Source organism: Pseudomonas sp. RT4P38, from assembly GCF_054897765.1.
Genome location: NZ_CM142703.1, coordinates 399995 through 514419, shown reverse-complemented (window position 1 = coordinate 514419; position 114425 = coordinate 399995). Strand labels below are relative to the sequence as shown.

104 protein-coding genes, 1 tRNA gene and 7 pseudogenes (1 of these 112 cut by a window edge) are annotated in these 114425 nt (G+C 58.1%); 61 read left to right on the top strand and 51 right to left on the bottom strand.

The window, feature by feature from the left end:
* The first annotated feature begins 83 nt into the window (after positions 1-83).
* From ACYZT7_RS02405 to ACYZT7_RS02350, 12 genes are all read left to right on the top strand, one after another.
* A complete protein-coding gene (locus ACYZT7_RS02405) occupies positions 84-857 on the top strand; it encodes an ABC transporter ATP-binding protein (RefSeq protein WP_007897462.1) in 774 nt (257 codons plus the stop codon).
* A 13-nt stretch (positions 858-870) separates the two neighbouring features.
* Positions 871-1617, top strand: coding sequence for an ABC transporter substrate-binding protein (locus tag ACYZT7_RS02400; protein ID WP_462039801.1), 747 nt, complete (start codon positions 871-873; stop codon positions 1615-1617).
* 77 nt (positions 1618-1694) lie between these two features.
* The gene (locus ACYZT7_RS02395; protein WP_282377354.1) at positions 1695-2390 is read left to right on the top strand and encodes an ABC transporter permease; all 696 of its coding nucleotides are present in this window, start codon (positions 1695-1697) and stop codon (positions 2388-2390) included.
* The gene (locus ACYZT7_RS02390) at positions 2387-3076 is read left to right on the top strand and encodes an ABC transporter permease (protein ID WP_462039800.1); all 690 of its coding nucleotides are present in this window, start codon (positions 2387-2389) and stop codon (positions 3074-3076) included. The genes ACYZT7_RS02395 and ACYZT7_RS02390 overlap by 4 nt, the downstream gene beginning before the upstream one ends.
* A complete protein-coding gene (locus ACYZT7_RS02385) occupies positions 3057-4286 on the top strand; it encodes a methyltransferase (RefSeq protein WP_462039799.1) in 1230 nt (409 codons plus the stop codon). Before ACYZT7_RS02390 ends, ACYZT7_RS02385 begins: the two co-directional genes overlap by 20 nt.
* Positions 4287-4584: 298 nt before the next feature.
* Positions 4585-5826: a nucleoside deaminase gene (locus tag ACYZT7_RS02380; RefSeq protein ID WP_462039798.1), complete on the top strand. Its 1242-nt coding sequence runs from the start codon at positions 4585-4587 to the stop codon at positions 5824-5826.
* Between the two features lie 130 nt (positions 5827-5956).
* Positions 5957-6032 (top strand) — tRNA-Thr (locus tag ACYZT7_RS02375).
* Positions 6033-6196: 164 nt separating this feature from the next.
* A complete protein-coding gene (locus ACYZT7_RS02370) occupies positions 6197-7525 on the top strand; it encodes a tyrosine-type recombinase/integrase (RefSeq protein WP_057384675.1) in 1329 nt (442 codons plus the stop codon).
* Between the two features lie 345 nt (positions 7526-7870).
* Positions 7871-8140: a hypothetical protein gene (locus tag ACYZT7_RS02365; RefSeq protein ID WP_462039797.1), complete on the top strand. Its 270-nt coding sequence runs from the start codon at positions 7871-7873 to the stop codon at positions 8138-8140.
* Positions 8141-8430: 290 nt separating this feature from the next.
* On the top strand, positions 8431-9411 hold the full coding sequence (locus ACYZT7_RS02360; RefSeq protein WP_462039796.1) for an integrase domain-containing protein: 981 nt from the start codon (positions 8431-8433) through the stop codon (positions 9409-9411).
* Entirely contained in the window at positions 9408-9683 is a 276-nt protein-coding gene (locus ACYZT7_RS02355; RefSeq protein ID WP_462039795.1) for a hypothetical protein, read from the top strand. The genes ACYZT7_RS02360 and ACYZT7_RS02355 overlap by 4 nt, the downstream gene beginning before the upstream one ends.
* A 244-nt stretch (positions 9684-9927) precedes the next feature.
* Positions 9928-11955 (top strand): ATP-binding protein, encoded by a 2028-nt coding sequence (locus ACYZT7_RS02350; protein WP_462039794.1) that lies wholly within the window; start codon positions 9928-9930, stop codon positions 11953-11955.
* 71 nt (positions 11956-12026) lie between these two features.
* Here the strand turns inward: ACYZT7_RS02350 and ACYZT7_RS02345 are convergent, their stop codons facing one another.
* The 5 genes from ACYZT7_RS02345 to ACYZT7_RS02325 all read right to left on the bottom strand — a co-directional run bounded on the left by ACYZT7_RS02345 (position 12027) and on the right by ACYZT7_RS02325 (position 16978).
* Positions 12027-13766 (bottom strand): RNA-directed DNA polymerase, encoded by a 1740-nt coding sequence (locus ACYZT7_RS02345; RefSeq protein ID WP_462039793.1) that lies wholly within the window; start codon positions 13764-13766, stop codon positions 12027-12029.
* Entirely contained in the window at positions 13767-14738 is a 972-nt protein-coding gene (locus ACYZT7_RS02340; RefSeq protein WP_462039792.1) for a hypothetical protein, read from the bottom strand.
* Positions 14739-15349: 611 nt separating this feature from the next.
* Positions 15350-16060, bottom strand: a complete 711-nt coding sequence (locus ACYZT7_RS02335; protein ID WP_462039791.1) for an SDR family NAD(P)-dependent oxidoreductase — start codon at positions 16058-16060, stop codon at positions 15350-15352.
* A gap of 43 nt (positions 16061-16103) precedes the next feature.
* Complete coding sequence (locus ACYZT7_RS02330; RefSeq protein ID WP_462039790.1) at positions 16104-16760, bottom strand: DsbA family oxidoreductase; 657 nt, start codon at positions 16758-16760, stop codon at positions 16104-16106.
* Positions 16757-16978: a tautomerase family protein gene (locus ACYZT7_RS02325; protein ID WP_007939483.1), complete on the bottom strand. Its 222-nt coding sequence runs from the start codon at positions 16976-16978 to the stop codon at positions 16757-16759. Before ACYZT7_RS02325 ends, ACYZT7_RS02330 begins: the two co-directional genes overlap by 4 nt.
* Positions 16979-17201: 223 nt before the next feature.
* Between ACYZT7_RS02325 and ACYZT7_RS02320 the strand changes: the two genes are divergently transcribed.
* A complete protein-coding gene (locus ACYZT7_RS02320; protein ID WP_462039789.1) occupies positions 17202-17525 on the top strand; it encodes a helix-turn-helix domain-containing protein in 324 nt (107 codons plus the stop codon).
* On the opposite strand, the gene ACYZT7_RS02315 is transcribed toward ACYZT7_RS02320, so the two are convergent.
* A complete protein-coding gene (locus tag ACYZT7_RS02315; RefSeq protein ID WP_462039788.1) occupies positions 17522-17869 on the bottom strand; it encodes a type II toxin-antitoxin system RelE/ParE family toxin in 348 nt (115 codons plus the stop codon). The two genes, ACYZT7_RS02320 and ACYZT7_RS02315, sit on opposite strands and share 4 nt — an antisense overlap.
* Before the next feature lie 361 nt (positions 17870-18230).
* On the opposite strand from ACYZT7_RS02315, the pseudogene ACYZT7_RS02310 reads away from it, so the two are divergent.
* A pseudogene (locus ACYZT7_RS02310) lies at positions 18231-18525 on the top strand (DUF3077 domain-containing protein).
* Positions 18526-18613: 88 nt separating this feature from the next.
* On the opposite strand, the pseudogene ACYZT7_RS02305 reads toward ACYZT7_RS02310, so the two are convergent.
* Positions 18614-19420 (bottom strand): annotated as a pseudogene (locus tag ACYZT7_RS02305) (OprD family outer membrane porin); the annotation flags it as partial.
* Here ACYZT7_RS02305 and ACYZT7_RS02300 point away from each other — a divergent pair.
* Positions 19416-20469, top strand: a pseudogene (locus tag ACYZT7_RS02300) (TonB-dependent receptor); the annotation flags it as partial. The pseudogenes ACYZT7_RS02305 and ACYZT7_RS02300 sit on opposite strands and share 5 nt — an antisense overlap.
* A 129-nt stretch (positions 20470-20598) precedes the next feature.
* Here ACYZT7_RS02300 and ACYZT7_RS02295 read toward each other — a convergent pair.
* The 4 genes from ACYZT7_RS02295 to ACYZT7_RS02280 all read right to left on the bottom strand — a co-directional run bounded on the left by ACYZT7_RS02295 (position 20599) and on the right by ACYZT7_RS02280 (position 26263).
* Complete coding sequence (locus ACYZT7_RS02295; RefSeq protein WP_462039787.1) at positions 20599-20811, bottom strand: hypothetical protein; 213 nt, start codon at positions 20809-20811, stop codon at positions 20599-20601.
* Between the two features lie 245 nt (positions 20812-21056).
* A complete protein-coding gene (gene aguA / locus ACYZT7_RS02290; RefSeq protein ID WP_462039786.1) occupies positions 21057-22163 on the bottom strand; it encodes an agmatine deiminase in 1107 nt (368 codons plus the stop codon).
* Between the two features lie 5 nt (positions 22164-22168).
* Positions 22169-23047 (bottom strand): N-carbamoylputrescine amidase, encoded by an 879-nt coding sequence (gene aguB / locus ACYZT7_RS02285; protein ID WP_462039785.1) that lies wholly within the window; start codon positions 23045-23047, stop codon positions 22169-22171.
* Positions 23048-23350: 303 nt separating this feature from the next.
* The gene (locus ACYZT7_RS02280) at positions 23351-26263 is read right to left on the bottom strand and encodes an aminotransferase (RefSeq protein WP_462039784.1); all 2913 of its coding nucleotides are present in this window, start codon (positions 26261-26263) and stop codon (positions 23351-23353) included.
* Between the two features lie 196 nt (positions 26264-26459).
* On the opposite strand from ACYZT7_RS02280, the gene rfbC reads away from it, so the two are divergent.
* The 4 genes from rfbC (at position 26460) to ACYZT7_RS02260 (ending at position 30774) form a co-directional block, all read left to right on the top strand.
* Positions 26460-27005: a dTDP-4-dehydrorhamnose 3,5-epimerase gene (gene rfbC, locus ACYZT7_RS02275; protein WP_462039783.1), complete on the top strand. Its 546-nt coding sequence runs from the start codon at positions 26460-26462 to the stop codon at positions 27003-27005.
* A 73-nt stretch (positions 27006-27078) separates the two neighbouring features.
* Complete coding sequence (locus ACYZT7_RS02270; protein ID WP_462039782.1) at positions 27079-28887, top strand: sensor histidine kinase; 1809 nt, start codon at positions 27079-27081, stop codon at positions 28885-28887.
* Complete coding sequence (locus ACYZT7_RS02265) at positions 28884-30278, top strand: sigma-54-dependent transcriptional regulator (protein ID WP_462039781.1); 1395 nt, start codon at positions 28884-28886, stop codon at positions 30276-30278. The genes ACYZT7_RS02270 and ACYZT7_RS02265 overlap by 4 nt, the downstream gene beginning before the upstream one ends.
* Positions 30279-30318: 40 nt before the next feature.
* Positions 30319-30774 carry a thioesterase domain-containing protein gene (locus ACYZT7_RS02260; RefSeq protein WP_282377370.1) on the top strand — a complete coding sequence of 152 codons (456 nt, stop codon included), beginning with the start codon at positions 30319-30321 and terminating at the stop codon, positions 30772-30774.
* Between the two features lie 100 nt (positions 30775-30874).
* Here ACYZT7_RS02260 and cysQ read toward each other — a convergent pair whose 3' ends face one another.
* Both cysQ and nudE read right to left on the bottom strand, forming a co-directional pair.
* The gene (gene cysQ / locus ACYZT7_RS02255; protein WP_462039780.1) at positions 30875-31702 is read right to left on the bottom strand and encodes a 3'(2'),5'-bisphosphate nucleotidase CysQ; all 828 of its coding nucleotides are present in this window, start codon (positions 31700-31702) and stop codon (positions 30875-30877) included.
* Positions 31699-32265, bottom strand: a complete 567-nt coding sequence (nudE, locus tag ACYZT7_RS02250) for an ADP compounds hydrolase NudE (RefSeq protein ID WP_033058385.1) — start codon at positions 32263-32265, stop codon at positions 31699-31701. The genes cysQ and nudE overlap by 4 nt, the downstream gene beginning before the upstream one ends.
* A 90-nt stretch (positions 32266-32355) precedes the next feature.
* Between nudE and yrfG the strand changes: the two genes are divergently transcribed.
* Positions 32356-33018 (top strand): GMP/IMP nucleotidase, encoded by a 663-nt coding sequence (gene yrfG / locus ACYZT7_RS02245; protein WP_462039779.1) that lies wholly within the window; start codon positions 32356-32358, stop codon positions 33016-33018.
* Positions 33019-33145: 127 nt separating this feature from the next.
* Here yrfG and lysM read toward each other — a convergent pair whose 3' ends face one another.
* On the bottom strand, positions 33146-33586 hold the full coding sequence (lysM, locus tag ACYZT7_RS02240) for a peptidoglycan-binding protein LysM (protein ID WP_046045516.1): 441 nt from the start codon (positions 33584-33586) through the stop codon (positions 33146-33148).
* 136 nt (positions 33587-33722) lie between these two features.
* On the opposite strand from lysM, the gene ACYZT7_RS02235 reads away from it, so the two are divergent.
* The 4 genes from ACYZT7_RS02235 (at position 33723) to ACYZT7_RS02220 (ending at position 38743) form a co-directional block, all read left to right on the top strand.
* Positions 33723-34610: a LysR family transcriptional regulator gene (locus tag ACYZT7_RS02235; RefSeq protein ID WP_462039778.1), complete on the top strand. Its 888-nt coding sequence runs from the start codon at positions 33723-33725 to the stop codon at positions 34608-34610.
* A gap of 92 nt (positions 34611-34702) precedes the next feature.
* Complete coding sequence (gene fdhD / locus ACYZT7_RS02230) at positions 34703-35557, top strand: formate dehydrogenase accessory sulfurtransferase FdhD (RefSeq protein ID WP_462039777.1); 855 nt, start codon at positions 34703-34705, stop codon at positions 35555-35557.
* Positions 35554-37902, top strand: a complete 2349-nt coding sequence (locus tag ACYZT7_RS02225; RefSeq protein WP_462039776.1) for an FdhF/YdeP family oxidoreductase — start codon at positions 35554-35556, stop codon at positions 37900-37902. The genes fdhD and ACYZT7_RS02225 overlap by 4 nt, the downstream gene beginning before the upstream one ends.
* A gap of 355 nt (positions 37903-38257) precedes the next feature.
* Entirely contained in the window at positions 38258-38743 is a 486-nt protein-coding gene (locus tag ACYZT7_RS02220; protein ID WP_283182520.1) for a glycine zipper domain-containing protein, read from the top strand.
* A 69-nt stretch (positions 38744-38812) separates the two neighbouring features.
* Here ACYZT7_RS02220 and ACYZT7_RS02215 read toward each other — a convergent pair whose 3' ends face one another.
* From ACYZT7_RS02215 to ACYZT7_RS02205, 3 genes are all read right to left on the bottom strand, one after another.
* Entirely contained in the window at positions 38813-39232 is a 420-nt protein-coding gene (locus ACYZT7_RS02215; RefSeq protein WP_462039775.1) for an acyl-CoA thioesterase, read from the bottom strand.
* 136 nt (positions 39233-39368) lie between these two features.
* Complete coding sequence (locus ACYZT7_RS02210; protein ID WP_462039774.1) at positions 39369-40595, bottom strand: 3-hydroxyacyl-CoA dehydrogenase; 1227 nt, start codon at positions 40593-40595, stop codon at positions 39369-39371.
* A 105-nt stretch (positions 40596-40700) separates the two neighbouring features.
* Positions 40701-42635 carry a RecQ family ATP-dependent DNA helicase gene (locus ACYZT7_RS02205; RefSeq protein ID WP_462039773.1) on the bottom strand — a complete coding sequence of 645 codons (1935 nt, stop codon included), beginning with the start codon at positions 42633-42635 and terminating at the stop codon, positions 40701-40703.
* 234 nt (positions 42636-42869) lie between these two features.
* Here ACYZT7_RS02205 and ACYZT7_RS02200 point away from each other — a divergent pair, with 234 nt between their 5' ends.
* The gene (locus ACYZT7_RS02200; protein WP_462039772.1) at positions 42870-43046 is read left to right on the top strand and encodes a hypothetical protein; all 177 of its coding nucleotides are present in this window, start codon (positions 42870-42872) and stop codon (positions 43044-43046) included.
* 18 nt (positions 43047-43064) lie between these two features.
* On the opposite strand, the gene ACYZT7_RS02195 is transcribed toward ACYZT7_RS02200, so the two are convergent.
* Complete coding sequence (locus tag ACYZT7_RS02195; protein WP_462039771.1) at positions 43065-43568, bottom strand: polysaccharide deacetylase; 504 nt, start codon at positions 43566-43568, stop codon at positions 43065-43067.
* Positions 43569-43878: 310 nt separating this feature from the next.
* Between ACYZT7_RS02195 and ACYZT7_RS02190 the strand changes: the two genes are divergently transcribed.
* The 7 genes from ACYZT7_RS02190 (at position 43879) to ACYZT7_RS02160 (ending at position 46600) form a co-directional block, all read left to right on the top strand.
* Positions 43879-44172: a hypothetical protein gene (locus tag ACYZT7_RS02190; RefSeq protein WP_461967769.1), complete on the top strand. Its 294-nt coding sequence runs from the start codon at positions 43879-43881 to the stop codon at positions 44170-44172.
* Positions 44173-44246: 74 nt separating this feature from the next.
* Entirely contained in the window at positions 44247-44453 is a 207-nt protein-coding gene (locus ACYZT7_RS02185) for an antitoxin PaaA2 family protein (protein ID WP_462039770.1), read from the top strand.
* A 337-nt stretch (positions 44454-44790) separates the two neighbouring features.
* Complete coding sequence (locus ACYZT7_RS02180) at positions 44791-45087, top strand: hypothetical protein (RefSeq protein ID WP_462039769.1); 297 nt, start codon at positions 44791-44793, stop codon at positions 45085-45087.
* Positions 45088-45209: 122 nt separating this feature from the next.
* Positions 45210-45512 carry a hypothetical protein gene (locus ACYZT7_RS02175; protein WP_462039768.1) on the top strand — a complete coding sequence of 101 codons (303 nt, stop codon included), beginning with the start codon at positions 45210-45212 and terminating at the stop codon, positions 45510-45512.
* Positions 45430-45600 (top strand): YhfG family protein, encoded by a 171-nt coding sequence (locus ACYZT7_RS02170; RefSeq protein WP_462039767.1) that lies wholly within the window; start codon positions 45430-45432, stop codon positions 45598-45600. Before ACYZT7_RS02175 ends, ACYZT7_RS02170 begins: the two co-directional genes overlap by 83 nt.
* On the top strand, positions 45600-46214 hold the full coding sequence (locus tag ACYZT7_RS02165; protein ID WP_462039766.1) for a putative adenosine monophosphate-protein transferase Fic: 615 nt from the start codon (positions 45600-45602) through the stop codon (positions 46212-46214). The genes ACYZT7_RS02170 and ACYZT7_RS02165 overlap by 1 nt, the downstream gene beginning before the upstream one ends.
* Before the next feature lie 32 nt (positions 46215-46246).
* Positions 46247-46600, top strand: a complete 354-nt coding sequence (locus ACYZT7_RS02160; protein WP_462039765.1) for a DUF1493 family protein — start codon at positions 46247-46249, stop codon at positions 46598-46600.
* A gap of 144 nt (positions 46601-46744) precedes the next feature.
* Here the strand turns inward: ACYZT7_RS02160 and ACYZT7_RS02155 are convergent, their stop codons facing one another.
* The 3 genes from ACYZT7_RS02155 to ACYZT7_RS02145 form a co-directional block, all read right to left on the bottom strand.
* Entirely contained in the window at positions 46745-48286 is a 1542-nt protein-coding gene (locus ACYZT7_RS02155; RefSeq protein ID WP_462039764.1) for a phosphoenolpyruvate carboxykinase, read from the bottom strand.
* Positions 48287-48467: 181 nt separating this feature from the next.
* Entirely contained in the window at positions 48468-49370 is a 903-nt protein-coding gene (hslO, locus tag ACYZT7_RS02150) for an Hsp33 family molecular chaperone HslO (protein WP_462039763.1), read from the bottom strand.
* Between the two features lie 173 nt (positions 49371-49543).
* Positions 49544-49951: an RNA-binding S4 domain-containing protein gene (locus tag ACYZT7_RS02145; protein WP_461967757.1), complete on the bottom strand. Its 408-nt coding sequence runs from the start codon at positions 49949-49951 to the stop codon at positions 49544-49546.
* A 116-nt stretch (positions 49952-50067) separates the two neighbouring features.
* Between ACYZT7_RS02145 and rimA the strand changes: the two genes are divergently transcribed.
* From rimA to rimK, 3 genes are read left to right on the top strand one after another with little or no spacing between them, the layout of a single operon-like run.
* Positions 50068-50847 (top strand): S6 modification regulatory phosphodiesterase RimA, encoded by a 780-nt coding sequence (gene rimA, locus ACYZT7_RS02140; protein WP_462039762.1) that lies wholly within the window; start codon positions 50068-50070, stop codon positions 50845-50847.
* A gap of 16 nt (positions 50848-50863) precedes the next feature.
* Entirely contained in the window at positions 50864-51343 is a 480-nt protein-coding gene (rimB, locus tag ACYZT7_RS02135; RefSeq protein WP_462039761.1) for a retropepsin-like aspartic endopeptidase RimB, read from the top strand.
* Complete coding sequence (gene rimK / locus ACYZT7_RS02130; protein WP_134419496.1) at positions 51340-52245, top strand: 30S ribosomal protein S6--L-glutamate ligase; 906 nt, start codon at positions 51340-51342, stop codon at positions 52243-52245. The genes rimB and rimK overlap by 4 nt, the downstream gene beginning before the upstream one ends.
* A 215-nt stretch (positions 52246-52460) precedes the next feature.
* Here rimK and ACYZT7_RS02125 read toward each other — a convergent pair whose 3' ends face one another.
* Positions 52461-53774 (bottom strand): ATP-binding protein, encoded by a 1314-nt coding sequence (locus ACYZT7_RS02125; RefSeq protein ID WP_462039760.1) that lies wholly within the window; start codon positions 53772-53774, stop codon positions 52461-52463.
* 103 nt (positions 53775-53877) lie between these two features.
* Positions 53878-54618, bottom strand: a complete 741-nt coding sequence (gene ompR, locus ACYZT7_RS02120) for an osmolarity response regulator transcription factor OmpR (RefSeq protein ID WP_008149284.1) — start codon at positions 54616-54618, stop codon at positions 53878-53880.
* Between the two features lie 361 nt (positions 54619-54979).
* Here ompR and ACYZT7_RS02115 point away from each other — a divergent pair, with 361 nt between their 5' ends.
* The 7 genes and pseudogenes from ACYZT7_RS02115 (at position 54980) to tauD (ending at position 63189) form a co-directional block, all read left to right on the top strand.
* On the top strand, positions 54980-57304 hold the full coding sequence (locus ACYZT7_RS02115; RefSeq protein WP_462039759.1) for a Tex family protein: 2325 nt from the start codon (positions 54980-54982) through the stop codon (positions 57302-57304).
* Positions 57304-57652: pseudogene (locus ACYZT7_RS02110) on the top strand (PaaI family thioesterase). The gene ACYZT7_RS02115 and the pseudogene ACYZT7_RS02110 overlap by 1 nt, the downstream one beginning before the upstream one ends.
* A 270-nt stretch (positions 57653-57922) precedes the next feature.
* Entirely contained in the window at positions 57923-59506 is a 1584-nt protein-coding gene (gene gshA / locus ACYZT7_RS02105) for a glutamate--cysteine ligase (RefSeq protein WP_462039758.1), read from the top strand.
* 166 nt (positions 59507-59672) lie between these two features.
* The gene (gene tauA, locus ACYZT7_RS02100; protein ID WP_462039757.1) at positions 59673-60650 is read left to right on the top strand and encodes a taurine ABC transporter substrate-binding protein; all 978 of its coding nucleotides are present in this window, start codon (positions 59673-59675) and stop codon (positions 60648-60650) included.
* A gap of 16 nt (positions 60651-60666) precedes the next feature.
* A complete protein-coding gene (gene tauB / locus ACYZT7_RS02095) occupies positions 60667-61461 on the top strand; it encodes a taurine ABC transporter ATP-binding subunit (protein ID WP_462039756.1) in 795 nt (264 codons plus the stop codon).
* Positions 61458-62291, top strand: a complete 834-nt coding sequence (tauC, locus tag ACYZT7_RS02090; RefSeq protein WP_462039755.1) for a taurine ABC transporter permease TauC — start codon at positions 61458-61460, stop codon at positions 62289-62291. Before tauB ends, tauC begins: the two co-directional genes overlap by 4 nt.
* A gap of 55 nt (positions 62292-62346) precedes the next feature.
* A complete protein-coding gene (gene tauD, locus ACYZT7_RS02085; protein ID WP_462039754.1) occupies positions 62347-63189 on the top strand; it encodes a taurine dioxygenase in 843 nt (280 codons plus the stop codon).
* Positions 63190-63314: 125 nt separating this feature from the next.
* Here tauD and mgrA read toward each other — a convergent pair whose 3' ends face one another.
* The gene (gene mgrA / locus ACYZT7_RS02080; RefSeq protein WP_462039753.1) at positions 63315-64352 is read right to left on the bottom strand and encodes an L-glyceraldehyde 3-phosphate reductase; all 1038 of its coding nucleotides are present in this window, start codon (positions 64350-64352) and stop codon (positions 63315-63317) included.
* 154 nt (positions 64353-64506) lie between these two features.
* Here mgrA and ACYZT7_RS02075 point away from each other — a divergent pair.
* Positions 64507-64632 (top strand): annotated as a pseudogene (locus tag ACYZT7_RS02075) (3-ketoacyl-ACP reductase); the annotation flags it as partial.
* A 66-nt stretch (positions 64633-64698) separates the two neighbouring features.
* Positions 64699-64959: a hypothetical protein gene (locus ACYZT7_RS02070; RefSeq protein WP_462039752.1), complete on the top strand. Its 261-nt coding sequence runs from the start codon at positions 64699-64701 to the stop codon at positions 64957-64959.
* 28 nt (positions 64960-64987) lie between these two features.
* Here ACYZT7_RS02070 and betT read toward each other — a convergent pair whose 3' ends face one another.
* Positions 64988-66943: a choline transporter BetT gene (gene betT, locus ACYZT7_RS02065; protein WP_462041729.1), complete on the bottom strand. Its 1956-nt coding sequence runs from the start codon at positions 66941-66943 to the stop codon at positions 64988-64990.
* A gap of 425 nt (positions 66944-67368) precedes the next feature.
* Positions 67369-68295: a serine O-acetyltransferase EpsC gene (gene epsC / locus ACYZT7_RS02060; protein ID WP_046045486.1), complete on the bottom strand. Its 927-nt coding sequence runs from the start codon at positions 68293-68295 to the stop codon at positions 67369-67371.
* Positions 68296-68487: 192 nt separating this feature from the next.
* Here epsC and ACYZT7_RS02055 point away from each other — a divergent pair, with 192 nt between their 5' ends.
* The 11 genes from ACYZT7_RS02055 (at position 68488) to ACYZT7_RS02005 (ending at position 80033) form a co-directional block, all read left to right on the top strand.
* Positions 68488-69480 (top strand): D-cysteine desulfhydrase, encoded by a 993-nt coding sequence (locus tag ACYZT7_RS02055; protein WP_462039751.1) that lies wholly within the window; start codon positions 68488-68490, stop codon positions 69478-69480.
* A gap of 233 nt (positions 69481-69713) precedes the next feature.
* The gene (tcyJ, locus tag ACYZT7_RS02050; RefSeq protein WP_462039750.1) at positions 69714-70508 is read left to right on the top strand and encodes a cystine ABC transporter substrate-binding protein; all 795 of its coding nucleotides are present in this window, start codon (positions 69714-69716) and stop codon (positions 70506-70508) included.
* Positions 70508-71173 carry a cystine ABC transporter permease gene (tcyL, locus tag ACYZT7_RS02045; protein WP_033058489.1) on the top strand — a complete coding sequence of 222 codons (666 nt, stop codon included), beginning with the start codon at positions 70508-70510 and terminating at the stop codon, positions 71171-71173. Before tcyJ ends, tcyL begins: the two co-directional genes overlap by 1 nt.
* A gap of 4 nt (positions 71174-71177) precedes the next feature.
* Positions 71178-71933 carry an L-cystine ABC transporter ATP-binding protein TcyN gene (gene tcyN, locus ACYZT7_RS02040; RefSeq protein ID WP_462039749.1) on the top strand — a complete coding sequence of 252 codons (756 nt, stop codon included), beginning with the start codon at positions 71178-71180 and terminating at the stop codon, positions 71931-71933.
* A gap of 478 nt (positions 71934-72411) precedes the next feature.
* On the top strand, positions 72412-73176 hold the full coding sequence (locus ACYZT7_RS02035; protein WP_462039748.1) for a hypothetical protein: 765 nt from the start codon (positions 72412-72414) through the stop codon (positions 73174-73176).
* Between the two features lie 311 nt (positions 73177-73487).
* Positions 73488-74738: an SfnB family sulfur acquisition oxidoreductase gene (locus ACYZT7_RS02030; RefSeq protein WP_462039747.1), complete on the top strand. Its 1251-nt coding sequence runs from the start codon at positions 73488-73490 to the stop codon at positions 74736-74738.
* Positions 74739-74761: 23 nt separating this feature from the next.
* Positions 74762-75955 (top strand): SfnB family sulfur acquisition oxidoreductase, encoded by a 1194-nt coding sequence (locus ACYZT7_RS02025; RefSeq protein ID WP_462039746.1) that lies wholly within the window; start codon positions 74762-74764, stop codon positions 75953-75955.
* Entirely contained in the window at positions 75955-77322 is a 1368-nt protein-coding gene (locus ACYZT7_RS02020; protein WP_462039745.1) for an LLM class flavin-dependent oxidoreductase, read from the top strand. The genes ACYZT7_RS02025 and ACYZT7_RS02020 overlap by 1 nt, the downstream gene beginning before the upstream one ends.
* A gap of 143 nt (positions 77323-77465) precedes the next feature.
* Positions 77466-78275 (top strand): MetQ/NlpA family ABC transporter substrate-binding protein, encoded by an 810-nt coding sequence (locus ACYZT7_RS02015; RefSeq protein WP_462039744.1) that lies wholly within the window; start codon positions 77466-77468, stop codon positions 78273-78275.
* 2 nt (positions 78276-78277) lie between these two features.
* Complete coding sequence (locus ACYZT7_RS02010) at positions 78278-79399, top strand: methionine ABC transporter ATP-binding protein (RefSeq protein WP_462039743.1); 1122 nt, start codon at positions 78278-78280, stop codon at positions 79397-79399.
* Positions 79389-80033, top strand: coding sequence for a methionine ABC transporter permease (locus ACYZT7_RS02005; RefSeq protein ID WP_008148260.1), 645 nt, complete (start codon positions 79389-79391; stop codon positions 80031-80033). Before ACYZT7_RS02010 ends, ACYZT7_RS02005 begins: the two co-directional genes overlap by 11 nt.
* A gap of 93 nt (positions 80034-80126) precedes the next feature.
* Here the strand turns inward: ACYZT7_RS02005 and ACYZT7_RS02000 are convergent, their stop codons facing one another.
* Positions 80127-82880, bottom strand: a complete 2754-nt coding sequence (locus tag ACYZT7_RS02000; protein WP_462039742.1) for an RHS repeat domain-containing protein — start codon at positions 82878-82880, stop codon at positions 80127-80129.
* Between the two features lie 157 nt (positions 82881-83037).
* Here ACYZT7_RS02000 and ACYZT7_RS01995 point away from each other — a divergent pair, with 157 nt between their 5' ends.
* Entirely contained in the window at positions 83038-83664 is a 627-nt protein-coding gene (locus tag ACYZT7_RS01995; protein WP_462039741.1) for a class I SAM-dependent methyltransferase, read from the top strand.
* Positions 83665-83701: 37 nt separating this feature from the next.
* Here the strand turns inward: ACYZT7_RS01995 and ACYZT7_RS01990 are convergent, their stop codons facing one another.
* From ACYZT7_RS01990 to ACYZT7_RS01980, 3 genes are read right to left on the bottom strand one after another with little or no spacing between them, the layout of a single operon-like run.
* On the bottom strand, positions 83702-86755 hold the full coding sequence (locus tag ACYZT7_RS01990) for an efflux RND transporter permease subunit (protein WP_462039740.1): 3054 nt from the start codon (positions 86753-86755) through the stop codon (positions 83702-83704).
* A complete protein-coding gene (locus ACYZT7_RS01985) occupies positions 86752-87819 on the bottom strand; it encodes an efflux RND transporter periplasmic adaptor subunit (RefSeq protein WP_462039739.1) in 1068 nt (355 codons plus the stop codon). The genes ACYZT7_RS01990 and ACYZT7_RS01985 overlap by 4 nt, the downstream gene beginning before the upstream one ends.
* Positions 87816-88919, bottom strand: a complete 1104-nt coding sequence (locus ACYZT7_RS01980; RefSeq protein WP_462039738.1) for an efflux RND transporter periplasmic adaptor subunit — start codon at positions 88917-88919, stop codon at positions 87816-87818. The genes ACYZT7_RS01985 and ACYZT7_RS01980 overlap by 4 nt, the downstream gene beginning before the upstream one ends.
* A 183-nt stretch (positions 88920-89102) precedes the next feature.
* Between ACYZT7_RS01980 and ACYZT7_RS01975 the strand changes: the two genes are divergently transcribed.
* The gene (locus ACYZT7_RS01975; protein ID WP_462039737.1) at positions 89103-90263 is read left to right on the top strand and encodes an AAA family ATPase; all 1161 of its coding nucleotides are present in this window, start codon (positions 89103-89105) and stop codon (positions 90261-90263) included.
* A gap of 126 nt (positions 90264-90389) precedes the next feature.
* Here the strand turns inward: ACYZT7_RS01975 and ACYZT7_RS01970 are convergent, their stop codons facing one another.
* From ACYZT7_RS01970 to ACYZT7_RS01935, 8 genes and pseudogenes are all read right to left on the bottom strand, one after another.
* Positions 90390-91256, bottom strand: a complete 867-nt coding sequence (locus tag ACYZT7_RS01970) for a transporter substrate-binding domain-containing protein (protein WP_462039736.1) — start codon at positions 91254-91256, stop codon at positions 90390-90392.
* A pseudogene (locus ACYZT7_RS01965) lies at positions 91253-91459 on the bottom strand (amino acid ABC transporter ATP-binding protein); the annotation flags it as partial. The pseudogene ACYZT7_RS01965 and the gene ACYZT7_RS01970, both read right to left, overlap by 4 nt.
* A gap of 89 nt (positions 91460-91548) precedes the next feature.
* Positions 91549-92208 (bottom strand): amino acid ABC transporter permease, encoded by a 660-nt coding sequence (locus ACYZT7_RS01960; RefSeq protein ID WP_462039735.1) that lies wholly within the window; start codon positions 92206-92208, stop codon positions 91549-91551.
* Positions 92189-92854 (bottom strand): amino acid ABC transporter permease, encoded by a 666-nt coding sequence (locus tag ACYZT7_RS01955; RefSeq protein ID WP_008148239.1) that lies wholly within the window; start codon positions 92852-92854, stop codon positions 92189-92191. Before ACYZT7_RS01955 ends, ACYZT7_RS01960 begins: the two co-directional genes overlap by 20 nt.
* A 670-nt stretch (positions 92855-93524) precedes the next feature.
* A complete protein-coding gene (locus ACYZT7_RS01950) occupies positions 93525-94307 on the bottom strand; it encodes a MetQ/NlpA family ABC transporter substrate-binding protein (RefSeq protein WP_462039734.1) in 783 nt (260 codons plus the stop codon).
* Positions 94308-94470: 163 nt separating this feature from the next.
* The gene (locus ACYZT7_RS01945; protein ID WP_462039733.1) at positions 94471-95403 is read right to left on the bottom strand and encodes a sigma 54-interacting transcriptional regulator; all 933 of its coding nucleotides are present in this window, start codon (positions 95401-95403) and stop codon (positions 94471-94473) included.
* A gap of 73 nt (positions 95404-95476) precedes the next feature.
* Complete coding sequence (locus tag ACYZT7_RS01940; protein WP_462039732.1) at positions 95477-96058, bottom strand: alpha/beta hydrolase; 582 nt, start codon at positions 96056-96058, stop codon at positions 95477-95479.
* A gap of 350 nt (positions 96059-96408) precedes the next feature.
* Positions 96409-97481: pseudogene (locus ACYZT7_RS01935) on the bottom strand (fatty acid desaturase).
* A 100-nt stretch (positions 97482-97581) separates the two neighbouring features.
* Between ACYZT7_RS01935 and ACYZT7_RS01930 the strand changes: the two are divergent.
* Complete coding sequence (locus ACYZT7_RS01930; protein WP_462039731.1) at positions 97582-98586, top strand: AraC family transcriptional regulator; 1005 nt, start codon at positions 97582-97584, stop codon at positions 98584-98586.
* On the opposite strand, the gene ACYZT7_RS01925 is transcribed toward ACYZT7_RS01930, so the two are convergent.
* From ACYZT7_RS01925 to ACYZT7_RS01910, 4 genes are all read right to left on the bottom strand, one after another.
* Entirely contained in the window at positions 98587-99819 is a 1233-nt protein-coding gene (locus ACYZT7_RS01925; RefSeq protein ID WP_462039730.1) for a type II toxin-antitoxin system HipA family toxin, read from the bottom strand.
* Entirely contained in the window at positions 99812-100060 is a 249-nt protein-coding gene (locus ACYZT7_RS01920) for a helix-turn-helix domain-containing protein (protein WP_449642879.1), read from the bottom strand. The genes ACYZT7_RS01925 and ACYZT7_RS01920 overlap by 8 nt, the downstream gene beginning before the upstream one ends.
* 108 nt (positions 100061-100168) lie before the next feature.
* Positions 100169-100534: a response regulator gene (locus ACYZT7_RS01915; protein WP_462039729.1), complete on the bottom strand. Its 366-nt coding sequence runs from the start codon at positions 100532-100534 to the stop codon at positions 100169-100171.
* Positions 100535-100605: 71 nt separating this feature from the next.
* On the bottom strand, positions 100606-101292 hold the full coding sequence (locus tag ACYZT7_RS01910) for a Crp/Fnr family transcriptional regulator (protein WP_462039728.1): 687 nt from the start codon (positions 101290-101292) through the stop codon (positions 100606-100608).
* A gap of 84 nt (positions 101293-101376) precedes the next feature.
* Between ACYZT7_RS01910 and ACYZT7_RS01905 the strand changes: the two genes are divergently transcribed.
* Positions 101377-101901 (top strand): Mpo1 family 2-hydroxy fatty acid dioxygenase, encoded by a 525-nt coding sequence (locus ACYZT7_RS01905; RefSeq protein ID WP_462039727.1) that lies wholly within the window; start codon positions 101377-101379, stop codon positions 101899-101901.
* Between the two features lie 83 nt (positions 101902-101984).
* Here ACYZT7_RS01905 and ACYZT7_RS01900 read toward each other — a convergent pair whose 3' ends face one another.
* From ACYZT7_RS01900 to dibA, 6 genes are all read right to left on the bottom strand, one after another.
* Positions 101985-102974 carry a sulfate/molybdate ABC transporter ATP-binding protein gene (locus ACYZT7_RS01900; protein ID WP_462039726.1) on the bottom strand — a complete coding sequence of 330 codons (990 nt, stop codon included), beginning with the start codon at positions 102972-102974 and terminating at the stop codon, positions 101985-101987.
* A 3-nt stretch (positions 102975-102977) separates the two neighbouring features.
* Positions 102978-103850 carry a sulfate ABC transporter permease subunit CysW gene (gene cysW, locus ACYZT7_RS01895; protein WP_462039724.1) on the bottom strand — a complete coding sequence of 291 codons (873 nt, stop codon included), beginning with the start codon at positions 103848-103850 and terminating at the stop codon, positions 102978-102980.
* A 12-nt stretch (positions 103851-103862) separates the two neighbouring features.
* A complete protein-coding gene (gene cysT / locus ACYZT7_RS01890) occupies positions 103863-104681 on the bottom strand; it encodes a sulfate ABC transporter permease subunit CysT (protein ID WP_449642873.1) in 819 nt (272 codons plus the stop codon).
* Positions 104682-104751: 70 nt separating this feature from the next.
* Positions 104752-105765 carry a sulfate ABC transporter substrate-binding protein gene (locus ACYZT7_RS01885; protein WP_462039723.1) on the bottom strand — a complete coding sequence of 338 codons (1014 nt, stop codon included), beginning with the start codon at positions 105763-105765 and terminating at the stop codon, positions 104752-104754.
* A gap of 71 nt (positions 105766-105836) precedes the next feature.
* Positions 105837-106019 carry a sulfur starvation response protein OscA gene (gene oscA, locus ACYZT7_RS01880; protein WP_007945260.1) on the bottom strand — a complete coding sequence of 61 codons (183 nt, stop codon included), beginning with the start codon at positions 106017-106019 and terminating at the stop codon, positions 105837-105839.
* A gap of 170 nt (positions 106020-106189) precedes the next feature.
* A complete protein-coding gene (gene dibA, locus ACYZT7_RS01875) occupies positions 106190-108115 on the bottom strand; it encodes a phosphodiesterase DibA (RefSeq protein WP_462039722.1) in 1926 nt (641 codons plus the stop codon).
* Between the two features lie 147 nt (positions 108116-108262).
* On the opposite strand from dibA, the gene desA reads away from it, so the two are divergent.
* Entirely contained in the window at positions 108263-109447 is a 1185-nt protein-coding gene (gene desA, locus ACYZT7_RS01870) for a delta-9 fatty acid desaturase DesA (RefSeq protein WP_462039721.1), read from the top strand.
* Positions 109448-109586: 139 nt separating this feature from the next.
* Positions 109587-110576 (top strand): GGDEF domain-containing protein, encoded by a 990-nt coding sequence (locus tag ACYZT7_RS01865; protein WP_462039720.1) that lies wholly within the window; start codon positions 109587-109589, stop codon positions 110574-110576.
* A gap of 132 nt (positions 110577-110708) precedes the next feature.
* Here ACYZT7_RS01865 and ACYZT7_RS01860 read toward each other — a convergent pair whose 3' ends face one another.
* The 3 genes from ACYZT7_RS01860 to gabD all read right to left on the bottom strand — a co-directional run.
* The gene (locus ACYZT7_RS01860; RefSeq protein ID WP_462039719.1) at positions 110709-111923 is read right to left on the bottom strand and encodes an HDOD domain-containing protein; all 1215 of its coding nucleotides are present in this window, start codon (positions 111921-111923) and stop codon (positions 110709-110711) included.
* 137 nt (positions 111924-112060) lie between these two features.
* On the bottom strand, positions 112061-113338 hold the full coding sequence (gene gabT / locus ACYZT7_RS01855) for a 4-aminobutyrate--2-oxoglutarate transaminase (RefSeq protein WP_134419251.1): 1278 nt from the start codon (positions 113336-113338) through the stop codon (positions 112061-112063).
* 186 nt (positions 113339-113524) lie between these two features.
* Positions 113525-114425, bottom strand: partial view of an NADP-dependent succinate-semialdehyde dehydrogenase gene (gene gabD / locus ACYZT7_RS01850; RefSeq protein WP_054050229.1) — the 3' portion only. It continues 542 nt past the right edge of the window; the window shows 901 of its 1443 coding nt (coding positions 543-1443); the start codon falls outside the window, past its right edge; its stop codon occupies positions 113525-113527.

The following is a 114425-nucleotide window of genomic DNA, read 5'->3' as shown; positions in this document are numbered from 1 at the left end:
CTGCCATTCGAACGCTATGCTAGCTTGGCCGCCTCGCCAGGAAGGCCGCCAACAGCAGGAGCGAAATACTATGAGGAACGCACATGGCTGAGGCCACGCCCGCGCTTGAAATCCGCAACTTGCACAAACGCTACGGACAGCTTGAGGTGCTCAAAGGCATCTCGCTGACCGCCCGCGACGGCGACGTGATCTCGATCCTGGGTTCTTCCGGTTCCGGCAAGTCCACATTCCTTCGTTGCATCAACCTGTTGGAAAACCCGCATCAGGGCCAAATCCTGGTGGCCGGCGAAGAACTCAAGCTCAAAGCCGCGAAAAACGGCGAACTGGTCGCTGCTGACGGCAAGCAGATCAACCGCCTGCGCAGCGAGATCGGTTTTGTGTTTCAAAACTTTAATCTCTGGCCGCACATGAGCGTGCTCGACAACATCATCGAAGCCCCGCGCCGGGTGCTCGGCCAGAGCAAGGCCGAGGCCATTGAAGTCGCCGAAGCCTTGTTGGCCAAGGTCGGCATCGCTGACAAACGCCACGCCTACCCCGCGCAACTCTCCGGCGGTCAGCAACAGCGCGCGGCCATCGCTCGCACGTTGGCGATGCAGCCCAAGGTGATCCTGTTCGACGAGCCCACCTCCGCCCTTGACCCGGAAATGGTTCAGGAAGTACTTAATGTCATCCGAGCATTGGCCGAAGAAGGCCGCACCATGCTGCTGGTCACCCATGAAATGGGCTTCGCCCGTCAGGTTTCCAGCGAGGTGGTGTTCCTCCACCAGGGCCTGGTAGAAGAGCAAGGATCGCCACAGCAGGTGTTCGAAAACCCGCTTTCGGCGCGCTGCAAACAATTCATGTCCAGCAACCGCTAACGGAGCTACCCGCATGCAGAACTACAAAAAAATCTTCCTGGCTGCTGCCGTCACCCTGGCCTTCAGCGCCGGTGCCGCCGCCGAGACCTTGAAGATGGGCATCGAAGCGGCCTACCCGCCGTTCAACAACAAAGATGCCAGTGGCAATGTCGTCGGCTTCGACAAAGAAATCGGCGACGCCCTGTGCGCCAAGATGAAAGTCGAATGCACCGTGGTCACGTCTGACTGGGACGGCATCATTCCGGCCCTGAACGCCAAGAAGTTCGACTTCCTGATCTCCTCGATGTCGATCACCGACGAGCGCAAACAAGCGGTGGACTTCACCGACCCGTACTACTCCAACAAGCTGCAATTCATCGCCAAGAAAGACGTCGACTTCAAAACCGACAAGGCCTCCCTGCAAGGCAAAGTGATCGGCGCACAACGTGCGACCCTCGCTGGCACCTGGCTGGAAGACAACATGGAAGGCGTTGAAATCAAACTCTACGACACCCAGGAAAACGCCTACCTCGACCTGACCTCCGGTCGTCTGGACGGCATCCTGGCGGACAAGTACGTCAACTACGAGTGGCTGAAAAGCGACGCCGGTCGGTCCTACGAGTTCAAGGGCGATCCGGTGGAAGAAAGCGACAAGATCGGTATCGCTGTACGTAAAGGCGACCCGATCCGCGCGAAGCTGAACCTTGCCCTGAAAGAAATCGTCGAGGACGGCACTTACAAAAAGATCAATGACAAGTACTTCCCGTTCAGCATCTATTGATTCTGACCTGCCTGACCGGCGCCGTTCGCTGACGGCGCCAGTCCTTGGCATTGCCTGCCGCAATTGAAAAGAAATCCATGACTATCGATCTCTACGGATTCGGCCCAGCGCTCGCCGCTGGCGCGCTGATGACTGTGAAACTGGCACTCTCGGCTTTGTGCGTGGGGCTGGTACTCGGTCTGCTCGGCGCCTTGGCCAAGACTTCCCCGTACAAGCCGCTGCAATGGCTTGGCGGTACTTACTCGACGCTGGTTCGCGGCATCCCGGAATTGCTATGGGTGCTGTTGATCTACTTCGGCACAGTCAACCTGATGCGTGCCTTGGGCGAGTTCTTCGGCAACCCCGACCTCGAACTCAATGCCTTTGCCGCTGGTGTGATTGCGCTGGGACTGTGCTTCGGCGCCTATGCCACGGAAGTTTTTCGCGGTGCAATTTTGGCCATCCCCAAAGGTCACCGTGAAGCGGGTGTGGCGCTGGGCCTGTCGAAATTTCGCATCTTCACCAAGCTGATCATGCCGCAGATGTGGCGCATCGCCCTGCCCGGCCTGGGCAACCTGTTCATGATCCTGATGAAAGACACCGCGCTGGTGTCAGTGATCGGCCTGGAAGAGATCATGCGTCACGCGCAAATCGGCGTAACCGTGTCCAAACAGCCGTTCACCTTCTATATGGTGGCCGCGTTCATGTACCTGGGTCTGACAATTCTCGCCATGACGGGCATGTACTTTATGGAAAAACGTGCCGCTCGCGGCTTCGCGAGGAGCACCCAATGAACTGGGAAATCATCATCAAGTGGCTGCCGAAACTGGCTCAAGGCGCGACGCTGACCCTGGAGCTGGTGGCCATCGCCGTGATCGCGGGTTTGCTGCTGGCCATTCCGCTAGGCATCGCCCGCTCATCGCGACTCTGGTACGTGCGGGCATTTCCCTACGGCTACATCTTCTTTTTCCGTGGCACACCGTTGCTGGTTCAGCTGTTCCTGGTCTACTACGGCCTGGCGCAGTTCGACGCGGTCCGTAACAGCTCGATGTGGCCGTACCTGCGCGATCCGTTCTGGTGTGCCACGGCGACCATGACGCTGCACACCGCGGCCTACATCGCCGAGATCCTGCGCGGCGCGATCCAGGCGATTCCACCGGGCGAGATCGAAGCAGCGCGGGCGCTGGGCATGTCCCGGCCCAAGGCGCTGTTCTACATCATCCTGCCCCGTGCCGCCCGCATCGGCCTGCCGGCCTACAGCAACGAAGTGATCCTGATGCTCAAGGCCAGTGCCCTGGCCAGCACCGTGACCTTGCTGGAACTGACCGGCATGGCCCGCACCATCATTGCCCGGACCTACCTGCCGGTGGAGATCTTCTTCGCAGCGGGCATGTTCTATCTGCTGATGGCTTATGTGCTGGTACGCGGTTTCAAGCTGCTGGAGCGCTGGTTGCGCGTCGATGCCTGCCAAGGACGTTGATGCCTGCGTGCTGACGGGCGAGGTCTTACTCGCCCGTTTCGCGGCACTGGATGCTTTTCTGATTGAGCATCAGGCGCTGTGGAAGCCTCGGCCGTTTACTCATCTGCAGCTTCCTTGGGAAGCGTCCTACCCGCAGCTGGCCGAATGGCTACGCGGGCGGTCGCTGGAAGAGGCGGAACATAGCCACAACCAACCTTGCTTGCTGGATGCGCCGGAGCCTTTTGCCTCGCTGGCGGCGTTGTCCCTTGAACTGAGCACAGTGGGTGAATTGCCGGCTCATGCGCTTGAAGCGGCAGGCCATCGGTTGAATGTCGATGTGCCGGGGCGCAAGTGGCAGCAAATCGAAGCCTTCGCCAGTTGCTTGCAGTTTGCTGACGCGCCAAGTCATTGGCTGGACTGGTGCTCAGGCAAAGGACACTTGGGACGACGTCTGCTGCAAACCGGGCAACAACTGACCTGCCTGGAATACGACCCGGCGCTGGTTTCCAGCGGACAAGCACTCAGCCAACGTCATCAAATGCATGCGCTGCATGTCGAGCAAGACGTGCTCGCTGCGGACGCCGCTTCTTTCTTGAATGCCGATCACACGCCAGTAGCGTTGCACGCCTGCGGTGATCTGCATGTGCGGCTGATCCAGCTCGCCAGTGCGGAAGGCTGCAAACAACTGGCCATCGCGCCTTGCTGCTACAACCGAATCAGTCTGAGCGAGTATCAGCCGCTTTCCTCGTCGGCCAAGCGCTCCGACCTACAGCTGTCCCTCGAAGATCTTTCGCTACCGATGAGCGAAACCGTCACCGCCGGAGCTCGCGTCCGACGTCAGCGGGACGCCTCTATGGCCCGACGCCTCGGCTTCGACCTGTTGCAGCGGCAACTGCGCGGCATGGACGAATACCTGCCCACCCCGTCCCTGCCCAGCGCCTGGCTGGATAAATCCTTCGCCGATTACTGCCATCATTTGGCCGTGCTTAAAGAGTTATCCACAATCGACCCGCAGGATTGGTCAGCACTCGAAGCCGCTGGTTGGCAGCGATTGGCCGAAGTGCGCAATCTGGAGCTGTTGCGCGGTCTTTTCCGACGCCCGTTGGAGCTTTGGCTGGTACTCGATCGGGCACTTTTCCTGTTCGAGCAGGGTTATGCGGTTCGCCTCGGAACGTTCTGCGAAACCTCGCTCACACCGCGTAATTTCCTGATCCTGGCTGAGCGCCCTTAAAGCACCTCAGCCTGTGGATAACTCTGGGGATGAAATTATCGTGGATCCAATATATACGGCTGTTTCGGGGCTGAAACACAACTGTTCAATTTTCGTACACCTGTAAAAAAATTGGAAAAACAGGCATTTGCGATCAAATGAGAACGGCTCCACAAATTTGCCTCTAAACAGGTGCGGTACAGATCCCGTTGTGCATAAGCGTTCAGCCAAAACAACATAAACGACCTGCGAAACCTCAACTATCTTTGCCAAACGCCAGAATTGCCTGGCGTTCAAACAGCAAGGAGCTGGGAAAAACATGAGCACATTGAACAGTGCACAGGAAGCCGTCGATACCGTCGCCAACCAAGCCATTGATGCTGCACTGCAGCAAACCTTCGCGGTGGGTGGCGCCATCATCAACAACGCAACGGGCCAGGTCATCGCCGCGCTGCACAACAACGTGCTGATGCCTTTCCCCGGCAGTGGCACCACGTACTTTCTACCTCATGATCCGACCGCCCACGGCGAGCGGCAATTGGTGGACTGGTACTACGAAAACGTCGCGCCATTGAACTTGCCACCGCCCAATCAGTTGACCGTCGTCACCACCCTAGACCCATGCGCCATGTGCGCCGGTTCGCTGCTGACTGCAGGATTTAACGTCGCCGTCAGTGCGATCGATGACTATGCAGGCATCAACTACAACAGTCAGTTCACCTTTCCGTCGCTGCCACCGCAGATCCGCCAACAGGCGCAGGACACCTGGGGTTATTACGCGATTGCGGCGCCTGTCAGCCGGGCCTATCAGGGTTCGACCAGCCCGGTGTTCGGCGGCCAGACCATCGACTCGGCGGCGTACTTCCTCTGCAGCTCGATCTTCTCCGCCAGCGTCAACACTGTTCGCGAGGCCAGCAACAACAGCGGTCTGCCACCGGATCAACTGCAAAACCCGGCAAACCTTCCGGCCAACAGCAAAGTGCGCCAGGCACTGACGGCGCTCAGCCCGTTTGCGCTGACCGTGCAATCGGCGAACCCACGCGACCCCGGCGCAGAACTCGCCCCGCCACTGTTACAAACCGCACAGCACAGCCCCGTGTTCAACTCGGTGGCCCTCATCGATCCGTTCGGCAACCTGCTGGTGTGCCTGGGAGGCGTCGAGAACCAGTCGCCGATTCGTACAGCGTTCATGGAAACTACCCGCAACTACGCGGTCATGCGCTGGACCCTGATGAACGACCCCGACCCGACGGTTCGCGCCCAGGCCGAGCAATACCTGACGCATCCGAAGTACGGCACCTTCGTCTTCCTCTACGCCCCCGACCCCGCCACCCCGCAGGCCGTGATGACCTTCGGCGCGTACGGTTCGACCATGGAAGGCCCCGTGCCGCAGAGCTATCCGTCCAACCTGCAATACGTGCTGCTGCCGGGCAACACCACCGCCCAGGCGTTGTCGACACTGGCCCAGAACCTGCCGCCGTTCTACACGCAAAGCGTGCAAGTGGCGCCCGCGCAGGTGTTGAGTCAGGACCTGATCAACGCGGTAAAAAACGGCATGTAATGCTTTAAAGCAATCGCTCAGGCCGGCCCCGCAGAAGCGTCCGCGGGGCCGGCCTGACGGTTGCGCAAAAATAGTCTGAATTCAGGGGTTTACAGAACCAACGCAATCGCTATAATCGTCGCCCTAACACGCCGGTATAGCTCAGTTGGTAGAGCAACTGACTTGTAATCAGTAGGTCCCGGGTTCGACTCCTGGTGCCGGCACCACATTAGGTTCCATTGCATTCCACCGAATGCTCTGGAAGCCCCGAAAACCCGCCCTTTGGCGGGTTTTTTCGTTCCAGGACCCTCTGTCGGGATCCAACAAAATCCCCCTTCCCCGAGGGTATGTTAGGGGTACTGCGATTTCCCGGTCAGGAGCGCGTACCCCTATGCCACGTCTAGCGATCCCCCTCAGCGACCTGCAATGCCGCACGGCCAAAACCCGCGAACGCGCCTACAAACTGTTCGACGGCGGCGGCATGTACCTTTTCGTCAAACCCAATGGCGTGAAGACCTGGCGCTTGAAGTACACCAAGCCCAGCGGCAAGGAAGGTACGCTCATCATCGGCAATTACCCCATCGTTACCCTTTCCGTCGCACGACGTAAGCGAGACGAAGCCAAGGCGTTGCTGCTCGACAACCTCGACCCAATGGAAGAAAAGAAGAAGGCCAAGATCGTAGCCCAGCGGGCGGCACTGCTTTTCGAAACCGTTGCTCTGGAGTGGCACGCCGACATGTCCCGTCGCTGGACCGAAGGACACGCAAAAACCGTGATGAGCCGACTGCGTACCCACGTCTTCCCGTTGATCGGCCAACGACCCATCGCCGAACTCGATACCCATGACCTGCTAGAGATCACCCAGCGCATCAAGGAACGCGGCACCATGGATGTGGCGTTACGGGTACAGAACTACTTATCCACCATCATGCGCGGGGCCAAAAGGGCTCGGCAGATCACCATGAATCCTGCACTGGATCTGGCAGGCTCGATTCACGCGCCGCGCACAGTCCATCGCCCGGCCCTCTCCCTAAACCGCCTACCCGAACTGCTACACCGTATCGACAACTACAACGGCCGCGAGCTGACGCGCCTTGCCGTCCTGCTCACGCTGCATGTATTCGTCCGCTCCAGCGAGTTGCGCTTCGCTCGATGGAGTGAGTTCGACTTCCAACGCGCCATGTGGGAAATCCCCGATACACGCGCACCGATTGAAGGGGTACGCAACTCCACACGTGGGACCAAGATGAATGGCGACATTCAAATGGTTCCACTATCGCCGCAGGTCATCGAAATACTGGAGCGCCTGCGCAGCCTCAGTCGCTTTTCAGAGTTAGTGCTACCGGGCGACCACAAGTACTGGAAGCCCATGTCCGAGAACACGGTGAACACCATGCTCCGCAACGTCGGCTATGACACCAGCAAGGACGTGTGCGGCCACGGCTTCAGGACCATGGCATGTAGCGCCCTACTAGAGTCCGGGTTATGGACCGACGCAGCCATCGAAAGACAAATGAGCCACAAGGAACGCAACCGCGTGCGCGCCGCTTATATCCACAAGGCCGAATTCCTCGAACAGCGCAGGCTAATCATGGCGTGGTGGAGCAACTACATCGACGCCAACCGCCATGGGCATGTGACGCCCCACGAATTCGCTCACCCGGTTGGCGACAACATTACCGCCCTACAAAATAGCCGTGGCGCATCCAAACGTGGGTAAGCCAAAGAGATCACCGCAGTCCGCCCTTCCACGCGGGTCCATCCAAACAGGGCTGCAAAGCCGCCCTGTTTGGATGGACCTCACTTAAAAAATCTAAAGCCCACGCAACTGTCTGTGGAAAACCACAGATTTCCACCGGTGGATAATTTCATCCACAGCCGCAGAATTCCCGAAAATTCGAGCCTTGACCCGAATTATCCACAGGCGTAGAAAAGATCGGGCAAAGCGCTGTCGTCGACAGCAACCCCAGGTAGCCAGAACCTTTGAGGCTACGCCACACCGTGGTGGTTCTCCCAAAGTGCGATTAGCGTCCGGTAGCTCGCACGGTCACTCACCGAGTGATGGATGCCTACTTCAGATCATTGCCATTGCGGCAAATACATCCCCTACCCAGCTGCCCTGCAGCAACCTATCCGCTTGGCCATTTCACTGCGCCAACCTGCGCCCGTCTCTTTCTTCCGGAAAGAGACGGGCGCTCCTACCGCTGCTGCAGCCCAACTCGTACAAGGCTTTGCGGCATTCCCCCTCGTGACAATCGGCGTGACAAACACCGAAGTCACCGGCAACAGCGATGCAGATGATGGTGCCGCAGCCCACGGAATGGACTGCACCTGACTGACAGTCAGGCATGCCCCGGTCATCTCGTCACTGCCTTCACCCGACTCAGGATCTCCCGGCGTTGGTCTCGTCAGCCAGTGCAGCCTCCACCCGCCCACTTCTTTGGAAGTGTTCAGGAGGCCAGATCATGAAATGCCCAAGCTCCCGGTCGTAAGGAGTCGTCAGTTCCGCGTTAGTGGACAACCCTCACAGGTCGCAGGGGCCTTGATCCCTGATAACACTCAACATTCTTGGCGGGATGACGTGGGGAAAGTTTTAAAAGTTTTAGCTTCGAGAGGAGTTCGATCATGGCACTGGTGGGCAAACGAGGTGGCCGCAATTTTGGCTATGGCCGACAACTGAGCTATGCCGGGCCGCAGGCATTGCGCGATCTGTTTGACGGCGGCCATTACGGGACCGTCAAGGCGCACAGTGAGCGTTGGCAGGCTTTTGTGCGCTGGTGTCGGTCGGAGGATGGCCCGGGGTTTAACGATGCGCGGCAGATTAATCGGCAGACCTTGATGGACTACGCCGGACATCTGCGCCAACAAGTTGAACGAGGTGAGCTGGCCATCGCAACTGCGCAAAACCGGTTGTCCAGTGTGAATAGGACCATGGCTGCGCTTCGCGGTGATCAATATGTGAAAGTGCCGGGCCCGAGTAAGGCGCTGGGAATGCGGCGCACCAGTGTTCGTCATTCAGTGCCGCAAGGCCAAGACCGCGAACAGGTGAAGCGGATCGTAGAGGTGCTTTGCGAACACCAGCAGCCGCGCGCCGCGGCCATCGCTCAGTTAGCGCGAGCCACCGGCATGCGCTTACGCGAGGCGATTTTGGCCGACCTTCCGCGCCTGAAGCGCGAGTCCGAACAATACGGGAAGATCAACATCCAGGATGGCACTAAAGGTGGCCGTTCGGGTGCATCAGCTCCTCGTTGGATCGAGGTGGATGAGCATATTCACGAAGCGGTCATGTATGCCGAACAGGTCTCACCCGACGGCAGCCGCAACCTGCTTGCGCCGGACGAAAGCTATCTCGATTTCCAACAGCGAATCGTCCGCCCTGCCCGGTACATCCTCCAAATTCACAGCCTCAAAGGCTTTCACGAATTAAGAGCAGCCTATGCGTGCGAACGCTATGAGCAGATCACGCACCACCTTTCGCCAATCAACGGCGGCAATTGCTACCAGCTCGACCATCACCTCGATCAGAAGGCCCGAGTGCAAATCAGCCATGAGCTTGGACACGGCCGTATCGACGTGGTATCGGCTTATATTGGTGGTCGAGCATGAGCAAGCCATTCGATATGGAACTGTTCCTGGCGGGCATCCTGACTGGTTCGTACACAACCCGCCAACGCCACATTCATCAGGCGAAAGCTATCCAAACAGCAATCGCTGAGCGCTGGCAACGCAATAATCCATGGACTTGGCAGCAAAAGCATATCACGTGGTTTCTAAATCACCACTTGAACCAGAGCGCTGAATCGACGCGGTATTACTATCTGCTGACCGTGCACTTGCTCGTTGAGCGCTTAGGAAAATCCTGGCAGTTCGACCGTTAGGCCAAGGTCAGCAACCGGCGACGGGATGTCGCTAGGCTACTCAAATTAAAGCACTAGCGTCAGCCGCTAAGGTCGAGTGAATTTCGACCTCACCCGCCTTCCCCCGCCTCACGCTAAAGCTCTTGCATTGTTATTGCCTGCTTTGGGAGTATAAGCCTAATCTAGACTCCAACAGCGCGAAGAACTAGACGAGCTAGTAGATACCGTATTTTCGCCCCGGTCATGACTATCAATGGAGTGAACAGTGAGCCTACAAACAAACTTAAAAGGACGCTTACGCAATACTTCATTGCCCAAAAGCCATGGGTTGATGCCAGTATTCGAAGCAGTGGTTAACTCAATTCACTCCATTGAAGAGAAAGGTAATTTAGAATCTGGCGGTAGAATCACCCTCCACATTCTCCGATCCTCCCAAGAACTTCTCGAAATTGGAACCAAAACGACAAGCCCGATCACAGGATTCAGTATCTCCGACAATGGCTGCGGTTTTAATGACACTAACTTTTCATCATTCAAAACTCTTGACTCCGATCACAAAATTGAAAAAGGTTGCCGGGGTGTTGGGCGTTTAATGTGGTTAAAGGCCTTTAAGCAGGTTGAAGTCACCAGTACATTTTTCAGTGAAGTCGATTCTTACCAGAAACGCTCTTTCCAATTTGACGAAAAGTTAGGGGTACACGCCGACAGCGTGGTGACATCCGAAAGTAAAGAGACGGGCACAACCATTAACTTAAGGTACTTCGAAGAATCGTACCGGAAAGCGGTCCCCACGAAGGCTGACGCTATTGCCAACCAGTTGTTAGAGCATTGCTTATGGTATTTCGTGCGTTCAGAGGGGGCACCAGAAATCACTCTGATGGATGGGTCAGAGACATTAAATCTATACAAACTTTATGATGACCACATGCATTCAAGTGCATACCCGGAGACAATAACAATAATGGGGCAGCCCTTTGAGTTGACCCATATTAAATTTCGCGCATCAGTCAATAAGAAACACCAGATTGCCCTATGTGCTGCAAATCGCTTGGTTAAAGAAGAAAACATCCAAGGCAAGATACCAGGTCTTTACGGAAAAATCGCTGACGACTCCGGTGACTTTACATACACCTGCTATGTTTCCTCCGGCTATCTAGATCAGCATGTGAGAAGTGAGCGTACCGCCTTTGACATTGCAGAGGAGTTTGATGGCATTTTTGCTGGTACTGAAATTAGTCTGAAAATGATTCGCGAATCAGTACTTGAACGAGCCAAAGAATACTTGGATGAAGTATTATCCGTAAATATTACTGCTGGCAAGATGCGTGTAGATGACTTTATTTCCAAAAAAGCTCCGCGCTACCGCCCCATCATTTCGTATATTGATGAAGAAGAGTTGATTGTTGATCCGGAAAAATCGGACAAAGACTTAGAATTACACCTACATGCCCAGTGGTACGAGGTCGAACGCCAGCTACTCCATGAAGGCCATGACATAATGCAGCCGTCTAGAGACGAGCATCTTGAAGAATATGAAATACGTCTCCAGGCATATTTACAAAAGGCTGGAGACCTCAAAAAATCGGACCTTGCCAATTACGTATCCCATCGAAAAGTAATTATTGATTTACTCCAAAAGTCTATTGGACTTTTAAACGATGAAAAATACGCAAGGGAAGACATAATCCACGAACTAATCATGCCAATGCGCAAAGACTCTACAGAAGTCTTTTTAGACAACTGCAATCTTTGGTTAATTGATGAGCGTTTAGCTTTCCACAACTACTTGGCATCCGACAAGACCCTGAATGCCATGCCCATCACAGATAGCAACTCCACCAAAGAACCTGACATCCTCAGCCTTAGACTTTTTGACAATCCTCTGCTTGTAAATAACAGTCCATCTTTTCCGCTTGCATCCATTACTGTGATTGAAATTAAGCGCCCCATGCGTAACGACATGAAGGAGGGAGAAGATAAGGACCCCATACAACAGTCGCTCAGCTACTTGGAGCGAGTTCGAGAGGGGCAAGCAAAAACAAAGTCCGGCTTGCTGATTCCCGGATCACAGTCAATCCCAGGTTACTGTTATATCTTGTGCGACTTGACCGAAACTATGACAAAGAGGTGCAAGCAAGCAAACCTAACTATCACTGCGGATGGCATGGGCTACTTTGGATACAACGACAACTATAAATCCTACATAGAAGTTATTTCATTTAATCAGTTAGTCAGATCCGCTAGGGAGCGCAATAGCGCATTCTTCACCAAGCTGGGCCTCCCATCCAACTAAGAAAGAGATTTAGTTTATATGGGACAGACCGGGTAACTTTTTAGTTCAAACACCGACCATGATGGTTAAAGTTAACTTCTATACTCTGTACTCATCAAAGAAAGGGCATCAAGAGTCGCCCCCTCTTCAAGCGAGTGACGAGTATTTGCCAATTCAGAAATAGCAGCAGAAGATGACCCTAAGCAAAGAGACTCGAACTCGTCTTCGAATGACAGATCAGGAGAAGTCCTAGCACTTGAATTAAAATGACTTACTATACGAAGCAATCGCGAATCATTAATTTTACAAACTTTTTCTAGCTCTTCACTCGACAGCACACCATGGAGTTTAAGGCTCGCAATGGAGTCGATCTCAGCATAATTAAACTGATTAATTGATTTTTCTAATTTTGCCTCACGGCCACCATATTGATTCCACAGTTCAGCAAAAGCAGCAGGCCCCCGGCCAAAAAAAGGTAACACCGAATCTGCATTCCCTGAAGATAAAGCTTTCGCAAGCGCCCTTTGTTCAACTAACTCTGGGAATTGATTGAAAACCTCATCCCCTGACCAATCGTTGAAATCGCGTAAATAGAACGTTGCATTTAGAACCCTCCGGATACGCTGCACCTGTAGTCGCCGAAAAGCCGGAGCTGTTTCTATAGACTCTTCAGCCAGGCTATTAAGGGACTCTTCATGGGAATTTTTTATGGCGACTCCGCGCCGCAAAAAATCCTCGTTACTTGAAAAAAAGCTCCTGACAATTACTGGCTTATTATATTTTGACCCAGCTAAAAAATATTTAAACCGCGAGTAAGTCGATAGAGCTTTCAGCTTATCAATTGGAATACGTAGGCCACTGTCAAACAACATATCCTTGAGCGCACCGGATCGTTTGGGGTGAAGTGCAAGATAAACAGCTATGTCGTTTGCATAGTTTCTAAAATCATCTCCGCCCAACGTATCACTCTGCATAATATAACGCTGCCAATTTTCGAAATCAAAAATTAGCGTCTTATCCTGATTTAGTAAAAACCCATTATTTTCAACGCAATGCATGATATGCCGTCTTACAAATAACTCATCTTTCCTACTGCATACAACCACAATATCATCCACATAACGAAAATAACAATCTCCATATTTTTTCGTCAATTCTGAATCTAAACGTTTTAGAACTATATGCCCTAGTGCATGGCCTGATGCACACCCTACTGGTATGCCATTTTCACTGCGGGAGATAAGCTGCTTATAAAACTCTAGTACTACTTCAGTCTGAGCTGCAAGTTCTTGACTATCATTTAGCAACAACTCAGACAGAGCTTTAATTACTTGCCCTTTATCTGCCGACGGATAAAAACTTTTTATATCTGTAACCACTGCAATATTATTGGGATCCCTGAGCTTTTCGGCGATACCTTTGTTTCTACGCTTATACCCATCTGCGAAAAATTCATAGCTTGCTCCAGATTTTTTTGAACTGGGCCACAAATAACTGAAAACTCTTTCATTAGTCTTGAATTTCGGGTTAGCCGCAAGTGTGGCTAGTATAAGTGATTCAGCTATGGCTGTGAGAGGGCTTGGCGCTAAACAGTTTCTATACTCATGTACATCCCCCTCCACATCGCTAGCTGTACCCTTATAAAGCTTAAATTCTTTGTATCTCCAGAGATCTCCAGAGTTAAGCCTTCGAATCAAAATATTTTGCAAATACTGGTCACTTCCTTTGGGAAGCTGAATCCCTATTAACCGCAAGCCTACGTATGAAGCAGGGTAAGTTGTTCTTGTTGAGTTAAGGGCCCTAACCAACAAGGTTTGATCGATATTTAACATTTAGCAAATACTCTTAAATGTCATCACAAACACGCGGCTTTTGGTCGTTCTCCCATTATGCGGATCACTCCATTCAAAGCTTCTCGTTTTAGACTCGGACTCAAGCGGGACGGCAGTTTCAATTTCGTACGACTCACCTTTTGGACGAAACTTGTAGACAATTTTTCTTAAGGTTAAACGTATAGACTCTGCAAATTTCAAGGGCCAAGATTTACCTACATGTGGTTCGACCCACAACCAAGAACTGCTTCGTGCTCTATGACTGAGACCTGCGGCTGCAATTTTGAAGGAGTCATGCATTGACTCTACACCCTCTTTCTTTGCACCACTTACTGCGGAAATAACGCAAAGAAGTCGTTTTACTTTGTCTTTTTTTGAACAGTCCAAAAAGTCTTCAAATACCTCACTAAAATCGCCACTCACAGTGAGATCGCAAAACTTCAGTGTCAAACTTACAGAAATGCCACTTTGATCAAGCCATGGCCTGATATCCCCAAGCAATTCTGCGTAGTAATTTAGCGCATCAGGAGAAAAATCAATGGCAAAAATCGTAACATTCAACGGTAACTTTGGAACTTTATCAAGCGCGCGAAGCTCGCATAGGAGTGATAGCATGGCCAACACGCCGGCTCCATTACCTGCTGCCAAATCAAGTAAGTAGATATGGCCATCACCAAGTTGATCAACTACCATGTCTCTAACTTCAGGTTGCTCATCACTAGGATCTGCACAAACATACTGCATTCTTGCCGCAGAGTTCAAGAAGCGATGTAGGACATGTTCCCGCGCCTCAAATTCTGTTTCACCGCCCTTCCCCCCCGCGACTGAAGGATTATACTCGGCAAGCCAACCTCTTCTTTTCAAAAACTCTCTATGTGCGTCTGAAAGCGCTACTGGGATATATAGAGTCTCAGATTTCCAAATACTATGCGGAATATCCTTAGAGGTTAACTTTGAAGAAAACAGCCCCATTAATATCCCCTTATCTATGATCAATTAGAGGTTAGTCGAACGGCACGAATCTGCAAAAAACTTGATGATATTGCGTGTATTCCAGGCGTTTTTAGCTATGGATGTTAATAATTTAGATAACGTGGTACTGATTTTGGGAAGGGGTCTCTCTCGAAACGGGACGCGGCTTTCAGCTTTTTTCAGACCATTACCATTGCCCCTACCTTCGACTGGGATTGCATGCGATCTATCATGAAGGATGTCTTTTGGCCGTCGGCTACCTGTCACTATGGGCAGCTTTTGGCGGATTTCTGCCTATTCTCTACGGAGGGGATATTCGACAACGTTCGAATTCAAGAGGTTTTCCATTCCGTATGCGGCTCTGAATTACTTGCAGACCGACAACGTGCTGACATCTAAAAAATCCCGAGTTCGATTCCACTGAACGCCATAACTAGCTGATTTATTTATAGTTACTAGTTGGGGTACGCCGAATTTTCCAGTGAACTCCAGACGCCCGAAAAACCTAGCCCCGCAGAAATATACCGTTCGTCTGGTGCCGCACCATACAAAACAAAGCCCTCGTAGCAATACGAGGGCTTTGTTGTTTCCGGCGTTTGGAAAACCAGGTCTTAGTGACCCGCGCTCTGCCCACCATCAACGTGCAGGATCTCGCCAGTGACAAAGTTGGCGCTGTCCAGATACACGACCGCCTGAGCAATGTCGCTGATCTCGCCCATGTGCCCGACCGGGTGCAGATTCCCCAGCGCTTCATGGGTTTCTTCGCCGTGCATTGGGGTCTTGATGATGCCCGGGGAAACCGCGTTCACCCGAATCCCGCGCTTGGCGTATTCGATGGCCAGGGATTTGGTCGCCGCATTCAGGCCACCTTTGGTCAACGACGCCAGTACCGACGGCACACCGTCGATGGCGTGGTCCACCAGGCTGGTGGTGATGTTGACGACGTGGCCGCGGCCTTGTTTTTCCATCTCGGTGATCGCGAGTTGGGTGATGTAGAAGAAACCGTTCAGGTTCACCGACAGCACCGCAGCGTAATCTTCCTGGGTATATGCGGTGAACGGCTTGGCGACGAAGATCCCGGCGTTGTTGACCAGGGTGTCGATACGGCCAAAACGTTCGATGGCTTCACGAATAACCCGCTGAGCGACCGCAGGGTCGCCGATGTCGCCCGCCACGGTGAGAATATCCGGGTCGGTAGACGGCTTGATCGAACGCGAAGTGGCAACAACCTTGTAATCCAGATCACGGAAAGCCTTGACCATGCCTGCGCCGAGACCTTGGGAGGCGCCAGTAATAACGATGACTTTTTTCGAATTGCTCATGATGAACCTCAACTAATAAATGATGGTTTGAAGAAGCAAGTAATCAGGCTTCGGCGGGGACCTTCGCCATTTGTCTCAACATCTGTTCGTAGTACTCGACCGACTGCGAACCGGACACCAGGTGACGACCGTTAAGGATCATGGCCGGTACTGAATTGATGCCGCGCTGGCGGTAAAACTCTTCAAGTTCACGCACTTCCCTGGCAAACGCTCCGGATGCCAGCACCTCTTGCGCATCCGCCGCATCCAGTCCCGCTTCAGCGGCCAAACTAACCAGCGTCTCGCGATCACTCGGGTTCTGGCCTTCGCTGAAGTAAGCGCGCAACAGGATCTTCTTCAGCTCGATCTGCCGTCCTTCCTGCAGCGCCCATAACAGCAAGCGGTGAGCATCGAAGGTGTTGTAGAAGTGGCTGCGTTTCTCCAGATCGAACTTGAAGCCAATGGCCTCACCGCGAGCAATCTGCATCGCTTTACCGGCGGCGACGTCCTCGGCGGTTCGTCCATACTTGCGCATCAAATGCTCGACCGCTTTCTCGCCGACAGCCGGCATGTCCGGGTTCAACTCGAAGGGTTTGTAGGTCAGCTCCACCGAGACCCCACCGGCAACGTTCTCGATCGCCTGCTCCAGCGCCGTCGCGCCCAAGGCGCACCACGGGCACACCACGTCGGAGATGAAATCGATGGAAACCGCCGCGGTCATGACTGCCCCTCCGCCTCAGCCAGCTGCTTGCGGTACTGCGTGGTGGTGATGCCGGCGTAACCCCAGTTATCGGTGTCGACTTCTTCGATCACGATGTGGGTCAGGTCGGGACGCTTGTTGAGGACGCGTTCCAGGGTTTCAGTGATTTCGGCGATCACCTGAGCTTTCTGCTCTGAGGTAACGCCATCGCGGGTGATGCGTACGCTTACGAAAGGCATGAGGAATCTCCAGTGACCTTCCCTTCGGAATGAATGGGTAGGCGTTGGAGCTCAATGTATGGAGTTAGCTGGAGGGGATAAAGGTGGGGGCGGGAACATCATTAGTTACTTGATGTAATGAGTACCGCCATGCAAACAGAAAAAACGTTTGCATCAAAAATGATCAATCGGCTAATCTGGACTTATCTTAAATTTTAGATACCGCCTAAAAGGGTAAATGTCCATGGCAATTCAATTCTTCGACAGCCCGTTCCATGTCACGCATGACGAGGAAGTCGCCAGCAAAATGGCGTTGAAAATGGAGTTATCAATCTTCATCACTGACTGCATCAAAAAACTGGGCCTGAAACAGAGTGAAGCTGCAGCCCGGTTGAACGTGACCCAATCCCGCGTCTCAGAGTTAACCACTGGCAAGATCGAGAAATTTACGATCGATGCAATGATGGACATGCTGGATAAACTCGGCTTTCGCACCACTTTTACGTTGCCATCCAACGATGCTGGCGCCTTGCCCCAGATTGTGATTTCACAAGCTCGTGCCTGCTAGACGTTACATCCCATTTTTCGAAGCTCCCTTTTGAGCTCCTTCAATCGATCTTCCGCAACTGCCATAGCGTGGCGATCAGTTCGATTCGTGGTTTTCACGAACGAATGAAGGACGAAAATGGTGTCCGCATACTTCGCGATGTAGATGCATCGGTATGCCGGGCTGCCATTGATGATCAACTCAATCGCCCCCGCCCCTACTGAGCTCAGCTGCTTTATTGCCAGCTCTGGATCCCCGTTGTACTGCACACGCATCAGGTCTTTCCCGAACTCATCTTGTACCCAATCCGGTAAGTCCCTGTACTCACGTGTTGCAGCTTCACTTACAAAAGCAAATCTCTTCAAATGATGGATTCCTACCTGGAACAGCCGATGCCCTCCGAACGTCTCAGTAGACGATTGATGGGGTGCTGTTTAGTAGTCATCGCTGGCTTCTTCTGCAGTAGGACTCAGCCCCTTTTTGAGTAGTCCGTTTTGTATGCGTTGCATTTTTCAATTTACGCCACCACCTGGCCACGATTGCGCATCCTCCTCCCTCAAGCTACCTTCAAGCCGTCGCTGCCAATTCAGCGACCGGGCCTGATAACTCGAATTCGATGTAGGAACCAATCAGAGTTCTCCAAATGCATGCCCGCAATCCATTCAAAATTTTCGCTACTGCTACACCGGGTCACGCCCACCACCGCCCAAAAACCGGAGGTGCCCAATGACCAACCCCCAAGACCTGAAAACCATCGGCCTCACCCCTTTCTCCTACCACTCCAACCAACCGCTGTTCCGCATCAACGCTGGCGTCCCGGTCATCCAGGCCCTCTCCCACGCCTCCGATCTACTCCACGTCGCCAAACTTCTCGCATCAGACGCCGCCATGATTCGAGACTCCGATCGGCATGCTTGGGCGTCGCATTTTTTTGCAGGATATGAGCAAGGCAATCATTGATGACGTGGCGAAGGTGCTCGATGCGCCGGGTAACAACCGAGCCAGTAACGTCGTCCCGTGATCTAAATCGCACGCGTAAAAAAGCCCCGAACCAGTCGGGGCTTCTTCTTTCTCAGCCTTGCATCAGGCCTCGATTGCGCAACCGATCATCAGAAAATGTTGATCGGATAATCCACAAACATACGCACTTCGTTACCGCTGACGTTGTACTCACTCGATTTCTGCGAAACACGCAGGATCGAGCTGCGCAGTTTCACGCTCAGGTCTTTGGCCGGGCCGCTTTGGACGACGTACTTGAACTGGTTGAAGATTTCGCGCTCGGTACCGCCTTCACTGGTGGAGGTGGTGATGTTGTCGCCGCGTACGTAGGCGAAGTTGTAGCTCAGACCTGGAATACCGAAGGTGCTGAAGTCGAGGCCGTAGCCCAGCTGCCAGCTGCGTTCGTCTTCGGCGTTGAAGTCGGACCAGTAGGCGTTCGCCAGGTAGATGGTGTTGCCGCCGTCACCGACGCGACCTTGATCTTTCTGGTAGCCGCCGTAGGCGTAGCCCAGGTTGCTGTCGCCGGTGCTGCGCTGGTGAGCGAGGGTGAACGAGTGTGGGCCGGTGGCGAATGTTGCTGCCAGGCTCCAGATTTTGTTGTCGTCGCCGGTGGCACCGCTGTCGCGGACGTAGGAATCTTCCAGCTTGGTGCGATAGCCGTTGAAGTCCAGGGTCAGCGACTGTTCTTTGTCGATCGGGACCACGTAGTTGGCGTTCACGTATTGCTTCTTCAGCACGTCTTCGACGTCAGACGCGTACACCGCCGCTTTGAATTGTTCGGTGAACTGGTAGCTGCCGCCCAATACGTTGATCGACTTCAGGCCACCGCTGTCACGGCCTTCAGCGCTTTTGCGCGATTCGGCGGTGAAGCGACCGGCGTTCAGCTCCAGGCCTTTGATCTCCTTGGAGGTGATCAGGTATGGTCGTGGCAGTCAGGGCGGGATCGTCAATCGGGTCAGCAAGCTGCCTGAGTCCGGTCGCCGCTCGACTATCGAAGCCCAGGGCGGCAGCGATGATTTGCGCAGCCTCTACGCCGACCTCAGCACCGACCCGAGCGAGAACATCAGCCTGCGCCTGAACATGGGCAACATGGATCAAAACAGCTACCGCGACGGTGTAAGCGGCAATCGGCAACTGTTCGCACCGTCGATGAGCTGGCAACTGCTGGCTGGCCTGCGTTACGACATCTTCGACATCGAGTCGACCAACAAACTGCGGGACATTTCCGAAGATCGCGACAGTCATAACCAGCCCGCGTGTAGGACTGGTGTGGACACCGCTGTTGAATCATTCCTTCTACGCCTCCTGGACCAAGACCTTTTCCCCGGTCGGTGGTGGTTTGATCGGCATCACCCCGGGCGCCGCCGGCAACAGCAACGACCTGAGCCCCGAGCTGACCAAGCAAAAGGAAGTCGGCGTGAAGAGCGACTGGCTCGATGACCGCCTGAGCGCCACGTTGGCGATCTACGAGCTGGAGCTCTACAACCGCCGCACCAGCGACCCGAACGATCCGAGCGTAACCTTGCTCACCGGCCTGCAACGTTCCCGCGGCATCGAGCTGACCGGTACCGGCAAGATTGCCGGCAACTGGTACGTGCGCGGTGGCGTGGGTGTGCAGGACGCGACGGTCGAGAAGGACAACAACGGCTTTGAAGGCAAACGCATCAGTAACGTGGCCAAGCACAACGGCAGCCTGTTCCTGACCTGGAAACCGGAAATGGGCTGGTACGCTGAAACCGGTCTGACCCTGGTGGGCCAGCGTTATGCCGACAACCTCAACACCACCGTCCTGCCGGGTTATGGCCGTTGGGATGCACTGGCCGGGTTCCGGCAGAAGGATTGGGATTTGCGCGCGGCACTGAACAACATCAGCGATAAGACCTATTACTCGTCGGCCACCAGTGCGGCGCAGATTCAACCGGGCGCACCACACAGCCTGGTCTTGACCGGAACCTACAGCTTCTAAACACCTGCCACCGACTGGTCGTTGATCGTTCCCCCACTCTGCGTGGGAACGATCAAACCCGAAAAACCTTCGCCCATAAAAAAGCGCCGCCATCCCGGCAGCGCTTTTACCAATCCGTTGTTTTTCTTCTTATCCTTCCATCACATCCCACAACGCTTCCAGCTCCGCTTCGCTGAGTAAACCAGCGGGGTAGCGCTCGATCATCATCCGGCGCGGATCAGGTTCTCTGATCTGACGCGTTCCATTGGACTTCAACCAGTGCGCCAGGACCTGGAGCGATTCGCTGTTTACTGCCAGGGGATGCAACGCCCGCTCGCCCACTACATTCATTTCGGCGTTCATTTCCGCGCTCTCTCCTGGTTTGTGAGCGGCTAACTTATCCAAGGTTTATGACAGAACATCGCAGTTCTCCCCTTCCCTGTTTTGCACCCTGAGAGATACAAGAGCTGTGCCAAGGTTTCGGAACTGTCGACAAGCGGATACAAAAAAGCCCGCGGTCCTGAAGGGCCGCGGGCTTTCTATAAGGCTGAACGGAAAAACGTGTGCCGGGCCGATTCTGCAATCAACTCAAGCTGTTACAACCCCACTCACTCCTTGTGCGGCGCTGGCTGTTGTTGGGTAAGGCAGTGGATGTTACCGCCTCCCAGTAACAGTTCGCGGCCCGGCACCATCACCACTTCGTGTTGCGGGAACAGTGCCTGCAAAATCTCTTTTGCCGGGCCATCCAACGGGTCGTCAAAGCTCGGCGCGATGATGCCGCCGTTAACGATGAGGAAGTTCACGTAGGAACCCGCCAAACGAACGGTCGGATTACGTTCCTGAGTACCGTCCACCGGATCCACGCCAGCGCACTCTTCTTCGGTCGCATACAGCGGCCCCGGAATCGGCATCTTGTGCACCGTGAATGGGCGACCCTTGGCGTCGGTGCTGCTTTCCAGCACTTTCATTGCCGCCTGGCAGCGCGGGTAGTTCGGGTCTTGCGGGTCGTCGGTCCAGGCCAGCAACACTTCGCCCGGACGCACGTAGCAGCAGAAGTTATCCACATGACCGTCGGTTTCGTCGTTGAACAAGCCGTCCGGCAGCCAGATGATTTTATCCACAGCCAGATTCGCGCTGAGTACCACTTCGATTTCTGCACGGGTCATGTGCGGATTGCGATTGCGGTTGAGCAGGCATTCTTCGGTGGTAATCAGTGTGCCTTCGCCATCGACGTGGATCGAACCGCCTTCAAGCACAAAGCCCTCGGTGCGGTAGCGCTGGCTGCGTTCGATCTCGAGGATTTTGCCGCCCACCTGCGAGTCGCGATTCCACGGCGAATACAGACCGCCGTCGAAACCGCCCCACGCGTTGAAGTCCCAGTTCACACCACGGACTTCCCCGCTGTTATTGATGACGAACGTCGGGCCGGTGTCCCGTACCCAGGCGTCATCGCTGGACATTTCGACAACGCGAATATTCGGTACGTCCAGACGTGCGCGAGCGTTCTCATACTGGCCGACGGAGACCGCCACGGTCACCGGTTCGAAACGTGCGATGGCTTTCGCTACAGCGACGTGCGCGGCTTGCGCCGGTTTGCCACCCAGGCGCCAGTTGTCCGGGCGCTCGGGCCAGATCATCCAGGTCTGGGTTTGCGGCGCCCATTCGGCTGGCATGTAGAAGCCGTCGGCGCGAGGCGTGCTGTGCAAAGTGGTCATAGCGATCAGGACTCCAGGGAACCGTCGAGGGTTTTGATGGCGCCGTACAGGTTCGGCCGACGGTCACGGAACGAACCCCACGCGCTGCGGATGTGCTCCAACTCGTCGAGGTCGAAACTGTGCACCAGCATACCTTCTTCGGTTGTGTTGAGTTCCTGAACCTTCTCGCCGAACTGGTTGGCGATGAACGATGAACCGTAGAACGTAATGTCGTAACCGTCCTGCTCTTCATTGCCGATGCGGTTGCTGGCGATCAGCGGCATCAGGTTGGCGCCGGCATGGCCCTGTTGCACACGCTGCCAGTGATCACGGGACGAAATGGTCTTGTCGTGTGGCTCGCTGCCGATCGCGGTCGGGTAGAACAGGATTTCCGCGCCTTGCAACGCCATGCTGCGGGCGCATTCCGGGAACCACTGGTCCCAGCAGATGCCCACGCCGATTTTCGCGTAACGGGTGTTCCAGACTTTGAAGCCGGTATCGCCCGGGTTGAAGTAGTACTTTTCGTGGTAGCCAGGGCCATCCGGGATGTGGCTTTTACGATAAACCCCGAGGTTGCTGCCGTCGGCATCGATGATCGCGATGCTGTTGAAACGCGCGCGGCCCGCCAGTTCGTAGAAGCTGATTGGCAGAACCACTTGCAGCTCTTTGGCGACTTTCTGGAAGTGCTTGATGGCGACGTTTTCTTCAACGGTCGTGGCCAGCTGCAAGTAATCCGGGTTCGGCTTTTGGCAGAAGTACGGCGCCTCGAACAGTTCCTGGATCAGGATGATCTGCGCGCCTTTGGCCGCGGCCTCACGGACCAGCTTCTCAGCGGTCTCGATGTTGGCTTCAAGTTCCCAGGAACAGGCCATCTGGGTGGCGGCGACGGTAACGATACGGCTCATGAATCGGCTCCTGAGCAAGTGCTTGAGGGTCGAGTGTGGCGTCGACCGATGACAGAAATGAGAAGCACCGGGCGTGGTGGGTCCACACCGTGGGCAACGGTGACTTTATAGCCGATAAAAATCGGCTTTTAAAGCTTAAAACAGTCCATCTGTCGAAATTAACTCAAGCAACCCAGATAATAATCGAACTTTTCGCTATCCCTGTGGGAGCGAGCTTGCTCGCGATGAGGCCGTCATATCCGACATCAATGTTGATGGTTCGGCCGCCATCGCGAGCAAGCTCGCTCCCACAGGGATGTGTGTTTACAACCCCTCTGCGAGAACCTTTGAGAGCATGTCGACAAAGAAATCCACGCTCTGACGCGAGGTAACCATCGGCGGTTTGATCTTGAGGATGTTCAGGTAATCGCCGGTCGGCTGCATGAAGATCCCCAACTCGAGCAACCGATCACACAGCGCCGTGGTTTCTTCGGTCGCCGGCTCCAGGGTTTCGCGATTGCGGATCAACTCGACGCCCAGATAGAAGCCGGAACCATGCACCGCGCCCACCAGCGGATGAATATCGATCAGCGCTTCAAGCCGCTCCTTGAAATACCCGCCCACGACCTGAGCATTTTCCCAGAGCTTCTCTTCTTCCATCACATCCAGCACCGCCATGCCGATCTGGCAACTGACCGGGCTGCCACCCGCCGACGAGAAGAAATAGCCTTCGGCCTCCAGCGCTTCGGCGATTTCCCTACGGGTGATCACCGCGCCCAGCGGCTGACCGTTGCCCATGCCTTTGGCCATAGTGATGATGTCCGGCACCACGTCCTGCTGTTCGAAACCCCAGAAAAATTTGCCCATGCGGCCATAGCCGACCTGCACTTCGTCGGCGATACACACGCCGCCCTGGGCACGAACCAACGCATAAACCTGTTTCAAATACCCCGGCGGCAACGAGATACCGCCAGCATTGCCGTACACCGGTTCACAGATGAAACCGGCCAGCTGACGTTTCTGCTCGGCAATTTTCGCCAGGTTGTGTTCGACGCTGCGCACGTAGTCCGGCGCGCTGCCCGGTCCACGGAATTCGCCGCGATAGGTGTTCGGCGCGGTGACCGGATGCACCCAGTCCGGACGGCTGCTCAAGGCCTTCGGGTTGTCGGCAATCGAGGTTGAGACCGCATCGGCTGCCACCGACCAGCCGTGATACGCCTCAAGCACACTGAGCATGTCGCGACCGCCGCTGTAGGCCCACGCCAAACGGATCGCGAGGTCGTTGGCCTCGGTGCCGCTGTTGACCAGGAACACTCGGTCCATGGAATCCGGCGACAGTTTCAGCAATCGTTCGGAAAACTCGGCAATCGCCGCGTAGTTAAAACGCGAGTTGGTGTTGAGCAGCGACCACTGACGACTGGAGACAGCGGCCATGCGCGGATGACCGTGGCCAAGCACCGCGACGTTGTTGAGCATGTCGAGGTAGGAACGGCCCTGCATGTCGATCAGGTGATTGCGCCAGCCACGCTCGATGCGCGGCGGGTCGACGTAATAGTGCTTCTGGGTACGGGCGAAACTGGCGTCGCGGCGGGCCAGCAACGTCTGCGAATCGAGTTCCACTTCGGCGTCACAGGCCAATCCCAGCAGCACCGCCGGCGACGGGCACAATGCTTGCCACGCCGCAGCGCGAGACGGCGTGCAAAACAAGGGAGCATTGAACGAAGCACCTCGGCACAACTGCACCACCAACGGCCCGTTGACCGAACCCAGCACCTGACCTTTGACCAGCGCTGCGCCTGTGTGCAGCGACGGGGTCACGCCCCACAGGCGCACGCTCAGTTGCGGGCCGTCCAATTGCAGCACACCCACCGCCGGCTGATGGACCACGCCGGCAAACGGCGACTCGACCGCCGTGCCATGAGGCACTCGCAACTCGACGTGCAACGGGCAAGTGTCCGGCTCAGTGGCGCTGTCCGGCCGGGTGCGGGACAGGCGATATTGCCCATAACGACTGGCCGCCAGACCGTGAGCCGCGGCAGCGTCGTTCAGCAGACGCTGATCGATCCCCTCCTGCTCCCAGTTACCGGCCTCGAAGTGCGGACTGAGCACGCCCAAATCGATCAACGCAAACTCACGCCCCACCAGGCTCGGCAGCAGCGGCGCGAAGCCTTCGCTACCGATGCTCGGCAGATTCTGGCCGACTGCGGTCAGGATCGCCGCTTCCATCAACGCCAACGGCACCGATGTGGCGACACGGAAAATCTCCCATTCGTGGGTCAGGTTGTCGCGGCTGTATTCGTTGCCCGGATCAATGTTGACCTGCTGCTCGCCGCTGAGCACCAACACCGCCGCACGGGCGACGATCAGCGGCCAGAGCGCCAGTAGCTCTTCATGCGTGAGCGGATTGACAGCGTGATAGGCCTGAACCGCCGGCAAAATGTAGAACGGATCGCCATCAGCGTGGTGCAGTAGCGCCGCGCAGGTCACCGACAGATCAGTAATGCGCCAGGTACGAACCAGGTCGCCGAAATCGATCACGCCCTGCAATTGCCACTGGCGTTGCGAATCTCGCTGCCACACCACGTTGTCGTCGGTGATATCCATGTGAATCGCCTGTACTGGCAGCTTATCCACAAGCGGCTGTAAATGACGCTCGGCCTGTTCAGCCGCATCGGCGATCAGCCGGCGTTGCTGGTCGTCGTTGATGACCGGCAGCAAATGCGCGATCAACGCGTTGGCGTGGCGGGCGTCCCATTGAAGGGTTCGCTCGAGGCCCGGATGGTCGAAACCGGCCAGGGCCAGATCCATTTCACCGCAGAGCCGACCAAATCCCGCCACCACTGAACCGGGCAGATGATCAAGGTGTGTAAGCGACTGGCCTTCGATGTAATCGAGCAGGCGCACGTGCACCGGTTGGCCGCCGACTTCCAGAGAGAGCAGCTCTGCACCGTTTTTGGCCGCAATCACTCGCGGCACATGCACATCGGGGTGCTCACCCAAATGCTTGAGCCCGGCGTGCTGGGCGAGCAGCTCCAGCGCCGAATAGTCGCCACGGCAGATTTTCAGGACAAAACGCCCCTGGGCGCTGTCGACCCGATAGTTAAGATCCTGCTGGCTGCCGAGGGCCTGCAACCTTCCACTCAGGCCGTAATGTCCCTTCAATAGCTCAAGCGCTTGCTCCACAGACACTTGCGGGCGGGGCAAACTGGCGCGATGAATCAACGTGGCGAGCGGCATACAACGACCCCTGAATTTTATTAGGCGCTTATATCGCCACTGCTTGGGGCGATACGCAACCCCCTTCGCCTGCCTGACACCTACCGGATGCTCGACAAAATCAGTGAACGGATCAGGAAAAAACACACTCCACTCGCACCGGCCGGCACTTTGCGCAAGAATGTCGCCCATCAACGCCTATTGCTGGAGAAAGACCATGAAAGTAGTCACCACCGAGCTGCCCGGTGTTCTGATCATCGAACCCAAGGTATTTGGTGACGAGCGCGGTTTCTTCTATGAAAGCTTCAATGCCAAGACTTTCAAAGAAGCGACGGGCCTGGAGACGAATTTCGTTCAAGACAACCATTCCCGCTCGCAAAAAGGCGTCTTGCGCGGCCTGCATTACCAGCTGGAAAACACTCAGGGCAAACTGGTTCGCGTCACGGTCGGTGAAGTACTTGACGTGGCTGTGGACATTCGCCGCAGCTCGCCACATTTCGGCAAATGGGTGGCCGTGCGTCTGTCCGCCGAGAACCACCGCCAACTCTGGGTCCCGGAGGGTTTCGCCCACGGTTTCGTGGTGCTGAGCGAGTTCGCCGAATTCCTCTACAAAACCACCGACTACTACACCCCGTCCGCCGAGCGCTGCATTCGCTGGGACGACCCGGACCTCGCCATCGATTGGCAACTGGACGAAGCACCGCAACTGTCTGGTAAAGATCAGGCTGCCGCGCTCTTCAAGGACGCTGACGTCTTTTCCTGAAACGGCCACGGCGCGCAGACTGCGCCCGCAAGCCTAGGCATAATGCGCCTGTACCCACAGGCGCTCGATGCTCATGACTCCGACCCTCCCCCGCAGACCCCGCTGGCGTAGCCTGGCCCTGCTCGCACTGTGCCTGGCGCCGTTGCTGTGGCCGCTGGAGCATCTGGCCGAGCGTTATTACCGCAGCGAACTGGCCGGGCAGAACCGTCAGACGCTCGACCTTTACGTCGCCAACCTGCTGGGCACCCTGCACCGATATGAAGTGTTGCCGCAGATCCTCGGCGATCTGCCGGCCCTTCGAGCGGCCCTCGGCGCGCCCGACGATGGCGTCACCCAGGGCAATGCCAACCGTTTGTTGAAAAACATCAGCGCCCAGACCGGCGCTGAAGTCATGTACCTGATGGACACCACGGGCAAGACTCTGGCCGCGTCCAACTGGGACAAACACGACAGTTTCGTCGGGCGCAATTTTTCCTTCCGGCCGTATTTCAGCGAAGCCATGGCCGGCCGGCTTGGGCGTTTTTTCGGTTTGGGAACGACATCGGCCAAGCGCGGCTATTTCTTCGCCGCCGCCGTGCGTAACGGCGAAAAGATCATCGGTGTGCTGGTGGTCAAGGTCGACCTGGACCATACCGAAAGCCTCTGGGGCAAAACCCCGGAACAACTGCTGCTGACTGACCATAACGGCGTGGTCATTCTCACGTCGCGGCCCGAGTGGCGATTCCGCTCGACCCGCCCGTTGAGCGAAGAAGAACGCAAGGCTATTACGGCGATTCAACCCTATCCGACTCGCGATCCCAAACCGTTGGAGCTCAACCCCAATGCCTGGCTGACACAGACCCAGCCAATCGCGGAAACCGGTTGGAACGTCAGCATCCTCGCCCCACGCACCTTGATCGATCGCCCGGTGCGCACGGTCGTCGCCATCGGTGGCGCGACGCTGTTGGTGTTAATGCTGTTGCTCGGTCTGATGATGCAGCGCCGCCGGCACTACCTCGAACGGATCGCCTTCGAAGCCAAGGCCCGTCGTGAACTGGAAGGCCGGGTAGCCGAGCGGACCAGCGACCTCGAAGGCCTCAACCGTCGATTGAAACAGGAAGTGCTGGAACGCGAACAGGCCCAGCAAGAGTTGGTTCGCGCTCAGGATGATCTGGTGCAGGCCGGCAAACTGTCGGCCCTTGGCACCATGTCGGCGAGCATCAGCCACGAGTTGAATCAACCGCTGGCGGCGATCCGCAGCTACGCGGAAAACGCCGAAGTGCTGCTCGATCATCAACGCACCGAAGATGCCCGCGGCAACCTCAAGCTGATCAGCGAACTGACCGGGCGAATGGCGTCAATCATCGCCCACCTGCGCGCTTTCGCCCGGCGCGACCGCCACGCCCCGGAAAGCGTCGCCCTGCAACCGGCGCTGGACGATGCGCTGGCGTTGCTGGCCAAGCGCCGGCGCAGCATGGAAGTCGAGCTGATTCGCGATTTGCCGGCCGCCACCCTGTGGGTCGAGGCCGGGGAAACCCGTCTGCGTCAGGTGCTCGGCAATCTGCTGGCCAACGCTCTGGACGCCCTGACGGAAAAAGGCCCGCCACGTAAGCTCTGGTTGAGTGCCCAATCCACCGCCGACGGCGTCAATCTGTACATTCGCGACAATGGCCCCGGGTTCTGCCTGGAGGCACTTGGCCGCGCCAGCGAGCCCTTCTACACCACCAAGACCCGCACTCAGGGCCTTGGATTGGGGCTGGCGATTTGCGAAACCCTGATGCGTGCCTTCGGGGGTGAACTGTCGTTCGCCAACCACAAGGAAGGCGGCGCCCTGATTACCCTGAAATTGCGTGCAGGCGCAACGGGTGTGAGCCTGCAACCGTCCGAGGACCGAAGTGCATGACCATCGACAACCGCATCCAGGTCGTGCTGATCGACGACGATCCCCACCTGCGTCAAGCCCTGAGCCAGACCCTGGACCTTGCCGGCCTGAAAATTCTGCCACTGGCCGAAGCCAAGGGCCTGGCCGTACAACTGGAGCGCGACTGGCCCGGCGTGGTGGTCAGTGACATCCGCATGCCGGGCATGGACGGTCTCGAACTACTGACCGAACTGCATGCCCAGGACTCGGATCTGCCAGTGCTGTTGATTACCGGTCACGGCGATGTGCCGCTGGCCGTGCAAGCGATGCGCGCCGGGGCTTATGACTTTCTGGAAAAACCCTTCGCCAGCGACGCCCTGCTCGACAGCGTGCGACGCGCGTTGGCCTTGCGCCGGCTGGTGCTCGACAACCGCAGCCTGCGTCTGGCCCTGAGCGATCGCAATGAACTGAGTACCCGACTGGTCGGGCAATCGGCACCGATGCTGCGCCTGCGCGAGCAGATCGGAGCATTGGCGGCGACCAAGGCTGATGTGCTGATCCTGGGTGAAACCGGTGCGGGTAAAGAAGTTGTCGCACGTGCTTTGCATGACCTGTCGAGCCGTCGTAACGGTCCGTTCGTGGCGATCAATGCCGGCGCCCTGGCCGAGTCGGTGGTAGAAAGCGAGCTGTTCGGTCACGAGCCAGGCGCCTTTACCGGCGCGCAAAAGCGTCGTATCGGCAAGTTCGAATTCGCCAATGGCGGCACGTTGTTCCTCGATGAAATCGAAAGCATGAGCCTGGATGTACAGGTGAAATTGCTGCGTTTGCTGCAGGAGCGCGTCGTCGAGCGCCTGGGCGGCAATCAGCTGATCCCGCTGGACATCCGCATCATCGCCGCGACCAAGGAAGACCTGCGTCAATCCGCCGATCAGGGCCGCTTCCGTGCCGACTTGTATTACCGTCTGAACGTCGCACCGCTGCGTATTCCACCGCTGCGCGAGCGCGGCGAAGATGCGCTGATGCTGTTCCAGTATTTCGCCGACGAAGCCAGCAACCGCCACGGCTTAGCGCCCCATGAACTGCAACCGGGACAACGCGCCTTGCTGCTGCGCCACACCTGGCCGGGCAACGTGCGCGAACTGCAAAACGCCGCCGAACGCTTTGCCCTGGGTCTGGAACTGGCGCTGGACAACAGCGCGCCGCAGGGCGCTGCCGGCATGACGGTCGAAGGCGTCAGTGGCGGTCTCAGCGAGCAAGTGGAAAATTTCGAGAAGAGCCTGATCGCCGCCGAACTGACGCGCTCTCACAGTTCCGTGCGCAGCCTCGCCGAAGCCCTCGGTATCCCGCGCAAAACCTTGCACGACAAACTGCGCAAGCACGGGTTGAACTTCGCCGACGGTGGTGTCAGCAGCCACACCGACGAACTCGATTGAGCTACCGTCAAATCATCATCTTCATACAAGAGACCCCTGCATGAGCCGCGACAGTCGTCACCTGGAATCGATTCTCCATCACGACATCCCCCTTACGCGGGACATGGGCCTCAAGGTGCTCGACTGGCACGACCAGCAACTGCGCCTGCACTTGCCGCTGGAGGCCAACGTCAACCACAAGAGCACCATGTTCGGCGGCAGCCTGTATTGCGGCGCGGTGCTGGCGGGTTGGGGCTGGCTGCATTTACGATTGCGTGAAGAAGGGGTTAAAGGCGGGCACATCGTGATTCATGAAGGGCATATCAGCTATCCATTGCCGGTGACCATGGACGCGACAGCGATCTGCCAGGCGCCGAGTGCGGCGGTGTGGAAGAAGTTTTTGGCGATGTATGAGCGGTATGGAAGGGCGCGGTTGAAGCTGCATTCAAGGATTGTGAATGTGGGGAGTGAGGAAGATGCGGTGACGTTTACCGGGCAGTACGTGCTCCACCGATGATCGTTCCCACGCTCCGCGTGGTAACGCCTCTAGGGACGCTCTGCGTCCAGTGACGCGGAACGTCACGGGCTGCATTCCCACGCAGAGCGTGGGAACGATCTTAACTACGCGCGAGTTCTAAAAGCTTCTCCCGCCAAGCCGCCTTCGCCGGCAGCGCCAAAAAAAACTCATTCAACAACGACTCCCGCGCCGGATAACTGAACGGCGCACCGCTCAAATCCAGCACCTCACCGCCGGCCCCTTCCAGCACGCCTTGCGCAGCGGCCGTGTCCCACTGCGAAGTCGGCGCCAACCGCGGATAACAATCCGCCGCCCCTTCCGCCAGCAAACAAAACTTCAACGAACTGCCGATATTGGCCAAGTGCAGTTCACCCAGACTGTCGCTCAGCCCGGCTAGCAGGCGCTCCTGTTCAGGACTTGAATGCCGACGACTGGCAACCACGGTAAATGCCTTGCCCGCCGCTGGCACGTCGCGCACCTGAATTGGCAGCGGCGTTGCGCCTTTATCGCCACGCCACGCGCCCAGACCCGCACCACCGACGTAGAAGCGCCCGTTGGTCGGCATCGACACCACGCCAAACACCACTCGCCCCTGCTCGATCAGCGCGATGTTGACGGTGAATTCTTCGCTACCGGAAATGAACTCCTTGGTCCCGTCCAGCGGGTCGACCAGCCACCAACGCTGCCACCCGGCGCGCACGCTCTGGGGAATGTTGGCGTCTTCTTCGGACAGCACCGGGATGCTCGGGTCCAGCGCCGTCAGCCCGGCCAGGATCACATGGTGAGCGGCCATGTCGGCGGCCGTTACCGGAGAGTCATCGGATTTTGCTGTCACGGCGACGTTGGCACGCCAAAACGGCAGAATCGCTTCACCTGCTTTCAGCGCCAGTTCAACAACAGGCGCCATCAACGGATGGGGGAAAATCATGGCTGGAACACTCCACGCTGAGTCAGTAGATCACGGGCCAGATACAGTGCTGCCAATGCACGGCCCTCAGTGAATCGCGGGTTCTGGGCCAGGGCCGACAACTCACGCAGGTTGATTTTATCCACACCCATCGGCTCGGGCTCATCGCCTTCAAGGCTTTCTTCGTACAGATCGGTGGCCAACACCACCTGGATCTTCTGGCTCATGTAACCGGGAGACAACGACAACTCAGTCAGATGCTCCAGTTGCCGCGCGCCATACCCGGCCTCTTCCTTGAGTTCTCGTTCGGCCGCCGCCAGCACGTCTTCACCCGGCTCGATCAAGCCTTTTGGCAAGGACAGCTCGTATTCATCGGTGCCGCCGCAATACTCTTCGACCAGCACCGCGTGGTCTGCATCCAGCATCGCCACGATCATCACCGCGCCATAACCGGCGCCCTTGCCCACCAGTCGTTCATACGTGCGCTCCACGCCATTGGAAAAGCGCAACTTCAGCTCTTCGACGCAGAACAAACGGCTGGTGGCGACGATCTCGCGGGCGAGGATGGTGGGTTTCTGGCGCATGAAAAGCTCCTTGGCGTGAACGCGTTACTATACCCGGCCTATCCTGATTGTTTACCTCGGATATCTTTTTTACCGCTGGAGAAGTTTTTTATGTCCCTGCTGCCCTGGCGCGACATCGACACCGTTCTGTTGGATATGGACGGTACGCTGCTGGACCTGCACTACGACAACCATTTCTGGATGGAGCACCTGCCCCAGCGTTACGCTGAGTTGCACGGGGTGAGCCGGGCCATGGCCGAGATGGAATTGCAGCCGCTGTTCGAGCGCAATGCCGGTCAATTGCAGTGGTACTGCCTGGATTTCTGGAGCGCCGAGCTCAAACTGCCGGTGCGCGAACTGAAACTGGAAACCGCTCATTTGATTGCCCTGCGTCCGGATGCGGACATTTTTCTGGCGGCGATCAAACAGGCCGGCAAGCGCGTGGTGCTGATCACCAATGCACACCGCGATTCGCTGTCACTGAAGCTGGAAAGAATCGAACTGGCGCCGTACTTCGAGCGGTTGATCAGCTCGCATGATTACGGTTTCGCCAAGGAAAACCCGGAATTTTGGGATGCCCTGCAGGCGGACATCGGCTTTGATCCGGCGCGCAGTCTGTTTATCGACGACACCTTGCCAATCCTGCGTAGCGCGCGGAATTTTGGTGTGGCGCATTTGTTGGCCGTGAGTGAACCGGACAGCCGCAAAGGGCCGAAGGACACGGCCGAGTTTGCGGCGGTGGGGGATTATCGGGAGCTCATTGCAGGGCTCTAGACCGAGTCGCCTGCATCGCGGGCAAGCCACGCTCCCACAGGATCTGTGTCGTTCACGAAAGATGCGAATGACACAGATCCTGTGGGAGCGTGGCTTGCTCGCGATGGGCATCACACGGTTCTGGGGGTTACTCAGGAATCCGCAACGACTGCCCCGGATAGATTTTGTTCACGTCCTTGAGCATCGGTTTGTTGGCCTCGAAGATTTTTTGATACTTGTTGGCATCGCCATAAACGCGCAAGGAAATCGCGCTGAGCGTGTCGCCTTTCACAACCGTTACAAACTTCGCGGCCACAACCACCGGCCCGGTCACGGTGATCTGGTCATCCACACTACCGACACCGGCAATATTACCCACTGCCAGCAGGATTTTTTCCTTCTCTTCCTGACTGCCGACTTCGCCGGTCACGATGACTTTGTCGCCATCCACCGTCGCCTGCACATTCGGGTTACCCAGGCCGACCTTGCTGATGTGTTCCTTCAACTGCTCGCTGGCATTGGCGTTACCTGGCGTCAGCAGATCGATAAGTTTTTCGCCTGCTTCTTTCACAAAGCTAAAAATACTCATGGTGCGCTCTCCTTGGGTTATGGGTTCCAGACGCAAAAGCCTAGACCAAGGCTGTCACTTGCGGTTCCAGCCCGACCAATGACGCCGCGTCCCCCCAAGCGCTAGAATCCGAACCTTCCCGCGCCCTGGAGCGAAGATGGACATCAAGCAGCTGAAATTCCTCATCGCCCTCGACGAGACCCGGCATTTCGGCCAGGCCGCCGCCCGTTGTCACATCACCCAGCCGACCCTGTCCATGCGCCTGCGCAGCCTCGAAGAAGAGCTCGAGTTGCCGCTGGTCAATCGCGGTCAGCGCTTCGAGGGTTTCACCGCACCGGGTGAGCGGGTGCTGGCCTGGGCGCGCACCGTGCTGGCAGCCTACGACGGCTTGCAGGCCGAAGCGGCTGCCTGTCGCGGTAACCTGGTCGGTACGTTGCGTCTGGGTGTGGTGCCACTGTCGAGCTTCGATCCGCTGCCACTGATGCATCGCCTGCACGCCGAGCACCCGAACCTGCGCTTCGAACTCTCAGCACTGAGTTCCGAACAGATCCTCGAACAACTGGCGAACAATCGCCTGGATCTGGGCGTGTCGTACCTGGAGCGACTGGACGGCGAACGCTTCGACTCCCTGGCGTTCAGCGAAACCCGCATGGGTCTGCTCTACGATCAGCGCTTCTTCAGTTTCGGCGAGGCGCCGCTGAGCTGGGAATCGCTGATCGAGCTGCCGCTGGGCATGCTCACCAGCGGCATGCATTTTCGCCAGTCCATCGACCACAACTTCCACAGCCGCGGCCTCACTCCACAACCCTTGTTGCAGACCGATGCCGTCCACCAATTGTTACAAGCGGTCTACGGGGGACTCTGCTGCGCCGTGATGCCGCTGGACGGCGGCCTGGAAAAACTGACCGATCATTTGCGCCTGCAACCTATCGAAAATGCCCAGACCCTCGCCCGGCTGGGCCTAATCATGCGTCGCAGTGCCCCGCGATCGGCGCTCGCGGAAGCCTGTTTCGCGATTCTTCAGCAATCGTTGCCGAGTTCTTGATCGACGCCATCTATCGGCAGATCAGTATTAGCGATTAGACGCGACAACTTGACGCGCCTAGGCTTAAAGCTAATCAAACCGTCGGTGATGCCATGAACGCCAAGCGCCCTGCCTGCGCGGCGCCTGCCCTCGAAACGCCAGCGCCCGCTGCCAGCCAGACGTACAGTTACTGCGATCTTCGCCACACCGAAACGCAAAGCGCCGAATCGGCCAGCACGGCGCTAGCCGAAGAAGTTGCGTTGGCGATTGCCTATAACGGCATCAGCCAGGCTGTGATGCTGGTGACGCCGACGGATCTGGAAGACTTCATCGTCGGTTTCAGCCTCGGTAGCGGCATCATCGAAGACGCTTCCGATATTTATGACCTGCAACTCAGCGGCTCGGGATCGGCGCAGTACGCGCAAGTGACCATCGCCAACCGCGCCTTCTGGAACCTGAAGCAACAACGTCGGCAAATGGCTGGCACCAGCGGTTGCGGGCTTTGCGGTGTGGAAGCGGTGGAACAGGCGCTGCCAGACCTCAAGGTCCTGCCCGGTGCACCCTTGCCGCCCGCCGAATGGCTCGATGGTTTACGTCAGCGCATCGGTGCGTTCCAGCCGCTGGGCCAGTACTCCGGCGCAGTGCATGCCGCCGTGTTTATGAACAGTCAGGGCCAATTGCTGCTGGGTCGCGAAGACATCGGCCGACACAACGCCCTCGACAAGCTGATCGGTGGGCTGATCCGGCAGAAGATCCCGACTACCGGCGGGCTGGCGATTGTCACCAGCCGTTGCAGTCTCGAATTGATCCAGAAAGTATTGCGCGCAGGCATCCAGACCCTGATCAGCCTGTCGTCGCCCACGGGCCTTGCCGTGCAATGGGCCCGTCGTCACAACCTCAATCTCATCCACCTGCCGCAGAAAAGTGCACCGCGGGTCTACAGCCCAGCGTTGGAGAATCAAGCGTGAGTCAACATCGTCAAGCCGACCAGAAACCCGTCCCCCGCTACAAGCCCTACAAAGGCCCAGCCGGTGGCTGGGGCGCGCTGATCAGCGTCGCCCAGGCCTGGTTGACCAGCGATAACGCGCTGAAAAACATCCGCATAATGCTCAAGACCAACCAGAACGGCGGCTTCGACTGCCCCGGTTGCGCCTGGGGCGATTCTCCGGAAAAGGGCATGGTGATGTTCTGCGAGAACGGCGCCAAAGCGGTGAACTGGGAAGCGACCAAACGCCGTGTCGACGGTGCGTTCTTCGCCAGGCACAGCGTCAGTTCATTGTTGGAGCAGAGCGACTATTGGCTGGAATATCAGGGCCGCCTGACCGAGCCGATGAGCTACAACGCCGAAACCGATCGCTACCAACCCATCAGCTGGGATGATGCCTTCACCCTGATCGCCAAGCATCTGCGCGGCCTGTCGAGCCCGGATCAGGCCGAGTTCTACACCTCGGGCCGCGCCAGTAACGAAGCGGCGTACCTGTATCAATTGTTCGTGCGCGCCTACGGCACCAATAACTTCCCCGACTGCTCGAACATGTGCCACGAGGCCAGCGGTGTGGCCATGGCGCAAAGTGTCGGCGTTGGTAAAGGCACCGTAACCTTCGACGACTTCGAACACGCCGATGCGATTTTTGTCTGGGGCCAGAACCCTGGCACCAACCACCCACGGATGCTCGAACCGTTGCGCGAAGCGGTGAAGCGCGGCGCCCAAGTGGTGTGCGTCAACCCGCTAAAGGAACGCGGCCTGGAACGCTTCCAGCATCCGCAGCACCCGTTCGAAATGCTCACCAACGGCGACAAGCCGACCAACACCGCGTTCTTCCGTCCGGCCCTTGGTGGCGACATGGCGATCCTGCGCGGCATGGCGAAATTCCTGCTGCAATGGGAGCGCGAGGCGCAGAAGACTGGCGCTGAAGCGGTGTTCGACCACGACTTCCTCAATGAACACAGCGTCAACGTGCTGGACTATCTTGCCGCCATCGACGATACCCCGTGGAAGCAGATCGTCGAGCAGTCCGGCCTGCCGCTGGTGGAGATCGAGCAAGCGGCGCGTATGTACGCCAAAAGCAAGAACGTCATCATGTGCTGGGCCATGGGCATCACCCAGCATCGCCATTCGGTGTCGACCATCCAGGAAATCGCCAACCTGATGCTGCTGCGCGGCAACATCGGCCGGCCGGGTGCCGGCCTGTGCCCGGTGCGTGGCCACAGTAACGTGCAGGGCGACCGGACCATGGGCATCAACGAACGTCCGCCGGTGGCGTTCCTCGATTCCCTGGAGCGCCGCTTCCAGTTCAAGGTGCCACGTGAAAATGGCCACAACGTGGTCGAAGCGATTCATGCCATGGCCGACGGTCGGGCGAAAGTCTTTATCGGGCTGGGCGGTAACTTCGCCCAAGCCACCCCGGACAGCCCACGGACTTTCCAGGCCCTGAGCAACTGCGACCTGACCGTGCAAATCAGCACCAAGCTCAACCGCAGCCATTTGGCTCACGGTAAAGACGCGCTGATCCTGCCGTGCCTGGGCCGCACCGACATCGATATCCAGGCCGAAGGCCCGCAAGCGGTGACCGTCGAAGACTCGTTCAGCATGGTTCACGCCTCCAACGGCCAGTTGCAGCCGCTGTCGAACCAGATGCGCTCGGAGCCGTCGATCATTGCCGGTATCGCCGCCGCGACCCTGGGCAGCAAACCGGTGGACTGGACCTGGCTGGTGGCTGACTACAATCGCATCCGCGACCTGATCGCCGACACCATTGCGGGCTTTCGCGACTTCAACGAGAAGCTCAAGAACCCGGGTGGTTTCCACCTGGGCAACAGCGCCGGCGCGCGACGCTGGAACACACCGTCGGGGCGCGCAAATTTCCGTCCGAACATCCTGCCTAAAGACCTGGTGCACGAACGCACTCGCGCCACCGGCGTATTGCCGGACCTGATCATGCAGTCAATGCGTTCCCACGATCAGTACAACACCACGATTTATGGGCTTGATGACCGCTATCGCGGAGTGAAAGGTCAGCGTGATGTGTTGTTCGTCAATGAAGCCGACATCATTCGCCTGGGGTTCAAGCCGGGGCAAAAGGCTGACATCGTTTCGATCTGGGATGATGGCCGTGAGCGCCGGGTGAAGGGTTTTACGCTGCTGGCGTTTGATATTCCTGCCGGGCAAGCGGCGGCTTACTATCCGGAAGTGAATCCGCTGGTGCCACTGGAAAGCATCGGGGATGGCAGCCATACGCCGACGTCGAAGTTTGTGGCGATCCGGTTGGAAGCGGCGAGTGAGACGGGGTTGATTATGGCGAAATCGGCGTAACGCAGCGACAGATCTGGCCTAATCGCGAGCAAGCTCGCTCCCACATTGAATCTCCGTCGTACGCAGAATTTGTGTTGGACCAAGATCCACTGTGGGAGCGAGCTTGCTCGCGATAGCGGTGGAACATTCAACGAAACTTCCGGATTGAATAATTTTCCATCGCCCACAAAAAAGGCCGTTTTTGCATGAAAACGACCTATCCGAAGTAGCTAAAGACCGGCGAAAAACACTTAAGTTCCACCTAAAAAACAGCAACTTATACAAATGTGTTGAAGTCGTGTTACTCGTCGGATTTCGATTGTCACAACCATGACACAGCCTCAGGATCGCGCCGTCATCCCCTTGAGGTTCCTCTATGAAGTTCTCCTCGATTCTCTTGTTGTCCCTTGGCCTGGTCAGTGGCTTCGCTTCTGCCGGCGGCACCACCGAAGCAGGTGTGGGCGGCGCATTGGGCGGGGTTCTGGGCTCGGTCGTCGGTCAGTCATTAGGCGGCAATACAGGTTCCACCATTGGCGCGGCCCTGGGCGGCGCGGGTGGTAGCGCTGTTGGCGCAGACAAACGCAGCCGTGGCGAAGCAGCCATTGGCGGTGCGTTGGGCGCGGCAGGCGGTAACGTGGTCGGCCGCAGCATGGGCGGCACCACCGGCAGCCTGATCGGCTCCGCAGCAGGCGGCGGCGCCGGTGGCGCGCTGGGTAACTACATGGGTAACAAGAGCGATGACGATGATGATCGTCGCTCCTATCGTCGTGGTCATGATGATCGTCGCTACTACCGTGACGGCCATCGGGGTCGCGGCCATGCCTACGGCCATCGCAAGCATAAACATCGCCATGACGACTGAGGCTTGAATCGCCTCGTGGACCGGTAAATCAAATAATCGCAGCCCTCGGGCTGCGATTTTTTTTGCCTGTCAAACTACCAAGCGCTCCATTGCATCGCGCAACCCGGCAGGAATTGCCACGGGTAGATTCGACACCCTATCCACAAACACATGCACGAAGCGCCCCGCCGCGCAGGCTTCGTCTTCCCCGGCCTTGAACACGGCCAGCTCGTATTGCACCGAGCTGTTGCCCAACTTGCCCACCCGCAAACCGATCTCGATCCGATCGGGGAAGGCAATGGAGGCAAAGTAATCGCAAGCCGAACTCACCACAAAACCCACCACCTCGCCGTCATGAATATCCAGGCCGCCGACTTCGATCAGGTAGGTGTTCACTACCGTGTCGAAGAAACTGTAGTAAGTGACGTTGTTAACGTGTCCGTAGGCGTCGTTGTCGTGCCAGCGGGTGGTGATGGGTTGGAAGTGAAAGTAGTCGGTGCGTTGATTCATGGGGTCTCGCCTTGAGGATCGCTCCCACGCTCTGCGTGGGAATGCAGCCTGGGACGCTCCGCGCCCCAACAGCGGACGCAGAGCGTCCATGGAAGCGTTCCCACGCGGAGCATGGGAACAATCGAACAGGTGAAGTCTACCGATCCGCAAACCCTTTACCCACCGCCGCCAACTCCCCAATCAACCGGGCCAGTTTCCACTGATCACCCTGCTTTGTCTCCAGCGCCAGCAAACGCTGATGAATATCCGGCAACCCTTGCTGATCCGCCCAGGCCATCGGCCCCCCCTTGTCCGCCGGGAAGCCGTACCCGTTGAGATACACCAAATCGATGTCATTCGCTGACTCGGCGATACCCTCCTGAAGGATCTTCGCACCTTCATTGACCAGTGCCAGCAAGCAGCGCTCAAGAATCTCCTCGGGGCTTATCTCGCGACGCTGGAACCCCAACCCTTCGCTGACCTTCAGCACCAGCGCATCGACTTCAATATCGTGCTCAGCCTGGCGACTGCCCGGCTCATAGTGGTAATAGCCGTTGCCACTCTTCTGACCGAAACGACCCAATTCGCACAGACGGTTGTCCACTTGAACCTCGGGCGCATCCTGCCCTTTGCCAGCCAATTCCCGAGCCCGCCAACCCAGGTCGACGCCAACCACGTCGTACATGCGGAACGGCCCCATGGCGAAGCCAAAACCTTGCAGCACCGCATCGACCTGATGTGGAAAAGCGCCTTCGAGCAGCATCTTGCGCGCTTCGAGCACATAGGGATGAAGCATGCGGTTGCCGATGAAACCATGGCAGTTACCCGACACCACACTAACCTTGCCCATGCGTTTGCCCAACGCCAATGCGGCTTCAAGCACAGCCGGGACGGTTTGGGCACCGCGAACGATTTCCAGCAGTTTCATGATGTGCGCCGGGCTGAAGAAGTGCAGACCCAGGACCTGTTCCGGACGGCGAGTGGCCGCGGCGATGGCGTCGATATCCAGCGCCGAGGTATTGCTGGCCAAAATCGCTTCAGGTTTGAGCAGACCGTCCAGTTCACGGAAGATTTTCTGCTTGAGTTCGAGGTTTTCGTACACCGCTTCGATCACCAGATCGACATCGCGGATCGCCGCGTAGTCAGCAGCCGCCGTTATCCGTGCAATGCGAGCGTCTGCCTCGGTCTGATCGATCCGGCCCTGACGCACGTTGTGGGCGTAGGTGTCCGCCACGGCGGCCAGCGCCTGTTCAAGCATCTGTGGATTGTTATCAACCCACTGCACCGGGACGCCAGCGTTGGCCAGGCACATGACAATGCCACGGCCCATGGTGCCCGCGCCAATGATGGCGGCGCGCTGAATAGTGAACGGTGTCTCGCTCATAGTTGTTGTTCTCTTGTTGGCGATCCAAAGACAGCCTTCACCATAGTCAGCCACCGGGCTTTTTTGAAATTTATTCCTGTGATGGGCGACATTCAGCGGATGGATCTACGCAGGTAAATGCGCCTGGGCCCACGCCCGCACCTCGCCATACGGATAATCCTCCAGCGCCGCAAACCCGGGAATCGACCGCGCCTTGAGCTTGGTAAACAACGGCACGCTGATACCGCATAAAAACCGTACCACGCGCTCCGCCGACGGAGCGTTGCCGGTGTGCTGCTCATGCCTGTGGATAAAATCACCGCACAACGCTTCGAAGCTTTTATCCACAAGCGCCGGCAATTCCGGTGGCGCAGGCAATCGCGCCACATCCCCGTGACACACCGAACAATGCCCGCACTGCTGCGGCGCGTTTTCATCGCCGAAGTACTCGGCCAGTCGATAACCCAGGCAATGGTCGGTGGCGAACAGATCCAGCATGGCGTGAATCCGCGCGATCTCGGTGCGCTCATGCCGGGTGAAGTAGGCATGTAACTCAGCGCTCAGGGCCTGGCTGTCGAAGTCCGTTTGCAGCAGGCTGTAGACCTCGGTCATCTGTTTGCTTTCGAGCTCGACCCAACCCTTTTCCTGGAAATAATCCAGCGCCTTGACCACTCGATTGCGCTCGGCCTGATGCTGCTCATACAGTGCGTCGAAATTCACCGTGGCCCAGGTCCGCGCGCGGCTTGAGGTCTGGATGATCGCCGCGACGAAGTCTTTGCGCTCACCCTCGAAGCGGGCCAGCAAGGCCTCGGGCTCCTGCAAGTACTTGAAGCGGTATTCCGCGTAATAGGCGTAACGCGGAGCGATGATCCCGCGCAGTTCCAACTGCACCAGTAAGGTCTTGAGCGGCAATTGTCGGATGTTGCTTTGGTCCGCCAGCGGCCCCAACAGAAACTCCCACTGCCCCTCGGGCGCGGCGGCTTGCAACTCGTCGAGCACGTAGCGGATGCCATCCAGCTCAGGCGTATCGCCGTAGACGAAGTTTTCCAGCACGTTGAGGCTGTCGCGGTTGGCCAACACCAGGCAGTCGGATGGCTGACCGTCACGCCCGGCGCGGCCGATTTCCTGGCTGTAGTTTTCGATCGATTTGGGCAGGTCGAAATGCACCACGTTGCGGATGTCGCTCTTGTCGATGCCCATGCCGAACGCGATGGTGGCCACGATGCAATTGGACTGCCCGCCCATGAACCGGCGCTGGATTGCTTCGCGTTGTTCATGGGGCAGACCGGCGTGATAGGCCTCGGCCTGAATGCCGTTGCGAGTCAGATGTTCGGCAATGTGCTCGGCAGTTTTCTGCAGGGTGACGTAGACGATGCTCGGCTGGTCGGGACGCTGACTCATCCATTCGACAAGGCGTCGGCGTTTGTCCTGCCCGCGCACCGGCTCGACCAACAGATTGAGGTTTGGCCGATAGAAACCGGTGGTCACCACGTCTTCCGGGGCGATGGCGAACTTGGCCTCCATGTCAGCGATCACCTTGGGTGTCGCAGTGGCGGTCAGCAGCAGCGCCTGTGGGATGTTGAACTGGCGCTGATAATCTGGAAGCTTGAGATAGTCGGGGCGGAAGTTGTGGCCCCATTCCGAGATGCAGTGCGCCTCATCCACTACCAGCAACGAGATCGGCACTTGCTGCAAGAAATTGCGGAAACGCTCGTTCTTCAGGCGCTCCACGGAGATCATCAAAATCTTCAGCTCACCTGACTTGGCCCGAGCCATCACGTCGCTGGCGTCATCGCGGCTCTGGGCCGAATCGATACTGCCCGCCGCAATGCCGTGGCGCTGCAGGAACGCCAGTTGATCTTGCATCAACGCCAGCAGAGGCGACACCACCAGCGTCAGGTGCGGCAGCAACAACGCCGGCAATTGATAGCAAAGGGACTTACCCGAGCCGGTAGGGAAAATCGCCGCCGCCGAGCGCCCGGCCAGCACAGCACTGACCGCCGCTTCCTGACCGGGCCGAAACTGTGGATAACCGAAAACCTGTTCCAGGGTGTTGTGCATAAGCTGTCACTCCGTTGACTGCTGCCATGCCAAAAGCCTAGTCGGCAAACGCAGCGAGTCGAGAAAAGGTCGGGGACCAAAACGATACGGGATGATACAGCCTCGCCCCAGGGTCCTTTGCCACAGGATGAAACAAACGAAACACTTTGTTCCTCGCGGAGTTGCTCAATCTGACGTTAAGGTCTTCCTCGCACAACCACCGTCCGCGCATTTCACATCACGGCAGGACGCCTGATGAGCGCGGCATTTGAACAAGGAACGACCATGCCTCAAAAATCTTTTTTCGCGATCGCCCTGATCCTGACATCCCTGCTGCTGAGCGGCTGCGACAGGATTCCAGAAGAGCCACCGCTGCTCGCTACGTGCGACACCCTGGAGTGTTCAGCGCAACAGGCTTGGCGAACATCCTGACCACTTCGGGATAAATGGCTACGGCACCACCACGGCCACCCGCAGGTGCTCGTTCAACATCTGCTCCTGAAACACCCGGCTCTTGCTCGCCCACGCAGCATGAGCCGGGCTGATTTCGCCCGTGAACGCCGCCGCCAACTGACGCAAATCAGCGACGCTTCGTACGCGAGGGCAGAAGGGTTCACCGTCGCAGTTCTGGCTGGCGCTGCGGTAGGTGATCAGTAGTCGGTCCCACAGCCCGTCACGCACCTGCCTGACCGACTTGAGCTTCACATCCTGCACGCCCAGTCGTTGTTTCAGGCTCTGTTCGTCCAGCGCTTCGCTGGCCAGCAATGCCTTGCCGAACATCAGTACTTCAGCACGAAAAGCGGTGTCCATGCGCGCCTGACTGGTCAGCGCATCCGGCCAACCGGTGCGGTCCATATTGGCCAGGACCATCGAGTTACCTGCATCAGCAGCACCCGCCGTGCGACAAACCCCGGCCCACAGCAACAAAATCGAGGCCATACGTAGCCATTGCATACCTAATTCCCTTCAAGCGTTGGACGGACGTTTCGAAACGTCCTACTGATTCTGGCGCGCACCATACAGAGGTTTAGCGCGTCGCGCCTGACAACCCCGTAGGAAACTTGCCGTCTAAGGGTTTAGGCGTAAAAAACCTCGGGAAACGCGTAGGCCCGGTCCGAAAAGGCAGGTAAACCCCCTACAAAACCTGTCCATCGAAGCCGTATTGCCGCACGGCGCCGTGCCCTTCTATAGTCTGTGGCGCGGCTGAAAACAGTGTCTCGGCCTGCCGGGAGCCACCTCCCGATTTCGTACAGGACGAACCTCGATGAACACCTTCCACACATTTACAGAACGCTATCGCCCGCTCAAATCCCGCTACAGCGACACCCCCGTGCTGGTCATCGATACAGAAGCCGACCCTCACGAAATCCTCGACGCCGCCCGCCAACGCATCCGCGCCGCCAGCGACCTGCTCGAAACGCTTTATTGCCTGTGCTTCAAACAAGCCGACGCGAGCGACATTCCCAACATCGTCAATGCGCTGTACCTGCTGACCCAGGACGGCAATGAATTGCTTGAGGTTGCACGACAACGCCTCCCGAAAACCACCGCAGCCTGATGCCAAAAACCAATCCAACCCAGACCACATACCCCTGTGGGAGCGAGCTTGCTCGCGATGAACGATAACGCGGTGTGCCTGATGAAAAACGAATCGCCCAATACTCAACAACAACTCAGCAACGCAGCAACGCAGCAACGCAGCAACGCAGCAACGCAGCCTACGACGCATGGTTCAAAGCGCAAGTACAAACCAGCCTCGACGACCCTCGCCCCAGCATTCCAAACGAAGAAGTCAAACATCTGATGGCAATCAAACGCGAGAAATTGCGGCAGGGATAAGTCCGTAGGCAACGCCCTATCAAAGCTTCATCCCGGTCCTACAACCGAAGGCAACTTGTCGCCTATCGCCGGCCAGCGACTTGTTTCTATAGTTCTGACTGTCGCTGCCAAATCAGCGACTCGGGCTTGGTCACCTGAATAGAGAACTCATTCCGCTTCCGTTGTATGCTGCGGCACCTCAAGTGCCTGCACGCTATATGGTGGCTGTGTTCGGGACGCCTTCGGGCGTACCGGCAAAGTGAGTTCTCACCGGTTTGACCAACCCGAACACAGTCCGCCTCCCATCGCTTGGTCACGATGGTGGTGGTTTCTCCTGATGCACTTGAGAATTCTCACTATGAATAAATGGAACCCGTTCGCTGATCGCTACCGCCCCCTCCAAACCAACCTCACCGATTCCCCGCCCCTGATCATCGACACAGAGGCCGATCCCCAGGACATCCTCGAAGCCGCTCTCCAGCGCATCCGAGCGTCCAGCGATCTACTCAAAACCCTCCATTGCCAATGCTTCAAGAACGGTGACGTCGAAGACATTCCGCACATCACCCATGCCCTCTACCTGTTGACTCAGGACGGCTGCGACCTACTGAAAGTCGCCCAACAACGCTTGATGGGCTGGAAAGCACCATCCTGACGCCGAGTGAACAGATCGTTCTCACGTTCTGCGTGAGAACGATCAAACACCAGTTACAACCAAGACCTTACCGCCGATGGACGCAAAGCGTTGAAAGCCGTCATCGAACAATGGAGATAACCATGGGCAAGTTTTTTGGTGAGCTAATGGAAAGCGTGCAACAAATGGACAAAATCCTACATGGTGAGCGTCGGCCTTCCCGCGAATTCCATGTTGATGCATGGAAGACCATTCCAACGCTCAGCGCGGGGACGATCATCCTCCCCCGAAGCATCAAAAATACCGGTCTATCAACCAGATCGTTTGAGCTACACTTGGGCAGTGCACAAAGAGGCAGATGTCATGAGCGAACTGACTTTTCAGCAAAAACAGGATTATTACGACAAGGTGCGCCGTTCAAATTACTTGGCGAGCTTGCGTCTTGAAGGCTTCGACACTTCGCGTGCCGATGCTGACAAACCGCTCCCAACGCGGGAGTCGGTACTCAACAAATATCGTCAGAATCCACGTTAATGGTGGATAAATACGGGGTCGGCCAAGACCCCTATTGCTACCCTGGTAGCGACGTTCTGCGCAACCTGCTCAATATTCATAATGAAGAGCAACTACAAAAAGCGGAGCGAGAACTCTCAGAAATCGCCGTCAGCAAATTCCGCCTTCTCCCCCCTCCGTACGACCTCAGCCTTTTGCAGCATATTCATAAGTCCTTGTTTTCCGATGTCTACGATTGGGCAGGACTGTTAAGGACAGTGAATATCCAGAAAGGAGACACGCTTTTCTGTACAGCAGACCGAATCGCCCCTGAAGCCGACAAAATTTTTCGGGTCATGGCAAGTGCTGCTTGGTTCGTAGGCACCAGTAAAGCGGAGCTCGTCGTCAAGGTTGCTGAAACATATGGTGATTTAAACGTAATTCACCCTTTTCGCGAAGGTAACGGTCGAGCTCAACGAATCTTGTTTGAGCAGATCATCATCAACGCAGGGTTTGCAGTTGATTGGTGGCTGATCAAAGACAGCGCATGGATTCCCGCGAACATTGATGCGGTGACATGCGACTACCGTGGCCTCGAAGCTATTTTCGAGCGTTGCATTGGTGGTCAATTGAATATGCCACCACTACTGAGTTGACCGTTTCTGCCCCGGTATCGGATAAATCCGCAATGAACCTCGCCCCCAACTTCCCCGACGACCACGCCATGCACCTGCTCATGCAGCTGTTGCACGAAGAGCTCGGTCTGTCAGAACGCAAAACCATCAGCCTCACCACCTCGATTAACTTCGACTTTGGCTGCAACGGCGCCGATTCGCGTCACCTGATGGAGACGCTGGAAGAACAGTTCGCCATCGACTTCATCGATTACGACGCCTATCGCTACTTCCAGCCCGAAGGCTTTGACGTATTCCTCAAGCGCCGGGCCAAGGGGCGTGGCGACAAGATCCCTCTGACTATCGGAATGATTTACCAAGCGATCAAGTTGCAACGGTGGGATACACAGGAATTGGAAGGAATCTAGCTGAACGCGTAAGTACCATTATTCTGGTCGTTTAGCCCCTTTTCGGCTGGAATAATGGCACTTACGGTGTCCCTGACGGCCTGAATTGCACGCACAAAAAAGCCGCCCTCAAAGGGCGGCTTTTTCATTACATCAAACCAACACTTACAACTTAGGCCCAGCAGCCTTGATCGCGTCGCTCACTTCAAACTTCTTGAAGTTCTCAACAAACAACCCAGCCAACGCCTTAGCGGCCTCATCATAAGCAGCCTTGTCAGCCCAGGTATTACGCGGGTTCAACAGGCCAGTCTCAACGCCCGGCACAGCCAACGGCACGTCCAGGTTGATGGTGTCGAGGTGTTCGGTTTCAGCACCGATCAACGCGCCGCTCTGGATCGCTGCGATCACGCCACGAGTGGTCGGGATGTTGAAACGCTTACCAACGCCGTAGCCGCCGCCGGTCCAGCCGGTGTTGACCAGGTAGACCTTGGAGCCGAAGCCGCGGATGCGTTTGATCAGCAGCTCAGCGTATACGCCAGCCGGGCGCGGGAAGAACGGTGCGCCGAAGCAGGTGGAGAAGGTCGATTTGATGCCGCTGCCGGAACCCATTTCGGTCGAGCCCACCAGTGCGGTGTAGCCGGACAGGAAGTGGTAGGCCGCTTGTTCTTCGCTGAGGATCGACACGGGCGGCAGCACGCCGGTCAGGTCGCAGGTCAGGAAGATCACAGCGTTTGGCTCGCCACCGAGGTTTTTCTCGGAACGCTTGGCAACGTGCTCCAGCGGGTAGGCGGCGCGGCTGTTCTGGGTCAGGCTGACATCAGCGTAATCGGCGTGCTTGGCGTCATCGATAACGACGTTTTCCAGGACTGCACCGTGCTTGATGGCTTTCCAGATGACCGGCTCGTTCTTCTCGGACAGGTCGATGCACTTGGCGTAGCAGCCGCCTTCGATGTTGAAGACAACGCCTTCACCCCAGCCGTGCTCGTCGTCACCGATCAGGTAACGGCTTTCATCGGCGGACAGGGTGGTCTTGCCGGTGCCGGACAGACCGAAGAACAGGGTCACGTCGCCCTCTTCGCCGATGTTGGCGGCGCAGTGCATTGGCAGCACGTCGGCAGCCGGCAGCAGGAAGTTCTGCACCGAGAACATGGCTTTCTTCATTTCACCGGCGTAACGCATGCCGGCGATCAGCACTTTCTTCTGAGCGAAGTTGAGGATCACGCAACCGTCGGAGTTGGTGCCGTCACGCTCTGGCACGCACTCGAAGTTGGCAACGTTGAGCACTTGCCACTCATCACGACCAGCCGGGTTGTACTTTTCCGGGTTGATGAACAGGCAACGGCCGAACAGGTTCTGCCAGGCAGTCTGGGTGGTCATCTTCACGGCCAGGTAGTGGTCTTGAGCCGCACCTACATGCACGTGGGAAACGAAATGCTCTTGCGCGTTGTTGAACGCCTCGACGCGGTCCCACAGGGCATCGAACTTGTCGGCCGGGAACTTGCGGTTGATCGGCCCCCAAGCGATGGCTGCCTGGGTGGAAGGCTCTTCCACGATGAAACGATCGACTGGCGAGCGGCCGGTACGGTGACCGGTGCGAACTACCAGCGCGCCGGTATCGGCAAGCTCGCCTTCACCGCGATTCAGGGCTTCTTTTACCAGATCATCAACACTCAGATCGGTGTACACGGCGTTATTGGCTTGCGTCATGAGATTCCCCGTCGGCCAGTGGCCGAGTGTGCTCCAAACGTTTTGTAGTAGAAAGTCGTGCACTACTACCGCGAAAAAAGTGGGCCGGATTATGCCAGAAAAGCCCAAAAATAGTAGGGCCCTCCCGTCGTAACGGCGCTATTGCGGCGCTAACCAGTGAATTTACCTGCGCTGAACCGTTTTAGTGCCGGGTATCTGACGGCGTATCGACACCCGCACCCGCGAACAATTGAGTGATATCCGCCGCATCAAACAGGTAGCGTTCGTTGCAAAACTGACAGTCAATCTCAATATTGCCACCGTGTTCGATCACCAGCGACTGGGCATCTTCCAGACCCAAGCTGACCAGCGCATTGGCAGAACGTTCGCGAGAGCAGCTGCAATGGAAGCGCAGTTTCTGCACATCGAACAAACGAACCTGCTCTTCGTGGTAGAGGCGATGGAGCACGGTTTCGTTGTCCAGGCTCAGCAATTCATCGGCGGTCAGGGTGCTGCCCAGCGCGGTGATGTGCTGCCAGCTGGCGGCGCGTTCTTCTTCGTCTTTCAGACGGTCGGCGGGCAGTTGCTGCAGCAGCAGGCCACGGGCGCGACGACCATCGGCGTATAGCCAGAAACGCGTACCGACTTGTTGGGACATCACGAAGTAGTTAGTGAAGCACTCCGACAGGGTTTCGCCATCGAGGTCGACGATGCCCTGGTAGCGCTGGCCCTGGGTCGGGTCGACGGTCAGCGCCAATACGCCATTGGGCATCAGGTCGGCGAGGGTCGCGTCGGGTGCGATCTGGTCGGCTTCGTATCGGGCCAGGCCACGGATTTCGCGCTCGCTGGAGCACTCGATCATCAGCAATGGGATCGGGCCTTCGGAACGGGCCTGGAGAATCAGCAAGCCATCGAACTTCAGGGTGCCGACCAACAACGATGCCGCCGCCATCAGCTCGCCGAGCAATTGCGCAACCGGCTCCGGATACGGGTGTTTAGCGAGGACTTCGGCGTAGCTACGCTCCAATGCAACCAGCTCGCCGCGGGTGTCGCTGTCATCGAAGATGAAGCGTTGGGTGTAGTCGGTATCCGGTAAATCGGTCATAGGTCTGGGTATCTGAAGTAATAACAAAATGATTTCAAAAAGTGGAAATGCGCCTCTGCAGCACCCTTTCGGTGCGCGATGTTCAGCCGTGGGAGGCATTTTATGAACAATCCAGGTTTGTTCCAAGCCTTGCTCGCGAAGGCTGGTTCACAGCCAACACAGAAGCGACTGACTTACTCGTCGTTGCTGCTTCCACGAAACTTGAACAAATCCCGTCGCTGCTTCTTGCTCGGTTTGCCGTCGGTGCTCACACCCAGCGAACCGGCTTTACGCATGGCCGCAGCCGCCTCGCGCTTGGCGACGCTGGCTTCGGTTTCAGCGTAGAGCGCCTGAGCCTCTGGCGCACCTCGGCGTACGATCGATAACGCCTTTACCACCACCGTGCGTTCCTCGAACCCTGCGCGAATCTGAAACTCGTCGCCGACCCTCGGCTCCTTGCCCGGTTTGCAACGCTCCCCCCGGCAATGCACCTTGCCGCTTTCTATCGCCGCTTTGGCCAAGGCGCGTGTTTTATAAAAACGCGCGGCCCACAACCATTTATCGAGACGGACCTTGTCGTCCTCTTCCTGTTTTTGTGCCACTGGAATTCCTCTCTCGGTGAATAGTCGGAACTGTACTACCGTTTCTGTCGGGCGCAAGAACTCGGCCCTCCAGATAGAATGTGTTCTTGGCCGGCTCACCGGCATGGAGTGATCGAGTGACTATATTTCCGTCTTCATTGACCTCGCCCAACGGCGGTTGCCAGGGTTGCCAGCAAAGTGAGCCCCTGGGCTTCGATTTTGCCTTTGCCTACCAACCGATCGTCGATTTGCGAGACCAGTCGATTTTCGCCCATGAGGCACTCGTGCGCGGTGTAAAGGGTGAGGGGGCACTGTCGGTTCTCGATCAGATCACCGAGGACAACCGCTACCGCTTCGACCAGCTCTGCCGGACCCGAGCCATTGAAGGCGCGGCGAATCTAGGGATGCAGACGCATCTGTCAATCAACTTCATGCCCAACGCTGTGTATCGCCCGGAACTGTGTATTCGCAGCACGCTGGAAGCCGCGACAAAACACAACTTCCCCATCGACCGGCTGATTTTCGAAACCCTGGAAAGCCAGCACGTAGATAACTATCGCCATTTGACCAATATTCTGCGTGAATACCGCGAATTCGGCTTCAAGACCGCCATCGACGATTTCGGCGCGGGCTACTCGGGGCTCAATCTGCTTGCTGATTTCCAACCGGACCTGATCAAACTCGACATGGCACTGATCCGCGATGTCGACCGCGATCGTGTTCGTCAGGCTATCGTTCGAGGGGTTGTCACAATCTGTGCGGAGCTAAACGTTACAGTCATTGCCGAAGGGATCGAAAGCGCCGGAGAACGGGATTTCCTGGCGGACTGTGGAATTTTTCTGATGCAGGGTTACTGGTTCGCCAAACCCGCATTCAAAGCGTTGGCCCAGGTAACGCCTGGGACCTGGACGCGTTAATCGCTGGTTTTTCCTATTGAAGACATTTGACCATTTGACCGTTGTCGGTCTGCGCGAGTGGGTGGCGCTCCCGGATTTGGGAGTCGCGGGCCTGCGCGCAAAAATCGACACCGGCGCCAGCACCTCCAGTCTGCATGCCACCGATATCGAGCCATTCGAGCGCGACGGGGAACAGTGGGTGCGCTTTACTGCTCACTTGGGCACGGTGGTGCAACTGCGTCACCGGCGCTGCGAAGCACCATTGGTGACAATGAAAACTATCAAAAGCTCTAACGGTCACGCGCAGAAGCGTTACGTGGTCAGCACCACCCTGGCCCTTGGTGATCGGGTCTGGCGGGTCGAGTTCACCCTCGCCTGCCGCAAATCCATGCGTTATCGCCTGTTGCTCGGTTCCAAAGCCTTGATCGATGGCCAGTTAGTGGTCAATCCGGGCATTAAATACGTACAAGACAAGCCGGTGTTCCCGGTATCTACCTCCTCCACAGGTGTTGCATGAAGATCGCTGTGCTGTCGCGGAACCCGCGTTTGTATTCCACTCGTCGTCTGGTCGAAGCCGGTACCGAGCGTGGCCATGAAATGGTGGTGATCGACACCCTGCGCGCTTACATGAACATTGCCAGCCACAAGCCGCAGATCCACTACCGCGGCAAGCCGCTGGAAGGTTTCGATGCGGTGATACCGCGGATTGGCGCGTCGGTGACGTTTTATGGCTGCGCGGTGTTGCGCCAGTTCGAAATGATGGGCGTTTTTCCACTCAACGAATCGGTGGCCATCGCCCGCTCGCGAGACAAACTGCGGTCCCTGCAATTGCTGTCGCGCCGGGGAATTGGTTTGCCGGTCACCGGTTTTGCGCACTCCCCGGACGACATTCCCGACTTGATCGAGATGGTCAACGGCGCGCCGCTGGTGATCAAGGTGCTGGAAGGCACTCAGGGCATCGGCGTGGTGATGTGTGAAACGGCGACGGCGGCGGAGTCGGTGATCGAGGCGTTCATGGGCCTGAAGCAGAACATCATGGTTCAGGAATACATCAAGGAAGCCGGCGGGGCGGACATTCGCTGCTTCGTGGTCGGCGACAAGGTGATCGCGGCGATGAAGCGTCAGGCCAAGCCTGGGGAGTTTCGCTCCAACCTGCATCGTGGTGGCACCGCCAGCCTGATCAAGATCACGCCGGAAGAACGCATGACGGCATTGCGTGCGGCGAAGGTGATGGGTTTGGCAGTGGCGGGCGTGGACATCCTGCGTTCCAATCATGGCCCGCTGGTGATGGAAGTGAATTCGTCGCCGGGGCTGGAAGGGATTGAAACCACCACTAGCAAGAACGTGGCGGGGATCATCATTGAGCATCTTGAGAAGAATGGTGGGCCGAATATGACGCGCACCAAAGGCAAGGGCTAAAGCCAAGAGCCCCCTCACCCCAACCCTCTCCCCAAAGGGGCGAGGGGACTGACCGAGGTGATTTTCGCTATACATCGACCTGAGATTTCGAGTCGAACTCAGGTTTTGAATGCGATGAAAATCGGCTCCCTTTCCCCCTCTCCCCACTGGGGAGAGGGTTGGGGTGAGGGGTGGATTCAGAATCCCCCTCAAATCTAAAACCACGACCGCAGTCGTTAAACCGCATCCCTCGGCAACATCAACCCCAACGGCAACCGCACTCGCGCTTCCAGCCCGCCACCAGAACGGTTACGCAGCTCAACATTCCCCCCATGCATCGAAGCAATCCGCTTCACGATCGCCAAGCCCAACCCTGTCCCCTTGCCCCCCCGGGCACGATCACCCCGAGTAAACGGGTTGAAAATCGCCTCCAGCTCCGACGGATCGATCCCCGCCCCACGGTCCATGACACTCAGCACCACATACGGCGCGCTGGTATCCCCGGACACATAAGCGGCCACCTCAACCCCGCTGCCCGCGTGATGCAAGGCGTTGCCAATCAGGTTGTTCAGCAACCGCTTCATCGACACCCGACGCAACGGAAACGGCTGAATTGGCTCCAGGCGCAGGCGCACTTTCTCTTCGTTCTGGTTGTACGGCGCCGCGACTTCGCGCACCAGATCGCTGAGATCCACCTCTTCCACCGACTCGTCGCGACCATCGCGGATAAACGCCAGGAACTGGTCGAGAATCGCGTCCATGTCTTCGATGTCACGGATCATGTCGTCCGTCAGGTCGCTGTGGTCGCCCATGAGCTCCAGAGATAGCCGTAACCGGGTCAACGGTGTACGCAGGTCGTGGGACACCCCGGCCAGCATCAACTCGCGCTCACGCCCCGCCTGTTCGACGTCTTCGGCCATCTGGTTGAAGGCGCGGTAAACCTCGGTCATTTCACTCGGTGTGTCGCTGATCGGCAGGCGCACACTGCGGCCCTGACCGAGTTGCCGCGCGGCATACACCAGACGTTTCAACGGTTGATTGAGCTGGCTGACGAAGATCCATGCCGACGCAGTGGAGAGCAAGCCGATGGCGAGGAACCAGCCGAGTACGTTCCAGATTTTCTGGCCACGCAACGGATGCGGATACAGGGGCACTTTCAGCCAGCCATCACCCAGGCTTGGCGCCCGCACCCACAGGGCCGGCGGCGAATGCATGCGTAATCGAACTTCGGTGTCGGCCCCCAGTTCGGCCTGCATCTGTCGCTGGTAGATCTCGCTGTAAGGCCAGTGGTGCTCGCCTTCCGGCACGCCAGCGCCCACCACCCGGATCAGGGTCGCGGCATCGGCAATCTTGGCGCGGTTTTCTTCATCGGCCGACCAATAGGCGCGTAGCGTCAGGGCGACGCCGTGGCTGTATTGGCGGTCCACCAGCACGTCTTCGTTCATCAACAGATAAACCAGGGTCAGCGCCTTGGAAAACAGGACGACGATCAGCACCAGCCACAGGGTGCGGGAGAAGAAACTCTGGGGGAACCAAACGGGGGTTTTCATGGATAACCGCTACACACTTGCAGGAGCGAGCGATGCTCGCATATTGCGGATCGCGAGTCTGCGGACAACATCATCCGCAAGACCCGCTCCTACAAATCGCCGATCACTTGGTGGCGGCGCCATCCGGAACAAACACGTAACCCACGCCCCAGACTGTCTGGATGTAACGCGGCTTGGATGGATCGGGCTCGATCATCCGGCGCAGACGCGAGATTTGCACGTCAATGGAACGCTCCAGGGCGTCCCACTCGCGGCCACGGGCCAGGTTCATCAGTTTGTCGCGAGTCAGAGGCTGGCGGGCGTTCATCACCAACGCCTTGAGCACCGCAAACTCACCCGTGGTGAGCATGTGCACTTCGTCGCCGCGCTTGAGTTCGCGGGTGGCCAGGGACAGCTCGTAGTCACCGAAGGTCACGCTTTCGTCTTCGCTGCCCGGAGCACCCGGCACCGGAGCGGACTGACGACGCAGGACCGCTTTGACGCGTGCCATCAGCTCATCCGGGTTGAACGGCTTGGCGAGGTAATCGTCAGCGCCCAGTTCGAGGCCCTTGATACGGCTCAGCTCATCGCCCTTGGCGGTGAGCATGATGATCGGAATCTGGTTGTTCGCGGTGCGCAGGCGGCGGCAGGCGGTCAAGCCGTCTTCGCCGGGCAGCATCAGGTCGAGGACCACCAGGTTGAACACTTCACGCGCCAGGAGGCGATCCATTTGTTCAGTGTTCGGCACGGCGCGGGCGCGGTAGCCCTTGCTGACGAAAAAGCGTTCCAACAGGCTGCTGAGCCCTGGATCGTCGTCAACAATAAGAATTTTTTCGCCTTCAGCAATGTTTGCAGTGCTGCTCATTAGATGCTCCTTTGATCTCGGCGCGCATTATGGCGTAGCTGCCGTTATACGCACCGTGTGCATTGTTAGCAGATTTTTCCTTCACCGCCAGAAATCCGGCCTTTCTGCCTACAGTCTGCGATGCCCCCGAATGACAGAACGCTGGTTATAATGCGCGGCCTTTTGTGTCAGGCAACGTCTGATCATTGCTGCAAGTGGCCGATATTTATTTTCACGGTCGCGGCAGTCATTGTTCGATTTCACGGGTCAACGGGATGCCTGTTGATCCAGGTAGCGGCGCAGGCCAGGCCGCTCAACCAGACTCGCCGAGCCCTTATCTCTGCGCCTGCGAGCCTGCTTTCACAATTTGTCAGGTGGTTTTATGGACAGCATCAACAGCCGCATCGCCGAGGAACTCGGCGTACGCCCACAACAGGTCGAAGCGGCCGTCGCGCTACTCGATGAAGGCTCCACGGTGCCCTTCATCGCCCGTTACCGGAAAGAAGTGACCGGCAGCCTCGATGACATCCAGTTGCGTCATCTGGAAGAGCGTCTGCGCTACCTGCGAGAACTCGACGAACGGCGTATCAGCATCCTTGCCAGCATCCAGGAACAAGGCAAGCTGACCCCGCAACTTGAACGCGACATCAAACTCGCCGACACCAAAACCCGCCTCGAAGACTTGTACCTGCCGTACAAGCAGAAGCGCCGCACCAAGGGCCAGATCGCCCTGGAAGCCGGCCTCGGCGAGCTGGCCGACGGCCTGTTCAACGACCCGACCCTGACGCCAGACGCCGAAGCCGCGCGCTTCATCGATGCCGAAAAAGGCGTCGCCGATGTGAAGGCTGCCCTCGAAGGCGCCAAGTACATCCTCATGGAGCGTTTCGCCGAAGACGCCGGCTTGCTGGACAAACTGCGCAGCTACCTCAAGCAGGAAGCCATCCTGAGTGCCCGCGTCATCGCTGGCAAAGAAGAGGAAGGCGCCAAGTTCCGCGACTACTTCGAACACGATGAACCACTGAAAAGCATGCCGTCGCACCGCGCGCTCGCCATTTTCCGCGGTCGCAACGAAGGCATTCTGAGTTCTGCGCTGAAAGTCGGCGACGAACTGCCGGGCACCATGCACCCGTGCGAAGGCATGATCGGCCAGCAATTCGGCATCCAGAACCAGAGCCGCGCCGCCGACAAATGGCTGGGCGAAGTGGTGCGCTGGACCTGGAAGGTCAAGCTCTACACCCACCTGGAAACCGACCTGCTGGGCGAACTGCGCGATGGCGCGGAAACCGAAGCAATCAACGTGTTTGCGCACAACCTGCACGATTTGCTGCTGTCGGCACCGGCCGGGCCACGCGCCACGCTGGGCCTCGACCCGGGCCTGCGCACCGGTTGCAAGGTCGCCGTGGTCGACTCCACCGGCAAGCTGCTGGATCACGCCACGGTTTACCCGCACGTGCCGCACAACAAGTGGGATCAGACCCTCGCCGTGCTCGCCGCCCTGTGCGCCAAGCATGCGGTGGACCTGATCGCCATCGGCAACGGCACCGCCAGCCGCGAAACCGACAAGCTGGCCGCTGAACTGATCAAAAAATACCCAGCCATGAAGATGACCAAAGTCATGGTCTCCGAGGCCGGCGCATCGGTTTACTCGGCGTCGGAACTGGCTTCCAAGGAATTCCCGGATCTGGACGTGTCGATCCGTGGCGCAGTATCGATCGCTCGCCGCCTGCAGGATCCACTGGCCGAGCTGGTGAAGATCGACCCGAAATCCATCGGTGTCGGCCAGTACCAGCACGACGTGTCGCAGCTGAAACTGGCGCGCGGCCTGGACGCCGTGGTCGAAGACTGCGTGAACGCCGTGGGCGTCGACGTCAACACCGCCTCCGTGGCGCTGCTGGCCCGCATCTCCGGCCTCAACGCGACGCTGGCGCAGAACATCGTCAGCCACCGCGACGAGCACGGCGCTTTCAAAACCCGCGCCGCGTTGAAGAAAGTCGCTCGCCTGGGCGAAAAAACCTTCGAACAGGCTGCCGGTTTCCTACGCGTTATGAACGGCGACAACCCGCTGGATTCGTCCGCGGTTCACCCGGAAGCCTATCCGCTGGTCCAGCGCATCGCCGCTGAGACCGACCGCGATATTCGCTCGCTGATTGGCGATGCCAGCTTTCTCAAGCGCCTGGATCCGAAGAAGTACACCGACGAGACTTTCGGTCTGCCAACGGTCACCGACATCCTGCAAGAGCTGGAAAAACCTGGCCGCGATCCACGTCCTGAGTTCAAGACGGCCGAGTTCCAGGAAGGCGTCGAAGACCTCAAGGACCTGCAACTGGGCATGATCCTCGAAGGCGTGGTGACCAACGTGACCAACTTTGGTGCGTTCGTCGACATCGGCGTGCATCAAGACGGTTTGGTGCACATCTCTGCGCTTTCGGAGAAGTTCATCAAGGACCCGCGTGAAGCGGTGAAGGCCGGTGACGTGGTGAAAGTGAAAGTCATGGAAATCGACATTCCGCGCAAACGCGTTGGTCTGTCGATGCGCATGAGCGACACCCCGGGCGAGAAAATCGACGGTGCCCGTGGCGCGCGTCCGGGGTCGGCACCGCGCCAATCCCAGAACAACGCACCGCGTAAAGAAACAACGGCGGCGGCTCCGGCCAACAACGCCATGGCGTCGCTGTTCGCCAACGCCAAGCAGTTGAAGAAACGCTGATGGATTTCCCTGCCGGGGTGACCGAAAGCGCTTTTTTCAAGTTGCTGGGGTGTCGTTTGCACAATCTGGAGACCGGGGTGGCGCAAGTCGCCCTCGGGCTTGCACCAGAGCTGCGCAATCGCGGCGGCAATTGCCATGGGCCTGGCCTGTTCCAGCTCCCACGGCTTTGACCAGCAAAGCGCGACCATCGAGTGCAAGATCAACTACATTCGCGCCGTTGAAGGCGGCGAAGTGATGTGCACGGCGCGGGTAATCCACCCGGGCCGGCGCACGCTGGTGGTCGAAGCTGACGTGATGCAGGGCGACAAACTCGTCGCAAAAGCACAAGGCACGTTCGCTGTCCTGTAGCTAGTGGTCATCAATTTGAGTTAATTTCGGCGCTAGAAAACCTGTGGGAGCGAGCTTGCTCGCGATTAGGGCGTGTCAGTCAACATCTATGTCGTCTGATACACCGCCATCGCGAGCAAGCTCGCTCCCACAGGGATTGTGGCGACTCGGCTAACTGACATTGGTCTGTGCTGCTCAAAAACCAGGCGAAAACGCCAGTTTCAACTTCACCCTTGTAGACCGTCTTGCCCACCCCCATATTGGGGCGACTGACGCGTGAAGGAATCCAACTTGAGCGAACTTCTGAACCGCCGCCTGGCCCTGCTCGGCGAGCGCGCTAACCTCTCTCTGCTCGAACAGTGCCTTCACGGCATCGAACGTGAATGCCTGCGCGTGACCGGCGAAGGTCGCCTGGCGCAAACGCCGCACCCGGAAGAATTGGGTTCCGCGCTGACCAACGAACAAATCACCACCGACTACTCCGAATCGCTGCTGGAGTTCATCACCCCGGCCCTGCCCGACCCGGCAGACACCTTGGCGAGCCTCGACAGCATTCACCGTTTTGCCTACAGCAAGCTCGGCAACGAGTACCTGTGGAGTCCATCGATGCCGTGCCCGTTGCCGGCGGAGGAAGACATCCCGATTGCCTATTACGGCACGTCCAACATCGGTCAGCTCAAGTACGTCTACCGCAAGGGCCTGGCCCTGCGGTACGGCAAGACCATGCAGTGCATCGCCGGGATTCACTACAACTTTTCCCTGCCGGAAAAGCTCTGGCCGCTGCTCAAAGAGGCTGAAGGTTTTGTCGGCACCGACCGCGACTATCAGTCGTCAGCCTACATCGCCCTGATCCGCAACTTCCGCCGCTACAGCTGGCTGTTGATGTACCTGTTCGGCGCATCGCCAGCGCTTGACGCCGGTTTCCTGCGCGGTCGTTCGCACCAGTTGGAACAACTGGACCCGGATACTTTGTATCTGCCGTACGCCACCAGTCTGCGCATGAGTGACTTGGGTTATCAGAGCAACGCCCAGGCCGGGTTGACCCCGTGCTACAACGATCTGGCCAGTTACACCGACAGCCTGCGCAAAGCGGTTGCCACGCCGTATGCGCCGTACGTCGAAATCGGCACGCATCAGGACGGTGAGTGGGTTCAGCTCAACACCAACATCCTGCAAATCGAAAACGAGTACTACTCCAACATCCGCCCGAAACGTGTGACCTACACCGGTGAACGGCCGATCCAGGCGCTGGTAGCCCGTGGCATTCAGTACGTCGAAGTGCGATGCCTGGACATCAACCCGTTCCTGCCGATGGGCATCGACCTGCCGGAGTCGCGGTTCCTCGACGCGTTCCTGCTGTATTGCGCGCTGAACGAGAGCCCGTTGCTGACCAACACTTCTTGCAGCAATGCGACCTCGAACTTCCTCAGTGTGGTCAAGGAAGGTCGTCGTCCGGGCCTGCAACTGCAACGCGACGGTCATCCGGTGGACCTGAAAGAGTGGGCCAGCGAGTTGCTGGAGAAGATTGCTCCACTGGCGGCAATGCTGGATCAGAGCCATGGCGGCGATGCGCATAGCAAGGCAATGGATGCGCAGTTGGCCAAGGTCAAGGATCCTTCCCTGACGCCATCCGCCCAGGTGCTGGCGGCGATGGCTGAGCACAAGGAGAGCTTCAGTCAGTTCTCCCTGCGTCAGAGCCGCGCGCATGCGGAGTTTTTCCGTAGTGAGCCGTTGAATGGTGATGATCAGGCGAAATTTGAAGCGCGGGCGCGTTCGTCGCTGGCTGAGCAGGTTGAGCTGGAGCAGAACGAGGTGGGCGATTTCGATGTGTTTGTCGGGTCGTATCAGGCGAGCATTCTGGCGATTAGCAACTAATCTCCTTGGCACTGATCGTCCCCACGCTCTGCGTGGGAGCGATCAGGTTACCTGCTTAGAATTTTCCGCTCATAAGCTCATTCGAAAAAGTTATTTATTTTCTGATTCTTAGATCATTTAGTCTCCTTTCACGCCGACTCTCGGTCGCCTGACAAGGAGCTTCTCTATGAAACTGACTTCCCCCCTTCGCCTCCTGGCGGCCGCGTCTCTGGCTGCGGTGAGTTTCTTTGCCCAGGCGGCTGACGTCACCGTCGCCTACCAGACCACCGTTGACCCGGCGAAAGTCGCCCAGGCCGACGGTGCGTACGAAAAAGCCACCAACGCTAAAATCGACTGGCGCAAATTCGACAACGGCGCCGACATCATCGCGGCCATCGCTTCCGGCGACGTGCAGATCGGCTACCTCGGCTCCAGCCCTCTGACGGCTGCAATCACCCGCAAGGTCCCGGTAGAAACCTTCCTCATCGCCACCCAGATCGGCGCCGCTGAAGCCCTGGTCGCTCGGGACGGTTCCGGGATCAAAACTCCGCAGGACCTGATTGGCAAGAAAATCGCCGTGCCGTTCGTTTCCACCGGCCACTACAGCCTGCTGGCCGCCCTGAAGCACTGGAACATCGACCCGTCGAAAGTCACCGTCCTCAACCTCGCACCACCGGCGATCGTCGCCGCCTGGAAACGCGGTGACATCGACGCCACTTACGTCTGGGACCCAGCGCTCGGTGTGGCCAAGGAAAACGGCAAAGTACTGATCACCTCCGGCGAACTGGCCAAGTTCGGCGCGCCGACCTTCGATGCCTGGATCGTGCGTAAAGACTTCGCCGAGAAGCACCCGGAGATCGTGACCGCGTTCGCTAAAGTGACTCTGGATGCCTACGCCGACTACCGCAAAGACCCGAAGGCCTGGCTCGCCAACCAAAGCAACGTCGACAAGCTGGTGAAACTCTCCGGCGCCAAGGCCAGCGACATTCCGTTGTTGCTGCAAGGCAACGTCTACCCGCTGGCGGCTGATCAGGTGATCACCCTCGGCGCGCCGACCACCAAGGCCATCACCGACACCGCCGCGTTCCTCAAGGAACAAGGCAAGGTCGAGGCCGTGCTGCCGGATTACGCCCCCTACGTCAGCGCCAAGTACATCACCAACTGATCGGGAGTTAACTGCGATGGCTTTGCTACAACTGGAGCGCATCAGCGCACAGTACCCCGGTGCAGCGGAACCTGTGCTGGCGGATATTTCTCTGAGCCTTGGGCCCCAGCAATTGCTGGTCGCCCTCGGCCCGTCCGGCAGTGGCAAGACCTCGCTGTTGAACCTGATTGCCGGTTTCGTCGAGCCTAGCGCCGGGCGGATCACCCTCGATGGCGTGCCGGTCAAAGGCCCGAGCGCCGAACGCGGCGTGGTGTTCCAGGACGATGCGCTGCTGCCTTGGCAGGACGTGTTGGCCAATGTCGGTTTCGGTCTGGAACTGGCCGGCATTTCCCGGGACAAACGCGAAATCCGCGCGCGGGAAATGCTCGCCCTGGTGGACCTTTCCGGTTTCGAAAGTCGCCGAATCTGGCAACTCTCGGGCGGCCAGAAACAACGTGTCGGTCTGGCTCGCGCCCTCGCCGCCGACCCTCGGGTTTTGCTGATGGACGAACCCTTCGGCGCCCTCGATGCTTTCACCCGTGAACAAATGCAGGAGCTGCTGCTGCAAGTCTGGCAGCGCACCGCCAAGCCGGTTTTTCTGATTACCCATGACATTGAAGAAGCGGTGTTCCTCGCCACTGACCTGATTCTGCTGGCGCCAAACCCTGGGCAAATCGTCGAGCGCCTGAGCCTGGACTTCGGTCAGCGTTACGCCGCTGGTGAGTCGGCACGCTCGATCAAGTCCGACCCGCGCTTTATCGAAACCCGCGAACACGTGCTCGCGAAAGTGTTCTCCCAACGCAGCACCGTCCTGCGGCAGGAGCGCGCATGAGCAGCTATGAGATTCCGGCCGTCACGGTCAAACCGAACTCGACGGTGATTCCTGTTCGACGCAGCCTTAGTACTCGCTGGATCAGTCTGCTGACGCTGATCGCGCTCGTGGTCATTTGGTGGGCCGTCACCGCCACGGGGATGATCGAACCGCTGTTCCTGCCACCACCCTCCGCCGTGCTGCAAAAAGGCTGGCTGCTGGTGACCACCGGCTACATGGATTCGACCTTGTGGCAGCACTTGGGCGCGAGTCTCAGCCGAATCGGTTTGGGCCTGGGTTTCGCGGTGCTGACCGCCGTGCCGGTCGGCATCGCCATCGGCCACAACCGCATCGCTCGCGGCATTCTCGATCCGCTGATCGAGTTTTACCGCCCTATCCCACCCTTGGCTTATCTGCCGCTGATCGTGATTTGGTGCGGCATCGGTGAGCTGTCGAAAGTCTTGCTGATTTACCTGGCGATTTTCGCCCCGATTGCCATCGCCACCGCCACCGGTGTGCGTACGGTCGACCCGGCCAAGTTGCGCGCGGCGCAGTCGTTAGGTGCGACCCGGGCGCAGCTGATTCGCCATGTGATTCTGCCGAGTGCGTTGCCGGACATTTTGACCGGTGTGCGGATTGGATTGGGTGTGGGTTGGTCGACGCTGGTTGCCGCCGAATTGATCGCCGCCACCAGCGGGCTGGGCTTCATGGTGCAGTCGGCCGCGCAGTTCCTGGTCACCGATGTGGTAGTGCTGGGAATTCTGGTGATCGCGTTGATCGCCTTCGCCATGGAAATGGGCTTGCGCGCGCTGCAACGCAAACTGGTGCCGTGGCATGGCCAGGCTCACTAAAGACTTGTCATTGACCATGCCGACAGCTCGGCGCCCCGGATTGAAGAGAACCACCATGAGCCACCTGACAATCGTCCCCCTCAGCTCCGCCCTAGGCGCGCAAATCAGCGGCGTCGACATCAGCCAGACGCTGAACCTGGAACAGCGCGACGCCATCGAGCAGGCGTTGCTCAAGCATCAGGTGCTGTTCTTCCGCGACCAGCCAATCGAGCCACAGCAACAAGCGCGATTCGCCGCCCATTTCGGCGACCTGCACATTCACCCGATCTACCCGAATGTGCCGGAACAGCCCGAAGTGCTGATCCTCGACACCGCCGTCACCGACGTGCGCGACAACGCCATCTGGCACACCGACGTGACCTTCCTGCCGACCCCGGCCATGGGCGCAGTACTCAGCGCCAAGCTGCTGCCGGAGTTCGGTGGCGACACACTGTGGGCCAGCGGCATCGCGGCGTATGAAGCGTTGTCCGCGCCGATGAAAACCTTGCTCGAAGGGTTGACGGCTACCCACGACTTCACCCGCTCGTTTCCGCTGGAGCGTTATGGCAGCACGCCGCAAGCGTTGGCCCAGTGGGAAGAAGCGCGCAGGAAGAATCCGCCGTTGTCACACCCGGTGATCCGCACGCACCCCGTGAGCGGGCGCCGCTCATTGTTCGTCAATGAAGGCTTCACGTCGAAGATCAATGAGCTCTCGGAGACCGAAAGCGAAGTGATTCTGAAGTTGTTGTTTGCCCACGCGACACGGCCGGAGTTTACGATCCGCTGGCGTTGGCAAAAGGACGACGTGGCGTTCTGGGATAACCGCGTGACACAGCATTACGCCGTGGATGATTACCGGCCGGCGCGGCGGGTCATGCAGCGGGCGACGGTGCTGGGGGATGTCCCGTTTTTTCAGTAAGCCGATCGCCCGATCGTTCCCACGCTCTGCGTGGGAATGCAGCCATGGACGCTCCGCGTCCACTGTGACGCGGAGCGTCACGGGAGGCATTCCCACGCGGAGCGTGGGAACGATCAAATCGGGGGTTAGTCAGCCGTCGAAGGTTTCTCCCAAAGATTAACCCCACCCTCCTGAGCAAACCGGTCAATCTCCGCCAATTCCTCCGCGCTAAAGCTCAAATTTTTCAACGCCCCGACGTTCTCGATAATCTGCTCCGGCCGGCTCGCACCGATCAGCGCCGAAGTCACGCGCGGATCGCGCAACGTCCACGCCAATGCCAGCTGCGCCAGACTCTGACCGCGACGCTTGGCGATCTCATTCAACGCACGCACATGAGCGATGTTGGCTTCGGACAGGTGCGATGTCTGCAACGAACCACCACCCGGACGATTGACCCGCGCATCCGCCGGCACACCATTGAGGTACTTGTCAGTCAACAAACCCTGAGCCAGCGGCGTGAACGCAATCACGCCTGTACCGAGTTCGTCCGTCGTATCGAGCAGGTCTTTTTCCACCCAACGATTGAGCAGGTTGTAAGCCGGTTGGTGAATCAGCAACGGGACTTTCCACTCTTTCAACAACGCAGCCATTTCACGAGTTTTAACCCCCGAGTAGGACGAGATGCCGATGTACAGCGCCTTGCCCTGTTGCACCGCGGTGGCCAGTGCGCTGGCGGTTTCTTCCAACGGCGTGTCCGGGTCGAAGCGGTGGGAGTAGAAGATGTCCACGTAGTCCAGGCCCAGACGTTGCAGGCTCTGATCAAGGCTGGCCAGCACGTATTTGCGCGACCCGCCGCCCTGACCATAAGGGCCGGCCCACATGTCCCAACCGGCCTTGCTCGAGATAATCAGCTCGTCGCGATACTGCTTGAAGTCTTCGCGCAGCAAACGACCGAAATTGATCTCGGCACTGCCATACGGCGGGCCGTAGTTGTTGGCCAGGTCGAAATGGTTGATGCCGAGATCAAACGCGGTACGCAGCAATGAACGCTGGGTGTCGATCGGCGTGCTGTCGCCAAAGTTGTGCCACAGGCCCAGAGACAGTGCCGGCAGCACCAGCCCGCTGCGCCCCACGCGGCGGTAAGGGATGGAGTCATAGCGGTTTTCGGCAGCGGTGTAGGTCATCGAATCCTCTCTTGTCTGTCTTGAATTGGGTATCGACTGCTTCGCAGTTGCCCAGCATACGCCCAGACAAACGCCGATAAACCTCTGACTCGAGAAAATGCTGAAACGTTTCACAGATGATCGAGACTTTTCGGTTCGCCGTATTTGCGCAGGCGCCAAGATGCCACCGCTGGAACGTCTGGCGCAGCCAGAAGACATCTCCCGCGTCGTGTCCTTGGTCGGCTCCGAAGCGATCTGGGTCAACGGGCAGATTTTGCGGGTTAATGGCGGGCTGGTTTAACTAAGCTCACACTGACACCGCAGTGCCGACTCAAAGGCAACACACATTTGAAGGGCGGAACACACCATGCACACCACCATCATCATCACCTTCGGCCTGATCCTGCTGGCGCTGATGCTGTTCATCGGCGAGAAAATCGGTTTCAGCCGCCAGACCCTGACCTACAGCTTTGTCGTGCTGTGGTTCGCGCTGACGTTAATCAACGGTGCAGTCGGCATGGTCAGTGCTGGCCAGCCCTTTAGCACGGAGCTGGTAGTCGGCAGCGCCGTATTCGGCGTGCCGGTGGCGGCGATGGTGCTGTTCATGGTGTTGAGCGCCGAGAACTGAAAAAGGGCCCGGCGCCACCGGTTCTCGATCAACGCACCAAATGCAAAAACTGCATGTGCCGTTCGTACTGATCGAGAATGTCGTTGATGATCTGCTCCTTGGTGTAACCCACCAGATCGTAGTCCTGACTGCCCTCGCTCAAATGCACTTCGGCGCGGTAGTAACGGCGATTGTTGAGTTCCTTGGAACCCATGCCGCCACGGGCGAAGGACGGCGTGAAGTAGCCGCGCATCTGCACCTGATAGATAAACGGATGCTCCTCGCCGTGACCGATTTCCAGGCTGACGTTGTCGTTGGCCGGGTCCGGTTGAGTGACCACGTTCAAACCCTTCTCGACGAACACCGCCGAGACGTCTTCAATCGCCGGGCGCACCGTCGTATCGAGGAAGCGGTAAACCTCATCGCGAGATGGGAAATGCACGGCCTGAGTCAAGCGTTGACGCCAGCCGCCACGTCTCGATCCTGATACCGGTGCCAGGGAATGCAGTTGCGCGATCTGCTTCTGCGACTCCAGATAGAACGCTTTGTGCAGCCCCCACATCATCAGCAGCAAAATCATGGAGAACGGCAACGAAGTCAGCACCACAGCTGACTTCAGCGCATCAATGCTGCCGGAGAACAGCAGCGCACTGGTCACCAGCGCCGTCATTGCCCCCCAGAACACTCGTAACCATTTCGGCCCGTCTTCATCGGGGTTGCCGCCCTTGGCGGACAGCGTCGACAACACCACCGTGCCGGAGTCGGCCGAGGTCACGAAAAACACGAAGCTGATGAACACCGTCACCGCGATGACCGTTTTGCTCCACGGATAGGTTTCCAGCAGCAGGTAGAGGGTCATCGACGGGTTATCGATGGCCGACATGCCGAGGGCGCTCATGCCGTGGTTGAGGACTTGATCGATGGCGCTATTACCGAAGATCGACATCCACGCGAGGGTGAAGCCGAGCGGAATCAGCAGCACGCCAAAGACGAATTCGCGAATGGTTCGGCCACGGGAAATCCGTGCGATAAACAGGCCCACGAACGGCGACCATGCAATCCACCAGGCCCAGTAGAACACCGTCCAGCCGCCCAGCCAGTCGCTGGGTTTGTCGTAAGCGTAGAGGTCGAAACTCTTCATCGGCAACGCGCCGAGGTAGTCGCCGATGTTCTGGATCAGCGTGTTGAGCAGGTGCTGAGTGGGGCCGGCGAACAGCACGAACAGCAGTAGCGCGCAGGCCAGCAGCATGTTGATGTCGGACATCACCCGCACGCCTTTGTCGACGCCAGACACTGCAACGATGATCGCCGCGCCCATCATCAGCGTGATCAGGCCGACCTGAACCCACTGGGTGTGAGCGATGCCGAACAGGTAGTCCAGACCCGAGTTGAGGTGTAACACGCCAAAGCCCATGTCGGCGCCGAGGCCGAACACCGTGGCGATGATGCCGAAGCCATCCACCGCGTAACCGATGGGGCCGTTGATGCGCTTGCCAATCAGCGGATAGAGCGCCGAACGCAGGGCCAGTGGCAGGTTATGTCGATAAGCGAAGTAGGCCAGGGCCATGCCGACGAAGGCGAACACACCCCAGCCATGCAGGCCCCAGTGCAGAAACAGAATCTGCATTGCCTGACGCGCCGCATCCGCCGTGCCTGCCTCGCCTTGCGGTGGTTGCGACAAATGGGTCAGCGGTTCGGACACGCAAAAGAAAAACAGCGTGATGCTGATCCCGGCGGCGAACAGCATGCCGGCCCAGGACAGGTAACTGAATTCGGGTTCGTCGTGGTCGGCACCGAGCTTGATCTTGCCGTAGCCAGACAAGGCGGTGACCACCACGAAGACCAGATACAGGGTCATCGCGAGCATGTAATACCAGCCGACCGTGTTGGCCGCCCAGTTTTGCGCTTCCAGCAGCCAGGCACCGGCCTGTTCAGGCAAGGCAATAACCACAATGCCAAACAACAGAATGAAACCCGCGGCAAAGTAGAACACCGGCGGATTCATGCGGACCTGGCCGCTTGGAGGGGTGGAAGGTGCACTCATGAAAGGCGCACCTCAAGGGGGTGAAACAGGGCAATCAGTAACGGACTCGGCAAAGGCAAGCCTCCTGTTGTGAGCGGGCAGCAAACCGACGGTTTAACTTGAATGAGCGTTCAAGTTAAACATGAATAGGGTGCTAAGGACTAATCGCAAAGCTCGGCGGTACCTTTCGTACGCTAGCTCAAGGATGGGTATGACGCGGGGTTTGGGGGATTCGTTCAGTGGGAAATTAGCTAAATGCCAGTATTCGTGTTCGCCTTAAAACCAATCGCGAGCAAGCTCGCTCCCACAGGGATCTCGGGTGAACACATTAATTGTGAACGACAGAGAAACCTGTGGGAGCGAGCTTGCTCGCGATGAGGGCAGGTCAGTCAGCGAAGATTTCGGGCTTACTTCTGCGTCCCGTCATCATGCTGCAGATTCGCCTGAGTCAGGTTGCTCCCCGCTGGCACGCTGCGGGTCAGCCAGACATTACCGCCAATGGTCGAGCCCTTGCCGATGGTGATTCGGCCCAGAATCGTCGCACCGGCATAAATCACCACGTCATCTTCGACAATCGGATGTCGCGGCTGCCCCTTTTGCAATTGACCGTCCTCATCCGCCGGGAAGCGCTTGGCGCCCAACGTCACGGCCTGATAAATCCGCACACGCTCACCAATGATGGCGGTCTCGCCGATCACCACACCCGTCCCGTGATCGATGAAGAAGCTGCGACCAATCTGCGCGCCAGGGTGAATGTCGATGCCGGTGGCCGAGTGGGCGATTTCCGCGCTGATCCGTGCCAGCAACGGCAATCCGGCGCGGTACAAATGGTGGGCCAGACGATGGTGAATCACCGCCAGAATCCCCGGATAGCACAGCAACACTTCGTCAACGCTGCGAGCCGCCGGATCGCCGTGATAGGCCGCCAGCACGTCGGTGTCGAGCAGACTGCGCAGCCCCGGCAATGCGAGGGCGAAGTCCTGAATGATCTGAATGGTCTTGGCCTCGACCTCAGTATCGGCCTGGGCACTGTGGCGAGCGGCGTAGCGCAATTCGAGTCGCGCCTGAGCCAGCAACGCGTTCAACGCAACGTCCAGCGTGTGGCCGACGTAGAAGTCTTCACTCTCCTCGCGCAGATCCACCGGGCCGAGGCGCATCGGGAACAACGCGCCACAGAGGGCTTCGAGAATCTCCGCCATGGCCGCTCGGGAAGGCAACTCACGCCCCCCCTGTTCGGTGCTGGCGCGGCCGTTTTGTACGCGCCACTGGTCACGCGCCGTGCGCAGTTGACTGACGATGGTCTGCAGTTGCCAATGACTGGAACGCTCGCTCACGGTAAAAACTCCTCACGGGCGGCCGGACTGCCTGGCCGCGTTATTGGCAATTACTCTACGGCATGGCCTGGAAGGCGAATTAAGAACCGATTGTGCTGTGCTCAGCACTTTTGGGTATAAGTCGAATGCCGGTTGCCCCGCTAAATAGGCGTGCCTATAGTCCTGTCATCTCCCTCCGCCAGTACGGACCCCATGATCAAACAAAAGCTTGCCCGCTTTAACCGTCTCGACCTGCTCGGTCATCCTACCGCCCTGGAAAAACTCGAACGCTTGTCGACCTGGCTGGGCCGCGATGTGTACGTCAAGCGTGATGACCTGACGCCGCTGGCCATGGGCGGCAACAAGCTGCGCAAACTCGAATACCTGGCGGCCGATGCGCTGGCACAAGGTGCCGACACCTTGATTACCGCAGGGGCGCTTCAGTCCAACCATGTGCGCCAGACTGCCGCCATTGCGGCCAAGCTTGGCCTGGGCTGCATAGCGCTGCTGGAAAACCCATTGGGTACCGACGACGCTAACTATGTCGGTAACGGCAATCGACTGCTGCTGGACCTGTTCGATGCCAAGGTCGAGTTGGTGGAAAACCTCGACAACGCCGACGAGCAATTGCAGGCTCTGGCCGACCGTCTACGCAACAATGGCAAGAAGCCGTATCGGGTGCCGATTGGTGGCTCGAATGCATTGGGCGCGTTAGGTTATGTGCGCGCTGGGCTCGAGCTGGCCGAGCAGATCAAGGACACCGGGCTGGCATTCGCCGCCGTGGTCCTGGCCTCGGGCAGTGCCGGGACCCACAGCGGTCTGGCGCTGGCATTGAGTGAAGTACTGCCGGATTTGCCAGTGATTGGTGTCACGGTTTCCCGCAGCGATGAAGATCAGCGCCCGAAAGTCCAAGACCTCGCCGAACGTACTGCCGAGCTGCTGGGAATGAGCCTGCCAGACAGTTTCAAGGTCGAGTTGTGGGACGAGTATTTCGGCCCGCGCTATGGCGAGCCGAATGCCGGGACACTGTCGGCGGTGAAGCTGGTGGCGAGTCAGGAAGGGCTGTTGCTCGATCCGGTCTACACCGGCAAGGCCATGGCGGGTTTGCTCGATGGCATCGGCCGCCAGCGCTTCAATGACGGCCCGATAATCTTCTTGCACACCGGTGGGGCACCGGCACTGTTTGCCTACAAAGACTTTTTATAAGCGATCGTTCCCACGCAGAGCGTGGGAACGATCTTGAACACATATGCAATAAAAGAATAACAAACTGATTATTCATTATTTTCTTATCTAAAAGCCTCGTCATATAGTCGCGCCGCAGTCGAATTTGCAGCGAGACGCATACGATGCTTTAGGGCAGGATATCGCAGTCGTTCAAATCCCGAATTTGCCAACATTCCTAAAGCGTCTTCCATAAGAAAACACAGGGGCTTGTCATGAATTTTTCCGTACTACGTCGAAACCTGCTGGTTGGTTCGCTGGGCCTGGCGCTGAGCGCCGGTCTGTTGGGGCAAGCAGTTGCCGGTGAGCAGCTGCAAAAAATCAAAGACGCTGGCGTTATCAACGTTGGCCTGGAAGGCACTTACCCACCGTTCAGTTTCGTCGACGCCGACGGCAAGCTGGCTGGCTTCGAAGTCGAGTTCTCCGAAGCCCTGGCCAAAGAGCTGGGCGTGAAGGTCAAACTGCAACCGACCAAATGGGACGGCATCCTCGCAGCGCTGGAATCCAAGCGTCTGGACGCGGTGATCAACCAGGTGACCATCTCGGACGAGCGCAAGAAGAAGTATGACTTCTCCGAGCCGTACACCGTTTCCGGGATTCAGGCGCTGACCCTGACCAAGAACAAAGACACCATCAAGACCGCCGCCGATCTGGCCGGCAAGAAAGTCGGCGTAGGCTTGGGCACCAACTACGAACAGTGGGTGAAAGCCAACGTGCCGGGCGCGGACGTGCGCACCTACGAAGATGACCCGACCAAGTTTCAGGACCTGCGCGTCGGCCGCATTGACGCCATTCTGATCGACCGCCTCGCTGCGCTGGAATACGCGAAAAAGGCCAAGGACACCTCCGCCGCCGGCGAAGCGTTCTCCCGCCAGGAAGCCGGCATTGCCCTGCGCAAAGGCGAGCCTGAGCTGCTGGCCGCGGTGAACAAAGCCATCGACAAGCTGCGTGCCGACGGTACGCTGAAAAAGCTTTCGGAAAAATACTTCAACGCTGACGTCACTAAATAATGGAAGAAGCTTTCCAACTTGCGCTGGACTCCGCGCCCTTCCTGCTGAAGGGCGCGTATTACACGGTAATCCTGAGCCTGGGCGGGATGTTCTTCGGCCTGGTGATGGGCTTCGGCCTGGCGTTGATGCGCCTGTCGCGCTTCAAACTGGTGAGCTGGATCGCCCGCATCTACGTGTCGTTCTTTCGCGGCACGCCGTTGCTGGTGCAACTGTTCGTGATCTATTACGGTTTGCCGCAATTGGGCATCGAACTTGATCCGTTGCCGGCAGCCCTGATCGGCTTCTCGCTGAACATGGCGGCCTATGCCTGCGAAATCCTGCGTGCCGCGATCAGCTCCATCGAGCGTGGCCAGTGGGAAGCCGCCGCGAGTATCGGCATGACCCGCGCGCAGACCCTGCGCCGGGCCATCCTGCCGCAAGCGATGCGCACGGCTCTGCCACCGCTGGGCAACAGCTTCATTTCGCTGGTCAAGGACACCGCGCTGGCAGCCACCATTCAGGTGCCGGAATTGTTCCGTCAGGCGCAGTTGATTACCGCCCGTACCTTTGAAATTTTCACCATGTACCTTGCCGCCGCGCTGATCTACTGGATTCTGGCCACGGTGCTTTCGCACCTGCAGAACCAGTTGGAAGCACGGGTCAATCGGCACGACCTGGAGTCCTGACCCAATGATTGTCGTGGAAAAACTGACAAAGCAGTTCAAGGGTCAAGTGGTGCTCAACGGCATCGATCTGCAAGTGAAGGAAGGTGAGGTGGTGGCGATCATCGGGCCTAGTGGCTCGGGCAAGACCACGTTCCTGCGTTGCCTGAATTTTCTGGAAGAGCCCACCAGCGGCCGGATCAAGGTCGGTGACATCGAGATCGATGGCAGCCGCCCGTTGAACCAGCAGCAGAGCCTGGTACGACGGTTGCGTCAGCACGTGGGTTTCGTGTTCCAGAGCTTCAACCTGTTCCCCCATCGCACCGCCCTGGAAAACGTCATCGAAGGCCCGATCGTGGTGAAAAAAATCCCGCGTGCCGAAGCTGTTGCCCTGGGTAAAAAGCTTTTGGCCAGGGTCGGCCTGGCGGGTAAGGAAGACGCTTACCCGCGTCGTCTCTCCGGTGGTCAGCAACAGCGTGTGGCGATTGCCCGCGCGCTGGCGATGGAGCCGGAAGTGATTCTGTTCGATGAACCGACCTCGGCACTTGACCCGGAACTGGTAGGTGAAGTGCTGGCGACCATCCGCAGCCTGGCCGAGGAGAAACGCACCATGGTCATCGTCACCCACGAAATGGGCTTTGCCCGGGACGTGGCGAACCGTGTGGTGTTTTTCGACAAGGGTGTGATCGTCGAGCAAGGCGAAGCCAAGGCGCTGTTTGCCAATCCGAAAGAAGAGCGGACCAAACAGTTCCTCAGCAAGTTCTTGAATAACGCTCACCACTGAAACATCGCCTCACCCCTTATTAACTTCCATGGATGGAAGTGATAACTACCCCGTTAATAAGATCTCTCGGCCCTTCCGGACAATAGATATTTATTCAACGCTGCGTGCGGTACATACCTATGTACTGCAACAGATTAACCTCGCCTAAAATTCGCCAAAACCAGCCTTCTCACCGAGCTGATCTCGCCGTCCACAACGCACTCAAAAGCCCATAAAATCGCGGCAAAGTTCGACAGAACGGTGCAGCTTACTAACTTCAACGCGTAGGACTTTTCTGAATAACTCTAGATTCCAAACTTAACTAGCCAGCTCTATTGACACCTACTCAAGCGCACTCTTATCTAGTCTTCAACAGGCGTCGAATCTCGCACTTATTCATTATTCAATTCGAGAATAGTGAACAGTTTTGTTGCTCGGCAATTCACACCTTTCGAACTTTCAGAAACGGACTTTCGCTGCAGGCTTCAAGGAGAAACCCATGACAAGTACTTCGAACAAACCCGAACTTGCGGCCCCGACCCTGGCGCAATCTCACAAGACCTGCATCAACATCACCTCGGCGGCTCACCTGCTGATCGACGTGGCGCCCTACCCCGGCATGGACGAAGGCGACCTGATCGAACTGTTCTGGGATAACTGCTACGTAGCCTCCAGAGTGCTTACGGCCAACGATATCGGCCAACCGGTCCAACTGCGTGTGCCCGAGAGCTTTATCGCCAATGGCACCTCGCGCGTTCACTACCGGATCATGCAGATCGGGCAAGGGCCAACCCTGTCAGCCGCCAGACGGGTGCAGATCAAACTCGACTGCCCCGGTGGCCAACCGTCTGCGCTGTGCGGCGATGAAAACCAGCGTCTGGAGCCCGTGAACATCCCCGAGACCATTCGCCGTCAGGGGGTCAATCCGAACCAGATCAAGCGCGGGGTTCCGTTGACCATCGAGCCTTACCTGAACATGGCCGCCGACGACGAAATCACCCTGCGCTGGGGCGATGTACGTATGGATCTGCCACGACTCAAGGCAAGCGATGTCGGCCAGCCGATCCAGGTTTGGGTGCCTGCGGCGATCATTCTCGAAGCCGGCGAAGACCTGCGGCTGGAAGTGACTTACTGCATCCTCGACCGGGTGGGTAACAACTCGCGCTGGGCACCGCCGCGCAGGCTGAAAATTGGCTGCGCCAATCCCTACTTGAATGCCCGGCCGAAAGAAATGCTCATGGCCGCCGAACCCCGCAAGAAGTGAAAACACCGCCCAACCTGTGGGAGCGAGCTTGCTCGCGATGAGGCCGTGTCAGTCAACATCAATGTTGCCTGACACACCGCTTTCGCGAGCAAGCTCGCTCCCACAGGGTCCGCGCTCAGCCTATTGAAGCCCCTTCTATGCATATTCCTAAAAGTTAGTTTATTAATTTTTTATACACGCTTAGGGTATATGCACCGGACCACCGGACATTCTTGTTTTCGTTCGCCGCAACCCTCGCGGCGCTTCCATGAGATGTGAGGTAGGTATGGTCCGGAACACAATCACCCCAGTGCAGATCGCCAGGGCATTGCGTGCAGCCAAGGAGCGGCACTGATGTCCAGTCTGGCAGATGCAATCTGGACATCGCCCCGCTGTTGTTGCCCGCGCAGGTCTTGCGCAACGACGCACAAGCCATCAAGGCTGCCCATGAGCTGGCGCAAGTCGCCCGTCTGCAAGCAGCCAAGCGCGACCAGCAGCGCAAGCTACCGTGGTCGGAAATCGAACAGTTCACCCGCAGCGGCCTGGGCAGCATTGCCATCCCGCGTGAGTACGGTGGCCCGCAGGTTTCGTTCGTCACGGTTGCCGAAGTCTTTGCGATCATTTCCGCGGCCGACCCGGCACTGGGACAGATCCCGCAGAACCAGTTCGGCATTCTCAACCTGGTGCTCGGCAGCGCCACTGAATCGCAGAAAAAACAGCTGTTCAAAAGCGTGCTCGACGGCTGGCGAATCGGTAACGCGGGGCCTGAGCGCGGCACCAAAAACACCCTTGAACTCAAGGCACGAATCACCGCTGACGGTGACGGCTTCGTTCTCAACGGGCAGAAGTTTTATTCCACCGGCGCGCTGTTCGCCCACTGGGTCGCCGTCAAGGCGCTGAACGACGACGGCAAGCAAGTGCTGGCCTTCGTCCGCCGCGGTACACCGGGCCTGCGCATCGTTGATGACTGGTCGGGCTTCGGCCAACGCACCACCGCCAGCGGCACCCTTTTGCTCAATAACGTGCAGGTCGACGCCGAGCTGGTGGTGGAAAACTGGAAGATCAATGACAGCCCGAACATTCAGGGCGCCGTGTCGCAGTTGATACAAGCAGCCATTGACGCCGGCATCGCCCGAGGCGCCATCGACGACGCCATCGAATTCGTGAAAACCCGTGCACGGCCGTGGATCGACGCCAAGGTCGAACGGGCCAGCGATGACCTCTATGTGATCGCCGACATCGGCAAACTGAAGATCGAATTGCACGCCGCCGAAGCGCTGCTGCGCAAGGCCGGGCAAGTGCTCGATCAGGTCAGCGCCGCGCCGCTCACCGCCGAGTCTGCCGCCCGCGCCTCGATTGCCGTGGCCGAAGCCAAAGTGCTGACCACCGAGATCTCGCTGCTGGCCAGCGAAAAGCTTTTCGAACTGGCCGGCAGCCGCGCCACCCTCGCCGAATTCAACCTCGACCGCCACTGGCGCAACGCCCGCGTGCACACGCTGCACGACCCGGTGCGCTGGAAATATCACGCCGTCGGCACTTATCACCTGAACGGCACGCTACCCGCTCGCCACTCCTGGATTTAACGACCAGATCTCTGGAGAAACACATGACTCTTTCTCACCACGTCGCGGTCATAACCAGCGATGAGCAAGCCCTGATTGTCGCCAGTGACCTGGCCGAAGATTTCAAACGCGACAGCGCCCTGCGCGACCGCGAACGCCGTTTGCCACACCCGGAACTGGAAGTGTTTTCCCGCTCGGGTCTCTGGGGCATCAGCGTGCCAAAAGAATACGGCGGCGCCGGGGTTTCCAACGTCACCCTGGCCAAAGTGATCGCGTTGATTGCCCAGGCTGACGGTTCACTCGGACAAATCCCGCAGAACCATTTTTACGCCCTCGAAGTGCTCCGCGTGAACGGCAGCGCCGAACAGAAAAAGCGCCTCTACGCCGAGGTACTGGCCGGTCAACGCTTCGGTAATGCCCTTGCGGAACTGGGCACCAAAACCGCTCACGACCGCGTCACCAGCCTGACCCGCGACGGCAACGGCTATCGCATCAACGGCCGCAAGTTCTACGCCACCGGGGCGATTTACGCACAGCGCATTCCGACATCGGTCGTGGACGAAAACGGCGTTCAGCAACTCGCTTTCGCCCCTCGTAACGCCAAGGGTCTGACAGTGATCGACGACTGGAGCGGCTTCGGCCAGCGCACCACCGGCAGCGGTTCGGTGGTGTTTGAAGATGTTTACGTCGCCGCCGAAGACGTGATCCCGTTTCAGAGCGCGTTCGAACGCCCGACCACCGTCGGCCCGTTGGCACAGATTCTTCACGCCGCTATCGACACCGGCATCGCCCGCGCCGCTTATGAAGATGCGCTGCACTTCGTGCGCACCAAGACCCGGCCGTGGATCGATTCCGGCAACGACAAAGCCACCGAAGACCCGCTGACCATCAAGAGCTTCGGCCACTTGAGCATTCGCCTGCACGCCGCTGAAGCCTTGCTGGAACGCTCCGGCGAATTCCTCGACAAGGCTCAGGCCAAGACCAACGCCGAGACCGTCGCCGCCGCGTCGATTGCCGTCGCTGAAGCCCGCGCCATTAGCACCGAGATTTCCCTCGCCGCTGGCAGCACGCTGTTCGAATTGGCCGGCAGCCAGGCAACCCTGGTCGAACACGGCCTGGATCGCCACTGGCGCAACGCTCGGGTACACACCCTGCACGACCCGGTGCGCTGGAAGTATCACGCGGTCGGCAATTACTACCTCAACGATGAAAACCCGCCACTGCGGGGGACGATCTGATGCCCTCGCCTTTAACAAAGAGGAAAAAGATTTTGCTCAACGCGTTCAACATGAACTGCATCGGGCACATCAACCATGGTCTGTGGACGCATCCACGGGACACGTCAACCCAATACAAGACGATCGAATACTGGACCGAACTGGCGCAACTGCTGGAGCGCGGACTGTTCGACGGCCTGTTCATCGCTGACATCGTCGGTGTTTACGACGTCTACCAAAACTCGGTGGGCGTACCGCTCAAAGAGTCCATCCAGTTGCCGGTCAATGACCCGCTGCTGTTGGTTTCGGCCATGGCTGCCGTCACCAAAAACCTCGGCTTCGGACTCACTGCCAACCTGACTTACGAACCGCCGTATCTGTTCGCCCGACGCATGTCGACGCTCGACCATCTGAGCCGCGGCCGGGTCGGCTGGAACATCGTCACCGGGTACCTCGACAGCGCCGCCAAGGCCATGGGCTTGAGCGAACAGGTGGAACACGACCGTCGTTACGACCAGGCCGATGAATACCTGCAAGTGCTCTACAAACTCTGGGAAGGCAGTTGGGAAAACGGCGCGGTGCTTAACGATCCGCAGCAGCGGATCTACGCCCAACCGGAGAAAGTGCACAAGGTCGAGCACAAGGGCGAGTTCTATCAGGTCGAGGGTTATCACCTCTGCGAACCGTCGCCGCAACGTACACCCGTGCTGTTCCAGGCCGGCAGTTCGGATCGCGGTTTGCTGTTCGCCGGGCGACATGCCGAGTGCGTGTTCATCAGCGGCCAGAACAAACCGTCGACCAAAGTTCAAGTGGACAAGGTTCGCGCCAGTGCCGTCGAGGCCGGGCGCAACCCCGAGGACATCAAGGTGTTCATGGGGCTGAACGTGATTGTCGGCGAATCCGAAGAGGCGGCCAGGACCAAGCATGCCGAGTACTTGAGCTACGCCAGTGCCGAGGCCGGCGTGGCGCATTTCTCGGCGTCCACCGGGATCGATTTCTCCGAATACGCCATCGACGAACCGATCCAGTACGTGAGGAGCAACGCGATCCAGTCCGCCACCAGGAACCTGCAAAACAACGACTGGACCCGCCGCAAATTACTCGAGCAACACGCCCTCGGAGGACGCTACATCACCGTGGTCGGTTCGCCTGAGCAAGTAGCCGATGAGCTGGAATCGTGGATCGCAGAAACCGGTCTGGATGGCTTCAACCTGACGCGGATTGTCACGCCGGAAAGCTATGTGGATTTCATTGAACGGGTGATTCCCGAATTGCAGCGCAGAGGGTCGTACAAGACCGCTTACGACACCGGCAGCCTGCGGGAAAAGCTGTTTCACGGCGAGGCGCATTTGCCTGAGCAACACACCGGATCCGCGTTCCGCCGCTAAAAGCATCGCGAGCAAGCTCGCTCCCACATTGGATCTCGGGTGTTCACACAACCCCTGTGGGAGCGAGCTTGTTCCGGGCGGCGTTCCGACGATGAGGCCCGACCAAACACCACACATTTAATGCACTGACTGGAACAACCATCATGACCAAGAAACTCTTAACTCACCCAGTCAAAGCACTGGCCCTGGCCCTCGGCCTTTTCAGCTCCATCACCTTCGCCGCCGACGCGCCGCTGAAGGTCGGCACCACCGCCGCCTTCGCCATTCCCCTGGAAGCCGCCGTCGAAGAAGCCAAAAAACAGGGCCTACAAGTCGACTTGGTGGAGTTCAGCGACTGGATCGCGCCCAACGTCAGCCTCGCCGCCGGTGACATCGACGTAAATTACTTCCAGCACATCCCGTTCCTTGAAAACGCCAAGGCCGCCGCCGGTTTCGACCTGGTGCCGTTCGCACCGGGGATCATCAACAACGTCGGCCTCTACTCGAAGAAATACAAAAGCTTCGACGAACTGCCGGAAGGCGCCAGCGTGGCGATCGCCAACGACCCGATCAACAGCGGTCGTGGTTTGCAACTGTTGGCCAAGGCCGGGCTGATCACGCTCAAACCGGGTGTCGGCTACAAGGCCACCGAAGAAGACATCATCGCCAACCCGAAGAAAATCAAAATCCTGCAGGTCGAAGCCGTGCAACTGGTCCGCGCCTATGACGACGCCGATCTGGTCCAGGGCTACCCGGCCTACATTCGCCTGTCGAAGACCTTTGATGCCGGCTCTGCCCTGCTGTTCGACGGCCTCGATCACAAGGAATATGTGATCCAGTTCGTGATTCAGCCGAAAAGCAAAACCGACCCGCGCCTGATCAAGTTCGTCGACATCTACCAGCATTCGCCGGCCGTTCGTGCAGCGCTGGATAAAGCCCACGGCAAGCTTTATCAAGCCGGTTGGGAAAGCTGAACATGACAGCCGCGATCCAACGGCGACTGGAAATTCCGGAGCCTCAGCAAGCTGAACACACCGAACTGCACCCGGACCTGAATCGCGCCCACGTGCGCTTCATCGGCCTGGGCAAAACCTACAACAGCCAGCAAGGTCCGGTGGCCGCCCTGCACGGCATCGACCTGGCGATCCAGCGCGGCGAAGTGTTCGGCATCATCGGCCGCAGCGGTGCTGGCAAATCGTCACTGATCCGCACCATCAACCGTCTGGAACAACCGAGCACAGGCCGTGTGCTGATCGATCAGGTCGACATCGGTGAATTCGACGAAGACCGCCTGGTAGCGCTGCGTCGGCGCATCGGCATGATCTTCCAGCACTTCAACCTGATGTCAGCCAAGACGGTTTGGCAGAACGTCGAGTTGCCGCTGAAGGTGGCCGGTGTACCGAAGGACAAACGCGAGCACAAAGTCCGCGAATTGTTGGAACTGGTGGGCCTGCAAGAAAAGCACAAAGCCTACCCGGCGCAGCTTTCCGGTGGGCAGAAACAGCGCGTCGGCATTGCCCGCGCGTTGGTGCATGACCCGGAAATTCTGCTATGCGACGAAGCGACTTCGGCGCTGGACCCGGAAACCACGCAATCAATCCTCGGCCTGCTGCGCGAGATCAATCAGCGCCTGGGCCTGACCATTGTGCTAATCACCCACGAGATGGCCGTTATTCGCGATATCTGCGACCGAGTCGTGGTGCTGGAACACGGGCGCATCGTCGAGCAAGGGCCGGTCTGGGAAGTCTTTGGCAACCCGCAGCACGAGGTCAGCAAAACCTTACTGGCGCCGTTGCAACACGGTTTGCCGGAAGAGCTGCAAAGCCGTTTGCGTGCGCAACTGCAGTCCTCGGGTGACGCGGTGGTATTGCGACTGCAATTCACTGGCGCGGCTCACGACGAGCCAGATCTGGCGGCACTGTTCAGCGCCCTCGGCGGTCGCGTGCGCTTGCTGCAAGGTGGCGTGGAACGGATTCAGGGCCATGCACTCGGGAAACTGCTGCTGGCGGTGACCGGTTCGTCCCTCGGTGCAGAGGAATTGCGGCAACGCGCCGGCAACTGGGCGCAACAGGTGGAGGTGCTGGGTTATGTGGTTTGATCGCTTGCTGCAAGGCTTCATCGACACGTTTTTGATGGTCGGCGTGTCGTCATTGATCGCACTGCTGGCGGGCATTCCGCTGGCGGTGATCCTGGTCACCAGCTCCAAGGGCGGGATCTACGAAGCACCGGCGCTGAACCGCGCATTGGGCGCGTTCGTGAACCTGTTCCGCTCGATTCCGTTTCTGATTTTGATGGTGGCGCTGATTCCGTTCACCCGGCTGATCGTCGGTACCACGTACGGTGTCTGGGCCGCCGTGGTGCCGCTGACCATCGCTGCCACGCCGTTCTTTGCGCGCATCGCCGAAGTCAGTTTGCGGGAGGTCGATCACGGGCTGATCGAAGCCGCACAAGCGATGGGTTGCCGGCGCTGGCATATCGTTTGGCATGTGTTGTTGCCCGAGTCGCTGCCGGGGATTGTCGGCGGTTTCACCATCACCCTGGTGACCATGATCAACTCATCGGCCATGGCGGGGGCGATTGGTGCCGGCGGGTTGGGAGATATCGCTTATCGGTACGGGTATCAGCGGTTTGATAGCCAGATCATGTTGACGGTGATTGTGTTGCTGGTGGTGTTGGTGGCGGTGATTCAGTTGGGCGGGGATCGGTTGGCGCGGGGGTTGAACAAGCGTTGAGCCAAGAGCAAAAGATCGCAGCCTGAAGTACTGACGGAAACTTACTTAGTTTTCCAGTACTCAGGCTGTGTTTATTTCAATGGTTCATCCTATTCATCTTGGCGCTTGCAACTGCCAATCTTCAAGGTCTTCACCAAACCTTTCAATTATCGTAGTTTTTGCCTCTTCACCCATTGCGATTTTTTCCTTGGTTAACCAAGTACTTCTCATAAAAGTGGGGCTCTGGAAATATGGATCATTTGATGCCCCCGCATGAATTACGTTAACGTCTCCCGTAGCCTGCCGGGCAAATCTAATAGACACTACGTCCCATAACACACCTGCGACACCGCTATGAGGGCTGTTAAGCGGGTTTTCCGTACGTGTAAAAAATGACGCCCCTAACGTTCTTTCAACATCAACACCGAGACGCTCAGGTAATTTTGTAAGAAGCTCTGCTCTGAACGAAGGAGAGTCCATATATTTGAAGCGAGATTTTAAAAACATAAAACCCGGCGATGATCGGTTTGCACCGGACGCGGGCCATTTGGACTCGCTATAATTATCAAGCTTGTGCCCCCCCGAAGTCATCTCAATTGTCGAACCTCCTACTTCCCCCGCAAGAAACTGCGCTGTCAACATGGCACTTTTAATAACATTCCCATTGACATCAACTTTATCCCCACTCCAAAAAAAAGACTTGTCGCGTGGTACAACCACTTTCGCATGAAAAACAAATCCTCCCAAATTTTTTAGTTCTTCATTTCTATGCATCACCACACTAGCAAGATGCTTGAATTTTTTTATCGGAACAGCTTCGGCCCGAGAAAAATCACGTGAGGCATCAGCGCGATCGCTTGCATTATTGGCTCTTCGCATAAGTATTGATGATACGGCTGTGCTATCTAAGCCATTGAGATCTCCGCGAGAAACTGAGCTATTCCTTACAAACATAAATAAGTTTACACCGTCGATATCCCCTGCTGGATCCGGACTTATCCATCGCTGTAACCATGGCGAGTAATATCGATACCCATAGTAGTAAAGCCCCGTTGCGTCCCGCTCTTTTCCCGAATATCGAAAGCTTTTGTACTTCGCCGCCAACGCACTTTTACCCGCCCAGCACGCCGTGCCGCCAAAGGAGTAATAGTGTTCCTGAGTCAGCACGCCAGCCTCGTCGTCCAATTCCAAACCGCTGGAGCCGAGATGATCGCTGAGGCTGTAGCGCAGTTGATCGTCATGGACATCTTCGGGCCAATGCAGGGCTCGAACGCTGCTTCGTCCTGCTTCAACGTTTATGACATGGTGTTCTTCACCATCGGCCTGTCGATGGACTTCCAGACCGAGGAGGTAAAGGACTTCCGTGCGCAGAGTCCGGCTACCGGTCTGGCTGAAATTCACTTTGCGCAATCGATGGCCGGGACGGTCGTAGGCATAACATTCGTAATCGTCCGGCTCGTCTTCGCGTTTGACCAAGGTCACCCGCCTCAACTGATTGCGAACGTCCCAAGCCATGGCTTGGCCACGTATCAGCTCCAGCTGGTTGCCGCAGGCATCGAAACCTGAGGTGATTTCAGGTTCACCCGGTAATGAACCATCATCTCGTTGAGCCAGGCTTCGGTTACTGCCCGCAGAGGTAAACATCGAGAAACCGGGCGCACCGCTGTGGTGACGAGAGATCAGATTGCCGGCTGGGTCGTAATCGAATTCCTGTGTGTAATTGCGCCGCTGATTGGGGTCCAGCGGTGTGGGCAGTAACTGCGGTAACGCGGGTCCGTGGCTTGGATTGGAGACTTCCCAGCCCTTGGCCTCGACCAATTGATACAGGCTGTCATAGCGGTAGCGGCTGATCGGTTCGATACGCTGGTTGTTGAAATGCGTCACGGCTTGGGATTTGTCTTCCACCTCGACAATGTTGCCTATCGGATCGTAGAGGTAGTTCAGGTCCTGCAACGGCTTTTGATTCCCGACCGCCGCTACCAGCCTTGTCAAACGACGGTTCTCGACGTCGTATTCAACTTGCGTTTCAACGCCTTTGCCCGCCGTTTCGCTTTCGATCTGGTCATCGGCGTTGTAGCGAATGTTACTGACCAGACATTGCGGTTGATTGCCATCCCCAGCCAGTAGCAGCCCGACTTCCCTGAGCTTGCCCACCACGTCATAGCCGAAGGTTCGCACATTCTCCATGGCATCGATCTGACGTTGAATCTCACCTGTAGGGAGGAAGGTGTAGTGGGTGACGAACGACTGTTCTTCCAGCAATTCGTCTCGGGCCTCTAGCTCGTCAGGCCAGTCGGGTGTTTCAAGTTCGGAGAGGAATTGTCGGCTTTCCATCAAAACTGAACCCGCCAGACCGTAGTCGCCGACGCGTTGAGAGCCCGCAGGGTCATCATGACGGACCAGTTGCCCGCACTGGTTATGTGCGGCGAACACTGGGCCGGAGCCGCCATAGGTCAACCGCTCCGCCACGTGTGGCCGTTCTCCGGCCGTCTGATCCGTAACGTTTATCGGTCGTTGTTGATCGTCATAGTCGATGTGCCGCTGGCTGCCTCGACCGTCCCAGAACGAACGTAGCGAACCTGCCTGATCCAAAAGGCTCAACTGCCACCCGGCATCCACGCTGTCCAACAGCAAAGGCTGGCCGCTCAGGCCGTGGATCGTGGCTATATTCGGCTTCGGCGCTGTACCCCACAATCGTGGGTCCCACGACTGAATCAACCGCCCCGCAGCATCGAACACTTGCCGGGTGATGCGCGGTTCAATCACTGTTTTGTCCGGGTGGCGCCAGTAACCCACGCTGCGAATCGCCAAGGCACGCGGATCCTTGACCGACAAGGTTGGTGTGGCAGTGTCATGGTGAAGATTCATGGCATAACGATCCTTCGCACGTGTTGAGGAAAGACTGAGCCTTTTATCACCTGACGGATACTGTAAGAAGTAACAGGTTGACGCAGATTGTCTACGCAGCATCCCCCGGGCCTCTTGGCGTATATTCGGCAAATCCCAATTGCCTGCGCAGCCGACCATGAAACAGACTCCCACCGACCTGGAGCAGATCACTGCCACTACACTGGGCCATTACAACTCGGTGGCCGAAGGTTTTCGCGAAGGGACTCGCGATCACGATGTCAGTCAGAACATTGATGCGCTGCTGCGGTATGTTCAGGGTGTGGCGCCGTTCGACATTCTGGATTTTGGCTGCGGGCCGGGGCGTGATTTGCAAACCTTCACGCACATGGGCCACACCGCTGTCGGGCTTGATGGCTCGGAAAAGTTTGCGCAGATGGCGCGCGAAGACAGTGGCTGTGAGGTGTGGCAGCAGGATTTCCTGAAGCTTGATCTGCCAGCTGAGCGCTTCGATGGGATTTTTGCCAATGCGGTGTTGTTTCATATTCCGCGTCAGGAATTGCCTCGGGTGTTGAAGCAATTGCGCGGGGCTTTGAAGCCGGGAGGAGTGTTGTTCAGTTCCAATCCGCGTGGTGAGAATCAGGAAGGCTGGAACGGGCCGCGGTATGGGGCGTATCACGATCTTGAGGCGTGGCAGCAATTACTGACGGCGGCGGGGTTTGTGGAGTTGGAGCATTACTACCGGCCTGCGGGGTTGCCGCGGGAGCAGCAACCTTGGTTGGCGAGTGTTTGGCGTAAAGCTTGAACATGATCGTTCCCACGCTCCTGCGTGGGAACGATCATTACGCAGCGTCTTTCTTCGGCTCACGGATTTTGTACCAGGCGACGTAAAGCGCCGGCAAAAACAGCAACGTCAGCAACGTCGCAATAATAATCCCGCCAATCATCGCGTAAGCCATCGGCCCCCAGAACACTTCCCGGGCGATCGGAATCATCCCCAGGCTCGCCGCCGCTGCCGTCAGCAGAATCGGTCGGCGACGATGCTCCGTGGCTTGCACCACGGCATCCCACGGTGCATGACCGTCCTTCTCCAAGGCCTCGATCTGCGTCACCAAAATCACCGAGTTGCGGATGATGATGCCGATCAGCGCCAGAATGCCGAGGATCGCCACGAAGCCCATTGGCGTGCCCGTCGGGATCAGCGCCAGCACCACGCCGATCAAGCCGAGCGGCGCGACGCTGGCCACTAGGAACAGCTTCTGCACGCTGTGCAACTGGATCATCAGGAAAGTCGCCATCAAAAACAGCATCAACGGCACGACCTTGGCAATCGGCCCCTGGGCCTTGCCGCTTTCCTCCACCGTGCCACCGGTGGCGACCTTGTAGCCCACCGGCAAACTGGCGGCAAATTTGTCGATGTCCGGTTTGAGCTGCTTCACCAGGTCGGTCGGCTGAATCTCGTCGCGCACCGCCGCCTTGATGGTGATCGTCGGCTTGCGGTCGCGGCGCCAGACCAGCGGTTGCTCAAGTTCATAGCGCACGGTGGCAAAAGCCAGCAGCGGAATCGACGTGCCGCCCGGCGTGACGATCTGCAAATTCTGCAGGGTTTCCGGGGTGCCGCGTTCGGCGTCTTCAGCACGACCCACCACGTTGATCAGGTAGATATCGTCGTCGACCTGCGTCACCGGTGCACCCACCACGATGCTGTTCATCAGGTTGGCCACGTCTTCCGACGACAGTCCCAATTGCCGTGCCTTGTCCTGCGCGATGTCGATGCGCAGGACTTTACCCGGTTCGTTCCAGTCGTAAATGATCTCGCCAATGTGCGAGTTTTTATCCAGTTCGGTGGCCAGAGCGATGGCGTGTTTACGCACCTGATCGACGTCCTTGCCGCTGACCCGGTACTGAATGGGTCGACCCACCGGCGGCCCCATTTCCAGCGCCTGGACGTAACTGCCGATGCCGACGAAGTCCTTGCGCAGCCGCTCACGCAAGCGCTGACTCAGGGCCGTGCGCGACTCCAGGCCTTTGCTGACGATGATCAATTGCGCGTAGTACGGGTTCTGCAATTGCTGGTCGAGCGGCAGGTAGAAACGGATCGCACCTTCGCCGATGTACGTGCTCCAGCGCACAATGTCCGGGTCGCCCTTGAGGGTTTCTTCGAGCTTGTCCACAGCCTTGCGGGTCTCGGCGATCGAGGCGTTTTGCGGCAGGTTCAGGTCGACGAGGATTTCCGGGCGGTCCGAGGACGGGAAGAACTGGTTCTGCACGAACTGCATGGAAAACACCGAGGCCACGAACAGTGCAATGGTGATGCCGATCGCCCACCAGCGATTGCGCATGGCCCAGAGCATGCCGCCGTTGAAGGCGCGACCAATGCGCCCCGGTTCTACGTCGTGAGGTTTCACGTTGGCACTGAGGATGTGCACGCCGATCACCGGGGCGAACAGCACCGCGACAATCCACGACACGATCATGGCCACCGCGATCACCGCGAACAGCGTGAAGGTGTACTCGCCGGCCGAGCTGGCGTTCAGGCCGATGGGCACGAAACCGGCCACCGTCACCAACGTACCGGTGAGCATCGGGAACGCCGTCGAGGTGTAAGCGAACGTGGCTGCTTGCTCCTTGGTCTCGCCCATTTCCAGGCGCGTGACCATCATCTCGACGGTGATCATCGCGTCGTCCACCAACAAGCCGAGGGCGATGATCAGGGCGCCGAGGGAGATCCGTTGCATGGTGATACCGCTGTATTCCATGAAGACGAAGACCATCGCCAGCACCAGCGGAATCGAGCAGGCCACCACCAATCCGGCGCGCACGCCGAGGCTGATGAAGCTGACGATCAGCACGATCACCACCGCTTCGAACAGTGCGCTGGTGAAGCCGCCGACGGCTTTTTCTACCACTTCGGCCTGGTCGGAAACCGTGTGCACACCGACGCCCACCGGCAAGTCCGCGGTCAGGTCGGTCATGCGCTGGTGCAAAGCCTTGCCGAACACCTGGATGTTGCCGCCCTTCTTCATGGCGATGGCCAGGCCGATAGCAGGGTGGCCGTTAAAGCGGAACTCCGGCGTCGCCGGGTCGACATAGCCACGACTGATCTGAGCGACGTCGGCCAATCGGTAGAAGCGGTCGTTGAGTCGAAGGTTGACGTTTTCCAGGTCTTTCTCGGAGGCAAACTGCCCCGACGTACGCACGGAAATCCGCTCGGGACCGGCTTCGATCACCCCGGCCGGGGTCACCGCGTTTTGCGATTGCAGGCTCTGCACCACCTGACGCTGATCGATGCCCAGCGCCGCCAGTTTGCGGGTGGAGAAGTTCAGGTAAAGGACTTCGTCCTGCTCGCCGACCATCTCGACCTTGCCCAGCCCCGGTACTTCGCGGATCTCGGCGCGGACCTGCTCGACATAATCGCGCAACTGACGCATCGACAAACCGTCTGCCGTAAAGGCGTAGACCGAGCCGAACACATCACCGAATTCGTCGTTGAACCCCGGCCCTTGCAGGCCTTGGGGGAAGTCGCCACGAATGTCGTTGATCTTCTTGCGCACCTGGTACCAGATTTGCGGAATGTCCTTGGCACTGGTGGTGTCACGCAAGTTAACAAAGACCGTCGACTCGCCGGGGCGGGTGTAGCTTTTCACGTAATCGAGGGAGTCGAGCTCTTCGAGTTTTTTCTCGATCCGGTCAGTGACCTGCTTGAGGGTTTCTTCCTGGGTCGCGCCCGGCCAGCGGGTCTGGATCACCATGGTTTTGATGGTGAATGACGGGTCTTCCTCGCGGCCGAGGTTCATGTACGAGAACACACCCATCAACAGCGCGACGAACATCAAATACCAGACAAACGACTGATGCTTGAGGGCCCATTCGGATAAGTTGAAACTCCCTTTCATTGCGGGCTGTCCTCATCGATTTTCACTTTTTGCCCAGGTTTCAGGCTGTTTACACCGGCACTGACCACCCGCTCGCCAGACTTCACACCGTCGGCCAGCACCACTGTGCTGTCAGTACGGCTGATCAGGCTGACGTCTCGTGGGGCAACGGTTTGCGTCTGAGGATCGACGACCCAGATTCGCGATTTGCCATCAACCTCTTGCAGCACGCTCACCGGCAATTCGATGCGCGATTTGATCGCGGAGCTGAGGGTCACGCTGATCGCCGTACCGAGGCGAAAACCCGGTGGCGTATCAGTCAGGCTCAGGCGGGCGCGACGGGTGCGGGTCGCACTTTGGGCCTGGGGTTCGATTTCGCGAACGATGGCGGTGGTGGTAATGCTCGGGTCCAGTTGCACGGCGACTTGAAACACCACATCCGCTGGCAACTGGTCGACCAGCGTGTCGGGAAGGTCGATCACCGCCTCCTTGATGTCCGGCTGCGCCAGGGTCACCACTTGCTGGCCGGCGGTCACCACTTGCCCGGCTTCGGCGTTCCACGCGGTGACGATGGCTTTGTGATCGGTGCGCAGTTCGACGTAGCCGAGTTGGTCCTTGGTCTGGTCGACCGCCGCCTTGGCCTGATCAAGGGACGCCTGCGTAGTTTTGAGATCGGTCTGGGCGATGTCCAGTTGCGCCTGCGCACCGACCCCGCGATCGAACAGTTCCTGCTGGCGCCGGGCGTTGGCCTGGGCATTGATCAACTGCGCCTGCACACGGGCCAGATCGCCCTGGGCCGAGCGCAACTGGTTTTGCTGGTCAGTGGGGTCAAGTGTTGCGAGCAAGGCACCCTTCTCGACTTCGGCACCGATATCGACGTTACGGCTGGCGATGCGGCCCGGCACCCGGAAGCCGACATTGCTTTCATAACGGGCCTGGATGCTGCCGGCGAAGCGGCCAAGATTTTCCTCGTCCAGGGCCTGGACCTTGATGGACAACACCGGGCGTACAGGCTCCGGAGGCGGTTCTTTTTTCGAGCAGGCCACTAGGATCACACCGGCGAAAACCAGCAACAGACGCTTCATGGCTGGGCTCCCGCGGCTAAATCCTTATAGGTGTTTTCGGCGATTTCCACCTTCACACCGGGGTGCAGTAACTGGCCGCCGGCGATGACGACTTTTTCGCCGCCCTTCAGCCCGGCGCTGATGATGACTTTGCCAGTCAGGTAGCGACCGACAGTGACGGAGTGCAGTTGTGCCTTGCCTTCGTCGTCCACCAGCCACACGGCCGGGTCGCTGAGGTTTTTGGTCAGCGCCGACCAGGGCAGTTCGACCGCCGATTTGCCCGGTGTCTTGGCCGTGGCACTCACCACCGAGCCGAGCTGCATACCTTCCGGCAGACTGTTGAGAGTGACTTTCACCTGCACCGTGCCGGTCTGCGCGGAGACGGCCGGGGTGATTTCCCGAACGGTGCCGGTGGTTTTGATAGCCGGGTTGTCGAGCAGGCTGACCACGATCGTTTTATCTTCCGGCGCCTCAGCCAGCAGCGATTCGTAGACGTTGAACACGGCGTCGCGCTCACCGTCCCGGGCCAGGCTGAAAATCGGCACCGTGGCCTGCACCACTTGGCCGACTTCGGCCTGACGCGCGGTAATCACTCCCGGCGCGTCGGCGACCAGCGCGGTGTAGCTCAGTTGTTCACGGGCGTTGGCCAGTTGCGCCTGGGCAGCCGTCAGGGCGCTTTGGCTGCTGCGCAAGGCGGCTTGGGCGGAATCGTATTCGCTCTGGCTGGTGTAGCCCTTGGGCAGGAGTTTTTGCTGGCGAACGAAAGCGGCGGCGGTCTGTTTGACGCGGGCCTGCTCGGCGACAACCTGTGCCTGAGCCGAGTCGACGCTGGTTTGCAGGTCCTTGGGATCGAGCTTGGCCAGCACTTGTTTGGCCGATACCTGGTCACCGACATCGACCATACGCTGGATGATCTTGCCGCTAACGCGGAACGACAACTCGGTCTGCACCCGCGCCTGAACATCGCCGGTGAGTGTCACAGACGCTGCGTAATCAGCCGACTTGACCTCTTGCACGAACACCCGCGGGCGGTCTTTCTCGACCTGTTTTTTATCGCCGCACGCGGCCAGCAAGGCAAGGACGCCCAAGCCGACCACTATTTTCAATCCGGGACCAGCCATGCAGACTCCTTTGCGTTGTACGGACGTGCCAATGGCGATACGACTGTGAGCTTAGAACAGGGTTCCACCTTCACCCAAGCTAATAAGCATTCCCTCCTACAGCAGTTGCAAATAGTTCCTACAAGTAAAATTCGCCAACGCGGTTATCCTGATGCCGTTTCGGGGCCACAGAGAAAGTCCTTTATGCTCAAAACCCTCGCGGTAGCCAATTACCGTTCGATCAATAAATTGGTGATCCCGCTGGGCCGGTTGAACCTGATCACGGGTCCCAACGGCAGCGGAAAATCCAACCTCTACCGCGCGTTGCGCCTGCTGGCGGAAACCGCTCAGGGCGGCGTGGTCAATGCATTGGCCCGCGAGGGCGGGCTGGATTCGACCTTCTGGGCCGGGCCGGAAAACATCAGCCGGCGCATGCGTAATGGCGAAGTCCCGATCGAGGCGATCGTACGACACGGCGCCAAACGTCTGCGCCTGGGGTTTGCCGGGGAAGATTTCAGCTACTCGATCGCGTTGGGTCTGCCGGAGCCGACACAGTCGTACTTTTCCCTCGATCCGGAAATCAAGAAGGAATGTATCTGGTCTGGCCCGTTTTACCGGCCGGCCAGCCTTCTGATAGACCGCAATGGCCCGATGATCCGCGCCCGGGTCGGTCGTGGTTGGGAAGTGCTGGCCCAGCACACGCCGAACTTCGACAGTTTGTTCGATCAGGTCGGCAGCTTTCGCACTTCGCCGGAAGTCTTGCAACTGCGTGAATTCATCCGTCGCTGGCGGTTCTACGATCACTTTCGCAGCGACGCCGACGCGCCCGTGCGCCAGCCACAACTGGGAACTCGCACGCCGGTGTTGCACCACGATGGTCGAGACCTGGCAGCAGCGTTGCAGACGATTCGCGAAATTGGCGATCCGGATGCCTTGCAGACTGCGATCAGTGACGCCTTCCCCGGCGCGAGATTGAACATCGCGCCGCTCCAGGGCGGTCGGTTTGCGATCGAGTTTTACCAGGAAGGATTGTTGAGGCCATTGTCGGCGGCCGAGTTGTCGGACGGGACGTTGCGCTATTTGCTGCTGGTTGCGGCGCTGCTGACGCCTCGCCCGCCGACGTTGATGGTGTTGAACGAGCCGGAGACCAGTTTGCATCCCGACCTGTTGCCGGCGTTGGCGCGGTTGATTATTCGCGCGTCGGAGCAGTGTCAGGTGTGGGTGGTTTCTCATGCGCGGCGGTTGATTTCGGCGTTGCAGGAGGATCAGGAGTGTAATTGCATTGTGCTGGAGAAAAATCTCGGCCAGACCAAGATTGTCGGGCAGCGGATGCTGGATGAGCCGGCGTGGTATTGGCCGGACTAACCCCCTCCGATCGTTCCCACGCTCTGCGTGGGAATGCATCCTGTGACGCTCTGCGTCACGATTTGTGAAGGGACGCAGAGCGTCCCGGGCGGCATTACCACGCGGAGCGTGGGAACGATCATCCAATCACCCCTGCCACTTCCCACCCTCAACAATCACGCTCTCAGGCTTGGTGTCATCGCTCAGCTCTTTACGCACATATTGGTCATACAGCTTGAGTAAAAACTTCTCTTCACCCAGCTTCGCCAACTCGGTATTTACCCAATCACGCAGTTCGATATTGCCCTTCTTCACCGCCGGCGCAATCGGTGCTTCAGCGCCCAACGTCTGGGTCAGCACGCGATAGCCAGGGTTCTGTTTCGCCCAGCTGAACAGCACCAGATTGTCCTGCGCATACGCATCGCCGCGCCCATTCGCCAACGCTTGCAGAGACTCGGAATTTTTCTCGAACTTGAGAAGTTTCCAGTCCGGGTGGTTCTTGGTCAGCCAGATATCGGCTGTAGTGCCGGTGGTGACGATGGTCGTGCGAGTTGCCAGGTCATCGAGGTTCTTCACCGAGCTTGCCTGTGGCACCAGCGCCTGCACCGCGACTTTCAGATTCGGATTGGTGAATTCCACCGCTTCCTTGCGCTCCGGGGTAACGGTCATGTTGGCCAGAATCAGATCGACCTTGTCACTTTGCAGAAACGGAATCCGGCTCGCCGGTTCCACTGCGACGAACTCGACCTTGTTCTCATCGCCCAACAGGTCCTTGGCAAATTGGCGGCCGATGTCGGTATCGAAACCCACGTAGCGCCCGGCTTCATCGACGAAACCAAAGGGCGGCTTATCGGTGAAGACACCGACGATCAGCTTGTCCCGTGCCTTGATTTTTTCCAGATAGCTGGCATTGGTGACCGCCGGTTTGGTGGGTTCTTCGGTTTTGTTGCAACCGGCCAGCAACGCGAGGCCGAGCAGCGGGAGTAGCAGCAGAGAAGTCTTGGCAGTTTTCATAGCAGTTCCAGTTCCTTTGTTTGAGTCGTTTTGGGTAGTGCGGCGACGTAGGAGAACTTCTCCAGGAACTGCTGCGCTCGTGCGGTTTGCGGGTTCGTAAAGAAAATCTCGGGAGGGTTTTGCTCAAGGATTCGCCCGGCATCCATAAACACAATGCGGTCAGCCACGGCGCGGGCAAACGCCATTTCGTGGGTGACGATCACTTCGCCCGGTTTAACGTGCAGGTCGATGCCGTTGAGCACCTGCTGCTCGCCGAAAAACTTGTTGAAACCCTTGAACTCGATCAATGCGCTCATGCTTGCGTCCAGCGCCGCTCCAGCACGCGCGAGGCGGCCGACAGCGGGTAGCAGATGAAAAAGAAAAACAGGAAAAGAGCGCCGTAGATCAGCACCGATTCGTAGGTGCGCTCGATGATCTGCTGGCCGACCTTGATCACATCCACCACGCCGATCAGCACCGCCAGGGAACTGGTTTTTATGATCCGCGTGTAGGCGTTGATGGTCGGCGGCGTCATGCGCTTCAACGCTTGGGGCAGCAGCACAAAGCCGTAGAGTTGCGGCCCGTTCAGGCCAATCGACAACCCTGCCTCACGCTGCCCGCGAGGCAACGAGTGCAACGCACCGCGCACCACTTCGCCGACTTCGCTGGCGCCCCACAGCGACAACACCAGCACCGCGCACCAGTAGCTCGGAATGCTCAGGCCGAAGAAAATCGGCAGACCGAAGAACAGCAAATACAGCCAGACCAGCACCGGGATCGCCCGGAACAATTCCAGATAGACCCGCAGGATCGCGTTCAACACTTTCGAGTCCAGTGTGCGCAACACGCCGTAGAGCACGCCGCCAACGGTGCTGATGGCGATGCTCAGGAAAGAGATCGACAGGGTTTGCGCAGCGCCCTTGCCCAATTGCGGCAACGACACCCAGAGCAACTCAAGACCCGAACTGGCCATGCTGGAGCCTCCTTTCCAGACGGCTGAGCAGCAGCGACAGCGGCAAGAACAGCAGCACACAAATCAGCGTCAGCACGGCGAGCATTTCGTAGGTTTTGTAGTAGAGCGCGATGTAGCTTTTGGTGGTGTAGAGAATCTCCGGCACCGCCACCGCCGAGACCACGGTGGTTTCCTTGAGCAGGAAAATGAAATTGGCGAACAGCGACGGCAGGCTGAGGATGCCGGCTTGCGGCAGGATCACGTAGCGCAGCAATTGCCCGTGAGACAGGCCGATGGAGCGCCCGGACTCGAGCTGCGCCTGAGGCACCGCGTCGACGCCGGCACGCAGCACCTCAGTGAGGTAGGCGCCGCCGAGGAAGGTCATGGTGATGATCGCCGCAGCAAAGCCCGAAACCTTGATGCCCAAAGCCGGCAAGGCGAAGTAGACGAAGAACAGTTGAATCAACAGCGGGGTGTTGCGCGCCAGCTCCACATAGAGCCCAACGAGCCGCTGCAGGTAAGGCGTGCGAAACACTAGAATCGTTGCGTTGATCAGCGCTACCAGCAGCGATGTGCCGATGGCGATGAAGCCGACCTGCAGCGTCACGCCCACGGCTTTGAGAAACGCCGGCAAGGTGCTGAGGATAAATGCGTAATCGAAGTTCATTGAACGTCCTGGACGCCGCAGGGTAAGCGACGGTGGTGCAGTCCATGGGCAGTGGATAACTACCCGGCAGGCACCAACTTTAAAGGTATAAAAAGAAGAATTTAAATACCGTTGAAGCATATTGATATCACGCAAAAAACTATCCTGCGGATTTGCTGCGGCAGCGGAAGACGACTATTTTTCTTTGCGCTGTAGGAAGGATCTTTTTTTCAGTATGCCCCTCCAAGGACGAACAGCTTTTGGCCAGACTCCCCGGCCGAACCCTCACAAGGAAGAGAAAATGGCTGACGTAAAAGTGCCACAGCGGCTGGATCCGCAGGACGTCGTGAAGTTGTTAATGGCGTTGCGCAGGGCGTTGAAGGCACGGGGGTAGCCAAAAACATCCCCTCACCCTAACCCTCTCCCAAGGGGCGAGGGGACTGACCGAGTTGTTCTTTCGAGCTACATCGACCTGAAGAATCGAGTCGAACTCGGGTTTGAAGAACACAAAGATCTGCTCCCTTTCCCCCTTCTCCTCTGTGGGGCGGTCCGACGTTTCGGGAGGGCTGGGGTGAGGGGTGGTTCTATAGCCGAACTCACATTCCAAATAATTCCCAACGCCCAATAAAAAAACGCCGACGCTATTACCAGCCGTCGGCGTTTGAAACCTTGAAGGGGTTTACCTCGCGAATCAGAACGCCGGCAATACCGCGCCGCTGTACTTCTTCTCGATGAATGCTTTCACTTCAGGACTGGTCAACGCCTTGGCCAGTTTCTGGATGGCAACGCTGTCCTTGTTGTCCGGACGAGCCACCAGGAAGTTCACGTAAGGCGAATCTGCACCTTCGATCACCAGCGCGTCTTTAGCCGGGTTCAGACCGGCTTCCAGCGCGTAGTTGGTGTTGATCATGTCCAGGTCGACCTGGTCCAGAACACGCGGCAGCATGGCCGATTCCAGTTCCTTGAACTTGAAGTTGTGCGGGTTTTTGGCGATGTCTTTCGGTGTGGCCAAGGCGTTTTTCGGGTCTTTCAACTCGATCAGGCCAGCCTTCTGCAGCAGGATCAGGGCACGGCCGCTGTTGCTGCCTTCGTTCGGGATCGCGATGGTTGCACCGTCTTTCAGCTCAGCCAGGGTTTTGACTTTCTTCGAGTAGCCGCCGAACGGTTCGACGTGCACGCCGATCACGGTCACCAGTTGAGTGCCTTTGCCGTCGTTGAAGCTTTTCAGGTACGGCAGGGTCTGGAAGTAGTTGGCGTCCAGACGCTTCTGGTCGACCTGTACGTTCGGCTGAACGTAGTCGGTGAAGACTTTGATTTCCAGGTCCACGCCTTCTTTGGCGAGGGTTGGCTTGATCAATTCAAGAATCTCGGCGTGTGGAACCGGGGTCGCCGCAACCACCAGTTTCTCGCCAGCCTGGGCCAGGCCCGCGGTCAGGGCCGCCGCCAATGCGGTGAACAACAGAACCTTTTTCATGCAGTGTCCTTATCGAAAATCACGGTCGTCATCTACGACGGCTTATTGAGTACGAGTGCCAGTGAAGTGCTATCTCTGGCGTGACGCGGACAATACCGGGATTTTTTATTCCCGAACAATATCTTTTATTCACTTTCATATTCCATTTTGTTCATGCAGATCGCTATAGCGTGTGTGTCAGGCTTTCAAGCAAATGCTTGAGTGCGGATCGCTCTGCAGCGCTGCCGTTTTTGATCGTTTGAGCCACTTGCCGCTCGATCTGCGCCAGCGAGGTGGGCGCTTCAGGCAGATTCAAATGCTCTGGCAAAATCTCTTCGCCGGTACTGACCAACAACGCAAAGTGAATGACGTTCTCCAGCTCCCGGGTGTTGCCCGGCCAACTGTGTTGCTCTAACAAATGCTGCGCGGCTTCGCTGATCAACGGCACCGGCAGGTCCAGGCGCTGGCTATAGATGCCGAGGAAATATTCGGACAGCGACAAAATATCGCCCACCCGTTCACGCAAGGCCGGCAGTTCGAGCTGGCCTTCGCTGAGGTAGTGGTAGAGACGCTCATGGAATTTTCCGGCTGCCACCGCCTGGGCCAGGTCGATGCTGGTAGCTGCCACCAGGCGCACGTCCACCGGGCTGGGTTGTTGAGCGCCGACACGAGTGACTTCGTGGTTTTCCAACGCCGCGAGCAATTTGATCTGGATCGGCAGCGGCAAGTCGCCGATCTCATCCAGATAGAGCGTCCCGCCGTTGGCAGAACCGAACCAGCCAGCGCGACTGCTGGCCGATCCGCTGTAACTGCCAGCGGCATAACCGAACAATTCCGCATCGGCGTAAGTCGGACTGATCGCGCCACAATTGACCGACACGAACAACCCGCCGCGATCACTCGCGCGATGGATGTGCCGCGCGAGCAACTCCTTGCCGCTGCCGGTTTCGCCACGGATCAACACCGAGATCGAGCGCGGCGCCAATAGCTCCAGCTCCTGGCGTAACTGACGCGAACGCGGATCGACAAACACCAGCGCCTTGGCGCGAATGCTCAGAGGACTTTTTTCTGCGTCGGGGAAAGTCAGCAGTGGCTGACCGAAGGCTTCAAAACTCATGGCAGACTCCCGCCCAAAACCGCCGGGAGACGGGGGGCGTTTTTTTAAAAAACAAAAGCAAAAAAGAAAAGGTTCAAGCGCGGCGCAGGGCGTGGTGTTCCATTCGGTTTTGCAGGCGATAGAGATAGGCAAAACCCTGCTCCCAGCGTTGGTGACCGGACTTCACATTGATGTGCCCGGCACCCGACAAAATCCCCGCCTCGGCGCCCCAGTTGCGTGCCAGTTCCAACGCACGCGGTGTGCTCACGGCGCTGTCGTTGTCGGAGCTGACGACTTGGCTCGCAAAGGGCAAAAGGGTTGTTGGGATCGGTGCGAAGTTGCGCAGGGCCGGTGCGCAGGCCGGGCGCTCGACGTCCGCAGGGGCGACCAGCAAGGCGCCGCGAACCTGACGCAAAAACTGCACGGGCGCACTGGCAGCCCAATGCGCGACAGTGATGCAACCCAGGCTATGGGCAATCAGGATCACCGGCGTACTGTCGGCGGCAATCGCTTCGGCCAGTGCCGCCACCCAGTCTTCACGACGCGGCGTTAGCCAGTCGGCCTGCTCCACCCGCGCGCTGTTCGGCAGGCTGTTCTGCCAATGGCTTTGCCAATGATCTTCTGGCGATCCTTGCCAGCCCGGCACAATCAGATAGCGAATTGATTCGTTGCGCATGGGGGAACTCTCCTGCTGCGTGTCTGTTCCTGAGCAAGTATAGGGAGGAGAGTTATATCCGTTAAGGAATAAGAAGCTATTTATTAATATCTATAAGGCATATGCAGCAGTTTGGAGCAGGCAAAAAAAAGGGGCCGCACCCTGCCAAGGAGACGGCCCCGGAAACTCAAAATCTGCTAGCGCTGATCAACATCATTGGATCGATGATTAGCTGAAACGGTTATCTAATAAAGGAATATTTAATTACTTTATTAGGCCGAAATTGCATATGTCAATCACTCCTTGCTGCACAACTTAGCGTCCCTTTAGGTCAAATTGATGACCAGCGTTTGAGTTTCCGAGTGCGTCGATCAAGCCTGAGCGGCACGAACCTCCTGCGCCTCTGTTGTTTCCTTGCGCACAAACCGATTCGCCCGCCCGAACGTCCCGAAATCATTGAACCGCACACCCATCTCGCGCATCACTTTATGCGCCACCGGCACAGTCATCTGACGTATGAAAAACGGTTCCTTCACCACAAAATGATGGATGCCGTGGCTGCTGCCGAAGTTGAAGCAGAACGCCTGCAACGGCCACATCCACCACGGGTTCAGCACCTGGGTCTGCTGGATCACGTTGCCCGGCTCAACATCACCGTAGTAGTGCATGTTCGAGCTGACGAAATGCAGGCAAAAGGTACGCAACACATTCGGTCCGATGATCACGACCGCCGCGATATCGATGACTTGCATCACCGACAACGTGGTCGCCGACCATTCGATGGGCGCGCCCAGCAGATGAGCGATGCCGTTAACCGTGTGAAAGCCGAGAAACAAGTACCACGCCCCCCAATGTACCAGCGCCAGTGGCGCGTAGACCTTCAGGGCGCGCTTGATGATGCTGATCTTGTGAGCCCAGGTCTTGGCCCGCAGCATACGGATGAACGCCGACATTACATTGTCGCCGACCATCAACAGCCGCGCGAAACCCCACGGCTCGCCGTTGGTGATGGCACGCTCTTCCATGTCGGATTCCGTGCCGGAGACCTTGTGGTGATTAAGGTGCAGATGCCGACGAATCCACGGATGATCGTGCTCGGCCGCGCCAGCCACACCAGGCCCATCATCAGGTTGTGCGGCACGCGCTGTTTGCGAAAGTACATGCTATGAATCAGGTCGTGTTCCAGCTCGTGAGTCAACGAGGCGAAAAACGCATTGAGCAACAGACACGCCCACCAGGCCATGTGCCCGGTCATGTAGAGCGTCGCCGAGCCAATCATCCCGACCAGAGCGAAGGCCAGAATGCCCGCGCCCAAGGCGTCCTGATGGTTGAGAATCGGGTAGCGCTGGCGCAGTTCAACACCCTTGGCCAGCACCACTTCACGAATATGCGCTGATCGTTGTGCTGCATTCAGTCGCTGGGGACTTGCAGAAGTACCGTGCATGCTTCCATCCTCTGGTTATTGATGTTCGCATCCTGCCTTGTGAACCCTCGCAAAGCGGTAGCCGTGAACGCCAACCTGTTGACCGGAAGCGCCAATCAGCATGACTGAACCGACCTCCCTCGCCAGCTGGACCCGCGCCCTGCGCAAGCAACTTGATGCGCTGGGCCTCGACAGCACCGCCCTGTGCCAACAGGCGGGGCTCGACCCGCAATTGATGGACGACCCGAACGCCCGTTACCCGTTGTCCGGCACCACGCGCCTGTGGGAAATCGCAGTGCAAGTCAGCGGCGATCCGGCGATTGGTTTGCGGGTATCGCGTTTCGTCAGCCCAACCACGTTTCACGCGCTCGGTTATGCGTTGGTGGCCAGCGGCAGTCTGCGAGAAGTGTTCGAGCGCATCGTGCGTTATCACCAGGTGGTCAGCGACGCCCTGGAACTGGAACTCACCCGCACCGAGGACCGCTACCGCTTCCGCCTGAAAATCCCGCCAGGCAATCCGGCCCCGGCCTTCGAAGCCATCGATGCCTTCACGGCGATTTACGTACGCACCTGCCGCAATCGCCTGGGCCGCGATTACGCCCCGCTGGCGGTGTACCTGCGCCGTCCGGAACCGGCGGACCCGCATCAATGGCACAAAGTTTTCCGCTCACCGGTGTACTTCGCCGCCGATGAAGACCGACTGGAATTCGCCGTCGTGGACTTCGACAGCCACCTTGACGACGCTAACCCGGAACTGGCCGAGCACAACGAAGCCGTGCTCAAACGCACCCTTGCACAACTCAAACCCCTGACCTGGGAACGTAAGGTTCGCGACGCCATTGAGGAGCAATTACCGGAAGGCGAGCCCAGCGCCGAACACATCGCCCAAGCCCTGCATCTGAGTTTGCGCAGCCTGCAACGGCATTTGGCGGACGAGGGTTGCCGGTTCGATACATTGCTCAACGAAAGCCGCGAAAATCTGGCGCTGCTGCATTTGCGTGATCCGCAATGCTCATTGAGCGAGATCAGCTATCTGCTGGGGTTCGCTGATACGAGCAGCTTCAGCCGCGCGTTCAAACGCTGGACGGGGATAACGCCGGGGCAGTTTCGGGATGGGTTGCGGTGATCAGCTTTTGACCAAGCTGCGCGCTACGCCTGATTTCCACTGTTCGATCATCGCTTCGCCAACCTCGGCAAAAACGTTATTTACCTTGATGTAATCAGCCATATCCGCCATTGCCACTTCCACTCCATGGGCGACTTGCTGCAACAGTTCATTGCACCGTCCCTCAGTCAGATTGCAGGACGACCGGCCAAAACGTATCAGCATTTTGTATTTAGGCCATGCCTTTGATCCGCCTAACAGCAACGCCATGCTGTCTGCTTTTATGTAAACAGAAGTCGTGACGATGTCGTAGGCCGGAGCCAGTCTGATTTGCGCATCAGCACCGCAATGTTCGTACAGCACACCGAAGTTCTTGAGGTGAGCATCGCCATTTTTCAGAGCGGAGGACAACGCCACTATTTTGAAAAAAGACTCAAGGGCGTGGTTGAGCAATGGCGGGGAGACAAACTCCTTGATCTGCCTCGCGGCGCCTTCGTACGAACCATCGTATTTGGCCTTCGAAGGCCAGGCATTGAGCACGCAGAAATCCTCAAAGCCCAGGTAACCTTTTTCATTCAGATCGAAGCGCTCAACGATCAGGAATTTGCCGTGCTCGCTGAGCTCAACCTTCGGCACCTCAAGACCCGAATGTAGCGCGGCCCTCATGCAGAAATACTCGTTGGCAGCGAGTTCAGGGTATTCCTCTGGCCGAAAGGATTTGACCAGATGCGTAGCCCCTCGATGGGTCAATCGATCGACAGTTGTCGCACTGTCACGGATAAGTACCTTCGGCTGCACACCGGAGACGCCCGAATATTGGCCATAGGTGTGCAACAGGTCTTCGAACAACCCTTGCGTACCGTCATGGACCAGAAGATCCGCAAGGCTGGTTTCAGGTAGGCGGTGACTCGTATCTTGCGCGTTTGCAATCCCTACTCGCCCAAGCTGGTGCGGGCCGACAATCGCCAGCATCGCGAAGTCGTCAAACCCTCGAACCGCTTTGCTGAAACGACGAGTCAGTTCATCGCGCAGAGAGCCTTCCGGCAGATTCATTTCAAAAACCGGCGGAACACCTTGCTCCCATGCATAACTCTCTAGGCGAGCAGGCATGGTCAACGAGACGGCGTTTTCTTCTAGCGCGTCTTCGGCGTAGGCAAACACTGAATCAATGCGAAACTGACCACGGCCGAGGGTTCCGACTGTGGTGCCGGAAACACTGATGTGCAGCCTGTCCGCATCGCTTCTCTCAGCCATGGAAGTTAACCTTTTTCAGGGTATCCAGCGTCGGGCGCTTCGACTGCCGAGGTACGGCCGTGAGTTCGTAACCGAAGCCGTTAAGTATCGCTTCAACCTTGCGGATTCCGATTTCGGAGACCGTGTTGTTCTCGATGCCTGAAATCGTGGCGCGGCTCATGCCGTACTGCTTTGCCAGGTCCTGTTGAGACATCTTTCGCTCTTTGCGCAGCAACCTGATCAGTTCACCGAGGCTTTCCATCCGCTCACCCGCATCATATACAGTGCAAATTCATTGAAAAAATAGATTTGCATTGTATTTAATGCATCGTCTAGCCGAAGTCTAGCTCATGTATTGATCGGAGCGGACTCAGCGCCCCCGATCCCGCCGCAACAACTTGCGCACCCGCTTCACCAGTTCACTCACAGCAAACGGTTTGAGCAGGTAATCATCTTCATGCAACTCCAGGTCGCGCAGGCGATCCTCGATGCCGTCCCTGGTGGTCAGGAACAGCACCGGCGTTTCGCCAAGCTTGCGGATCTGTTGCAGCAACTGCCAGCCGTTGAGCCCTGGCAGCATCACGTCGAGGATGATCAGCTCATATTTGCCGGACTCAATAAAGCGCCGGCCGTCCATTCCGTTGACCGCCACATCCACCGAATAACTTGCCTCGCTCAGGCCCTTGGCCAGGAGTTTGGCGGTCTCGGGTTCGTCTTCCACTAACAGCACACGCATGGCAACACCTCAATTGTCGTCATCACAGGCTAGGCGCCTTCGCGTCCAAAGCCCACCACTAACGCCGGGGTTTAAATAATCGCCAACATCCGCAATCGTTCCGCATCCAGAATTTCGATCTCGCCGTACTTAAGATTCACAATCCCCTGCCCCTGCAAGTCCCTGAGAATCTGGTTGGTGGTCTGGCGCGACAGCGACAACATCGACGCCAATTGCTCCTGAGGCAGTTGCAGCACCCGTCGTGGCGGATCGATCTCGCCATAACCCTCGGCGATCATCAGCAAGCGATGAGCCAGTCGAGCAGCGGCTGGCATTAGGCTCAGCTGTTCGAGATTGATGAACGTCAGGCGCAGTTTCTGGCTCATCAGCAATGCCAGTTGCCGCCAGTACACCGGTTGCTCATCAAGTAACGCCAGCAGCACGTTTTGCGGGATGTGCAACAGGATGCAATGGCTCAGCCCGAAGGCATCATGAGTACGCGGCTGACCATCGAACAGGCAGATTTCGCCGAACCAGTGGGGCGACTCCACCAGGCTCAGCAACGCCTCCTTGCCCTGCTCGCTCACCGCGCCGATGCGCACCGAACCTTCGAGCACCGCGTACAGGCCGCACGCAGGATCGCCGCGCTTGAACAGCCGCTGGCCCGGTGACAACCGTCGCACCCTGGCGGCGGCCAGCAGACTATCCTGTAAGGGAACAGGTAAATGGCTGAACCACTGGCCGCTCATCAGGCGTGGACGCCAGACCTGCTTATCCATGAAAACTCCTAGAGATTGTCGCCTGGCTGACAGAGCGAGATGCGGACCCGGGGCATGATCCATCACCCAACAGGAGGAACAACAATGAAAAGCCTCGTCGACCATCTCAGTCAATACGCCGCCTACCACCGTGACCCGCGCAATATTGCCACCCACTTTATCGGTATTCCGCTGATCGTCGTCGCGGTTGCAGTGCTGCTATCACGGCCCGAGTGGTCGCTGGCCGGGGTTTGGGGGTCACCGGCGGTGCTTTTGGCGCTGGCTTCGGCATGGTTTTATCTGCGATTGGAGTTACGGCTGGGCGTGCTGATGACCGTGTTGCTGGGCCTTTGCGTTTGGCTGGGTCATGCGCTCGCGCAGCAAAGCACGCTGGTCTGGCTTGCCAGTGGCATCGGGATGTTTGTGATGGGTTGGGCGATTCAATTTGTCGGTCATCACTACGAAGGACGCAAACCGGCGTTTGTCGATGACGTGACGGGGTTGATTGTCGGGCCGTTGTTTGTGGTGGTTGAGTTGGCGTTTTGGCTGGGGTTGCGGCGTGAGCTGAAAGAGCAGATCGAGGCGCGGGTGGGCGGTGTGCGGGTCAATCCGAATCGCGCTGCGACATAAGACGCCATCGCGAGCAAGCTCGCTCCCACATTGGATCTATGGCGCACATAGAACCCTGTGGGAGCGAGCTTGCTCGCGATGCTTTAGATGTTGGCGAGTTTTTGCCAGACCTTCGGCTTGAAGAACAGCGTCTCGCCCTTCGCCAGCCCGATCAGGCTGTCGTGATCCTTCACCACTTCAGCTTCGATCAATTCGCTCTGGCCTTCGACCTTCAACGTCACCCGCGTCGTCGCGCCCAATGGACGAATATCCCGCACCTCGGCCGCGTGGTGATCCTCCATCTCATGACGTGACAGCGACACTTCGTGCGGACGGAACAGCACGTGATTGTCTTCGCCCAGATGCAGCCGGTTCGAATCGCCCAGGAAGTGATAAACAAAATCGCTGGCCGGGTTTTCGTAGACGTCGCCCGGGGAGCCGATCTGCTCGATCACACCCTTGTTCATCACCACGATGCGGTCGGCGACTTCCATCGCTTCTTCCTGGTCGTGGGTCACGAATACCGACGTCAGGTTGATGTCTTCGTGCAACCGCGCCAGCCAGCGACGCAATTCTTTACGGACCTTGGCGTCGAGGGCACCAAAGGGCTCGTCAAGCAGCAGGACTTTCGGTTCCACCGCCAGCGCGCGGGCCAAGGCAATACGTTGACGCTGACCGCCGGAGAGTTGTTCCGGGTAGCGATCCGACAGCCAATCCAGTTGCACCATGTTCAGCAGTTCGTGGACCTTCACCGCGATCTGGCTTTCGCTCGGACGCTGGTTTTTCGGCTTCATGCGCAGGCCGAACGCGACGTTGTCGAACACGGTCATGTGGCGGAACAGCGCGTAGTGCTGGAACACGAAACCGACGTTGCGATCACGCACATCATGGCCGGAGACGTCTTCACCGTGGAACACGATGTTGCCCTGATCCGGCGTTTCGAGACCGGCGATAATTCGCAACAGCGTGGTCTTGCCGCAACCGGACGGGCCAAGCAGCGCCACGAGTTCGCCGCTGTGAATGTCCAGGCTGATGTTGTCCAGCGCCTTGAACGCGTGAAAATTCTTGCTGACGTTACGCACTTCGATCGACATGACTTATTCCTCCGCGGCGCTGGCGCGCAGGCGGTTAATTCGGGATTCGCTCCACTGCTTGAGCAGCAGGATGAAGAGCGCCAGGATCAGCAACAGGCTCGCCACGGCAAACGCGGCCACGTGGTTGTATTCGTTGTAGAGGATCTCGACGTGCAGCGGCAGGGTGTTGGTCACCCCGCGAATGTGCCCGGAAACCACCGACACCGCACCGAACTCACCCATGGCCCTGGCCGTACACAGCACCACGCCGTAGATCAGACCCCATTTGATGTTGGGAACAGTGATGTGCCAGAACATCTGCCAGCCATTGGCTCCGAGCAAGCGCGCGGCCTCTTCTTCCTGAGTGCCTTGCTCCTGCATCAACGGGATCAGCTCGCGCGCCACGAACGGCACGGTGACGAAAATCGTCGCCAGCACGATGCCCGGCAAGGCGAAGACGATCTGGATGTCGTGGTCCTGCAGCCACGGGCCAAACAGACCCTGGGCGCCGAACATCAGCACATAGACCAGACCGGCGATCACCGGCGACACCGAAAACGGCAGGTCGATCAGGGTCACCAGCATGCTCTTGCCGCGGAACGAGTACTTGCTCACGCACCACGCGGCGCTGACACCGAACACCAGGTTCAGCGGCACTGAAATCAGCACGGCGATCACCGTGAGTTTCAGGGCCGACAAAGCGTCGGGTTCGAAGATCGCGGTGAAGAACGCACCGAGGCCATTTTTCAGGCCCTGGGACACCACGATGAATAGCGGCAACAACAGAAACAGCGCAAAAATCAGCCAGCCAAGGCTGATCAGGATTCGCCGCGAAGTGGCACTGCCACGGCGGGCAGCGTTGGCCGAGGAAGCGGCGCTAATAGACGATTGGGACATTTTCGCGCCTCCTTATGGGGTTTCGATGCGCCGCTGCAGCAAGTTGATCAGCAGCAACAGGACGAAAGAGACCACCAGCATCAGTACACCAATGGACGTAGCGCCGGTGTAATCGTACTGGTCGAGTTTGACCATGATCAGCAGCGGCAGGATCTCTGTTTTCATCGGCATGTTGCCAGCGATGAAAATCACCGAACCGTACTCGCCGACCCCGCGGGCAAAGGCCAAAGCGAAGCCGGTCAGCCAGGCTGGCAGCAACGCGGGAACCAGAATATGGCGGAAAACCTGCAAGGGTTTCGCACCCAGGCACGCGGCTGCTTCTTCCACTTCACGCGGGATATCGGCCAATACTGGCTGTACCGTACGTACTACGAATGGAAGTGTCACGAACGTCAGTGCGAGCGTGATGCCGAGGGGGGTATACGCGATCTTGAAACCCAGGTCCGCCGCGAACTGACCGACCAAACCGTTAGGGGCGTACAGCGCGGTGAGTGCGATACCGGCCACGGCAGTGGGCAGCGCGAACGGCAGATCGATCATTGCATCGATGATCTTGCGCCCCGGGAAGGTGTAGCGCACCAGCACCCAGGCCAGCAGCGTGCCGATGATGCCGTTGATGATCGCGGCGTACAGCGCGGTGCCGAAGCTCAGCTTCAATGCCGCCAGCACGCGAGGCGCCGAGATAATCGCCCAGAACTGATCCCAGGTGAGTTGGGCGGCATGGACGAACATCGCCGCCAGTGGAATGAGCACAATCAGGCTGAGGTACACCAAGGTGTAGCCCAGCGTCAGCCCGAAGCCGGGTATGACGGGGGAGATACGACGCGACATAAAAGTCCTTGGTTGAGAACGCGCAAAGCCTCGAATCGGAATTCGAGGCTCGTTTATGGCTTATTTCAGGTTATTGCGCCTGATAAATCTGGTCGAACACGCCACCGTCGTTGAAGAATTTCGGTTGAGCGGTTTTCCAGCCGCCGAAGTCCTTGTCGATGGTCACCAGGTCCAGTGTCGGGAACTGTTTGGCGTACTTGGCGGCAATATCCTTGTCACGTGGACGATAGAAGTTTTTCGCCGCGATTTCCTGACCGGCCGGGCTGTAAAGGTACTTGAGGTACGCTTCCGCGATCTCGGTGTTGCCCTTTTTCTCGGCGTTCTTGTCGACCACGGCGACTGGAGGTTCGGCGAGGATCGACAGCGAAGGCACGACAATGTCGAACTTGTCAGCGCCACCGTCTTCTTTCAGGGCCAGGAAGGCTTCGTTTTCCCAGGCCAGCAACACGTCGCCCTGACCGTTGTTGACGAAGGTAATGGTCGAACCGCGAGCACCGGTGTCCAGCACAGGAACGTGCTTGAACAGGGTTTGTACGTATTCCTTGGCCTTGGCTTCGTTACCGCCGTTGGCTTTCAGGCCATAGGCCCACGCCGCGAGGAAGTTCCAGCGTGCACCGCCGGAGGTTTTCGGGTTCGGGGTGATGACTTCCACGCCGTTCTTGGTCAGGTCGCCCCAGTCCTTGATGCCTTTAGGGTTGCCCTTGCGCACCAGGAACACGATGGTCGAGGTGTAAGGCGTGCTCGCTTCCGGCAGACGCTGCTGCCAATCCGCTGGCAGGGTCTTGCCGAGTTTGGCGATTTCGTCGATGTCACCGGCCAGGGCCAGGGTCACCACGTCGGCACGCAGACCGTCGATCACTGCCCGGCCCTGCTTGCCCGAACCACCGTGGGACTGCTGGATTTTCACGCTGTCGCCGGCGTGCTCTTTCTGCCAGAACTTGACGAATTCGGCGTTGTAATCCTGATACAGCTCGCGAGTCGGGTCGTACGACACGTTGAGCAGTTCGTAATCCTTGGCAACCGCGGAACCAGCAAAAAGGGCACTGGCCAGGGCGGCCAAAGCGAAATGACGAATCGACGACATGGTGAAAGCTCCTGGAATTCTGATTGTGTTGGCTTTTTCTTATGGTGTGCTGGTATCGGGTTGCCGGTTTTTTAGCTCGGTTTGTTGCTCGGGTTCTGCAACCGGAATTTCTCTTTGCGTTCGATCTGGACCACCTGGGCGTTGTGCACGGTGATTTCCACTGCGCCAAAACGCAGATCGCGCAAGGCGCTCTGGATCTCACGCAAAATGGTTGCTTCGTCCTGGCCGTCAACGCTACGTAGGGATGCGCTCATGGTGCTGCTCCTTCAACTAGAGGTTGCCTGGCAGTGGCGAGACTGCTTGCGGCGTGAGACCAATAGTAGATAAGCGCGGATATTCTTAAAAAGACTATTTAAGAATGTTTATATAACCAGAAAACCGAACATTCCCACGCGGGCAGATCGTTCCCACTGCGTGGAAACGATCAGTGCTGCAGAATCTGTGGAATCCGGTCCCAATCCAGTTGCCCGGCCGGCACCGGCCGCCCAAACCAGTAGCCCTGCCCCAGATCGCAGCCGTGTTCGAGCAGGAAACCCGCCTGCTCGACCTGCTCGATCCCCTCGGCGTGAACCTGCATCCCCATGCTTTGGGCCAGCGCAATGATCACCCGCACAATCGCCGCGTCATCCTCATCCCACGGCAACCCGGCAACGAAGCCCTGATCGATCTTGAGTTTCTGTACCGGCAATCGCTTGAGGCGCAGCAGCGACGAATACCCCGTGCCGAAGTCATCGATGGCCAGCCGCACGCCCAGCTCCCGCAGCCGATGCATTTGTTCCAGCGCCACTTCCGGGTCTTCCATCACCGCACTTTCAGTGACTTCCAGCTCCAGATACGCCGGATCCAGCCCGGTTTCGTGCAACACCTGCGCCACCTGCTGGTACAGCTCGCGACGAGCAAACAACCGAGACGAAACATTCACCGCGATGAACGACAACAGCACACCCGCCGCCTGCCATTGGCACATCTGCTGACAGGCCTGCTGCATGACCCAGGCATCGATTTCGGCAATCAAACCAGTGCGCTCGGCGATGGGGATGAATTCTGCCGGCGACACCAGCCCGCGCTGCGGATGTTCCCAGCGCACCAGCGCTTCGACGCCAATCAGGCGACTGGTCTTGAGGTCGTGAACCGGCTGGTAATAAACCCGTAATTCCTGCTGTTCCAGCGCACGGCGCAATTCGAATGCGGTCTCGACCCGTTGCTGGGCATGGGCGGTCAATTCTTCGGTGTAGAGGGCGTAGCCGTCGCGGCCAGCACTTTTGGCCTTGAACAGTGCAGAGTCAGCGTTGCGCAACAATTGCTCGGCACTCAACGCATCGCCGGGGAACAGGCTGATGCCGATGCTGGTGTTGATAAACAACTGATGCCCGTCAATCTGGAACGGTTCTTTGAGACCCTCGATGATCCGCTGAGCCAGCGCCGCGGCATGCACCAATTGCGGGCAACTTTCAGCCAGCACGGCGAACTCATCACCGCCCAGCCGCGCCAGGGTGATCCCCGGTCCGAACATGGCTTTCAAGCGTTCGGCGACGGCCTTGAGCAGTTGGTCGCCGATGGTGTGTCCGAGGCTGTCGTTGATCATCTTGAAGTGATCCAGATCGATCATCAGCAACGCGCAGCCGCGCTTGTGAGTCTGCGCCGACGCCAGGGCCTGCTCGGCACGATCGGTGAACAACAGTCGATTGGGCAGGTCGGTCAGTGGATCGTGATGGGCCAAGTGCGTCAGTTCATGCTCGGAGTTCTTGATCGCACTGATGTCGGAAAACACCGCGACGTAATGGCTAACCCGCCGCCGGTCGTCGTGAATGATGCGAATAGTTTGCCATTGCGGGTAAATCTCGCCGCTTTTGCGGCGGTTCCAGATTTCCCCACTCCACTCGCCAGTACTGCTGAGTGTCGCGAACATCGCCTGGTAGAAATCCGGCGGGTGATGACCGGACTTGAACAAACTGGGTTGCTGACCCAGCACTTCCTCACACTGATAGCCGGTGATTTCCATAAAGGCCCGGTTCACATGAACGATCAAGCCTTTGCAATCAGTGACCAGCACCCCTTCACGGGTGCAATCGAACACCGCCGCAGCCTGACGCAAACGCTCGCGGTCTTCGGTGCGTTCACGCAACTTGGCGCCGATCCCCAGGCAACGGAACAATCGCGCCCGAGCGAGGAAAATCAACCCGGAGCTGAACACCACCCAGACGTAACCGTTGATCAGTTGCCAGCGCATTAGCTCAGCAGAGCTATCGAAGAAACTGTTCAATAAATGGCCACTGAACTGCAGCCAAGCTACGGAAACCAGAAGGTAAAGCAGTGCTGCGCGCAAAGCATCGCGATAGGTAGCAGACATTCGGCTGTCCATGTCCCTTCAAAAAGGATGGAATTATAGTTTAAAGACACATCCAGCCACTCTTATCTGAAAGGGCGACTGGTTTTATCTGTGGGCTTGGTGATAATGCAACGGCTGTTTTTTTCTTTATCGAGGGCCCAATAGACTATGTGGTACGAAGGTTTTCTCGGCTTGTCGCCCTGGTCACTGGTGGCAGTCACCCTGCTGATGACCCACGTGACGATCATCGGCGTCACGGTCTATCTGCACCGTTATTCAGCCCATCGCTCCCTGGAGCTCAATGCTGGCCTGAAACATTTCTTCCGCTTCTGGCTGTGGCTGACCACGGCGCAGAACACCCGTGAGTGGACCGCTATCCACCGCAAGCACCACGCCAAATGCGAAACCGTCGATGACCCGCACAGCCCGGTCATCAAGGGTCTCTCCACCGTTCTGCGCAAAGGCGCCGAGCTGTACCGTGCCGAAGCGGAAAACCCCGAGACCCTGCGCATCTACGGCAAGAACTGCCCCGACGACTGGATCGAACGCAACCTGTACAGCCGCTTTCCGCTGCTGGGCGTGGCGATCATGGGCGTCATCGACCTGCTGCTGTTCGGCACCATAGGCATCACCATCTGGGCCATCCAGATGATGTGGATCCCGGTGTGGGCCGCCGGCGTGGTCAATGGGCTTGGCCATGCTATCGGCTACCGCAACTTCGAATGCCGCGATGCGGCGACCAATCTGGTGCCCTGGGGCATCCTGATCGGCGGCGAAGAACTGCATAACAACCATCACACCTACCCTAATTCGGCAAAACTGTCGGTGAAGAAGTGGGAATTCGATCTCGGCTGGGCCTGGATCCAGGTGTTCAGTTTCCTGCGTCTGGCCAAGGTTCAGCGGGTCGCGCCCATCGCCCACCGGGTGGAAGGCAAAGGCAACCTGGACATGGACACCGCCATGGCGATCCTCAACAACCGCTTCCAGATCATGGCCCAGTACCGCAAATTGGTGATCGCGCCGCTGGTCAAACAAGAGCTGGAAAAGGTCGATCACTCGGTCCGTCACCAGTTCCACCGCGCCAAGCGCTTGCTCTCGCGGGAAACCAGCCTGCTGGATGACAAACACCACCTGCGCATCCAGACCATGCTTGAGCACAGTCAGGCGCTGAAGGTAATTTACGAGAAACGCCTGGCCTTACAGCAGATCTGGGTCAAGACCAGCTCAAATGGTCACGATATGCTGGCCGCCATCAAGGATTGGGTACACGAAGCCGAAGCCAGCGGGATTCAATCCCTGCGCGACTTCGCCGATCAGTTGAAAACCTACTCCCTGCGCCCCGCCGCTGTCTGACGCCGTTGATCGGTGCGCCCCGTTCGTGGGCGCACCCATCGGAACTTAGCTCCAAATCCCCTATCTCAAAGACACTTCGCCATCCAGGCAGGCCGCTTTCGAACCTCGAACGGCACACGCCCTTTGAGACTTTGTGTCGATGGTCAATAAAAACCTACAAGACTCATCCCTCCCGCAGTGGCCCGAGGCCGCGCAAACCTTGCTGGCGCTGATGCATGCACAAGGCGAAGTGGCGCGCCTGAGCGAACGCGAACAGCTGTTCAGCGCTCTGCTGGTGAGCGTCAACGCGGTGCTTTGGGCCTTCGACTGGGAATCCCGTCAGGTGCTCTATGTCAGCCCAGCGTATGAACGGATTTTCGGCCGCTGCGCAGGCCTGTTGCTGTCCGACTACAACCAATGGCGCGACAGCATTTACCCCGACGACCTGGACTATGCCGAACGCAGCCTGGCCGAAGTGCTGGTCAAAGGCGCCATTGAAGACCGCGAGTACCGAATCATTACCGCCGACGGCGAGGTCCGCTGGCTCAGTGACAAGTGCTATATCAACCGCCAGGCCGAGCCGGGGCAACCCGTGATCATCGTCGGTATTGCCGAAGACATTACGGACAAGAAGCAGATGGAAACCGAGCTGCAACGCTTGGCCACCACCGACGTGCTGACCCAGAGCAGCAACCGCCGACACTTCTTCGAATGTGCCCACCGTGAATTCGAACAGGCACGGCACCAAGGCACACCGCTAGCGTTCCTGCTGCTGGACATTGATGATTTCAAAGTGATCAATGATACCTACGGCCACCTGGAGGGCGACAACGTGCTGCAGCGGATCGCCGAGAGCGGTCGCGCGGCGTTGCGTCGCGGTGATGTGTTCGGGCGGATTGGCGGTGAGGAATTCGCAGCGGTGTTTCCCGGCTGCGCACCAGACATGGCCATGCAGGTGGCCGAGCGCCTGCAGCGGGAGATTCAGCGATTAAGTTTCAGCCATGGCGACCACTCGTTCGGCATCACCGTCAGCCAGGGCCTGACCAGCCTCACCGCTGAGGACGCAAGCGTCGACAGCCTGTTTGCCCGCGCGGATGCGGCGATGTACACAGCCAAACGCCAGGGCAAGAACCGCATCATTTGCGGCTGAGGCTGAACACCGTTGGATCGTTCCTACGCTCTGCGTGGGAATGCATCTTGTGACGCTCTGCGTCACGACTTGCGAAGGGACGCGGAGCGTCCGGGGCGGCATTCCCACGCAGAGCGTGGGAACGATCTAGGCCTATTTCTTACGCAAACGCATCAATTCCGGCAATCCGATCTTGAGCAACCGCGCCGTCCGGCTCTTCGCCAGCTCCTCAATGCCTTCATGCTCGGTCAGCCGCGCCAATTGCGCAGCCATGTTCATCACCAGCGCTTCGCGCGAGTAAACCCCGCCACCGAACTGGTAGACCGCCGCAATCAGCTCTCGCAGCTCCAGCGGCAGGCGCCAGCGGGTACGCAGCGCCGAACCATAGGCCGCACCGAATTCAGCCAACGCCTCGCCGACCTCCTCCCATTCATCCAGCTCACCACCGGCCTGCTTCCATTCCTGCAAACACCGCAACAGCGCAAGGTCGCCGAGGCGATGCAGCATGCCGGCGCAATAACAGCGCTCCTGATCCAGATCCAGCAAGCGCGCCAAGGTCCGGCCATATTCGGCGGTGCGCAGCGATAACTCCCAATAGCGCTCGGCATAATCGGCCAGAAACGGTTCGCTGAGGCGGGCACTGCGCTTGAGGGCCAGCCCCAGAATCAAGTTCATGCTTTGCCCGGTGCCGAGACGGTGCAATGCCTGGGACAGGGTTTGTACGGGGGTGCCATGGTGCTGGGCCGCGCTGTTGGCGGCGGCGATCAGCACGGCGGTGATCTGCGGATCAGTACGAATCTCGTCATGCAGCAATGTCAGATCGAGGCCGTTGGGATTGAGGCTGCGTTTGACCGCCAACTGTACGTCGGTCATCAGTGGTGCGCCGTCGGCCAGCTCACGTCGACGTTCCAGGTAAACCGACAAGGTCATGCCTGGCGCCAGCGAAGGCGCTTCGCAGGACACCTCTTCACCGGCGTTCAGCAGCAAATCCTGCAGACGGTGAGTCAGATTTTCCATGTTCAGGGGTTTGGTCAGGTACGCCGCAGGCGTAAGGGGCAAGACTTCGCGCACGCTGGCGCTGTCGTTGCGACTGCTCATCAGAATGAACGGCAGCGGTGGATTGCGCTTACGCTGACGGACACTGCGCAAGACATTCAAACCATCGACGCCGGGCAGTTCCCAGTCGACGATCACCAGGTCGTAAGGGTTTTCCGCCAACAGGTGCAGCGCTTCCTGCCCATCAGCACACAGATCCAGCCGTGCGTCGCAGCGCACATTCAACAACACCTGCTTGAGCAGGTCGCGGGACCAGGGGTCGGCCTCGGCAATCAGCACACGCGGTGCAGCGGGTAACAGCACAGCAATCATTTACACACTCCAACGGTAGTGCTGGCACCTTAGTCAATGCCGGCCATTCGATACAGCGCATTTGCCATCGATGTGTTCCGGGGACACAAAAAACCCGCCGAAGCGGGTTTTTTTGTCGATCAGTTCACACTTGGCAATCAGAGCTCAGAAAAGCACTCTTCAATGATCGCCAAGCCCTTGTCCAGCTGTTCGTCCGGCGAAGTCAGCGGTACCAGGACGCGCAGAACGTTGCCGTAAGTGCCGCAGGACAGCAGGATCAGACCCTTGTCGCGAGCCTTGGCCACCACCGCTGCCACAGCAGGAGCGTTCGGCTTGTGGCTGTCGCCGTCGACGAACAGCTCGACCGCGATCATCGCGCCCAGGGCACGGACTTCGCCGATGACCGGGTATTTGGCCTGAATGGCTTTCAGGCCAGTGACCAGACGCTCGCCAACAGCCTTGCAGCGGTCCAACAGGTGCTCTTCTTCGAACACTTCCATCACGGCCAGGGCCGCGGCGCAAGCGATCGGGCTACCGGCGTAGGTGCCGCCCAGGCCGCCTGGAGCAATGGCGTCCATGTATTCGGCCTTGCCGCACACACCGGCCAACGGGAAGCCGCCAGCGATGGATTTGGCGAAGGTGGTCAGGTCGGCAGCAACGCCCATCTGTTCCATGGCGAAGAAGGTGCCGGTACGGCCAGCGCCAGTCTGCACTTCGTCAGCGATCAACAGGATGCCGTGCTGGTCGCACAGAGCGCGCAGGCGCTTCATGAACTCTTTAGGCGCGACGTAGAAACCGCCTTCGCCCTGAACCGGCTCAATGATGATGGCAGCGATGTCACGCGGCTCGGCGTCGTTCTTGAAGATGCGTTCGATGCTGGCGATCGAATCGTCGATGCTCACACCGTGCAGTTCGTTCGGGTACAGCGCGCGGAAGATGCCGCCTGGCATCAGGCCCATGCCGGCCGAGTAAGGCACGACTTTACCGGTCAGGCCCAGGGTCATCATGGTGCGACCGTGGTAAGCGCCGGTGAAGGCGATCACGCCGGCACGGCCAGTGGCGGCACGGGCGATTTTCACGGCGTTTTCCACAGCTTCGGAACCAGTGGTCACCAGCAGGGTTTTCTTGGCGAAATCACCTGGCACCTTGGCGTTGATTTTTTCGCACAGCTCTACGTACGGCTCGTAAGCCAGTACCTGGAAACAGGTGTGGGTCAGCTTGTTCAGCTGCGCGGTCACGGCGGCGATGATTTTCGGGTGCAGGTGACCGGTGTTCAGCACGGCGATACCGCCGGCGAAGTCGATGAACTCGCGACCTTCAACATCGGTCACGGTGGCGTTCTTCGCGGACTCGGCGAAGATCGGGTGAATCTGGCCAACACCGCGTGGTACAGCGGCTTCGCGGCGTTTCATCAGGGATGCGTTAGTCTTGCTCATAAAGTCCTCATTCACCGCTCATCGGGCGGCGTGGTTCAAGGAAAATGCGGCGGGGAGGCAACTACGGCAGCATGCGATGATCGACTGCCATAGCTTTCCCGGCCACAGAGAAAATTTCGTTTGAAGCGCACAAAGGGACAGCGCTCTCGTGCCCTTTGCGCTTGAAGCAATGCCTTGCCGGACTGATTAGATGCCCAAGCAGAGGTATTTGATTTCCAGGTAATCTTCGATGCCGTACTTGGAGCCTTCACGGCCCAGGCCCGAGGCCTTGATGCCGCCGAACGGCGCGACTTCGTTGGAGATCAACCCGGTGTTGACGCCGACCATGCCGTATTCCAGGGCTTCAGCCACACGGAACACACGACCCAGGTCGCGAGCATAGAAGTACGAAGCCAGACCGAACTCGGTGTCGTTGGACATCGCGATCACTTCGGCTTCGTCTTTGAAGCGGAACAGCGGAGCCAATGGACCGAACGTTTCTTCTTTGGCCACGGCAGCGTTCTTCGGCACGTTGGTCAGAATGGTCGGTTCGAAGAAGTTGCCTTCCATGACCTTGCCACCGGCCAGCACGGTTGCGCCTTTGCTGATCGCATCAGCAATGTGCTCTTGAACCTTGGCCACGGCTTTTTCGTCGATCAGCGGGCCAGTGGTGGTGCCTTCTTCAAGACCGTTGCCGATCTTGAGTTTGGCCACAGCCACTTTCAGTTTCTCGGCGAACGCGTCGTAGACCGAATCCTGAATGTACAGACGGTTGGCGCAGACGCAGGTCTGGCCGTTGTTGCGGTACTTGGAAATGATCGCGCCTTCGACGGCCTTATCCAGGTCCGCGTCGTCGAACACGATGAACGGCGCGTTGCCGCCCAATTCCAGGGAGACTTTCTTGATGTCCTTGGCACATTCGGCCATCAGCTGACGACCGATCTCGGTCGAGCCAGTAAAGGACAGTTTGCGCACGATCGGGTTGCTGGTCAGCTCGCTGCCAATGTCGCCGGCACTGCCGGACACAACACTGAACACGCCGTTCGGAATGCCGGCACGCTGGGCCAGTTCAGCCAGAGCGAATGCCGAGAATGGAGTTTGCGAAGCA

Bases quoted from the DNA above. Each gene is read 5' to 3' on its own strand.
- ACYZT7_RS02345 (WP_462039793.1), bottom strand. From the start codon at position 13,766: ATGTTAAATATCGATCAAACCTTGTTGGTTAGGGCCCTTAACTCAACA.
- ACYZT7_RS02390 (WP_462039800.1), top strand. From the start codon at position 2,387: ATGAACTGGGAAATCATCATCAAGTGGCTGCCGAAACTGGCTCAAGGC.
- ACYZT7_RS02215 (WP_462039775.1), bottom strand. From the start codon at position 39,232: ATGAATCAACGCACCGACTACTTTCACTTCCAACCCATCACCACCCGC.
- ACYZT7_RS01885 (WP_462039723.1), bottom strand. From the start codon at position 105,765: ATGTCGTCGATTCGTCATTTCGCTTTGGCCGCCCTGGCCAGTGCCCTT.
- ACYZT7_RS01960 (WP_462039735.1), bottom strand. From the start codon at position 92,208: ATGGCCAGTTCGGGTCTTGAGTTGCTCTGGGTGTCGTTGCCGCAATTG.
- ACYZT7_RS02220 (WP_283182520.1), top strand. From the start codon at position 38,258: ATGAAGTTCTCCTCGATTCTCTTGTTGTCCCTTGGCCTGGTCAGTGGC.
- ACYZT7_RS02035 (WP_462039748.1), top strand. From the start codon at position 72,412: ATGACAAGTACTTCGAACAAACCCGAACTTGCGGCCCCGACCCTGGCG.
- ACYZT7_RS02385 (WP_462039799.1), top strand. From the start codon at position 3,057: ATGCCTGCCAAGGACGTTGATGCCTGCGTGCTGACGGGCGAGGTCTTA.
- ACYZT7_RS01920 (WP_449642879.1), bottom strand. From the start codon at position 100,060: ATGGAAAGCCTCGGTGAACTGATCAGGTTGCTGCGCAAAGAGCGAAAG.
- ACYZT7_RS02395 (WP_282377354.1), top strand. From the start codon at position 1,695: ATGACTATCGATCTCTACGGATTCGGCCCAGCGCTCGCCGCTGGCGCG.
- ACYZT7_RS02175 (WP_462039768.1), top strand. From the start codon at position 45,210: ATGGGCAAGTTTTTTGGTGAGCTAATGGAAAGCGTGCAACAAATGGAC.
- cysW (WP_462039724.1), bottom strand. From the start codon at position 103,850: ATGTCCCAATCGTCTATTAGCGCCGCTTCCTCGGCCAACGCTGCCCGC.
- tauD (WP_462039754.1), top strand. From the start codon at position 62,347: ATGAGCCACCTGACAATCGTCCCCCTCAGCTCCGCCCTAGGCGCGCAA.
- ACYZT7_RS02325 (WP_007939483.1), bottom strand. From the start codon at position 16,978: ATGCCTTTCGTAAGCGTACGCATCACCCGCGATGGCGTTACCTCAGAG.
- ACYZT7_RS02270 (WP_462039782.1), top strand. From the start codon at position 27,079: ATGACTCCGACCCTCCCCCGCAGACCCCGCTGGCGTAGCCTGGCCCTG.
- ACYZT7_RS01995 (WP_462039741.1), top strand. From the start codon at position 83,038: ATGAAACAGACTCCCACCGACCTGGAGCAGATCACTGCCACTACACTG.
- ACYZT7_RS02330 (WP_462039790.1), bottom strand. From the start codon at position 16,760: ATGACCGCGGCGGTTTCCATCGATTTCATCTCCGACGTGGTGTGCCCG.
- betT (WP_462041729.1), bottom strand. From the start codon at position 66,943: ATGAATCCGCCGGTGTTCTACTTTGCCGCGGGTTTCATTCTGTTGTTT.
- ACYZT7_RS02200 (WP_462039772.1), top strand. From the start codon at position 42,870: ATGAGCGCGGCATTTGAACAAGGAACGACCATGCCTCAAAAATCTTTT.
- ACYZT7_RS02015 (WP_462039744.1), top strand. From the start codon at position 77,466: ATGACCAAGAAACTCTTAACTCACCCAGTCAAAGCACTGGCCCTGGCC.
- ACYZT7_RS01985 (WP_462039739.1), bottom strand. From the start codon at position 87,819: ATGAAGCGTCTGTTGCTGGTTTTCGCCGGTGTGATCCTAGTGGCCTGC.
- tauB (WP_462039756.1), top strand. From the start codon at position 60,667: ATGGCTTTGCTACAACTGGAGCGCATCAGCGCACAGTACCCCGGTGCA.
- ACYZT7_RS01980 (WP_462039738.1), bottom strand. From the start codon at position 88,919: ATGGCTGGTCCCGGATTGAAAATAGTGGTCGGCTTGGGCGTCCTTGCC.
- ACYZT7_RS02380 (WP_462039798.1), top strand. From the start codon at position 4,585: ATGAGCACATTGAACAGTGCACAGGAAGCCGTCGATACCGTCGCCAAC.
- ACYZT7_RS02335 (WP_462039791.1), bottom strand. From the start codon at position 16,060: ATGAGCAATTCGAAAAAAGTCATCGTTATTACTGGCGCCTCCCAAGGT.
- cysT (WP_449642873.1), bottom strand. From the start codon at position 104,681: ATGTCGCGTCGTATCTCCCCCGTCATACCCGGCTTCGGGCTGACGCTG.
- ACYZT7_RS02355 (WP_462039795.1), top strand. From the start codon at position 9,408: ATGAGCAAGCCATTCGATATGGAACTGTTCCTGGCGGGCATCCTGACT.
- fdhD (WP_462039777.1), top strand. From the start codon at position 34,703: ATGAACGCCAAGCGCCCTGCCTGCGCGGCGCCTGCCCTCGAAACGCCA.
- ACYZT7_RS02260 (WP_282377370.1), top strand. From the start codon at position 30,319: ATGAGCCGCGACAGTCGTCACCTGGAATCGATTCTCCATCACGACATC.
- ACYZT7_RS02165 (WP_462039766.1), top strand. From the start codon at position 45,600: ATGGTGGATAAATACGGGGTCGGCCAAGACCCCTATTGCTACCCTGGT.
- ACYZT7_RS02205 (WP_462039773.1), bottom strand. From the start codon at position 42,635: ATGCACAACACCCTGGAACAGGTTTTCGGTTATCCACAGTTTCGGCCC.
- ACYZT7_RS02400 (WP_462039801.1), top strand. From the start codon at position 871: ATGCAGAACTACAAAAAAATCTTCCTGGCTGCTGCCGTCACCCTGGCC.
- ACYZT7_RS02370 (WP_057384675.1), top strand. From the start codon at position 6,197: ATGCCACGTCTAGCGATCCCCCTCAGCGACCTGCAATGCCGCACGGCC.
- aguA (WP_462039786.1), bottom strand. From the start codon at position 22,163: ATGACCACTTTGCACAGCACGCCTCGCGCCGACGGCTTCTACATGCCA.
- dibA (WP_462039722.1), bottom strand. From the start codon at position 108,115: ATGTCTGCTACCTATCGCGATGCTTTGCGCGCAGCACTGCTTTACCTT.
- ACYZT7_RS01945 (WP_462039733.1), bottom strand. From the start codon at position 95,403: ATGAGTTTTGAAGCCTTCGGTCAGCCACTGCTGACTTTCCCCGACGCA.
- tcyL (WP_033058489.1), top strand. From the start codon at position 70,508: ATGGAAGAAGCTTTCCAACTTGCGCTGGACTCCGCGCCCTTCCTGCTG.
- ACYZT7_RS01975 (WP_462039737.1), top strand. From the start codon at position 89,103: ATGCTCAAAACCCTCGCGGTAGCCAATTACCGTTCGATCAATAAATTG.
- ACYZT7_RS01950 (WP_462039734.1), bottom strand. From the start codon at position 94,307: ATGAAAAAGGTTCTGTTGTTCACCGCATTGGCGGCGGCCCTGACCGCG.
- ACYZT7_RS02320 (WP_462039789.1), top strand. From the start codon at position 17,202: ATGGCAATTCAATTCTTCGACAGCCCGTTCCATGTCACGCATGACGAG.
- gabT (WP_134419251.1), bottom strand. From the start codon at position 113,338: ATGAGCAAGACTAACGCATCCCTGATGAAACGCCGCGAAGCCGCTGTA.
- ACYZT7_RS02210 (WP_462039774.1), bottom strand. From the start codon at position 40,595: ATGAGCGAGACACCGTTCACTATTCAGCGCGCCGCCATCATTGGCGCG.
- cysQ (WP_462039780.1), bottom strand. From the start codon at position 31,702: ATGATTTTCCCCCATCCGTTGATGGCGCCTGTTGTTGAACTGGCGCTG.
- ACYZT7_RS02365 (WP_462039797.1), top strand. From the start codon at position 7,871: ATGCCTACTTCAGATCATTGCCATTGCGGCAAATACATCCCCTACCCA.
- ACYZT7_RS02005 (WP_008148260.1), top strand. From the start codon at position 79,389: ATGTGGTTTGATCGCTTGCTGCAAGGCTTCATCGACACGTTTTTGATG.
- ACYZT7_RS02265 (WP_462039781.1), top strand. From the start codon at position 28,884: ATGACCATCGACAACCGCATCCAGGTCGTGCTGATCGACGACGATCCC.
- ACYZT7_RS02070 (WP_462039752.1), top strand. From the start codon at position 64,699: ATGCACACCACCATCATCATCACCTTCGGCCTGATCCTGCTGGCGCTG.
- ACYZT7_RS01955 (WP_008148239.1), bottom strand. From the start codon at position 92,854: ATGAACTTCGATTACGCATTTATCCTCAGCACCTTGCCGGCGTTTCTC.
- ompR (WP_008149284.1), bottom strand. From the start codon at position 54,618: ATGAGCAGCACTGCAAACATTGCTGAAGGCGAAAAAATTCTTATTGTT.
- ACYZT7_RS02295 (WP_462039787.1), bottom strand. From the start codon at position 20,811: ATGAACGCCGAAATGAATGTAGTGGGCGAGCGGGCGTTGCATCCCCTG.
- ACYZT7_RS01990 (WP_462039740.1), bottom strand. From the start codon at position 86,755: ATGAAAGGGAGTTTCAACTTATCCGAATGGGCCCTCAAGCATCAGTCG.
- ACYZT7_RS01865 (WP_462039720.1), top strand. From the start codon at position 109,587: ATGGTCAATAAAAACCTACAAGACTCATCCCTCCCGCAGTGGCCCGAG.
- ACYZT7_RS02160 (WP_462039765.1), top strand. From the start codon at position 46,247: ATGAACCTCGCCCCCAACTTCCCCGACGACCACGCCATGCACCTGCTC.
- ACYZT7_RS02180 (WP_462039769.1), top strand. From the start codon at position 44,791: ATGAATAAATGGAACCCGTTCGCTGATCGCTACCGCCCCCTCCAAACC.
- ACYZT7_RS02025 (WP_462039746.1), top strand. From the start codon at position 74,762: ATGACTCTTTCTCACCACGTCGCGGTCATAACCAGCGATGAGCAAGCC.
- ACYZT7_RS02190 (WP_461967769.1), top strand. From the start codon at position 43,879: ATGAACACCTTCCACACATTTACAGAACGCTATCGCCCGCTCAAATCC.
- tcyJ (WP_462039750.1), top strand. From the start codon at position 69,714: ATGAATTTTTCCGTACTACGTCGAAACCTGCTGGTTGGTTCGCTGGGC.
- ACYZT7_RS02125 (WP_462039760.1), bottom strand. From the start codon at position 53,774: ATGAAAACCCCCGTTTGGTTCCCCCAGAGTTTCTTCTCCCGCACCCTG.
- ACYZT7_RS02010 (WP_462039743.1), top strand. From the start codon at position 78,278: ATGACAGCCGCGATCCAACGGCGACTGGAAATTCCGGAGCCTCAGCAA.
- tcyN (WP_462039749.1), top strand. From the start codon at position 71,178: ATGATTGTCGTGGAAAAACTGACAAAGCAGTTCAAGGGTCAAGTGGTG.
- nudE (WP_033058385.1), bottom strand. From the start codon at position 32,265: ATGCGCCAGAAACCCACCATCCTCGCCCGCGAGATCGTCGCCACCAGC.
- ACYZT7_RS02115 (WP_462039759.1), top strand. From the start codon at position 54,980: ATGGACAGCATCAACAGCCGCATCGCCGAGGAACTCGGCGTACGCCCA.
- ACYZT7_RS01930 (WP_462039731.1), top strand. From the start codon at position 97,582: ATGACTGAACCGACCTCCCTCGCCAGCTGGACCCGCGCCCTGCGCAAG.
- ACYZT7_RS02360 (WP_462039796.1), top strand. From the start codon at position 8,431: ATGGCACTGGTGGGCAAACGAGGTGGCCGCAATTTTGGCTATGGCCGA.
- ACYZT7_RS02170 (WP_462039767.1), top strand. From the start codon at position 45,430: ATGAGCGAACTGACTTTTCAGCAAAAACAGGATTATTACGACAAGGTG.
- ACYZT7_RS01910 (WP_462039728.1), bottom strand. From the start codon at position 101,292: ATGGATAAGCAGGTCTGGCGTCCACGCCTGATGAGCGGCCAGTGGTTC.
- rfbC (WP_462039783.1), top strand. From the start codon at position 26,460: ATGAAAGTAGTCACCACCGAGCTGCCCGGTGTTCTGATCATCGAACCC.
- ACYZT7_RS02020 (WP_462039745.1), top strand. From the start codon at position 75,955: ATGCCCTCGCCTTTAACAAAGAGGAAAAAGATTTTGCTCAACGCGTTC.
- aguB (WP_462039785.1), bottom strand. From the start codon at position 23,047: ATGAGCCGTATCGTTACCGTCGCCGCCACCCAGATGGCCTGTTCCTGG.
- tauC (WP_462039755.1), top strand. From the start codon at position 61,458: ATGAGCAGCTATGAGATTCCGGCCGTCACGGTCAAACCGAACTCGACG.
- ACYZT7_RS02280 (WP_462039784.1), bottom strand. From the start codon at position 26,263: ATGCCGCTCGCCACGTTGATTCATCGCGCCAGTTTGCCCCGCCCGCAA.
- ACYZT7_RS02235 (WP_462039778.1), top strand. From the start codon at position 33,723: ATGGACATCAAGCAGCTGAAATTCCTCATCGCCCTCGACGAGACCCGG.
- ACYZT7_RS01925 (WP_462039730.1), bottom strand. From the start codon at position 99,819: ATGGCTGAGAGAAGCGATGCGGACAGGCTGCACATCAGTGTTTCCGGC.
- ACYZT7_RS01905 (WP_462039727.1), top strand. From the start codon at position 101,377: ATGAAAAGCCTCGTCGACCATCTCAGTCAATACGCCGCCTACCACCGT.
- ACYZT7_RS01860 (WP_462039719.1), bottom strand. From the start codon at position 111,923: ATGATTGCTGTGCTGTTACCCGCTGCACCGCGTGTGCTGATTGCCGAG.
- ACYZT7_RS01970 (WP_462039736.1), bottom strand. From the start codon at position 91,256: ATGAAAACTGCCAAGACTTCTCTGCTGCTACTCCCGCTGCTCGGCCTC.
- hslO (WP_462039763.1), bottom strand. From the start codon at position 49,370: ATGACCGATTTACCGGATACCGACTACACCCAACGCTTCATCTTCGAT.
- ACYZT7_RS02340 (WP_462039792.1), bottom strand. From the start codon at position 14,738: ATGGGGCTGTTTTCTTCAAAGTTAACCTCTAAGGATATTCCGCATAGT.
- mgrA (WP_462039753.1), bottom strand. From the start codon at position 64,352: ATGACCTACACCGCTGCCGAAAACCGCTATGACTCCATCCCTTACCGC.
- ACYZT7_RS01940 (WP_462039732.1), bottom strand. From the start codon at position 96,058: ATGCGCAACGAATCAATTCGCTATCTGATTGTGCCGGGCTGGCAAGGA.
- tauA (WP_462039757.1), top strand. From the start codon at position 59,673: ATGAAACTGACTTCCCCCCTTCGCCTCCTGGCGGCCGCGTCTCTGGCT.
- ACYZT7_RS02155 (WP_462039764.1), bottom strand. From the start codon at position 48,286: ATGACGCAAGCCAATAACGCCGTGTACACCGATCTGAGTGTTGATGAT.
- ACYZT7_RS02405 (WP_007897462.1), top strand. From the start codon at position 84: ATGGCTGAGGCCACGCCCGCGCTTGAAATCCGCAACTTGCACAAACGC.
- ACYZT7_RS02055 (WP_462039751.1), top strand. From the start codon at position 68,488: ATGATCAAACAAAAGCTTGCCCGCTTTAACCGTCTCGACCTGCTCGGT.
- rimK (WP_134419496.1), top strand. From the start codon at position 51,340: ATGAAGATCGCTGTGCTGTCGCGGAACCCGCGTTTGTATTCCACTCGT.
- lysM (WP_046045516.1), bottom strand. From the start codon at position 33,586: ATGAGTATTTTTAGCTTTGTGAAAGAAGCAGGCGAAAAACTTATCGAT.
- yrfG (WP_462039779.1), top strand. From the start codon at position 32,356: ATGTCCCTGCTGCCCTGGCGCGACATCGACACCGTTCTGTTGGATATG.
- desA (WP_462039721.1), top strand. From the start codon at position 108,263: ATGTGGTACGAAGGTTTTCTCGGCTTGTCGCCCTGGTCACTGGTGGCA.
- ACYZT7_RS02195 (WP_462039771.1), bottom strand. From the start codon at position 43,568: ATGCAATGGCTACGTATGGCCTCGATTTTGTTGCTGTGGGCCGGGGTT.
- ACYZT7_RS01915 (WP_462039729.1), bottom strand. From the start codon at position 100,534: ATGCGTGTGCTGTTAGTGGAAGACGAACCCGAGACCGCCAAACTCCTG.
- ACYZT7_RS01900 (WP_462039726.1), bottom strand. From the start codon at position 102,974: ATGTCGATCGAAGTGCGTAACGTCAGCAAGAATTTTCACGCGTTCAAG.
- oscA (WP_007945260.1), bottom strand. From the start codon at position 106,019: ATGAGCGCATCCCTACGTAGCGTTGACGGCCAGGACGAAGCAACCATT.
- ACYZT7_RS02000 (WP_462039742.1), bottom strand. From the start codon at position 82,880: ATGAATCTTCACCATGACACTGCCACACCAACCTTGTCGGTCAAGGAT.